This is a genomic window from Natribacillus halophilus, assembly GCF_900100185.1.
Classification (GTDB): domain Bacteria; phylum Bacillota; class Bacilli; order Bacillales; family Marinococcaceae; genus Natribacillus; species Natribacillus halophilus.
In genome coordinates this window covers 1-109,384 of sequence record NZ_FNEN01000010.1, presented here as the reverse complement: position 1 = coordinate 109,384, position 109,384 = coordinate 1, and the positions used below count along the sequence as shown (strand labels likewise).

Here is a 109,384-nt window from a genome sequence, read left to right as displayed (position 1 = left end):
GGGAGGGTTATTTGAAGAGATTAAAGACGACTTGGTAGAGAAAAATATGGCGCAACAGCTATGGGAAATGTTTGATGAGCTTCTGGACGTGGTTATCACGGCCATCTCAGAGTCAGGAGTAGTAGATATTCATGCCTTTAAGATGTCCGAGGAATACCAGTATATTAAAACCCTTTTTGAAGACTCGTTTTTGGTCAATCAACTATTTGACGGCGATAATGTCGCTTAAAGGCCGAAAATGGAATTTCGGGGAAAGCACTGCCATATAAGGGTTATAGATTCACATAGTTACGCTGAATCCCTTGCTATTTGGGGTGCGAAACTCGAGTTATAAATATTACACTTCGAGGTGGCAACATCTGGATTATATTGATTTTATATTTTTGCCGCCAATATAAAAAACCTCCGACTATCTTCTTTGGTCATACCGCGACTCCTTTAACTCTTTTGTGGTATAGTGCTTCATGTCCGGATGATCAAGATAACGTTGTAGTGATTCCTTTAATAAGGGAATTTATCTGTAAAGAAGGTATGATCTCCTGAATAAGCTAATAAGAAAACGTTACCCGATGTTCTTTTAGGGTTCTTTCTAATTTACTTAGCTTCTCAATAAAATCATCGGAAAATCGTCTTCCAAATTCAACGATCAACGCTTCTACTAAAGCTATCGTCGGTACAATAGAGAATTTATCCTCACTTACTTCGATTTTCAAAATTGTCGTAGCATAGTTTATGATGGGGCAAGATATATGATCGGTAATTAATATTATTGGAACGCCTAAATCATGTGCCACTTTCGTTGCTTGAATGATTCGTTCTGTATACGGTTCAAAAGCAAAAACGATTAACGCTTCATCTTTTTCAATCTGCAAAGCCTTATCCAAAACGACTTCAGAATCATGGCTTAATTGCCTTATCTTCGGATAAAATTCTCCCATTACCTGTTCAAAGTAAAGAGCTACTATCTTATAAGGCCTTGTTCCAAAAATATTTATACATGTAGCTTGGCTCATCATGTCAATCGTTTTATCGAAGTTTTCCATTAAATCTTCATTTAATGATTTATCCAGCAAGTTTACGGACTCTTTACATACCTGAACAAGTGTATGCTCATATTCTTTATTTTCTTGAACATCTGATAGAGAATCCTTCAATTTCCATTTTGAATTTGTTTTTTCGGTTAGAGACTCATCGTAAACATCTTTTCTAAAATCATTAAAATTACTATAGCCTAAAGAATGGATTGTTCGCATAACCGTCGAAACCCCGACACCTGATTCGTGAGAGAGTTCTTTTACAGTAATTAAACCTAAGGATTGGTAATGCTTTAATACATAATCGCACAAGTGTCTTTGCCTTTTAGGTAAACGATCTTTCAAGTTTATCATGTCCTCTAATAAGGATTGATGATCGTCTGCCATTACATTTTCCTCCCTTGTTCTCAACTTCCGTTGCCTACTTACTAGTTTAGTAAGTTTGAATGGAAATGTCGAACCTTATTTTAGGCGGACAAATGCCCTCATTTTTGTTGGAAAAGACTTTGAGTAAGCATTAAAACCTTAGTTTTTGGATGCTAACCAAAAATTATACTTTAATCAATCATGAGCACAATGGACGCTTTCATTACAACAACTTTTTATCAGTAAACATATTATAGATCCATCTTCCAAGAAATACGATTGATAGTACTATTCCAATATAGCCAAAGATAGGATAGAAGAAGTTTACTAAGTCTATAAAACCAACAAAGCTGATGATATATGCTACGATGAGTGATATGGCCATCATGATTTTATACTCTTTAGAATAAACCTTCGTAAATCGCTTTACAAACGGAAATAACACACCGATGACAGCATTAAAGAGAACACCCACCATAATCGCAGCCATTAACAATCGAACAGCCGGATGGATTTGTTCCGCCAGGAAAAATGTCGGGATATCTACATTATTTGCAACTTCAAGATTCGCAACAAGCCCTGCTGTCATTAATACTAAAAGTAATGTAAATAATAGACCGCCGAATAAGGGAGCACGTTTTGAAACGGCATAATTTTCGTTCGTCGCACCAATTATGATGAAAAAAGCGAAACTATTTGCGATAACGAGTCCTGCATAATTGATTGCATCCCATACCCACCAGCCGCTCGGCGCACGGTTAATGTCTGTATATTGACTGACCTCACTAAGCGGTATCGTCGGATTTAAAACATTATAACCGGCAATGATAAATACCACGATAATTAGAAACGGAGTGATGCTGCCTAAAATTTTTACGATTCTAGTGAAGTCAAATTGCAGGAAGATAAATAATAAAATGATTGTAATCAGGGAACCAATCCATGTGGGCACGGCAAATCCATCATAGAGTGCTGAACCTGTCCCAGCGATCATAATTACAGATAAGCCATATAAAAAGAAAATAAGTATATAGTCAAATACATACGCTATTTTATTCCCGAGCAGCCGGCCCAGAGCTATCTGGTAAGATTCTGTCTGAATGACATATCCAAGCTTTGAGGTCTGCGTGATAAAGAAAGTTATGATGAGGCCCGCAAGTAGAGCAGCAAAGTAACTCCATACACCATAATTTGCAAAGAACTGAAGAATTTCTTGACCTGAAGCATAGCCGGCCCCGATTATAAAACTGATGTAACCGAAAGCGATTGCAATCGCAATTCTGTTTGTTTTCACCATTTTTAACACCCTCTTAATCTTGTGATTGAATTGAAAAATAAAATGAAAATGTCACAGCGTTGCATTAAGTTGAACTTCTAAAGTCAAGTTACCACCTGAAAATCAAACATTTTTACGGCAAGAAATATCATTTAAAATAATGTAGAAATCGGTTACAATAAATTTTTCTCATATTCTTGTAACCGATTAAATTAAAAAAGAATTAACAATAAAAGTTCTTATGACGTACTAACTCCATAAAGAGACGTGTTTATATCTATATTTTGAATACTTTCAGTTCCTAACAAACTATTAATATTTTGAGCAGCAGTAAATCCTGACTGAATAGCCGTCTCTGTATAAGTCGACCCTAAATAATCACCTGCTAAAAATAAGCGTCTATCAGGTTTTGTTAAAATTGGCTGTAACTCTGCACGGCCCGGGAAAATATAAGCCGATCCAAATGGATATTTATTTACTCGTGCCTCTACTACATGATCGCTAAAACCGGGAAAGATGTCATCTAAATCTTTTAATATAATTTCAATGATTTCTTCTTTAGACTTATCGATCAAACGACTTCCGCTATCACCAGGTGAAAATGTCATAATGCTGCTGCCTGGCTGTCTTTTCGTTTCTCTTGCCCGGATGAGATTCGTTTGATTAAGAATAATATCAAATGCTCTTTTCGGTGTGGCGAAAGAATAGACGTTATCCCAAATTTGCGGGCCTTTTTCATCTGTCAGAAATGCTGCGCTTACATGCGGACCATAAGTCACCTTATCAAGCGCATCGCCAAGTTCTGAATCAATATTTTTAGCTATTTTCCTTGTTATTGGGGCAGGAGTAGCAAGTACCGCGTAGCGAGCTTCCTCGACATGTTCAACACCATTTTGCGTGTATTTAACTACAACGGAGTCTTTTTTCTGAACAACTTCAGTCGCTTTTGCATTAAGTTGAACACTTTCAGCTAACTCTTTTGCAATCGTATCTGTGAGCGTGGATGGGCCTCCATCAATATTTCTCCCAAGTCCATCATTTTTATTCCATACCGTGTGAAAATATCCTATACCTGCTCCTGCTGTAATTGTCTCAGGACTACCCGTTGAACGACTTACTGTAGGCCTGAAAATGGAATCTGCGTCTGTAGGTAATTTACCAGTAAAATCTGTAAACGTTTGATTATCCATAAATTCTAAAATACGTTGTTGTTGCACCCTATAATCTTCTCCAGGTCTTCTTTTTGCTACTCGTCCATATCTCATAACAGCGGCGCGTACTTTTGCGCCTGCACGTATCAAAGCAAACCTGGATTTCCATGACATTGGCGCTCTAAAAGGATACATTTCAACAGAACCTTTTAAAAGCAGTTTCCCATTTAAAGACATTGCCGTTAAAGTGCCGGGTACAGGAGATGATGCTACTCCTACAGATTGGAGTAATTCATCTGTAGCCGAACCAGGTCCGGCAAATAGATGGCCACCCCAATTCAGCCAATAATCTCCTCGACGTTCAGAATGTACACGTCCACCAATGCGATTTTCCGACTCTAAAACTGAAATGTCATGGTGTTTCAGACGCCAGGCTGCGGACAGCCCGGCAAGTCCTCCACCAATGATTATTACATCTTTCATTTTGTTTCCCCCGTTTTTAACACACCTACATCGGACAATAGCTTCTTTATTTTCTGCTGATATTGTTCTGTTGCAGGTACTAACGGCAATCGGCTGTTTCCGCCCGGTAACCCTAATGCTTCTAACCCTGCTTTGACAGTTCCTGGAACAGTTTCTTCTTCAACAGCACTATATAGAGGCATTAATTTTTTGTTCAAGTCTATCGCTTCTTTAATGTTATTTTCATGCACAATGAGGTTATATAAACGAACCAGTTCAGCAGGTACCAAATTATGCACAATTCCTATTGTTCCATGGCCCCCGGTTGCCAATGTAGGAACAATCAAGTGTTCAAATCCAGTTAATACAGAAAAACTTTCATTGTCTTTCGTCAGTGCTAATAATTCAGAAGTATGCTGTTGTTCAACAGTATTTTTCACCCCTACAACGCCATCAATTTGACTTATCTCATTGATTAATTCCGGGCTCATTTCCACATTCGTTGCTGCAGGATAATGATAGACAACAATTCCGATATCTGCATTTTCTGCAACCGTTTTATAATGATCAATAATTCCTTGCTCGCTCGTTTGCATATAATAAGGACTGATGACCAATGCCCAATCTGCACCTGCACCTGATGCAAATTTAGTAAGCTCTATCGTATCTTCTGTCCGATGACACCCTGTTCCGGCCATTACTTTCGCTTTTCCTTTAACTTTTTCAGAAACATACTGAATAACTTCTTTTCTTTCCTCGACATTCATCAATGAATATTCTCCGTTACTTCCGCCAACCAATACAGTATCAATACCATTTTCAAGCAAGTGATCTAAAACTTCTCCAATGCCATTAAAATTAATGGTACTATCCTCATTCATCGGTGTAGGTATAGCTGGAATCATGCCTGTTGGTTTCGTCATTGAAAACCCTCCTAATATTTATTTATTCATTATTTTCATCTTGTTCCATATTTACAAAAACACTTTTAACTTCCGTGTAGTTCTCTAAGCCATATTCTCCGCCCATTTCCCGTCCAATGCCAGATTGTTTGTATCCTCCGAATGGCATTGTTTCCCACTCTTGTCCGACATCATTTATCCATACTGTTCCTGCCTGCAACTTGCCGGCAACATAGTGACCTTGTCTAATATTCTCTGTCCATACACTTGCTGCTAATCCATATACACTATCATTTGCTCTTCGAATGCCTTCTTCAACCGTATCAAACACGTGGACTGTCATGACTGGTCCAAAGATTTCTTCTCTGGCAACGGTCATATCATCCTCTACATCAGCAAAAATAATCGGTTTAACAAAAAATCCTTTATCAGATACAGGAGAATGATCGCCAATGAGTCTTGCACCTTCGTCTACGCCTGTCTGAATATAATCAAGTACTGTTTGCTGCTGTTTTTTAGATACAAGCGGTCCCATATCTGTCTCAGGGTCCATGCCATGCCCAAGTTTAATTTGCTCCAGCTCCTCTGAAAGCCCTTGCAAAACTAGGTTATATAAATTTCTTTGTACATATATTCTTGTACAGGCACTGCAGTTTTGACCGTGATTATACATGGTTCCGTCAAAGGCACCTTCGATCGCTTTTTTGATATTTGCATCATCCAGAATAACGGTGGGTGATTTCCCTCCTAATTCCAGCGTGACATCCTTCAGCTGATCTGCAGCTTTCTTCATTACATTTTTTCCTGTATTAGTTGAACCCGTAAATGCCACTTTATCAACCAGCGGGTGTGTAATGATTCCTTCACCGGCCGCTCTTCCGGATCCAGGAACAATATTGACAACGCCATCCGGGAAGCCGGCCTCTTTAAATAGTTTTGCTATATAAAGTAATGACAAAGGCGTTTCGCTTGCCGGTTTAATCACAACTGTACAACCAACAGCAAGTGCCGACCCTAGCTTCCATGCAGCCATTAACAACGGAAAATTCCATGGGATAATTTGTCCAACCACTCCCACTGGTTCATGTACGGTATAATTCACATACTCAGGCGAAACATTTGTTGTCTTACCTTGAATTTTTGTGGCGAAGCCGGCATAGTACCTAAAATGCTCAATGGTGCCCTCCACATCATCTGTTAATGCCACTTGATATGGTTTACCATTATCCAGTGATTCTAATTGAGCTAGTTCTTCACGGTTCTCCTCAAGAAGATCTGCAAATTTATAAATAATACGAGAACGAGAAGACGCTTTCATTTTTGTCCATTCACCTTCATCAAAGGCCGTTCTTGCTGCTTTGACTGCATGGTCAGCATCATCTCTATCCGCCTTATAAACTTGAGCAATTCTCTCCTCTGTGGCAGGGTCTAAAACATCAAATTTATCACCTGCAGCTGCGTTGACATAGCCTCCATTAATATAGAGCCCTATACTTTCTTCAAGAAAGTCTCTTACTTTCGGTTTCAATTTGAAATGAACGGTTTGCAATGTAATCCTCCTTTTCATTAATTGATTTGATTTATACTTTATCACATTTTTGAACATAGTCAATCCTTTTTTATAATTATGGAATAAAAATGTTCATGTTTGGAATAACAATTATTGACTAAACAAGTTTTAAACGGTACGTTAATCCATAGCTTTAAATGAAGGATTGAAGGAGAACTTATGCCAAATTTACAAGATCAAGTGATATTAGTAACCGGAGCAAATCGAGGACAAGGAAAAATCATCTCAAAACATTTAGCCTCGCTGGGTGCAAAAGTTGCAGTAGGCGCACGAGATATCGAAAAAGCGGAAGCTATCTCAGCAGAAATCGGAAAGGATAAAAGTCTGCCCGTTCAATTAGACATAACGAGGAAAGATGATTGGGAAATTGCGGTTCAGTCTATTATCCAAACATATAATAAGGTGGATGTACTTGTTAATAACGCAGGACTTTTTATTAGAAAATCCCTGCTAAATACTACTGTGGAGGACTATCAACAGCTAATAAATGTAAACCAGATGGGTGTTTTTATGGGAATAAAGGCGGTAACGCCGCACATGGAAAAACAGCAAAAAGGATCCATTATTAATAATGTGTCTATCTCTTCTTTTGCGCCCATCAATCACGCAGCGGCATATGCTGCTACAAAAGCAGCAGTGTCTAACCTCTCTAAATCCGCTGCAATCGAATTAGGACCTAAAGGCATTAGAGTCAACACCGTTCATCCCGGCATTATTCAAACAGAAATGGCAACTAATAGCGACCTAGATGTAAATGACGTTGACTCTATACCATTAAGAAAAACCGGTCAATCAAACGATATAGCACAAGTTACGGCCTTTCTTGCCTCTGAAGAGAGTGCTTATTGTAACGGGACTGAAATCGTGGTAGACGGAGGACTTACGCTAGGAACAGACGTTTAAATAATCGCAACGCCCAAAAATATCTCAGAAAAAAACAGCCAAAGCAGTAGAATCTCTGATACTTGTCTGCTTTGGTTGAAATATATTTCATCATTTCATTATATTCGTTAAACTGTTCATCCAATTATCTTTTAGCATTTTCGTTGCCTGTTCAAGTTCATTATTTTGAATACATTCGATAATGACGTTGTGTTGTTGCAAAGATTCTTCTTTAGGCAATGAATTATGAAAATAATAAGATTCAACTCTTAATATTTTTTCCTTGACACTGGTTAGTAATTTTTCCAATTCGTTATTTCCTGACATTTTCACAATCTGAGCGTGGAATTTTCTGTCATTTTCTAAACAAAGTTCTGGGTCACCCTGTTCTATGGCAGCTTGATAATCTTGATTTATCTTTATCAAGTCTTCTACATCTTGCACATGAGAATTTTTTACGGCTTCTTCTAAAGCAAGTGTTTCTAATGCAATAACAATGCTATAAATTTCTTTGACCTCAATGACATCTATAGGAGCAACCATTGTATAGCTATTTGGTTTACTTATGATGAATTCCTCATCTTCCAGCCTCAGCATTGCCTCTCTGACGGGGGTCCGACTGATCCCCAACTGTTCAGAGAGTTCTTTGTCTCTAAGCCTCTCTTCAGGTTTTAACTCTCCGGAAATAATGGCATTTTTTATCCTTTCATACGCATTGTTACGCATGGATACACGATTAATTTTTTGACCTTGTAAGGACATCAGCGGCCTCCTTCTTATAATGAGCAGACTTATTTACAAAAGTGCATTTGATATGTAATATATCAATCATGGTGATAAAGAGCAAGGATTAGGAGGTTTTTTATGAAGTCCAGCACTATCAATATACTACTCATTGTAACGATCATCTGTATATCGTTATCTGCCATTTTCGTTCGATTATCGGATGCACCCTCAACGATAATGGTCATGTATCGCATGTTCCTGGGTAGTGCTTTATTATTACCCTTTGTTTTAAAACATATAAAAACGATCCCTCGGATAAAAAAACCGGAATGGTTCGCATTAATATTTGCAGGCATCTTTTTGGGCGGTCATTTTGGTTTATGGTTTGAATCGCTAAACCATACGACTGTGGCCAGTTCTACGTTAATATTAGCGTTGCAGCCGGCCATAGCACTCATTGGCGGTTTATTTTTCTTCAAAGAGAATATCCATTTAAAAACGCTTCTTACGATAGGCATTGCATTTATTGGTGTGTTGATTGTAGGGGGAGGCAATTTAAATTTAGGGCAAGATGTCCTATTGGGAAATATATTATCATTCCTTGCCGTCTTTTCTGTCGTTTTCTACTTACTCATAGGACAGAGAAATGTCAAATTCCTCAATCATTGGGTTTACAGCTTCCTCGTCTTTCTCATCGCCGGTTTAACGATGTTCGTTTATAATTTAATGACTAACATACCGATGACAGGTTATACAGCTAACGACTGGAGTGTATTTCTACTTCTTGCCGTGTTCCCTTCGGCAGCGCATATCATTTATAATATGTTATTAAACTATATCAATACCACGACTGTATCAATGACCACACTCGGAGAGCCGGTCGGGGCATCTATCTTAGCCATGTTATTCTTGAATGAAATGATAACCGGAGTAGAAGTAATCGGGGGAACGCTTATTTTAATCGGGATCTATTTATTCCTGAAACAAAAAAGGAACTCAGAAAAAGTCTACCCTGAGCAAGTAGAGGGATGACATAAGTGGCGCAAGTTTTATTTCATTCTTGCGCCCAATTCCTTTTCCATCATTCTTTCTTGCTTGAATTTTTTTCAATCCAATCCGCAATGTCTTTCATCAATTGCTCTGTGTCAATATCTTCGGGTTTGATATCTGCGATTTCAACGGTCATGTTTTCTGCATCTTCCTGCGATGCCATAAATTCATATCCGTTTATGTCAAGCATTCTTATGAGAGACATGAGGGCGGTTCGCTTGTTGGCGTTATGAAACGCATGATTCTTAATCAGCGCATGATATAACGCCGTACATTTATCATAAAGCGTAGGCGTCTGCTTCGGGCGGTTGATCGCTGAATCCAAGAGTGATTCATCTTTAACGCCTTTTTGCTCCTTCGGGGAATAGGTTGAAATCAAATAAGAATTAAAGAGAATGACTTCTCGAATAGTGATATACTCCATTAACGATCAACGAGGTTTCTCATGGTTTCCCCGTACTTCTCATCTGTTTCTTTTAAGAATCTCAGAAAGTCGTCATCAAGCGTTTGCTTTTCTTTGACAGGTTTCACGAAAAACCCGTCACCTTGAATATCAATTTCCAACTCCGTGTCTTCGTCAATATCTAATACCCTTCTGACATGTGCAGGAATCGTCATTGCATATGTGCCACCATAAGGATGTATTTTCGTTGTCACTTTATTCCCTCCCCTTTTTCTCTTCTCCATTTTTATCACCTCATATATACTTTTGTATATACTTTATTCTATCCATACCCTTTCTGTTCTATTCATAAAAATCCCTTAACTAAGGCTGAGAACACAGATTTATCAGTCTTTCTTTAAAGCACGTCTCGCCTTTTAAAAACAATATGGGCATAAACGATCCATTTTGACCAGTCGAATTGCATAGCGAGCCTTTGCAACGGGGAAGAAAAGAGATAATAAACATAAAAATCGCCGACCAAGGGTCAGCGGAAAAATGTAGAGGTATTTTCTTCTATCTTCGCCCTGTAATTAGTTGGAAAATAAATACGATGAGGGCTACGATAAGCAATAGGTGGACAAGTCCGCCTCCTATGTCACCGATAAAGCCCAGGAGCCACAAAACTAAAATGACGATGATTATTGTCCAAAGCATACTTCTTAACCTCCAGGATAAAGATTTGTTTTTGAAGCTAATTTCCCCATTTTCCACATGATTAATCATAGACAAGACTGTTCTTCAGGTAGGGGCGGGGTTCAAACCGCACCAGCGCGCCAGGAATTCAGCATAAACTTTGGTTACTTTTTTTATACTTTCCAGATTGATCCACTCGTCAACTTCATGAAAATTTCCGTCTTCATGCCCATAAGGGGGATGTTGAGAAAGCCACGGATCCTGGACCACTGCTTCTAATACCCACTCTTTCAAGTTCTTCTTCACGCTTCGACACATTCTCCGGGATACAAACCCACCCTACACTCCATTATGGCTTTGATCGGTACGTTAGAGGGCAAGTGACCAGCATGAAAAGTGCCGATATTGAGATCCACAGGCTGCGGCATCCCTGCAAATGCAGGGTGTTTCAGCATTCATTGACCTTAAACTCATGTTTAATACCAATCATTACCGGTTATATGCTTTATATAGAGAAAAAGATTCTATTTATATAGATGCCTTTTCTAAATGATATTTGGAGGTGGAGAAGATGGCTAATAAGCCTTATAGAACAGGTGATAGAGCACCTGAGAGTGGAACGTTCAGAGTAGACAGTTTAGTCAGTGGTGACTCAGCTAGTAATGACGACACCGAAGTTGTGGTGGAAAAAGGCGAGCAATTCCCCCTTTCTCCTTCAAGTAATGAAGCAGCAAACTGGGTAAAAGTGTAATAAGGAAAAAGGAGAAGAAGGGAGATGACTCTAAAACCTGACTGGAAAATATGATGGATATATTAGAAAAAGAGTATACTTTTTGTGCTTCCTCCTCAGGCATGGGCCTTTTACCTACCATCTATGAATTCACGATGATGGGGAGCGACTGTGTGATATTCGTGATGACTTAGTGTTCTCGCCAGATCGAACCTCTCTCACGTTTTTATGGTAACGTGAATAATAGTATCCCCCGGGCGTAAGAGCCCGGAGCCCCGTTATGTCATCAGCTACTTTCTCCTCTTTCTACGCCATTATAGCAAGGTTGTTTTATCATCCAAGCATGCTTCCGACATCTCCTAGAGCTGTGGGGTAAGCGAATCGTCCTGCTTTTAACTGTTCTGCCGTTAATCCCCATTGCAAGGCTAATGAAAACAGATTGATGATTTCATCCGCTTCATGGCTGAGTAAATGGGCTCCCACAATTTTATCATTCTCGTTGTCCACAAGTACTTTTGCTAACGCCTTACGTTCCTGGCCGATGCGATAGGTGAGCCAACTCGTAGTGTCATGGTCATGCACGGCCACGTTGACCCCTTTTTGGTACGCTTCATCTTCCGTCATTCCTACTTTCGCTACCTTCGGAAGCGTAAAGACCACGGAGGGCATCGCGGTATAATCCATATGCTTGTGATTTCCTTTGACAAGATTATCAGCGACCACGCTGCCTTCCTCGCCAGAGATAGGTGTAAGCGGACGCCCGGCAGTCGCAGCGACATCCCCGGCCGCATAAACATGAGCATTCGAAATGCTCTGCATGTAGTCATTGACAGCGATACCCGCCTCTTTTGTTTCGATATTTCCGGCGGCTAGCTCCATTCCTTCGATATTTGGTACACGCCCCGCCCCGTGTACGATCATGTTTACATGCAACGTCGTACCATTCGTTCGTATATCAAACCTATGATCATCGCCCTTTCTTACTTCTTTTACTTCTGTATTCCAATGAAATGTGATTCCTTCTTCTTCTGACAACTTGATCAACGTCTCTACTTGCGATTGGTCGAACGCTTTCAGCACCGTTTCATTATGCTCGATAACATGGACGTCAGCTCCAGTCCGTGCGGATAAATGAGCAAGCCCCATCGAGACATAGCCTCCACCAAGGAAGACTATCGACGACGGTAATTCTTCGAGCTCAAGAAAATCCTCGCTGGTCGTTACATATTCAGCACCTGAAAATTCAATCGCAGACGGAGTGGCTCCTGTAGCAATGACAATGGCCGAAGCCTCAAGTCTGTATTCCCCGACCTGAAGCTCTTTTTCTCCCAAAAAGCGAGCTTCTTCGTTATACACGTCGATACCTGCTTCAGCAAAACTTTTTTTCACCCCGGAAGGTACGTTTTCGGTATATCGTCGTTTCGCCTGCATTAAACGGTTCCATTCCAACTCCACACGCTGGGCAATGCCATCTCCTGTCAGGCGTCTCGTTGCCTCGACTACTTCGCTTGTCTGCACAAGAATTTTCTTCGGATCGCATCCGCTGTTCGGACACGTTCCGCCAAGTTTGTGTGATTCGATCACCGCCACGGAGTTCCTCGCTTCTGCGCATGGAAAAGCTGTAGCCATCGCCGTGGGTCCGCTCCCGATAACAATGACGTCGTAGTATGCCATAGTGATCTCCTTCCTCAAACTGCAGGAAAAAAGGGTCCTTGCCTTTCATCGCGAAGCACCCTTCTTATCATTTATACTTTATCTTCCCACATTTCTTTTTCAGTACTTTTCATCTGCTCTTCTACCTCTTGCGGATACGCGGTTCGAAAAAGATGGTGGTCGGCTTCGATCACTTCGACCATTTTGGCGATCATTTCTTCCGGGTCGTACTGCTGATCAAGAATTTTTTCCGTTTCTGCAACCGACTCTCGGCTTGTGAAGCTATTCTCGAACCATTTCCATTTTTCCTCAAACATTCGATCATTAAAGCCCGTTTCATATGGACCGGGGTTGATCGTAGCGACCTGCACATTGAACTCCTTCAGCTCTGCCCTCATCGCTTTTGCAATGCCCTCAAGCGCATGTTTAGAAGAACTGTAGGGGCCCAAATGAGGCATAGCTACAATACCAACAATGGAACTTAAAAAGATAATTTTTCCTTTTTTCTTTTCTACGAACTTTTCTGCAGCAATTTGCGCGTTCTCCAATGTGCTGAACACGTTCGTTTCATAGATGGCTCGTACACGGTCTACCGGCACCTCTGCAAGCGGGCCACCTTCGCCAATGGCTGCATTTGCCACGAAGATATCATAATCATAATCAGCGATTAATTGCTGATCCCTTGTATCGGTAATATCCAGTTTAATCACTTCTAATTTGACACCTTCGGCAGCTGCTGCTTCACGTAAAGTTGTAACTTGAGAAATAATTTCCACAGCGGCAATGACTTGATGCCCTTTTTTTGCTAGGCCAAGGGCTGTTCCTTTACCCAAACCACTACCGGCGCCCGTGATAAATATTGTTTTACTCATTTATTACACCTCCAGGAACGTACTATTACGGCGGTTCCCACTTATAATTTATTTAAAACCCTCCATCCAGTTACACGGATTTGAATCATCATTTACAGAACCCGACGTATCGTGACTGAGCGAGCTGCTAAACCCCTCATAATGCCGAAAAAAACTGGCTACCTGAGGAGGATGGTAGCCACTCGTGTGTTTCCATCATTCTTCATAAAGCGTGAACAATAAGGTGATCACTCCCCTTTGCCATCGAGGTTGTCGATCATATCCGCCGTCATTCTTTCCAGGTCGTATTGCGGGCGAAAACCGAATTCCGCTTTTGCCGCGCTCGTATCAATATGGTCCGGCCAGCTTTCCGCGATGCTTTGCCGGTGTGGGTCGACATTATAGTGTAATGTGAAATCAGGAATATGCGAACGAATGGCGGCCGCCAACATTTCCGGATCAATGCTCATCGCTGTAATGTTGTAGGCGTTACGGTTCTTAAGCCGCGCCGAGTCTGCCTCCAACAAGTCGATCGTTGCCGTAATGGCATCCGGCATATACATCATATCCAGGAAGGTGCCCGCGGCAATATAGGAGGTGTATTGCTGGTCCTTTACGGCCTTGTCAATCATTTCGATCGCGTAATCGGTCGTGCCGCCACCGGGAGGCGTCAGGTAAGAGATCAAACCCGGGTACCGCAACCCTCGGGTATCAACGTCGAAGCGTTCGTGATAATAATCGCACAATAGTTCACTGGCCACTTTACTGACCCCATACATCGTCGTCGGACGTTGCGTCGTCACTTGCGGGGTTTCCTGTTTCACTGTGGAAGGACCAAACGCGCCAATCGAGCTCGGAGTGAAAAATTTACAGGAGTGCTCGCGGGCCACCTCAAGCCCATTCATGAGTCCTCCCATATTCAGATTCCAGGCATTAAGTGGCTGCGTTTCCGCGTTGACGGATAACAGGGCGGCCAAATGGATGATCGTATCGACTTGATAGTCACGCACGAGTTCAGACAGTTTTTCTCCGTCCGTGACATCAAGTATGTGAAAAGGCCCGGCTTGGGCGACTTCGTCATCTTCGTACTTAATATCGGTCGCAATGACATTTTTTTCACCGTAGCGCTTTCGTAATTTCAATGTTAATTCTGAACCGATTTGCCCGGCAGCACCGGTGATTAGCATTTTCTTCATGTCTCTATAGGCAGATGCCTGCCTGTGCCCCCTTACTTAAATCACGTTTAACTCTTTGCCGATCGTTTTATATTTTGCCAAGGCTTCATCGAGCATGTCTCTTGTATGAGCGGCGATCGGCATATTCCGTACCCTTCCCGTTCCGCGCGGGACCGTCGGGAACACGATGGACTTGGCATAAATGCCTTCTTCCATGAGCCGTTGACTAAACTGTTGCGTTTCCTTCTCATCGCCTATGATGCAAGGGGTAATCGGCGTCTCCGTTTTCCCCGTATCGAAACCAATCGCTCTTAGACCCTCCTGAAAATAGCGCGCATTCTCCCATAATCGGGTCTGTAAATCTTTGGATGTCGTTAAAATATCCAAAGCTTCAATGGTCGCCGCGACATCCCCGGGCGTCAGTGACGTGGAAAATAAAAACGGTCGCGAACGCACTTTCAGCCATTCGATTAATGATTGACGACCGGCTACGTATCCGCCGACGACCCCGATCGCTTTCGAGAGCGTGCCCATCTGCATATCTATTCGATCCGAGAGGTTAAAATGCTTGACCGTTCCCGCGCCTTCACCGAGAACGCCGGACCCATGGGCATCATCCACATACGTGATTAAATCGAATGCTTCGGCAATCTCGACGATCTCCGGAAGCTTTGCCACATCCCCGTCCATGGAAAAGACCCCGTCCGTGATAACCATCACTTTGCCGTATTGTTCGGTGGCTTCTTTTGCTTTTTCCCGTAAATCATCCATGTCCGAATGCTTGTAAGGAATGATTTTCGCCCGCGAGAGGCGGCAGCCATCAATAATGGAGGCGTGATTCAGTTCATCCGACAAAATGGCATCATTGCGATCCATCACAGCCGGAATCGCGGCGACATTCGCGTTAAATCCGGATTGATAGGCAAGCGCTGCTTCGGTATGTTTAAAGGCGGCCAGCTTCTCTTCCAGTCGAAGATGAAGTTGCAAAGTTCCGTTAATGGAACGGACAGCACCCGCGCCGACACCGTCTGTTTCAATCGCCTGAATAGCCTTGGCTTTTAAGCGCTCATCTGTCGCCAGTCCCAAATAATTATTGGAAGAAAGATTAATCATCTCTTTGCCATTAAGCGTGATCTGTGGCCCGTTCGGGCTTTCCAGAGGATCAACCTCATTGAACAACCCTTGCTCCTTAAGTTCCCTGATACCTGCTTCAAGAAAATCTTCGAGCGTTTTGCTCGTCATTGTCCTGCTCCTTTCCACGGTATGATTACCATAGTCGATGATACAGGAAAATTGCATCACTATCCACACACTAAAGAAAACTTGGCTTATCGCCAAGCCTTTAAGGCGATAAGCCGTGGTTTATACTTTCTTACCTGCAAAAAAAAGCACGCCACCACTAGCGTACGTGCCAATCAAGCATCGTTATAAGCCTCTTCGTAAATCTTTTTCATACGGTTGATGCATCCCCCGCGGACAATCGTTGCGTGATAACCCATATCATTAAGTTGGGTGTACGATAAACTTTGTTCTTTTGTTTCATTCAGAACAGCAAGAAGAGGTCCATTCGTATATTGATACGTATATAAATATTCTCCTTCGGTGTACAAACCCTCGAACATCACAAAGTCTGCGCCCGCGTGCAGCAATTGATTCGCCTTCTTCACCGCTTTTTCGATCCCCGCAATCGAAGCATCTGCACGTATGGTCATGACGATTCTCATCTCCGGAAAATAATGCTTCATCTGCACGATCACTTGCGTGAGCTCTTCCGTTGCATGGATTTTTTCATCATCGATTTGAATGGCTTGAATGCCCAGCTGTCGCAACTCATACGCTTGCCTCACGATTTGTTGGGACGAACGGGCATCCAATGGCAATTGTACGAGTAGTGCCAACGCAGTGACCTGTGTGATCGTCTTGGCGGTTGCGAGCATCTCCATGGCGTTTAACATATATGAAGAGGTATAGCCATATACCCTGGAAACATCTTCAGTCGGCAGAACCGCCATTCGAAAACCTTTCTGTTCGAGTGCCTGGGCACTGAGTGGATCGTGAGCAGACGGGATGAGCGGCAATTTTCCAGCGAAGAAATCAGCAAACGATTGCTCGCGCGTACGTTCTATATCCTCCCAATGCATGGTGTTTAACACTTCCTTGTCGTTTCATTTATAGCCTTGGGTCCTAACGTCCAGATTTTATCATGAAAATGGGTCTATCATTACTTTTATCAAGTTTACGATATGTTCCCAATAGGAGCAAACGGCATTTTTTGATTCTTTTAGGAACTTTAACCCTTATGCGTCGCCGCTTCCAGATATAATGAAGGACGTGATCACCACGCTAGATGAATGGAGAATGAGGCATGAGTCACTTTTCCGAGCGTCTGAAATACACACGCGAGCTGAAAAAAGAGGAATATGGCAATTGGACACAGCAATACGTCGCTCAACGGATCGGTGTCGCGCGCACAACATATACAGCCTACGAGAGGGGTACGAAACAACCCCCTCTCGATACGATTAACACCCTCGCGGACTTGCTCGACGTCTCGACCGATTATTTACTCGGTCATGAAAAAAAGACCATTTATCGCTATAAGCGACCGGATAAGGAACATTCATTATATGAGTTCTATAAAGACCGTAACATAAGCCGGGACGAAAAAGCATACCTGGAAGAGGAATTAGCGAAATATCGTCGTTTAAAACAAAAATGGAACCCAGATGATAAATAAATCTCGTTTCGTACATATGTTCCATGAGCCTTACTTACAGTATAGCCGATAAAATCGTTCCTGGCAAGCGCCCCCACTTAGAGGTTGGGGGTTTTTTAGTGGTCATTTTTAAAAGCGACTGTTATGATGGACATTAAAGAGTTGACACTTTCACACGCTGTTTTTCATACATTTAAAGTATATCTGCCCATTGCAGTAAGAAAGGGTGACAACATCATGGAGGATATCGAGTTCCGACAGGCAATGGGGAAGTTTTCCACGGGCATCACGATCATTACCACCGAAGATGACGGCAAACCTCACGGAATGACCGCCAATGCATTTATGTCCGTGTCTATGGATCCAAAGCTCGTGGCCATATCCGTCGACCATAAAACGAACATGTACGAAAAAATGATCAACGCGAAAAAGTACGCGGTTAGCATTTTGGAGACATCGCAGGAAGACATCTCGAGACTGTTCGCAAAACAAATGGCCGGCAAGGAGAACTTTCATTTCTCTACCTTTCATAATCTTCCCGTGATACCCGGCGCCCTCGTCCACCTTGCCTGTGACGTCGTTCAGGAGGTCAAAGCCGGTGATCACACGATCTTCATCGGTGAAGTGAAAGACCTCGCGATGGAACATCAGGAAGAAAAGGAGCCCCTTTTATACTATCGAGGCCACTATAACGCTTTGCGCCGCTAACCTCCCGAAGACAGTCGGGAGGTTTTTTCGGTCGTTTTCGGCTTCCCGCGCACAAAGAATGAAAGCACCACGCCGATCAACGCGAGCCCGCTGGCAACGACAAACGACATATTCACACCGAAAATCAGCGCCTCATCGGGGCTCACCCCCGCTTCTTCCGGACTTAATGCCGCTGTCGTCATCACGGTCACGAGCGTTGCCGTACCGATCGAGGCTGCCACCTGGCGCATTGTGTTGTTCATCGCCGTGCCATGGGGAATCAGCTCCCGGGGCAAAGAATTAATGCCCGCGGTTGTAATCGGCATCATCGTCATCGCCGTTCCCATCATCCGGAGAGCATAAACGACGCTCAAATACTCAGCCGACGTATCCGCTTGCAAAAATGAAAGCATGACAGAAGTGATAAAAATGAGGGAAAGCCCCGGGATCGCCAAATAACGGGCGCCGATCCTGTCAAAGATTCGCCCTGTAATCGGTGACATAATCCCCATCACAATCGCCCCGGGCAACATGATCAACCCGGATTCAAAAGCGGTGTATGCATTCATATTTTGCATGTAAATCGGCAGTATCGTCGTCGCGCTAATCATGGACACGAACACGATCATGCCGATCACCGTCGATAACGCGAACACCCGTGATCTGAAAACTCTAAATTCCAGGATAGGCTGTTTGAGTTGCAATTGGCGACGGATGAAAAAAACGAGTGAAAAGACGCCGACGACGATCGGCAGCCATACATCCATACTGCCCCACTGTCCATCACCGGCACTGCTGAATCCGAACAGCAAACCGCCAAATCCGAATGTCGATAACACAATCGATCGCATATCGAGCACCGGCGAACGCAGGGTGGCGATATTTTTAAGAAAAATCCATGCGACGATCATATTAAACACGGCGAGGGGCAAGACGACCCAGAAAAGGATTGACCAGTGATATTGTTCCACGAGCCATCCGGAAAGCGTCGGACCAATCGCAGGCGCAAAGGCAATGACGAGGCCGGCGCTGCCCATGGCTGCTCCCCGTTTCTCGATGGGAAACAACAATAATAAAGACGTTTGCATGAGCGGCAGCAAAATGCCGGCCCCACTCGCCTGGATCACGCGCCCGACCATAAGATAGGCAAACGACGGGGCAAGGGCGCAAATGAGCGTGCCAAAAGCAAAAAGGAGCATAGCCGTCAGGAATAGACCGCGTGTTGAATATTTTTCGATGAGAAAGGCCGTAATCGGAATCATAATGCCATTGACGAGCATAAAGATGGTCGTCACCCACTGCGCCGTATTCTCCGTAATATTAAGATCATGCATTAAATGAGGGAGCGCGGTCGTTAACAGCGTTTGATTCAAAATCGCCATAAAAGCACCGATCAGCAGCACGGCGACGATGGGTGTTTTTTTCAGGTTCGGTTGCTGCTCTTGTTGGCTCATAAACATTCCTTCTTGTTCAATCTTCCTCTATTCTATCATCGTTTGCCGAACCTGTACGGACATTCATATTATCCGGGGGATGTTGTTTGCGTTTCGGGATGAAAAAGGCAAGGATAAAGCCGATGAAAGTAAGAATCGTCGCCAGCCAAAAGGACATATTGACCCCGTGCACCAGCGCTTCATTCATATTGACGGCTTGTTCCGGGTCCAGGGCCATCGTCGACATCACGGTCACAAGGGCAGCCGTCCCGATCGCACCCGCGATCTGCCGCATCGTATTGTTCATCGCTGTCCCATGGGGGATCAATACGTTTGGCAATGAGTTGATCGCCGCGGTCGTGACCGGCATCATCACAAATGACATGCCAAGCATACGGAACATATTCACTGCGGCCAAATACGTAAACGACGTCGTTGTGGAGAGCTGCGTGAACATAAATGTAGTCACACACACGAGTGTAAGGCCGACAATCGCCAGTTTCCGGGCCCCGAATTTATCAAAGATCCTGCCGGTAATCGGCGACATAATGCCCATCGCCACAGCTCCGGGCAACAGCATCAAGCCGGTATCCAGCGCCGTAAAATCATGCATATCCTGCATATAAATCGGCAATATCGTTTGCGAGCCGATCATGGACATGAAGATAATCATCCCGACGATGGTGGCAAGCGTAAAAATGCCGTATTTGAACACCCGGACTTCGAGGATGGGTTGCGGGAGAATAAGCTGCCGCCATACAAACAGCGCCAGCGCGATAAAACCGATGGTGATCGGCAGGATGACATGAATGTCCAGGAATCCATAGGAACCCGCGGTACTAAACCCATAAAGGATGCCCCCAAATCCAAGCGTAGACAAAATGACCGATAAAATGTCCAGTTTCGGATCACGAAAGACCGAAACATCTTTTAACACCCAATAAGAAACGATGATGTCGATCAGCGCCAGGGGAAAGATGATCCAGAACAAAATCGACCAATGGAATTGCTCCACGAGATAGCCGGAAAGGGTTGGTCCAATCGCCGGGGCGAAGGCAATGACAAGGCCGACCATTCCCATGGCAAACCCGCGACGTTCCACCGGGAAGATCAGTAAAAGTACGGTCTGCATGAGCGGCAGCATGATCCCTGCGCCGGTCGCCTGGATGACCCGACCACCAATGAGCACCGCAAAATGGGGGGCCAACGCGCATATAAGAGTTCCCAGGGCAAACAATCCCATGGCTGTAAAAAAGAGCTTTCGAGTGGTGAATTTCTCGATGAGAAAAGCCGTAATCGGGATCATTACCCCGTTCACAAGCATAAAGACAGAATTAAGCCACTGGCCCAATTCTGCCGTGATACCAAAGTCATCCATGATGTGAGGGATCGCGGTTGTAAGCAACGTTTGATTCAGGATCGCCATAAAGGCGCCCGTCAGTAATATGACGGCGATCGATATAATATTTTTGGACTTTGAGGATTGCGCTGAACGCATATATATACCTTCTTCTAATCATCGCTTCGGTTATAATTTCTCGCGGCCAATAAATCATTCAACATTTTGAGCTCATGCTCAATCGGCGCCCGTTGGCGCAAATAGAGCCCAAGGGAATCAACCATATAACGACGCGGGGAAACAGTGTCTATTTCCTGGTTGAAAGCTTCGAGGGCTCGTTCTGACTCGGGCTGTTGATCAAGCCTGACATGTTTTTGTACCTTTTCCCGTATCCGGTAACGGACATTTTCGATCTCTTCCTGAACCCCACCCGGTGTTATTTCCTGGTGGTAAGCTTCATAATCGTGCATGACATCAGACGTCAATACCGGCGAGGCCTCAGGTGTTGAAAGCATAAGAGTATCAAGATGAGAAATCATCAGTGTAGCGACATCTTCGGCAGGCAATGCTTTATGATCGTCCCCCATCAGAATGACATATTCTCTTAATGTTCCCTGAAAAAGAACGACCATATCCCAAAGGAAAGGCGTTACTTTCTCTCCATAGGCATGCACGAGGCTTTCGCGATGCCAGTTCATTAAGGCGACTTTCGTACGCTTGAGCATCCGCATCATTTCCGCGTTTTTCGTTGGCGGCACTGCGCGCAGCAGTAAATTCATAAACGAACGGTTATCTTTCCTTGCTTCCAGTTCAAGAATGATCTTCTTTCGCAACTGTTCTTTCGGGGATAGTGTTTGATCCAGGTTGATGCTCGTCATTTTCGCCAGCCATTGTTCAAGGTTATGCTCCAATGCTTCCAGTAAAAGTTCTTCTTTTGAGGAAAAATACTTGTATAATGACGCTTTGGATATCCCGCAATTCTCGGCGATTTGCTGCATGGATGTGGAATAATAACCATCGCCGGCAAAATTTTTCAAAGCGTTTTTCATAATATTTTCTTTCAATCTCATCACCATTGTGACCATATAGTATATTATAAAACCTAATCGTTTTATATGCTATAGATTTACGAGGGTCATGTCAATATCACCGGATGCTTATTTCCTTTACCCATGTTATAATTTTCACAAAAGCTAGATGACTTAGATGGGGGAATCACAATGACATCAGATGTAGACATTGCACAAGCCGCGGACATGCTTCCGATTAAGGAAGTCGCCGAAAAAATTGGCATCGAGCACCAGGCAGTGGAATTATATGGCGATTATAAAGCCAAAATCGACGAGAACCGCATCGAAGGACTGGAACAGAAAAAAGATGGAAAAATCATCCTCGTCACCGCCATTCATCCGACACCTGCCGGTGAAGGAAAAACAACGACGAGTGTCGGCTTGGGGGACGCCCTGCAAAAAATAGGCAAACAGGCGGCGATCGCGTCCAGGGAACCTTCGTTAGGGCCTGTATTTGGAATGAAAGGCGGGGCAGCCGGAGGAGGATATGCGCAGGTTGTACCGATGGAAGATATTAATCTGCACTTCACAGGTGATTTTCACGCGATCAGTGCCGCCAATAACCTGTTGGCAGCGTTAATCGATAACCATATCCATCATGGCAATGAATTGAATATTGACGCCCGCAAAATCAAGTGGAAGCGCGCCATGGATATGAACGATCGGCAACTGCGCCATATCGTGGATGGCCTGCAAGGGAAAACCAACGGCATTCCCCGGGAAGATGGCTTCCAGATCACCGTCGCATCCGAAATCATGGCTATCCTCTGCCTAGCCCATGATCTTGAAGATATGAAAGAAAAACTTGAAAAAATTGTAATCGGTTATACGACGGATGATCAGCCCGTGACCGCCGGTGAGTTAAAAGCCCATGGAGCGATGGCCACCTTACTTAAAGACGCCTTAAAACCAAACCTGGTACAAACGCTCGAGCACACCCCCGCTTTTGTTCATGGCGGTCCTTTTGCCAACATCGCCCACGGATGCAATAGCGTGAAAGCGACGAACATAGCGGCAAAATACGCCGATTATGTCGTTACGGAAGCAGGATTTGGCGCGGATTTAGGAGCGGAAAAATTCGTTGACATTAAATGTCGGCTATCCGGGTTAAAACCTTCGGCAAGCGTCGTCGTCGCGACGATCAGAGCATTGAAGATGCATGGCGGTTTGCCAAAAAATGAACTGGATACTGAAGATCTGGAAGCGCTTAAAAAAGGCTTGCCCAATCTATTGAAACATCTGGAAAATATGAAAGATGTCTTTGGCCTCTCAGCTGTTGTAGCCATTAATAAATTCCCGACTGATCACGAAGCAGAGTTGCAACTCGTGGCAGAAAAATGCAGAGAGCTCGGCATTAAGGTGGTGCTTTCCGATGTGTGGGCAAAAGGGGGCGCAGGCGCAACGGAGCTTGCTGAAGAAGTCGTGCAGCTTACGGAAGAGGAAACCACTGTAACATATGCTTATGACATCGAAGACCCCATTACCGTGAAAATCGAAAAACTCGTCCAAAACATTTATGGCGGAGACGGCATTGACCTCACACGAGGGGCTCAAAAAGAAATCGAGCAGCTGGAAGCGTTAGGCTATGGAAACCTCCCGGTCTGTATGGCCAAAACCCAATACTCCTTCTCCGGCGATCAGCATAAACTCGGTCGCCCCCGTGATTTTACGCTTCCGATCAGGGACGTTACGCTCTCGGCCGGAGCCGGCTTCATCGTCGTCCTCACCGGTTCCATGATGACGATGCCCGGCTTACCCAAAACTCCATCAGCCGAACACATTGATGTCGATGAAGACGGCAAAGTGGTTGGATTGTTCTAGTAGAGATCGGAGGATTGGTGGACGCCGTCATTCCCGGCGATATATCAGCGAACTCGACCTTATCACTGTTTGTTATGGCGCCACTCGGATCTTGTGAAGCCATAATTTCACCGATCATTGCTTACTATGGCTTCAAATGTTTCCCCTGAGGTCATAGTTTCAAAAGTGCCGAAAACGGAAAATGATATGGTAAGAGATCGATGAAGGAGGAATGTTACTATGCTTATCCGCACTCATGATTTCCAGTCTTTTTCCCTTTCGGCAACGGACGAGACTTTTGGAACCGTCTCGGATGTTTATTTCGACTCGGCCGGGGAGTGGACAGTCCGGTTTATCGTTGCAGATACCCGCCCCTGGTTCGTGGGTGGTAAAGTGCTGCTCAACCCCGCCCTTACTAACCGCCTTGATATACACGAGCAGACGTTAGATATTCAAGCTACAAAAGACCAGGTTAAAAATAGCCCTCAACCTAGTGAACACGAGCCTATTTCCCGGGCATACGAAGCTTCGATTCTTGATCACTATGGACTTAACTATTACTGGGCCTCCCCGCATTACGGCCCGGGACCTCCGCCGCTGCTCACAGGAGGGGGACCTGTATCACCGTTTACACCCGGAGCGACGTTAGGTGAGAACACGGAAGCGGGCGTTGGCCCGGAGGCTATCCGCAAAGCCGTTGAACGTGAACAGGAGAAAAAAGTGAACGAAGAAGATTACTATTTGCAAAGCACAAAAGATTTGCGGGGTTATACCGTCTATGCGGCAGAGGATAAAGTCGGCACCGTCTCCGATGTCATTTTTGACGTCGACAACTGGCAAGTCTTCTTTATGGAAGTCGATACCGCAGGCTTTCTCGCCAAAGACAAGTATCTCGTGCCCGTAGAATGGTTCCGGGAATTCGTGCCGGTTGAAGAAAGGGCCTACACCCGCTTTTCTGACAAGAACATCGTGGAACAAGCGCCTGATTATGATGAATCCACCCCATTAACCGATGATTATATCGCTGCCCTCCGCCATCATTATGGAACCCCTAATGAATAAACCGCTGCACCTTGTGCAGCGGTTTTCACATTGGACGACCTAATGGCTTTGCGGGAACCCCATTAGGTTTTCATCTACCGGGGTTGACGACCTTACGCCCCCGCGGGAATCTCGTTAGGGCTTCATCTAACCTGGTGGGCGACCTAACTCCCATCGCGATATCCTATTAGGGCTTCAACTACCGTAATTGACGACCTAACCGCTCCGCGGGGGCCCTTTAGGGCTTCATCATCCGGGGTTGCTTACGAGGGATCACGATCGATCCTCATACACCCAGGTTGTTTTATCTTCCACGGGCTCTCGCCAGGATTCTTTTTTCTTCGTCAAGGCCGGCCAACCGAGGTAAATAAACCCGACGACTGCGCCGCGATCAGAAACATTGTATAAGCGGCGCATTTTTTCATGATAGGTAGGCCGCCCGCTGCGCCATATGGCACCAAGGCCAAGAGCATGAGCGGCTAACAGCATATTTTGGGCGGCCGCATGGGTGGCTGCATATTCTTCAATGTCCACCACCTTATCCTTGTCCACCGGTTCGGCGACGATGGTAATGACGACAGGTGCGCGAAAAGGCTTCCCTTCTGTTTTCTCCAGTTTCTTTTCCTGTTTTTCGGAAAAAGCCTCTCCTTCCCCTTCCATCTCTTCTGCGGCAATTTTACGCAATGTCTTGCCGAGCGGGCGGCGCCCTTCGCCTTGCTGCACATAAAATATCCACGGCTCCGTATGGTGGTGGTTAGGCGCCCATGTGCCCGCTTCCAGTATCGTTTCGATCAGTTCCCTGTCCACAGGCTGGTCGGGGTGAACCTTGCCGTTGCTTCTTCTCGTGCGTATGGCTTCCAATGTTTCCATTTTCTAGTCTCCTTTAGCCTCAACCGCTGCATACGTTTCCCTAATGCCCGGCCACCGGTTGCGCGGATGGACGCGGCATTCTTCACAGCAGGCCGCCTGCTTCTCCTCTTCACAATCCAGACAGCAGACATATTGCAGGTTGCATTCAGGATTGGAACAGTTGATATAGCGATCCTCTGTTTTTCCGCAATGATAGCAGTGAGCAATGACAACATCTTCATCCGTGTGATTGGCCTTGACGGAAATGCGCTCGTCGAAAACATAACATTTACCGTCGAAGAGATGACCTTGCACATTTTCATCCTGACTATAATTGACGATTCCGCCCTGCAATTGATACACATCCTCAAGCCCTTTTTGCTTGAGAAGTCCGGTCAGTTTTTCGCAGCGAATACCGCCCGTGCAATAGGTAAGCACTTTTTTTCCCTGCAAGCGATCGATATTTTCATCAATCCAATCGGGAAATTCACGCGAGGTGCTGACGTCAGGTTTGATCGCGCCGCGAAAATGGCCGATGTCGGATTCGTAATCATTTCTGCCGTCAAGAACGACCGTCTCCTCTTCCTGAAGCGCCGCGTGAAATGCCTCGGGCGTTAAAGGCGTTCCGCCGCTTTCATTCGGGTTTACATCTTCCTGCAGACGCCACGTGACAATTTCTTCCTTTGCGCGGACGAACATTTTTTTAAAGGCATGGCCGTCCGTTTCATCGATCTTAAACGTCATATCGGCAAAGCGCGGATCGGATTTCACATACTCCATATAGGCATCAGTTTGTTCGACCGTTCCCGACACCGTACCGTTCAGGCCTTCAGGGGCGACGATAATTCTCCCCCGCAAACCCATATCCTTACAGAATTGTAAATGTTCTTCCGCATATTCTTCGTAATCCGGCATATCGATATATTTATAATAAAGTAATACTCTATAATCCTTCGTGTTGCTCATAACGGGTCCCTCCGAACATGATGCTTTCCGGAGCCTATCTTAACAAAAATCAAAGCGGCGCACCAGTACGCCGCTTCTAGCTATCGCCGTTCTTTACCTTCTTCGGGGAGGATCGTTTTGGCCACTTGCTCATCGAGCGCTTCATGGTCATAGTACGAAATCGTTTCATATAGTTCCGCCCGTGATTGCATGTGCTCCAAATGGTCTTTCTGCGTGCCTTTTTCCAGAATTTCCTGGAAAACCTGCGCATACGCTTTTGCCGCGACACGCATGGAGCTCACTGGGTATATAACCATTTGAAAACCAAAAGAAAAAAATTCCTCAGCCGTGAAATATGGCGTTTTCCCGAATTCGGTCATATTGGCGAGCAACGGCACGTCAACGCGCCCGCCAAAATAGCGAAAGTCGTCTTCGCTCGTCAAGGCTTCCGGAAAGATGGCATCTGCCCCGGCAGTGACGTATTGCCGTATCCGCTCAAGGGCGGCCTCGGGCCCCTCAACAGCCTTCGCATCCGTCCGCGCGACGACTGCGAGTGTCGGTGCGACTTCTTTGATCGTCTGGATCTTCGCGGCCATTTCCTCGGCGCTGACAAGCTGCTTTCCATTTAAATGCCCGCATTTTTTCGGCATGGACTGGTCTTCGATTTGCACGGCCGCCACACCGGCTTCCACCATCTCTTTCGCGGTGCGCGCCACGTTGATCACGCCGCCAAATCCTGTATCAATGTCTACCAGCACCGGCAGATCAGTGACGCGTATGAGATCCCGAGCCCGTTCTGCCACCTCATTCGAGTAAATGAGACCGACATCCGGCAGTCCTCGGCTGGCGGTATAGGCGCCTCCGGACAAATAAAGCGCCTTAAAGCCGGTTTCCTTGGCCACGAGCGCGGACATTCCGTCATGCGCGCCGGGCATTTGCAAAATGTTATCCTGATCGCTGATCAAATCAAGGAAGGCTTGATAGTGTTCGCGTTGACTGGATTCTCCTGATACGACCCAACTCATTAAGTCTACCTCCTATATGACAAACTTGGCCATAAAATCATTCACCGTCGTTTTCCGCAGGCGCTCGGCATTCACACATAAATCCAAAAGGTTATCCGCCTGGCCGACCGGAAATCTCGTTTTCAGCGTATCATAATATTTTTCTTCAAGCAGCGGGATGCTTTCCTCACGACGACGGCGATGGCCGATGGGATATTCAATCGCTACCTCTTCGGTTTTTGAGCCGTCTTTAAACGTCACCTGAATAGCGTTGGCAATCGACCGTTTCTCGGGATCGAGATAATCAGCGGTGTATTGCTTGTTTTCTTCGGTATACATTTTCGTGCGCAATTCATCGATCTCCGGATTCGCGGCTACATCGTCTTCATAGTGGTCGGCTGTTAATTCACCGTAGATCAGACCGATAGCCGTAATGTACTGTAACGAGTGATCGCGATCGGCCGGGTTATGCAGCGGACCGGTTTTATCGATGATGCGGATGGCGGATTCATGAGTCGTGATCTTGACTTCAGCGATGTCATCCAGGCGCCAGGCCACTTCGTCATGCAGTTGGATCGCCGCTTCCGCCGCTGTTTGCGCGTGGAATTCCGCCGGATAAGACACTTTGAAAAGTACATTTTCCATCACGTAAGAACCGAGAGGACGGGCGAGGTTGATCTCTTCACCGCCGAACAGCACATCCTGGAAGCCCCAGTTCGGTGCGGTGAGGGCGCTCGCGTAGCCCATTTCCCCTTTCATCGTCATCATGGCGAGGCGGACCGCCCGGCTCGTCGCATCACCGGCTGCCCACGACTTCCGCGAACCGGCATTCGGGGCCTGGCGATACGTGCGCAGACTGGAATTGTCGATCCATGCCTGTGACAATGCGTTGGCGACCTGTTCTTCATTGCCGCCGAGCATGGCCGTCACCACGGCGGTTGAAGCCACTTTTACGAACAGCACGTGATCGAGTCCCTGACGGTTCAGGCTATTTTCCAGAGCCAGTACCCCTTGTATTTCGTGGGCTTTGACCATCGCGACCAAGACGTCATCCATCGTGAGCGGCTCTTCGCCATTCGCCAAACGCGTGCGGCTCACATAATCGGCCGTCGCCAATATGCCGCCCAGATTGTCCGACGGATGGCCCCATTCGGCCGCCAGCCACGTATCGTTGTAATCGAGCCAGCGAATCATCGTGCCGATATTAAACGCGCCTTGCACCGGATCGAGCTCAAATTGGGTGCCGGGGACGCGCGTTCCATTTGGCACGGTCGTTCCTTGCACGATCGGTCCCAGGTGCTTCGTGCACTCCGGGTAGCGAAGCGCCAATAGTCCGCAGCCGATCGTATCAAGCAAGACGTATCTGGCTGTTTTCATGGCTTCTTCGCTTTTGATTTCCCCGTTAACCGCGTAGTCCGCGATGTCCAGTAACACGTCATCGGTGCTCGGTTTTTCATTTGCTTTTGTTGTGGTCATGTTTGGCATCTCCTCTCGTTTATCCTTTCCATTAAACGGATGTGATACCTCTCAGTAGGCGGGTCGCACGTTTTGGGGTGTCACTTCGGTCTGGTGGCACCTTTCGGTCGAGACCTCACGCGCTTTGAGGTGTCACCTCGACCTAGTGACACCTTCCAGCATCATCAGCCATTCGCCCGAGGTGTCACCCCCATATTTTTCCATCCACCTCTTCGCTCCCTAAGGCTGCAACCCGCGCGGCCCGGTATAATGCACCCGCGGCCGATACAGTCGATTATTGTCGTGCTGCTCAATGACATGCGCCCCCAACCCGACGACACGCGCGGCGAAGAAAATCGGCGTGTAAAGCGGAATCGGGATATTCAAGAGATAATAGACCGGCGCGGCATAATAATCGAGGTTCGGATACAAGCCTTTTTCGTCACGGATAACCTCTTCGCCGCGCACGCACATGTCATAAAGATCCACGCGGCCCTGTTCAACCGCCAATTTATGAAGCGCTTTTTTCATGAGCAGCGCGCGCGGGTCCATCTTCTTCATGTACACCCGATGGCCGAAACCCATGACGCGCTCTTTGTTGCGCAGCTTTTCATGCAAAAGTTTCGACATGCCGTCCACCGTCTCCGCTTCCAGCAACATGTGCATGACCGCTTCGTTGGCGCCGCCATGCAAATTGCCTTTCAGGGACGACACGGCTCCGGTCATGGCGCCATAAATATCCGCATTCGTGGAAGCGATGACCCGGGCCGCGAAGGTCGAGTTCGGCATCTCATGTTCACTGTAGACCATCAGCGATTGGTCAAATGTTTCCGCTTCCAAATTGGTCGGTTCTTTGCCCGTAATCATATAAAGGAAGTTCGAGCTGTAAGGTAAGTCCGTGTTGGCCGGCACAGGCGCTTCCCCTTGCAACGTATGGTAGCTGTTGGCAACAATGTTCGGCATTTTTGCCAATATTTTCAAGGCCTTATCCCTGTTCGCTTCCGTTGAGCGGTCATCGATTTGCCCGTCATAACCGGCCAACGCCGAAATCCCTGTCCGCATCGCATCCATCGCATGCGTTTCTTTCGGCAGCATGGAAAATAACTGAAAAAAATTGTCGGGAAGCGTATATTCATCTTTTAAAGCGCTCTCCATAGACAGACGTCCGTTTTGATCCGGTAAATTCCCCTCAAATAAAAGATGAACGAGATCCAAATAGTTTTTCTTTTCGGCCAGCTCGATAAGGTCATAGCCTTTGAGGACAATTTCTTCATTTTCCACATCGAGATAGGAAATGTCTGTGTCCGTGGCGATGACGCCGTCAAGACCGGCTTTTACTTGCTGCTCTCCCATGCTAAGCACCTCTTTCCTTTAATTTTTAAGACCCTTGCGCTCATATTGCTCGATCGTTTCTTCGATGCTTACGAGGCTGCGCCTAATGTGCGCGCGCATCGCTTCTTCTACTTCTTTACCCGTTTTGCCCGCTTTTAAAAGCTGTAAAATGCCTTCATGCTCATCGAGCGGCGTTTGCAACGAATAGCCGGGATTTTTGTATCCGCTGATGCGGCGGTAACGGTCGATTTTGTTCTGCAGTTGCTGCAGAAAGCGTTTGTTCGTGTCATTGGTGCTCAACGAGTGTAAAATGTGGTGAAAATGTTCCCCGTGCTTCACGATTTCATCGCTGCGATTCGTGTTCACCGCTCGGCGCATGAGTTCGACGACATCTTCAAGCCGATAAAGATGTTCCTCGGTCATATTTTCCGCTGCTTCCCGCGCGACGAGACTTTCCAGCAACTCCCGCACCTGAAAAACTTCTCTTGCCTCCTGCAGCGTGATCGGCGCGACCATCATCCGCCCATTCGGCTGCTTGACGACGAACCCTTCCAGCTCCAGGCGATAAAGGGCCTGCCGCAGCGGGGTACGACTAATCTCCAAATCTTTGGAAAGCTGTTCTTCCCGTAGCGAGGATGACGGCGGATACGTCCACTCAATCATGCCTGCTTTCAATTGTTCATAAGCCAAATCAGCCGCTGACATTCGCTTGTCGTTCACAGGACCATTCTCCTTTTTACTAATGAAGCGCACCACCACACTTCCGTATATATTTATAATTGTATACAAAAATATTTTTCTGTCAATATCGTTTTCGTACAAATTATGCTATTCTATTAAAAAGAACTTTTACATAACCGAAGGGATGGGTTCTCATGTCAAAAGAAGAAAAAGATTTACGCATTCGTTCACACGTCATTAGCGAAAGCCCCAATCGGGCGCCGAACCGGGCAATGCTGCGCGCCGTCGGCTTTGAAGATGAAGATTTTAAAAAGCCGATGGTCGGCGTCGCGAGTGCCTGGAGTGAAGTTACCCCCTGCAACATGCATCTGGACAAACTGGCGGTAAGCGCGAAAAACGGAGCGGAAAAAAACGACAGTGCACCGCTTATGTTTAACACGATTACGGTGTCTGACGCCGTAGCCATGGGTCACGAGGGTATGTTTTACTCGCTCCCGAGCCGGGAAGTGATCGCCGATTCGATTGAAACCGTCACGCAGGCGGAACGGCTGGACGGGCTTGTGGCCATCGGCAGCTGTGACAAAAATACACCGGGCTGTTTAATGGCTATCGGGCGTCTCAATGTGCCTTCTGTTTATGTTTACGGGGGCACCATTCAACCCGGCAAGCTTCGGGGCAAAGATATCGACATCGTTTCCACCTTTGAAGCCGTCGGCAAGCACCAGGTCGGCGACATCGATGACAAGGAACTGCACAACGTCGAGTGCAATGCCTGCCCTGGCGCAGGCGCATGCGGCGGCATGTACACGGCCAACACGATGGCCGCCGCCGTCGAAGCCATGGGCATGAGCCTGCCGGGATCCTCTTCGACACCCGCGATTGCGGGCGCAAAGGAAGAAGAATGCGAACGTGCCGGCGAAATGGTCAATGAATTATTGAAAAAAGACATCTATCCGCGCGACATCATGACAAAAGAAGCCTTCGAAAACGCGATCACCGTCGTCATGGCCCTCGGCGGCTCGACGAATGCGTTCTTGCACCTTACCGCGATGGCGCACGCGGTGGACGTGGATTTATCCCTGGAGGACTTTGAAAACATTCGTGCGCGCGTCCCGCATCTGGCGGATTTAAAGCCGAGCGGCAAGTATGTGATGCAGGATTTGAACAACGTCGGCGGCGTCCCCGCGGTCATGAAGCTGCTCCTTGAAGAAGATCTTCTCCACGGGGATACATTAACCGTTACCGGCAAAACGCTCAGGGAAAATCTTGCCGAAGCGGAATCGCTGCATGAAGGCCAAGACGTGATTCTCCCGTTTTCAAATCCGAAAAAGAAAAACGGTCCGCTCGTCGTTTTGCGGGGAAATCTCGCCCCCGAAGGCGCCGTCGCAAAAATGTCCGGCCAGGATGTGAGCCGGTTCAGCGGCCCGGCCCGGGTTTTCGATAGTGAGGAGAGTGCCACAAAGGCGATCACGAACGACGAAATTAAAAAAGGCGACGTACTCGTCATCCGCTACGTCGGTCCGAAAGGCGGCCCGGGCATGCCGGAAATGCTCTCGGTGACAGCGATGCTCGTCGGCAAAGGCCTTGGCGGCGATGTCGCCCTGCTCACCGACGGCCGTTTCTCCGGCGGCTCCCACGGTTTCGTCATCGGTCATGTCGCCCCGGAAGCACAGGCAGGCGGCCCGCTCGCCTATCTGCAGGAAGGGGACACGATCACGATCGACAGCGACGAACAAGTGCTGAACGTCGACGTGGACGAAGCGCGCATGGAAGCGCGCGCCAAAGATTGGAAGACGCCCGAGCTTCGTTTTAAAACCGGCGTACTTGCCAAATATGCCCGTCTCGTGTCATCCGCATCAAAAGGAGCAATCACGGACGGTGAAGTCGAATAGCTAGCATAAAACGAACCCTTGGTGGCCGGCGGTCGCCAAGGGTTTTTTACGCGGTCGCTGATATATTCGCGAAGTCGCTGATATATTCCGGAGGTCGCCGATATGTTCACGAGATCGCCTATAAAAAATCGTTACAGCCCATAAATTTGGGCTCTTTATTTTGTACGATTAAAACAAAGCACTCATACAGTAACAGAAGGACATTTGTGTCGGGATTTGTAAAGCAATAAGGGAGAGAGACTGATGTGTGGCTTTTTCGGATATCTTTATCATTTTCGTAAACCAAATATGGCTGATGTCGAACATCTTTATAACGCAACATCATTACTCACACATCGAGGTCCTGATGATGACGGTTATTACGCGGACGACTATATTAGGATAGGGTTTAGAAGATTGAGCATTATTGACGTTCACGGAGGCCAGCAACCGTTAGCCTATGATGGTGAACGGTACTGGATTGCCTTTAACGGTGAAATATACAACTACATTGAGCTAAAGGAAAGGTTAAAAGAACAAGGGTATACATTTCAAACATCCTCTGATACAGAAGTCATCCTCGCCCTATACTGTGAGCTGGGAGCAGAAATGCTAAAGCATTTGCGTGGGATGTTTGCTTTTGTGATCTGGGATAAACAACGTCAACGATTGTTTGCGGCGAGGGATTCGTTCGGCATCAAGCCCTTTTTTTATCAGAATAATGAGCGGGGCATGTCTTTTGCTTCCGAAAAAAAGAGCTTGCTTCAAGACCACAATGACGAGTGCAGCAACCAGGAAGCATTGCAGCACTATTTTACGTTTCAGTATGTGCCGGACCCGCTGACCTTCTCCAACGACATCAAACGGCTGGAACCCGGGCATTATCTGGTCAAGGAAACGGGTGAGCCGCTTCGCATCGTTCAATATTGGCAACCGCGATTCTTCCCCACGCACCGCCCGCTTGATCATACAGTGGAAAAGATCAGGAACATTTTACAGGATTCCGTTCACATGCACATGCGAAGTGATGTGCCTGTAGGCGCTTTTTTATCAGGCGGTATTGATTCAACAGCCATTGTCTCGTTGGCCAAAGACATTCATCCCAACCTTAAAACATTTTCGGTCGGCTTTGACCGCGACGGATTCAATGAAACCGATATTGCAGGGGAAACAGCTGATAAATTCGGGGTTGAAAACATTCAAAAGATCATCGGTCCCGATGAATTTGTGAGCGCCTTGCCGAACATCATTTGGCATATGGATGATGCTATGGCTGACCCAAGCGCGATCCCGCTTTATTTTGTGGCAAAAGAAGCAAGCAAGCATTTGAAAGTCGTGCTTTCCGGTGAAGGAGCAGATGAATTGTTCGGCGGCTACCACATTTATCGAGAGCCGCTGGCCCTCAAATGGTTTTCCCTTTTATCTTCCCCGGGCAATAAAGCATTGCGAAAAGCTGCCGAGAAAATACCCGGACAGCTTAAAGGTAAAAATTATTTACTCCGGGGTTCCACCCCGTTGGAACAGAGATACGTGGGAAACGCCAAAATCTTCAGCGAAAGTGAAAAGCGTGAGCTATTGACCCATTATGACCCTCGTTTTCCCTATGAAAACATTACGCGCCCTCTTTTCAAGAAGATTCAATATGGAGACAGTGTCACAAAAATGCAGTATATCGACCTGCTTACATGGTTACGCGGAGATATATTAGTGAAAGCGGACAAAATGACGATGGCCCATTCCCTTGAATTAAGAGTGCCATTTCTCGACCAGGAGGTTTTTAAAGTGGCTTCTCAGCTTTCCACCGCAGACAAAATCGGCGATGGCACGACCAAATACGCTCTCCGAAAAGTGATGGAAACCATTGTGCCGGAGACTGTCCTGCATCGAAAAAAGCTGGGATTTCCGGTTCCCATTCGCCATTGGCTTAAAGATGAACTCTATGACTGGGCTTATAACCTCATTCAGCAGAGTCCCACCGATCTTCATATTCGTAAATCAGTCGTTTTCAAAATGTTAGAAGAGCACCGCAAGGGAAAAAGGGATTATAGTCGAAAATTATGGACGGTGCTCACGTTTATGCTCTGGCACAATGTTTATGTGGAGCAGTCCCCACTTTCACCGGACGTTCGTCGTCAACCTAGGTGACAGGCGTGCTGCACCGACGCTTCACCGCTGATGAAAAACATTGAAGTCAAGCGATCGTCAAGAGTTTGTTCTTTTTCCAAGCCTAGTGCAGGGTGGTTAAATTACCCGATCACACCAGGCTAACATCGAAACAAGAGTGGCCTCGTGTATGGACGCTTTTTACGGACAATTTTTACCCCTTGCCCATGCTATTTGTCCGTATAACCGCCTCTTTCGTACATTTTTTGTCGATCGAATCCAGGTTGTGTCCGAATGAGCCTTCCATTCGGACAATTTTACTTGATCAGCCCCTACTTTTGTCCAAATGAATGCTCTACTTCAATAGCTGACCAATTTTCAGCCGCCAACTCGAATATCCGTTTTTGAATATATTGAATTCTCATCGTTTAATTCAAAATCACTGCATAATCTTATGAATAACTCTGCACAAGCTTTAGTATCATCAAGAGCATTGTGATGCCTCTTCAACTTGATACCAAAATGCTGACTAAGCGTCTTGATAGAATAACTGGATCTGTCTAATATTAATCTTTTTGATAACTGATATGTACAAAGCAATTTTCAGTATGTCGATATTCATAGAGGCTTAAAAGGAACTTGGAACGATAGTAAACTTTAGCATGGTCAATATTGAAAAGTTTACCCAGTTGATCTAGGGCTGTTCTCTCCCACATAACCCAAAAACGTTTATTTTCCATCTTGAGGCACAAACGTTTGGAATGTCCACTTATAATTTGACTGTAAGCGCCTAACAATTCCCTGTTCTACCATCCGAATGTCTCAACCCGCCGTCCCTGTCGTGTGCCGCTGAAACTTGAGCATGGAGACAATGCCCATGAGAGGTCCGATCGCCTGAGCCGGGCGTCTCCACATGAGCAGAAGATTGAGCAGCCCCCCTAAAAATGCAGAAAAAGTAAAAAGCATGTGATCACTGCCTTTTTGCCATTTCTTTTATCGCCTATTTGTCACGCTAAGGCAGACATAACCGATACGCGGGAAATGATCCCCATTAACTGTTTTTCATCATCGACAACCGCAAGGGGATACTTTGCTTCGGTGGCGATTGGAATGAGTGCTTCAATATAAGTTTCAGGGTCGGTTGTAGGAAAATCGGATATCATAATATTTTTAAGCGGTTGGTTTTCCTTGTTGGCTTTTAAAGCATCATCAATGGTGACTAGCCCTTCCAGTTTCTTGTTCTGTCCGATCACAAATACACTGGAAATCCCGTGTTTTCGCATTTCTTCAATGGCCAGTTTAGCCCCACCGCCGAGGGGAACGATGGCGGATGGTTTAAACATGACATTTTTCGCTTGCAACACTTTGGATTTATCTGTGTCTTTGACAAATTCTTTAATGTAGTCGCTTTTCGGTGCTGCCAGAAGTTCTTCAGGTGTCCCGATCTGTTCCATAACGCCATTCTTCATGACAGCAACCCGGTCTCCGAGTTGAAAAGCCTCGTTGACATCGTGTGTAATAAAAATAATCGTCTTTTTAAGTTTGGCCTGAATGTCCAGCAATTCCAGCTGCATCTCCCGTCGAATCAATGGATCCAATGCACTGAAAGGCTCATCCATCAGCAGAATATCCGGGTCTGTCGCTAAAGCCCTCGCCAGGCCCACTCTTTGCTGCATACCGCCACTCAGTTCACCGGGTCTTTTATTTTCCCAACCTTCAAGCCCTACGGTTTTTAATACTCTTCTGGCCGTTTCTTCTCTTTCCTCTTGATCAACACCTTTGACTTCCAAACCATAGACGACATTGGTTAAAATCGATCGATGGGTGAACAAGCCAAAGTGTTGAAAAACCATGGCCATATTGTTTTGCCTAAATTCACTTAACGTTTTTCTCGAGTAGGGAACAATATCTTCCCCGTTCACAATCACTTTTCCCGCGGTCGGTCTATTCAACATATTTAAACAGCGGATCAAGGTGGATTTTCCACTTCCGGACAAACCCATGATAACGAAAAATTCACTTTCGGATACGTCAAAGGAGACGTCATATACACCGACGGTATGTCCCGTTTGTTCCAATATGGCGTCCTTGAATTCCCCTTTTTCCACTAGGTCGAGAGCCTTTTGCGGATCCCGACCAAAAATTTTGGTTAAATGTTCAACTTTGATCTTTGTGGACATCTTCCATTCCTACTTTCACAATTTGATCAATCACTGTATTTGTACTTTTCGGCCACACTTTGAGATAAGCGATCCAGAATAATGGCCAGAAAAACGATACTGATCCCGGCTTCAAACCCTGTAGCGACATCAATTTGTTGCAATGCAGAGAGGACTTCCAGTCCCAGGCCTTGTGCACCAACCATGGAAGCAACGACGACCATCGCCAGCGCCATCATCGTCGTTTGATTAATGCCGGTCATAATGGTCGGTAAAGCTTGCGGTAATTGCACCTTGAACAAAATCTGTGACGTAGATGAACCGAAAGAATCAGCAGCTTCCACCATTTCTTTGGAAACGTTGCGAATCGCTAAATTGGTTAAACGAATGACCGGAGGAATCGCATAAATGATCGTGGCAAACATGCCCGGAACAACGCCCAATCCGAAAAGCATCATCGCCGGAATGAGATAAACAAAGGTAGGCATGGTTTGCATCGCATCCAGAATCGGTCTCATGAACTTTTCAAATCCATCTTTGTAAGCCATAAAAATGCCGATAGGAATGCCTACAATTAGGGAAATGAGTACAGAAGCCAAAATAATCGACACCGTGTCCATCATAAGTTCCCAATAACCAAAAGCACCGATCATAAAAATGAATACTGCAAAAATCACTCCCGTCCAAAAACGCATCAATCGCCAAGACAACAGAAATATAATCGCGATGATAACCCACCATGGAAGCCACAAGAGGACGGAAGACAACATTTGGAAACTCCATATAATGGCATCAGCAAGTCCATCAAAAACAAAGCCCATATTATCGGTTAACCAGTTGATAAAATCGTTAATGTACTGACCTAAATCTAAATTGATATCGGGAAACTCATTCATCATTTCCCGGGAATCCTGATAATAACCATTCCCGTTTCCTCCATTCTATTGATCGTAACGTCTGTCCTTATAAAGAAGCCAGTACATCCTCGCCTACATCTTCAGGCACCCACTCAGTCCAAAGATCTTCGTACTCCTCTAAAAACCATTCCGCAGCTTCCTGCTCATCCGCATCGTTCTCTTCCATATAGTGCAGTGCTTCCCCGGTAATATCACTGCTTGTCTCATATTGTTCTAGAAACGCAACAAATTCATCATCATTTTCTGCAAATGATGAGTTCGCAGTGATCGTTACCGGCTGGGATGGGAAGAAAGGATCGTCAGGGTCTTCTTCTTCTAATAATGTCATGTCTAACAAGCCAATGATCCAGGTAGGCTCCCAATTATATCCGACCCACGGTTCACCATCTTCATATTCCGTGACTAAAGAAGTGTTAAGGGCAGCCTCCGACCCGGGGCTGAACAAATTATAGTTTTCATTCAGTCCGACCTCTTCATACATAGCATCTACAATCGTTTCAGCTTCATATCCGGGGGGAGAACCATAAATACGTCCCACTCCGTCTTCATCAGGATCCTCAAATACTTCCCAATATTCTTCCAGATCCCCCACGGATTCTAGATCAGGCGCCATCGGCTCTATCCCTTCCCCCTCATCTCCTTCAATCACATATGTAGGGACATAGAGGCCTTGATCATTATCATCGAAATTTGTGGAGAGCTCAACGATTTCGCCTGCATCCAAACCAGCTTCATAAGGCTCTCTCATATTCTCAATCCATGTTTCCATATAAACATCAATATCGCCATCTCTTAACCCTTGCAATGTTGCAGGCGAACTCCCTGTCTGCGTATCCGTGTCATAACCGTATCCTTCTTCGGCAATGATTTGTGCAACAGAATTATGAAACCATATACTTTCCCATTCAGGTTCGGCAAAGACAATCGTTTCGTCATCCTCTGCTCCGCAGGCAGCAAGACCTAGAGATAAAATAACCATCAGTCCGCTAATCAACCTGATTTTAAATCTTTTCATATACAATGCCCTCCGTTATATCTATGACGTCCCATTAATTAAAGCAAAACTTGATACTTTTAGTCAAAAGGAGCTTGTAGTAGTTATTCGAGTATATTTATCGTTATAGACATCATTGTCCAGAAGGAACACTTTCAAAGTAAAATATCAGTGAATTTACCTATTAATCGACGATTATCTACAAATTTAACGCGCTTCCACATCTTATCTGCCAAAAAAAAGATAGCCCCGGCTAAGAGGCTACCTCATCATTTCCTTATTTTGCGGCAACGTTTAACTGACTGTCGCGTATATTGACGACGACATTTTTAACTTCATCGTGTGCGAGCATTTCATCGGCGATGCCGTCTTCGACGTATTCCTCGATGACACGGCGGAGTGGGCGTGCCCCGAAGGTCGGGTCATAACCGAGCTCTGCCATTTTTTGTTTGGCGTCTTTGGTCACTTCAATCGTGACTTCTTGCTCTTCTGCGGAATCTTTAAGATCGTCGAGCATAAGGTCTACGATGGTTAATAGATGGTCGCGTGAAAGTTCATTGAAGCGGACGATGGCATCGAAACGATTGAGAAATTCCGGTTTGAAGTAATCGGTCAACCCTTCCATGGCGTTCTCTTCTTCCTGATCCGCGCCAAAGCCTACGGTGATCTTTTTCATGTCGCTTCCCGCGTTGGAAGTCATGATCAGGACGGTGTCCTTGAAGCTTACCTTACGGCCCTGGCTGTCGGTGAGATGTCCGTCTTCCATGATCTGTAGGAACATATGCTGCACATCGGGGTGTGCTTTCTCAATTTCGTCCAGCAAAATAATGCTGTATGGCTTGCGGCGGACACGTTCGGTCAACTGTCCGGCTTCATCGTGTCCGACATATCCGGGCGGTGAACCGATGAGTTTCGAGACGGAGTGTTTTTCCATATACTCACTCATGTCCAGGCGAATCATCGCGTTCCGATCACCGAACATTTCTTCTGCCAGTGATTTGGAGAGTTCCGTTTTGCCGACACCGGTTGGGCCGATGAACATGAAGGAACCGATCGGTCGTGTGCCGCGACGGAGACCTGCACGATTGCGGCGAATTGATTTTGAGACCTTTTCGACCGCCTTTTCCTGGCCAATGACCTGGCTGTTCAAACGCTCCGGCAAGTCGCGCATTTTTTTCTGTTCATCTTCCTGGAGACGACGAACCGGGATGCCGGTTTTCGCTTCAACGAGGCTTTGGATTCGAGTCACGTCAACGACGGACTCATGTTCATTTTCGGATTTCGCCTGTTGTTGTTTTTCCTGCAGTTGTAATTCCTCGGTGCGAAGCTTGGCGGCCGTTTCGTAATCTTCGCGATTTGCTGCGTCATCTTTTTCAATCTTGATTTCTTCAAGGCGCTTGTAAATCTCGTCGTCATCCAGATCGCTGACGAGCAAGTTCACTTTCGAACCGGCTTCATCCATCAAGTCGATGGCTTTGTCAGGTAGGAATCGATCCTGGACATAGCGGTCAGAGAGATTGACACAAGCCGCGATCGCTTCTGGCGTGTACGTCACTTCGTGATACTGTTCATAGTTGGGCTGAAGGCCTTCGAGGATTTTCTGCGCGTCCTCAAGGGAAGGCTCATCCACCATGACAGGCTGAAAGCGACGTTCAAGGGCGCCGTCTTTTTCGATTTTGCGATATTCCGCCAACGTAGTCGCGCCGATGAGTTGGACTTCACCGCGGGCAAGCGCGGGTTTCAGGATGTTTCCGGCGTCTGCTGAACCTTCCGCCGAGCCGGCACCCACGATTTGATGGACCTCGTCGACGAATACGATGACATCGTCGCGTTGCTGCAGCTCCGAGATCAATTGCTTCATTCGTTCTTCGAATTGTCCGCGAACGCCCGTATTGGCGACGAGTGAGGAAACATCAAGCAAGTAAATTTGCTTGTTTCGGAGTTTGTTCGGTACTTGATTTTGATTAATGCGAAGGGCCAAACCTTCAGCAATCGCGGTTTTGCCGACACCGGCCTCACCGATCAATACCGGGTTATTTTTGTTGCGGCGATTCAGGGTTTCAATGACCCGTTCAACTTCCTGGTCACGGCCGATAATCGGATCGATTTCTCCGTTATTGGCGCTGTGGGAGAGGTTTTTTCCGAGTTCATCGAGTAAGCCGCCACCCTGACCGGCGCCTTGTTGCGTCTGGGCATTCGCAAATGATTGCCCTTGGTCTTGTTGCTGGCCGCCCATTGCGTTCATCATTTGATCAAACTGCGGGTTTCCGCTTTGTCCGGAAGGCTGACGCAAATGTCTGCGCATATCTCGATAGCAAGACTCGCACAGGTGCAATTGTCGTTGGTTTCCGTTTAAATTGATTCTCATTTGAATACGTGCATCGTTTTCTTGACAATGATCACATTTCATCATTAAACATTCATCCTCCTTGTTCTGTTGTCTCGTATATTTGCTTTTCTTTTGACTTTGACTATATTTAACCTTCAGCTATATTTCCATTATAGTTTGACTTTCTTTGACTTTCAAGTGTTTTGTTTAATTTTTTTTTGGATCATTTTCTGTAGGGTGATTTCCCGTTTCGGACCGTAAAATAAACAAGCTGTGGGTGTCAAAGTGATGTAAATTTGGTACAATAAATGTGATCAATGTGTGACATGACAGAAGTCAGATTTCAGAGGCCAGAGGCCGGATGATTAAAGCCTTGGTTGCACTTATGCATGATAAGAAAGCTATACTTATCTGCGAGCAAAGGAGATGGTTCACTTGGGAATCTTCTTTTTATATTTATTTATTGCCAGCGCCACCCCACTGTTCCTTTGGAAAGAAAAACGCCGGTTAGCCATCGCCAGCTTACCGTTGTTGCTCGTGATGTGGATCATGTCCGGGTATTATGTCGCCGGCATGTTAACGCCTGCCGCGCATACGTTTTTCATGGTATTGTTTTCGTTTAACGTGCTTCTTGCCCACGTGGCCGCGATTATTTTATATGTAAAGCCCAAGTGGTGGAAGCGATACGCTGATTATAAGCCCGATCCGGAGTGAAACGATTCACTTCGGTTTTTTTATGTATTCGCTCGATTTCATACCCCAAACGACTGGCGGATTGAGCCGCGAGGGATGATTTAACCTATTTCATACCCCAAGCGACTGGCGGATCGAGCCGCGAGGGATGTTTTGGGTGTTTTCATACCCCAAACGACAAGCGCTACAGGCCGCGACGGATGATTTAACCTATTTCATACCCCAAGCGACTGGCGGATTGAGTCGCGAGGGATGATTTGGGTGTTTTCATACCCCAAACGACAAGCGCTACAGGCCGCGACGGATGATTTAACCTATTTCATACCCCAAACGACTGGCGGATCGAGCCGCGAGGGATGATTTGGGCGTTTTCATACCCCAAACGACAAGCGCTACAGGCCGCGACGGATGATGATCCCATACTGGTTAAATGAATGGCCTTTACATATAACCTTTTCGATGGTATTATATGAGCATATAATCATATAATAGGATGTGTTTTATGAAACAGCTTGATGAAGAGACCGTTTTTCTCGTGTCCCAGATGTTTAAAGCCTTATCGGACCCGACGCGTATCCGGATATTGCATTTGCTTTCCGAGGGAGAATGCTCGGTCGGTACGATCGTTGAACAGTTGTCACTCGGTCAGTCGACCGTTTCCCACCAGCTGCGGTTTTTAAAGAACTTGCGGCTTGTAAAATCCAGAAGAGAAGGTACGTCCATTTATTATTCCCCGGAGGATGAACACGTCCTCGAAGTGTTGGAACAAACCATTAATCACGCCCTGCATGAATAGGAGAGAGAAAATCATGTCACACGACCATCATCACCATCATCATACAAACAATAAAAAAGTATTGATGGCCGCGCTGGCGCTCATTTCATTACTTGTGATCGCGGAAGTCATCGGCGGGATTATGACAAACAGTCTTGCGCTCTTAGCCGATGCGACGCATATGTTAAGTGATTTCTTTTCCATCGGTCTTGCCCTTTTGGCATTCAAAATCGGAGAACGGGCCGCGAGCAAAAGTAAAACGTTCGGCTACAAGCGTTTCGAAATTCTCGCGGCGCTTGTGAATGGTGTCATTTTAATCGGCATCTCCGCATTCATCATTTGGCACGCCATTGAGCGTTTCTTCTCCCCTCCGGAAGTCGCGGGTGGAGGGGTGCTTATGGTCGCGAGTTTCGCGATCGTCATCAACGTGCTGATCGCCTGGATTTTCATGCGCGGCGGGGATGTGAAAGGGAACTTGAACTTGCAAGGGGCATTTTTTCACGTCCTCGGCGATATCCTCAGTACGATCGGGGTCATCATCTCCGCGCTGCTCGTCATATTTTTCAATTGGACGTACGCGGACCCGATTGTAAGCATGATTGTGGCGCTGCTCATCCTCGTTACCGGAATTCGTATTGCGAAGAAGTCCATCCATGTCCTTATGGAAGGAAAACCATCCGGTATATCGCTGGCCCGAATTGAAGAACAATTGCTGGCACTCCCAAATGTCCACGCGATTCATGACGTACACGTATGGTCGATCACATCGGATTTCCCGGCCTTCAGCGGCCACCTCGTCGTCGATCGGGAAGCCAATCGGGATGAGCTTTTACAAACGTCCACAAACTTGCTGAAAAATGAATTCAACATCCCGCATGCAACCATTCAAATTGAAGGAGAAGACTGGAACTGTACGAGTAGATGTGAGTAGATAAACGTCTCTTCGGCTTCCGGTTTCACATATGATGCTCGAGGTGGATGCCGAATTCCATCACCCAATAAGAGCCGAGAGCAACGACGATGGCGACAAAAGCGGAAAAAAGAATATGTCCCACTTGAATCCTGCCATTGCTGCTTTCGGCCATATGCATAAACATCAACAGCTGCAGGGCCGCTTGAATAAAGGCAAGCGAAAAGATCAGAACGATGATCGTCCGGACACTGAACGCTGAATAAAATGCAATCCACAAGGCGACTAACGTCAGTACGATGGAACTGATGAAACCAACGACATGTTTCCACGGAAAATGCCCTTTTTTTGTGGCGGCTGTTCCGTTACTCATGCGATCACCAACCTTAACAAGTATACACCCGTAAAGATGAAAATCCAGATAACATCGAGAAAGTGCCAATACAGACTGGCGATAAACGTTTTATTCGCCGTCACCGGGTTTAAGCCTCTCATTTTAATTTGAATCAGAATAATGATGAACCAGGCTACTCCCATAGCCACGTGTACGCCATGGGTGCCGAGAAGAAGGAAAAAGGCCGACCAAAAAGCGCTCGTTGCCAATGTTGCGCCTTCGCTTGCAAACTCCACAAACTCATAAATTTCCATTCCCAAAAAACCTAGTCCCAGCACTAGCGTAATCCCGATCCAAATCATCATGCGCCTCGCATTGCCGAGTCGCATCTCATTAATCGCGAGCCCGCTTGTAAAACTGCTCGTGAGCAGGGTGAAAGTCATCGCCAACACTAGACCCATATCAAAAAGCTCTGTGGGAAGAACGCTCGAGTCCGTCCGAAATATGAGTACAAAATACGTACCGAACAATGCGGAGAAGAGCACGATCTCTGCGCCCAGGAACATCCAGAAACCGAAAATGTTCAAACTGCCCGTCTCCGTTTGATACTCCAAAGGCCTTTCTTCATCAGGGAAGTCTTCAAGTTCTTTAGGATCAATTTTATTATCCATTCTCATTGGCTTGTCCCTCCCTGATTTCCGCTTCTTCTTTCCTGACTTCCTCGGCTGAAACGATGTGCCCGTCATCCCGTGAAAATGAACGCTGAATCATACAGGCAAAAATGCCAAGGGCGCCGATGATTCCGATAGTCCACCAATGGAAGACGAGACCAAACCCGCCGATGAACATGAATACACACATGACAAACGGATTTCCGGAATGATTGGGCATGTGAACATCCTGATATTCCTCGACGCCATTCGGGTCGACCCCTTCCTGTTTCATTTGCCAAAAAGCATCCTGATCCTTCACCTCAGGAATTTGGGCAAAGTTGTAATGGGGAGGGATCGCCGAAGACGTGGCCCATTCCAGGGTGCGCCCGCCCCAGGCGTCCCCGCTCGTCTCTCTTTTTTCATAGCGATAACTGTAATACATGTTATAAACGAGAAGCACGAAAGCGAACCCCATCATGTAAGCACCAACGGTTGATAAAAAGTTTAAACTAAACCAGCCATCTTCGGGAAAATATGTGTAAATTCGCCGCGGCATCCCGTCTAGACCCAGAAAGTATTGCGGGAAAAAGGTGACGTTAAACCCGATCATAAAAAGCCAAAACACCCAGTGTCCGAGTCGCTCATTTAATTTTACCCCGAACATTTTCGGCCACCAATAGATCGTTCCGGCAAAACAACCAAATATCGTGCCCGCGATAAGGACGTAGTGAAAGTGGGAGACGAGAAAGTACGTATTATGGTATTGATAATCCGCGGCAGCCATTGCCAGCATGACTCCGGTCACGCCGCCGATGGTAAAATTCGGGATAAACCCTAATGCCCACACCATCGGGACATTAAAACGTATCCGCCCTCGATGTAAGGTCGCCAGCCAGTTGAATATTTTAACACCCGTAGGCACCGCGATCGCCATGGTTGAGATGGAAAAAAAGGAGTTCACCATTGGTCCAGCTCCCATGGTGAAAAAGTGATGGACCCAGACGAGAAAACTAAGGCCTGAGATCGCGGCGATCGCAAACACCATGGATGTATATCCGAACAAGCGCTTGCGCGCAAAGGTGGTAATAATCTCCGAAAAGATGCCAAATGCCGGCAAGATAACGATATAGACTTCCGGATGCCCCCACAGCCAAAACAGATTGACCCACATCATCGGCATACCGCCATCCTGCAACGTGAAAAATGCCGCATCCCATAAGCGATCAAATGTCTGCATCGCCAAGGCGACGGTTAATATCGGAAACGACCCGATGATGATCAGCGAAGTGATCAACGTCGTCCACGTAAACATCGGCATCCGCATGAGCGTCATGCCTTTTGCCCGCATTTTAATAATCGTGGTCACTAAGTTAATCCCGGTCGCCAGTGTACCGATACCGGAAATTTGCAGACCGAGTAAGTAAAAATTTTGCCCCGGCCCCATACTGAGATCATTGGAAGCCAGTGGCATATAGGCCGACCAACCGGCATCCGGCGCACCGCCAATGACAAATGAAATGTTGAACAACATCGCTCCCCAAAAAAACGTCCAAAAGCTCAAGTTATTTACAAAAGGAAAAGCGACATCACGAGCCCCAATTTGCAATGGAACGGCCACATTCATAAGACCGATTAAAAATGGAGTCGCCACAAAAATAATCATAATCGTTCCATGCGTTGTAAAAATCTCGTTATAATGCTGGGCCTCTCCCAGGAAAGGCATGTTAGGAGCAGCCAGTTGTGTCCGCATCATCATCGCGTCTACGCCGGCACGAATCATCATTAATAAGGAAGCGATGATATACATAATCCCGATTTTACGATGATCGGGGGTTGTAATCCATTCATTCCAAAGCCATTTCCATTTTTTAAAGTATGTCAATATAAAGATGATGCCTATGGTTGTGACTAATATGGCTATTTGTCCGGCAAGTATAAATGGTTCTCCGGTGATAATGAATTCATCCCAAGCTGGGTCCACGTGTTTCTCCCCTTTTCGGTTCGATTCGATAGTCTAATGATGGTGGTGGTGAGAATCACTTTCTTGATTTTCTTCTATATACGACTCTTGTCTTTCGGTAACGTCTGTGTCCACATCAATATCCCAGGTAGGAACATCATCAGGTGCTTCCGAAGCGTGGGGATGGATTGGTTCATATCCTTGTCTTGCCCGTGCTTCCAGCGCGTATTCGGGATCGAGCGCGTGATCTACCCATTCCAAATGCGTGCCTGAAAAGGTGTATTCCTCCACATGCCCCGGCACCATGAATTGATCATAGGTTTCCTGGGTAAGTTGCGGGGCCTCTTCCTGAACGTCCGTCACCCATTCATTAAACTCGGTTTCATCGATGGCGTTGACATCAAAACGCATTTCCGCGAACCCTTCACCCGTAAAATTCGCGTTTCTACCGTAATAAGTGCCTTCTTCCCCAGCCTGTAGGTAAAGTTCCGTTTGCATGCCTGCCATATTATAGCGTTGCCCGCCCAGTTGCGGGACCCAGAAAGAGGCCATGGAATCCGCTGACGTCAGTCTAAATAGCACGGGTCTCTCAGCCGGTATATTTATGTAATTAACGGTCTCTATATCTTCTTCCGGATAGCTGAAAATCCACTTCCAGTTCGCCGAAGTTGCATGAATCACAAGCGGTTCTTCTTCTTCTGTATTCGCCTCCGGCACCTCTTCGATGTTAAAAATCGTGTACACGGTAGGAACCGAAAGTATCGTAACGATGATAATCGGAACGACTGTCCATACCACTTCGAGTTTGACACTTCCGTCAATGTCGGGGTCATAGCCGCGATGGCCTTCTCTCTCCCGATATTTGACAAGAAAGTACGTTAAGAGGATGAAGACAACGAGCACAATGATTAACATGAAAATGATGGAAAGAATAATCAAATCCCGTTGCTGTTCTCCCACGGTTCCCTGAGGATCGAGAACTCTCAGATTACAACCGCCAAGGAGCATAACCATACATAATCCGATCGTTATCCATAAGAAGCGCTTCAAATGATCACCAACCTCTCTTCAAATTCATGGCGTTTGTCTTATTCTAGCAAAATAAGTCAAAAAACGTAATAAAAAACATAATAAAAAACGAGCAATCAGGCACATCCCTCTCACTCGTTTGGACATCTTATTACCCGGAACGTCTGCGTCCTTGAGGGGCAGACCCTCGATCGCGGCGTCCGCCACGACGATTCTGATAATGACGGCCCTGTTTTTTACCGGCAGGTTTTCTTTTCTTTCGATGGACCATCGGCGGTTCTCCGGTAAGTTTTTTCGTCGTTTCCCTTTTACCCTTTTGCAGCATTGAAAGGGCGGCGGCGACGACCGTCACACTTTCGTGCTCTTGCAATAATCTTTCGGCCATGGGCTCCAGCCCGTGATGGCCTTCTTTTGCAATGATTTTGCTGAGCTCTTCAGCCGCGCGTTCCTGCCTGGCGCTCTCCGCTTCGCGGTCGCTCGGGACGTCAACGCGTTTTATTTTTCCATTCGTTGCTTTCTCGATCATCTCGATATGATCCATTTCGACGGGAGCGGCAAAAGTAATGGCTTTTCCCGACTGCCCGGCACGCCCGGTTCTCCCGATACGGTGAACGTAACTTTCCGAGTCCTGCGGCATATCGAAATTAAACACATGGGTCACACCGGTCACATCAATGCCGCGGGCGGCCACGTCTGTCGCGACGAGATACTTCACGGCCCCTTTTTTGAAACGATTCAACACATTCGTCCGCTGCGCCTGCTTCATATCGCCATGAATGCCGGCGGCTTCGTATCCTTGCTGTTCCAGCGCCTCAGACAGTTCATCCACCCGCCGTTTCGTCCGGCCGAAAATGATCGCGAGCTCCGGGGCCTCAAAATCAATCCAGCGACCGAGGGCCGATAACTTCTGCTTTTCCGGAACTTTTGTGACCAATTGTTCCGTATTGGACACCGTCATCGCTTTCGCTTTCACCGAAACGGTTTGCGGCTCCGTCATGAAACGATCGGCGACGGTTTTTAAACGATTCGGCATCGTCGCTGAAAATAACAGGGTTTGGCGCTGGTTCGGAATCTCTTCCAGAATCGTTTCAATATCTTCGATGAAACCCATGCTCAACATTTCATCAGCTTCATCAAGCACCACCGTACGAATCGATTGCGGACGAATCGTCCTGCGTCGGGTATGATCCATATAACGCCCGGGCGTTGCGACAATGATGGAGGGGCGCGATTTTAATTCCCGAATTTGCCGGCCCATGTCGGCTCCGCCGTACACAGCCACAGACTTAACATTTTTTGTATGTCCGAGTCTATTGATTTCTTCGGAAACCTGGACAGCCAATTCGCGGGTCGGTGTTAAAATAAGGGCTTGTACTTTCGGATCCTCGGGATCGACGTTTTCGATGATCGGCAGCCCAAAGGCTGCGGTCTTTCCGGTTCCGGTCTGGGCCTGGCCGATGACATCACGTCCCTCGCGGGCGACGGGCAGGATTTTCTCCTGTATGGCCGTGGCTTCTGTAAACCCCATCTGTTCGACACTTTTTAACAGATAGGGGGGTAAATCCAGTTCTGCAAACTTCATTCAACGGTTGCTCCTTTATTTCTCCTTTTGTTAAAGAAAACTTGGCTTATCGCCAAGCCTGGCAAAAGCCTTAGTTGCACTTATGCAGGATAAGAAAGTGGTTTATACTTTCTTACCTGCACATGAAAGGGGTATATTCCCATTGGAATATACCCCCTCTATTCCTGAGTATTCAACGCTGTTTACAGACCTACAACGTTAGCTGCTTGCGGTCCGCGATCGCCTTCGACGATTTCGAATTCTACATCCTGGCCGTCATCCAACGTTTTGAAACCTTCTTGTTGGATCGCAGAGAAATGTACGAATACATCGTCTCCGTCTTCACGCTCGATGAAACCGAATCCTTTTTCGGCGTTGAACCATTTTACCTTACCGGTCATGCTTATGGCCTCCTTTGAATAGGCAGTCCAAAAAGGTCCGTTCCTTCTTGAACCAAATTTTGCTAAAAATAATTGAAACGGGGTGAACCTTTTTGCGTCCTAAACTTAAAAGCAGAGGCCGAAAAAATTTGACACCGTACATTCAATCACTTTCGACATTTTGACTATATCACAGTGTAACGCGTTTGGCAAATATCATACGCAGTTTTTTTAGCAGATAAGAAACAATGTGGCTACGCTGCCGGTAGCCACCATCTACCATGAAAACAACTGATTTAGCGCAAAAAGTATAATCGTGACATATGTTGGTTATACTGATTGGTTTGCGCTGCTCCAATAATGGTTGTTTTCATACAAAAGTATAACTTTCTTATCATGCATAAGTGCAACTAAGGCTTTCGCCAGGCTTGGCGATAACCCAAGTTTTCTTTATAACGGGTTGGGCTGATAAAGTGACCGTGAAACACTGTCTATGTGTTCTTTTAACGGATCGGAAGATATTGTTTCATAATGAACGATATCGAAATAATAGGGCAAGGGCAGTTCTTCATTAAGCGTTATACGGAGTTGGCTGATCACGTGTTCAGTAACCTCCGGACCATATATAACGAGATCAACGTCTGACCCATTTTTATAATTCCCCATGGCACGGCTTCCAAAAATGGCTGCTTCCTTGATCTCTTTTCTTTGTTTCAGTTCCTTGATAATCATATTCCTGCTTTTCTCCGGCAGTCCGAATGTCATATTTGTTCACTCAGATCACGATAAACTTGGGTTAATGCGTCGTAATACTCATCTTTGATTTTGTCGATGAGGTTGTTGAAGCGGGCTTCATTATACGTATGCGCCATCAAATGTCTTTTTTCGAGCATGTCCATCCATGTTTCCCCATCTTTGATGAGACCGTAATAAAAAGCTGATTTTATCACTTCTCTTGGGTAACCAGCGGCTACGTCTTGTGCTTCCAAGTAATCCTTCACTGTTTTCCAGGCCAGCTCAAACGTGTACTCAAATCTCTGGATTAATCCTTCTTTTTCCAAAGTGCTGAGATTCTCCAAACGTGTCACGGCTTCGCTGAGTTGGTTGTAGGCCCGTTCAAAGTTTTCAAATCGCTGACGCCACCTGATATTTTTTTGGTTCATTTTACTGGGTGAGCCTCCCTTACCGGGATTTTTTCCTACATTTATTATAACCTTCAGTGGGTGAATAGCAAATTTTTTTGTTACACTGAGGGCAAGGGAGGGAAGCCAATGCCGCACGTCTATGGAAAACTGACCGACCGGCAAACCCGCTGCGTTCATTACGCGACCGCAAAAGATATTATCGCCATTAAGTTTCACTGTTGCGGAAAATATTACCCCTGTTATCAATGCCACCGGGAATGTGAAGATCATCCCATTTCCGTCTGGAAAAAAGACCAATTTGATGAACGCGCCCTATTATGTGGGGTGTGCGGGTATGAACACACGATCCGGGCATACTTCGGTACCGATCACTGCCTGCATTGCCACGCTCTTTTCAATGAAGGATGCAAATATCATTATCATCTTTATTTTGACACACAGGCTTAATCTTCATCTTCTACTTCAGTTTCCCCGCCGTCGAAGAACTCTATTTCCACTTCAAGCTCACTGTAATCTTCATCCAGTTCAAAAGCATCGATAGCGGCTTCCAACACTTCATCGTCGCTGGAATCCTCATCAATGTCCATCTCCGGGAGGATGCCGGAAAGTTCCTCTAAGGCCTCTTCACCTTCGAGTTCAATGTCTTCGCCATTCCGTTCGTCCTCGATTTCCGCTTCGGGGTTTCCGCCTTCATATTCGTACTCGGCTTCGTATTCCCCATCACCATATTCGGCTTCTAATTCGAACTCGTCATATGGTAGAGCTTCGTACCATTCATCATCTGCATCCGTGTCTTCGTCTTCATCTTCCTCCGTCTCATCATCAACATCCACTTCGTTTTCTTCTTCCACTTCAATATCATCGTTCGTATCTGCAGTTCCGTCTTCCTCCGGTGCTTCCTCACCATCTCCACACGCGGAGAGACTCGCCGCAAAAACGACGGATAATGTCATCATTCCAAACTTCTTCATGCATATAGCCTCCTTTATCCACCCCCTCTTTTCCCCAGCAAGCGATTAGGCAAACGTTATCCTTCGCTCACCACCGTAATCGTTCCCTCTTCGCTGTTAAGGTTCGCTACAGCTCCGATCGGGACCGCCGCTTTATATGTGCCGTGGCCGCTTGCCAGTCCTGTAATTAACGGCTTACCCATGGGTACAAAAAAATTTTCGATCAAGTCTTCATAATCCTGCCCATAGGCGATCTGGCAGTCACTGCATTCGCCGAGGATAATGCCCTCGCAATCCGCGAACTTCCCTGCTTGCTCAAGGTGTTGCATCCATCGATACACCGTATTGATCGGTTCATTCACTTCTTCCAAAAATAAAATAGACCCCGTGGTATCCGTTTCAAATGCCGTCCCCAACGTCCCCACAAAAGACGCCAGATTCCCGCCGACGATCGGTCCCGTCACATTTCCGGGCACCCGTCCATTGAGAGGCGGAAAATCAGGCGGGTTCACGATCTCATGGGTGATGTCCGCGGAAGAAACGACACTGAAAAACTGCTCGAAATTATATGCAGGGGTCGTGGCCCGAAAATCAATGAGCATTAAGCTGTGCAAACTAATAATATTTCCAAATTGATAGAGCGCGTTAAGAAGGACCGTAATATCACTGTAGCCACTGAGCCATTTCGGACGGGCATGTATCAGCGGATAATCCAAATAAGGCAGAATGCCCGCCACCCCTACCCCGCCACGCGTCGGCAGGATCATGTTTACATCATCGTTTTCGAACATCGCCATCAAATCTGCCGCCCGCTCCTCGTTACTTGCGGCTAAAAACCCATCCCAATCGTAGACATGATTGCCAAGCACAACATTTAAACCCATCGCTTCCAGATATTGTACACGCGCATCGATCGTTGCGGCTTCCAGCGGACTGCCTAACGTCACGATCCCTACCGTATCCCCTGCCTGCACGATCGGTGGCTGAACGGCCATTTTAGCTCCCCGCTTCCTATGTTTTTTCCATCACTATGCGAAATCGTTTTTGTTTAAAACTGATTTGTGAAAATGTACAATACAACTATAATCGTTTTTTTCTAGGAGACTTATTATGAAAAATATACAGGCAGACGCTGTACAGACAGCGTTGAATACGTTCAAGGGTCAACAAATATATGTCCATTTTGAGCTAACGAACGGCGCTTACGCCGCTTACCGACACGGCAAGTTTCAAGCCTCCGGCGGTTTCGTTCGTAACGCCCGTGTGAACGTCCTGCACGGAAAAATCAGCGGTGATGATCCTTTTCGCGTCGGTTTAAAAACCGAAGACGGCTGGATTTTCGCGGAAGGATTGACCGCATTTGAAGAAAAAGCGAATGAATCCTTGTATTTGTATGGGCTTGACGAACAAGGCAAACTGTCCGTCGCCCTGCAACTCAGTACAGTCCCTTTTGAAGAAGGAGTGGACACGACATGAATCAAGAACGCCACATTCTATTGCTTTTTCCCCACCCCGATGATGAAACATTTTCGGCCGCGGGAACGGTCATGATGCATAAAAAAAAGCACGGAACGAAAGTAACCGTTGCTTCATTAACGTTAGGTGAGATGGGTCGAAATTGGGGAAATCCCCCTGTCGCCAACCGGGAAACCTTACCGCTCGTTCGCCGTGAAGAAATGGCGAATGCCTCTGAAGTCATGGGAGTGGATGAGATCCGTCATCTTGGCTACCGGGATAAAACGCTGGAATTTGAAGAGCTCGATACCGTTGCCGCGCACTTAAAAGAAGTCATCATGGATGTCAATCCTTCGCTCGTCATTACGTTTTATCCGGGATTAAGCATCCATCCGGATCATGATGCCACCGGCGCAGCCGTGGTTGAGGCGATGAAACGCATTCCGGAAAATGAGCGGCCGAAATTGCACACGAAAGCGATTGACGCCCGCTCCGTCGAGGAAATCGGCGAGCCTGACATTGAATATGACATCGGCGATTGGATGGATCGAAAGCTCGAGGCGATCGCGGCCCACGAAAGTCAAATGCAGGAAGTGACCGCGATTACGAAACAGAAATTGGCCGAAGGCGATGAGGATACGGAAGCGTGGATTCGCTACGAGCAGTTTTGGATTTACGAGCTATAGAGAAGGCAAATGCCGCCCTGATCGATCAGGACGGCATTTTTTCTGCTCTTTCCAACGTGTTTATGATGCTTTCGTACACCGTATGCCAGTTGTTTTCATCATCGCGCAACATCTCTGTCATCGTCGCGATCGTTTCTTTCCATTTTTGCTCATAATCAGGGTCATCTTTTGCCGGTAACGCCTTAAAGAGTTCTTCCACTTTCGCCTGCATTTCCGGCGCACGCGGCCCCCACGTCGTCACTTCGTTCCCGTCCTGATCGATGAAAATAAAGATAGGAATCGAGCGCGACTTTCCATTCGTCAAGTATTGATCCATAAGCTCCAGGTTGCTGTCTCTCAGCAATAACGATACATCCATATTTGCCTGCTCCGCGATGTGAAATAAAATCGGCACATTCAGCATCGCGTCTCCGCACCAATCTTCCGTGAGTACGATCACGCGGTCATTTTTCTGTTTTAACGTCGTCAATCGTTCATCATCCGTGACGCTGAAGCGTTCGTAGATATAGTGGAGATTTTCCTTGTGCTTCGTCATCTGTTCCATGTACGTTCCCGGACTCATGCCTTTTGCAAACCATTCGTTCAAAGCCATTTTATCGTTCCTTTCTAGTTAAAAAATACAGGAATACGCCGTGATCCCAGCGTCACGCCGTGTAAGTCGACATCTGTTGTCATCGCCAGCATTTGCACGCCCCGGGTGGCCGCTTGTTGCAACGCGGCAGAAAATTTGGGATCGATGTGCGTCGCAGGACGAACGTTTTTAACATCCCCACGTTGGACGACAAATAACACCGCCGCTTCATGGGTTCCAGCCTCTTGAATATCCGCCAACTTTTGCACGTGCCTTGTGCCACGAGCGGTCACGGCATCAGGGAAATAAGCAACGCCGTCCTCGGCAAGGGTCACACTTTTCACTTCCAACAGCAGGGGGTGATGATCCTTTTCCAGCAAAAATCCCAACGCGCCCCCGCGAAGGTGTACTCCCGCTGAACATATCTGTAGGCCGAGAGAGGGCTCAATCTTCCTTCCTGCAATGCACGGGTGATCAAGCGGTTGGGCAGGGTTGTGTCCAATGACACGTAAACGCGCCCATCTTCGCTTTCACAAAGCACTGCCGACCACTTCGTCTTACGGTTCGGGTCGTCAACATAGCGCAGCCAAATCGGGCGGCCCGGGAGGAGCAATTCTTTTAAGCGCCCCGGATCAGGGAGATGAGCGGTGATGACTTCACCATCTTCTTTTTTTCCTCGGATGATAAAACGGTTGGGACGTTCAAGGAATGTGGCTTTATGCAGCTGGTCCGGATACGGCAAGAACATTAGTCCGTCAACACCAGCTTCGCACCGGAGCTCGCGAATATTTTACCGGGATTCATAATGCCTTTCGGATCCCAGGATTGCTTTAACCGTTTCATCATCTCCAGGCCCGTTTCCCCAAGTTCCTCTTCCATAAACGGCGCTTTCATCGTGCCGATGCCGTGCTCCCCGGATAACGTGCCCCCCCAATTCGATAGCAGCTGAAAAAATTTCGGCCACCGCTTTTTCCGCTCTCTCCATTTCATCGGGGTCTCGTTTATCCGCGAGAATATCAGGATGCAAATTGCCATCGCCGGCATGGCCGAAGACGACAAGATCCAGGTCATAGCGGTCACGAATGTCGTGTAATTTTTGCATCATCTCGGGGATTTTACTTCTGGGCACGGTAGCATCCTCGGATATTTTTGTCGGTTTGACTTGTGAGATCGCCGGGGACACCATTTTACGCGCGGTCCAGATTTGCGCGGCTTCCTGCTCGTTTGCGGCAATTTTGGTTTCTCTTGCGCCCACGCTTTTTACGATATTGGCGACTTGTTCGGCTTCATCAGCAAGCGCGTCGGCATGGCCGTCCAGCTCGATCAAAATGACCGCTTTCGCGTCGACCGGAAGTCCGGATGGCTGGTAATTTTCGACCGCGACCATGCACCCTTCGTCGATTAATTCCATTTTTGACGGGAATATACCGGACGTCAGCGTTTTCGAGATCGCGGCTCCCGCATCTACGATGTCATCAAACACCGCCATCATCGTTTTCGTCGCCTGCGGAATCGGCATAAGTTTGAGGGTGGCTTCGGTGATCACCCCTAGCGTTCCCTCGGAACCAACGATCAATTTCGTTACATCAAAAGGCTCTTCTTCCGATGTCCGATAGCCGGTTTGAATGATTTCTCCCTGGGCAGTGACGACTTCCAGGCCGAGGACGAAATTTTTCGTCACCCCGTATTTCAGGCCTTTCGGTCCGCCCGAATTTTCGGCTAAATTGCCGCCGATCGTGGAGACATGGGCGCTGCTCGGATCAGGGGCGTATAGCAACCCGTGAGGTTCGCCAGCTGCATTAATATCCGCAGTAAGAACACCGGGCGAAACCGTTACTGTCTTGTTTTCCGGATCGACATCCAATGTCTGCGACCATAAGGCAAAATCAAGCACAATCCCGCCGTGAACGGGAAGCGGCCCGCCACTCAGGGACGTGCTCTGACCCCTCGGTGTGATGGGAACTTCATGGTGATCAGCTACTTTTACGACTTCGACAACTTCTTCCCGCGACATCACCTGCACAACCGCTTCCGGTAAATACTCGCCAAAAGACGCATCAAAACTATAACTGAACCGGTCGGGCAACGACGTGAGCAGACGGTTGTCCGGGATGACATGTTGTAAGGCTTCCACCCATTTTGGCGTCACGTTAAGGCCCCCTCTCATCTATTTTCATTATAACCTATCGTTGCAGCTTTTGATATGATGCCGGCTTGCGTGTGGGTCGCGTGGAATCTGGCGGATTTTGCGTAGAATCTTTCGGTTTCGGGGGAGATTCTGGCGGTTTTCGATGATATTCTGGCGCTTTGAGCGTGGAATCTGGCGCTTTTTATTTCGCGTTTGATTTTTTCAAATAATTTTTCCATGATATCGTCCGTTGACGCATTATCAGGCATCTTTTTTATCATCTCGATGACTTCTTCCTTAGTTGACAAGTTTCCATCCCCTTTCGTTTTAACTCTTCACTAATCATTATACATCATTTGCGCCATCATGGAGAAAACCACCCATTTCTGAGATTCTAAATCCGTGAAAATGGGTAATATAGAAGTAAAAGGGAGTGATACCCGTGAAGGCGGTCGGGATTGAACAATTCGGCGGACGGGAGCAATTGCGGCTACTGGAGATCACGGAACCTGAACTGGGGAGACGCGACGTTCTCGTAGAAATGTATGCGACGTCTGTTAATCCGATTGATTTTAAAATTAGAGAAGGCAAAAGACAAAACCTCGACTTCCCGGTCATCCCCGGCAGTGATATTGCCGGCATCGTGATTGGCAAGGGACCTGAAGTGACCCGTTTTTCCGTCGGGGATCGTGTTTTTGCCACGCCAAAGCAAATACCGGGGGCTACTTACGCAGAAGCTGTTGCCATCGATGAAACTCTCCTTACCCGCCTCCCTTTACAAGCCAGCTTTCAGGAGGCAGCGGCCACCCCTTTAGCCGCACTCACAGCCTGGCAAAACCTAAACGAACGCATCCGTATCAAAAAGGGCGATCACTTGCTCATCGTCGGAGGCGGAGGCGGAGTCGGCACCTTCGCCATTCAAATCGGCAAACATTTGGGAGCGACCGTCACCGCGATCGGTGGCTCAGACAGCCAATCGCTCATGAAAAAACTCGGGGCCGATCACGTGCTCAATTACAGGAAAAAATCCATGCTCGACCGTATCGATGCTGCCGATGCCGTGTTTGATTGTGTCGGCGGCGAACAGCAGAGTCAATTCTTCGATATTATAAAAAAAGATGGCTGTCTCGTCTCTATTGCAAGACAGCCCGATAAACAGGCGGCCGAACGCGCAGGAATCACCGCCGTATTTACCTCCATTTCAACATCCGGTCGCTTGATGAAAGAAATACGCGAACTCATAGAGAGCAACGCCATCCGTCCAGTGATCACAAAAGTCTACCCTTTCACCTTGGAAGGCGTAAAAGAAGCCCATGAACAAATCGAGAGCGGCCATACGAAAGGGAAACTCGTGATCAAAATTAAAGAACAGCCTTAATCCCGGTGCAAAGACTTGCACCGGGGTTTTTTTAAATAAACAATAACCCGATAGAAATCGGTATAAGTGACCAGAAAAGAATCACAAGACAAAAACCCATAATATCACGAACCTTTAATCCTGCGATGGCTAATAACGGGAGCGTCCAAAAAGGTTGGATCATATTAGTCCAAGCGTCCCCCCAAGCTACAGCCATAGCGGTACGTGCGGGATTCACACCGATTTCGAGAGCAGCGGGAATCATAATCGAACCTTGAACCGCCCACTGCCCTCCGCCGGATGGGACGAAAAAATTCACAATGCCCGCACTTAAAAACGCAAATAGCGGATAAGTAACTTCCGTAGATATATTTATGAAGAATAGTGATAACTGTTCAGATAATCCAGATTCCACCATCATACCCATAATACCGGCATAGAAAGGAAATTGGATAATAATCCCTCCCGCGTTTTTAACGGCATCACTCACCACTCGTAAATAACGTCTCGGCGTCCGATGAAGGAGAATCCCAAGAAATAAGAAGGTAAAATTTACGATATTCAGATTAAGATCCAACCCCTGCGTAGCAAAAAAATAGACGACATAACCGAGTCCGAGAAAACCAATGACCATTGAGATCAATTGACTATTTTCTAAACGATCGGCAGGTGTTTGATGTGGGGTCGATTCATCTTCCCGTGATGCTGCTTCTTCCAAAAATGAAGGATCGATTTTATTCGTTTGATCCGTTCCTCGCAGTAGCAGCAAATTAACCAAAGGTAAACTGATTAGAAAAGCCACGACTATAAATATATTATACGAAGAAAAGATGGTTTCCGTAATAGGAATTGTCCCTAGCATATCTTCCAGAAAGTGACCAGGTGTATTGATTGTGAGAGGAACAGAGCCGGATAACCCTCCATGCCAGACGATAAAGCCACTATAGGCAGATGCAATCAACAGACGAAAATCAACGGTTGGCACGTTACGAACAACATGGCGGGCAAATAATGCTCCGAGAACAAGACCGAAACCATAGTTAATGAGACACGCAATGGTCGCGACAACAGTAACAAGCACAATGGCTTGCGCCGGGGTGTGAGCAAATAATGCCAATCGCGAAAGAATAGATTTTACAATCGGGGTGTTTGCCAAAATATATCCTGTTACAACAATAAGTGCCATTTGCATTGAAAAGTCCAATAGATCCCAAAAACCATCACCCCAATGTTGCATCATAGCAAGCGGTGTATTATCAGCCATAAAAATGCCACCGATAAAAACAACTAAAGTCAAAATAATCGCAAACAAAAAGGCATCTGGCAGATAACGTTGCACCATACGATCAAAAAATTGTGTGATAGAAACAAACATTACGAGCTCCCCTTTAATAATAGAAGGTATAAGTATATTATTAATATACATAATGATCAAAATATTTTCAAGTGACTTTCATACATTCTAAAGAGAATCAAAATTGTTGTGTACGGAGTGGTAATTGGCTAAGCATTTTAGCCAAATACCATCATAACCACAACAATTACAAGCAAAACGATATACGCTTTCGAAAACAGGGGGTCGGGCAATGTTTGCGCAATCCTTCTACCTGCACATTCCCTTTTCTCGCATGATTAAGCGTTGAATTGAAAGAATTGATAATCATCACGGCGAGTGACGTTCCAATCGCCGTATGCATCACATAATCAGCAGGAATCGTGTCAGGCAAGAAGGCGTAAAGAATCGGTACGACGATAAAACCACCGCCGAACCCGAATAAACTGGATGTCATACCGATAAGAACGCCGATGAGAGAAAAAAAAATGATCGCAATCATTACGGCATTACCTCCGCACCAACCGCGTCACGCTCTCTACCTGTGTTGTTAAAGGAAAGGGAAAGCGGCTCACTCCTTTCTTTTTCTACGGGCTTTTTTTGATCATCTGCAAGTCTTTTTCCATCCATAATTTTACGTTCACCTGTCTTAAATATAAATGTGATTTGGTTAGGTTTTTGTTTAGTAGGATCACCCATAATCACTTTTTCTGTGATGCTTTCAAATACATGACGGTCAAACTCAGGTAAGATATCATTTTCCGTCAGCACTTCTTGAAACTTCTTAATCCGTGCTTCTACGGAATTTGTTTGTTGAATTGATCGTTCCAGTTTTTCTTTTTCTTCACGTAATCGAGCTTCGGTTGTTTGCAGTTCATTTCGTTTATGATCATAAGAAATTTTATCGATCTCTTCTTCCATTAATAAATCAAGTAACTTTCGACTTTTTTGTTCTATATGATTAATCTCTTTTGAGAGTTTATCTAGTCTTTTTTGCTGCTTTTTATCCATTAGCAAAGATTCCATTGTATGAAGCAATTCATTCAATACTTCCTTATGGTTTCGACAAAGCTTCCGATATGATTGCACAAAAGCTTCCTCAAGAACTGCTTCTCCTGCGGCTTTACTATGAAGGCAATATTTCTTTCCTTTTTTAGTTTTAGTAACGCATTCCCACACTGTTTTCTTATGTGTAGTCTCTGCATGCCACGAACGCCGACTATAAATGTTTCCACAATGTGCGCATTCCAACAAGCTGCTAAATGTATATAACCTACTATACTTTCCACCGGTTTTTCCATGTTTTCTTTTCCCTTTCAATTTCGCTTTGCTTCTTCTGTTTAAAAAATCTTGTGCCTTATCAAACACTTCTCTACTTATAATTGGTTCATGATGATTCTTAACGTAATACTGGTTGACCTCACCAAAATTTGCAAGTCTTCTCTTAGATATGGGATCAACCGTAAATGATTTCCCTTGCAATAAATCTCCTTTATATTTTTCATTTTTTAGGATGAAAAGAACAGTCGAATCTCTCCAAATTTCACTTCCTTTTTTGGTTTTAAGTCCAGCTTGCATAAGCTCCCTTGTAATAACTCCGGTTCCTATTCCCTCAATATAACGTCTAAAAATGTAGCGTACTATTTGAGCTTCTGCTTTATTAATGCAAATCTCTTTGGTTTGTGGATCATAATCATAACCAAGACAGCTTTGAAAACCAACCATAGTACCTCGCTGCATTTTCATTTGCAGTCCCTTTTTCACATTGGCAGAAATATTTTCTACTTCCTGTTGTGCGACTGAACTTAAAATGGTGAGCAAAAGTTCTCCATCCATTGTCATTGTATTAATGTTCTCATCTTCAAACAAAACCGCAATATTTTTCTCTTTTAATTGACGAACATGCTTTAAAGTATCCAATGTATTTCGGGCAAACCTTGATATCGACTTCGTTATGATCATATCAATCTTTCCATCTATACAATCATTAATAAGCCGCTGAAAATCTTCTCGTTTCACCGTTTGTGTTCCAGTAATTGCTTCATCAGCATAAATATCTACTAATGTCCAATCACTACGTTGATCCACCATGTCTGTGTAATGCTGTACTTGGGATTGATAACTGCTGAGCTGTTCTTCAGTATCTGTGCTTACACGCGCATAAGGAGCTACTTTCAAAGTGTCGGAAAGATCGGAATTGGTCCGATTAGTTAATTTTCGATTGGCTTTTATGACTTCAACTTCGTAATTTTCCATGCTTAAAAACTCCTTTCATCTTATTCTCACTTACAAGTATAATAAGATTGGAGTTGATTCACCATTGTGCGAATTAAAAATTCACCTCTGATATTATTCCGTATTTTTCCATTAAATGGTTTTTTACTAAAATAAATTCTTTTTCTGTAATCAGGGACAATGCGAGCAACTGTTTTAACATGGCAATTTTCATACTATACTTCAATAATGTTTTATCCATAGTTACCTCCTGAAAATTTACCAAAGCAAATTTTTAACTTGAAGGTTTTACTATAACAATATCCCTTCCAGCGGCCAGTGGTTAAAGATTGGCCCATAGGATTTTCACCTCTCCCAGGATCGCTGCGAGCCGTCCCCATTGCGTGAATCACCATCATAAGGTAAAGCTGTGGCTGAACGGAAGTATCATTATCCCTCCACATGGATCATCGCCCTAAGTGGAACCACCACTTAATTTATGCTATAGATGACATTGCTCTCATTTCACATGATGGTCTTGGCGCATCTGCAAACTGGCTTCTCATGCGGGGAGCGTACCGGAATGGATCTATTTAATTTTCAAAGACCAAAGGGTAGAAGAACAAGTCCCACCGTGACATTTCCTGACAATAATTGGTATCATTTCACAAAAAACTTGAGCTGTTTGAATTTGGTAATATCAGTATTCAAACTGTTCCATTGACAATAGACACTGAAAAAAATCTATACACTCGTAGACCTTTGTCGAGGATGAAGTGTTAATTTCCGTTATTTCTATTTTACCGTACAAACGCCATTTGTTTTAAGCTTTTTGCGAAATAATGTTTTTCACTCAACGGAAATACGATTCCCACCCTATAGGAAATCCCATTTCAGCCAGGATCTCCTAAAAATTTACCGTACAAAACCTTGCTGATTTACGATCAACTCCAATATTTCATCAACCACACTACCTATTTTAAAAATCAGACGGCTGTTGGTAAAGCTCCACGGGAATTTCACCCCTGCAAGTATTTCTTCCAGCCCTACTCATTGCTTTGCGACGCTTCTAACGCTCAAACTATGACTATAGGGGAGTATCATTATCCATACTGATGGGTCATCGCCAGTAATCCACCACGATTACATTAGATTTCTTGATAATCGCTCGTTTCCAAAGAAAGTCATGGCGCAAGAATCATGTAGCTCAACATCAGCAGAACGTATCTGATTTTTCTAATTATAAGGCATGGCGTTATCTTCCATGCTCGTTTGTCAAGGATCAAATGATTATAACGAAAGGGGAATACTAATCATTCTCTGCTTAAATCTCAAAAGCCAAAACAGACTGCATAAGTTTGGATCGTAAGCGATCATGTGTATCTTTATCCATGCCCCAATAGGTGTTTCCTTGCTCATCCTGAAGTTTTCGCATGGACAGGCTGGCCATATAGCTTTCATAATGCTGGATAACGACTTTCATGGCTTCGGCTTCACCCTTATTTGCAGCTAAAATAACCGGAAACGGCAACAAACCACGCTCATTGTTCTCGGTATTAATCAACCCATTCATCTGCATGTTCCTCCAAAAATCGTTTTAACCGTTCTAATGCGCTTGTCCGCCTATACTGCACGGTACTGCGTGGAACATCGAGCAGTTGACTGATCTCTATATCTGATTGATGAAAGAAATAGGATAAGAGGACAGCGATACGCTTTTCTTTTGGCAACGTGTGCATGGCTTGAGCCACTAACCTTGACGTCATTCTTTTCCCGGCCACTTGAAAATCTCGTTCGTCTTCTTCATGTTTGTCTAAGGTATAGAGCTGATTTTCTTCTTGGGGTGTTAAACCGGAAAAAGTCATTTCCTTGGCTTGTTGTCGCCGTCTCTCGTGGTAAATGTTGGTTGCTTCATTCTTTAACACACGTTTACAAAAGGCGTTAAACGCACAGCGTATTTGCCATTCGGTACGACTTGGTTTGATCATGCATGTCATCTCCCTTCGCAATGGCTGCAAAGGTGGGCGATGATTTCCCCTTTCATATCCTTCAACAAATGTTTTTAGAAATTGCCAAAGATTTGATGAAATTTTTTTGAGAAAAAGGAACCCAACTGAAAATGGATAGACAGTTGGGTATAGGTATGATTTATTTGTTAGCTAATACATCCACGATTATTTTTATACCTTTATTTAAGTAGAGAGCATACCTGATAAAAATTTGTGCAATGACTACGAATAACTCGGCCAGCCAGCTTAAAAATGACAATTTTCATGTACTGAAGACCAAATGACTGGGTAACCATCAGTTTGCTTTCATTTTTGCCATTTTCCAAATCAGAAACGCTGAAATCAAAGAAGCGATAAGATTGTAAATCATCGCACTGCCAAAAGCAGAAACATATAGACTGCTCTGGGCGTCTCCTCCGGCAGCATCAGCAACTGCGGTACCAAAGAGTATGCCTACTGCTGCAACACCAATAGCTGGACCTACCTGTTGTAAAGTAGCAATAACTCCTGAGGCCATCCCTGCCTTGCTCTCTTCTACAAAGCCCAATACAAGATTCAAGAGTGGTGTCATAACTAACCCTTGCCCAATTCCTACAAAAATAAGTGCCGGGATAAGGTGAATAGCAACCAATTCACCACCTGCGATCCATACTTGCCCGATTAATACAGCAAATGAGAACGTATAGAATACGGCTCCCCAAAAGATAACAATGGTTCCAAAACGTTCTACAAGACGGGCGGCTGCTATGGAAGATGCAGTAAATGCGATGCTGCAAGGTACAAATAGACTTCCTGCGGCAAGCGGGCTCAAACCGACCCGTTTGTACTAAAAGCGCATAGGTTAAGAAAAATACAGATGACGTAGAATAAATCAGCAATACCAGACTGCCATCCATATTAAACCGGGATTGACGTAAGAGCATTGTGTCTACCAGCGGCTGCTGATTCGCCATTCGTCGTCTTTCCTGATGCCGCCAAAATCCTAGTAACACCAATGCAGAAGCAGCAAGTGATAAGATGGTCCATCCATGGTTTGGCGATTCAATAAGCGGATACAGGAATAATATAAGCCCCAGACTAACAATCACCACGCCACCCCAATCAAGCAACGGCCGTTCAGGAGCGTGAGATTCAGGGATAAACCGTGCCATGATAATGGGAAAAATGCCTATGGGTACATTGATTAGGAAAATCATGCGCCAACCTAGACCTCCCAAATCAGCCTCTACGATAAAACCACCAAGAACCTGCCCTGCAATAGCAGCAATACCTAATACCATGCGGTATCCGATATTCGGGCTGAAAAGGCGGACGGATCGGTGAAAGGTGAATCGCAGTGGCAAGTTTCTCAGCCAGTATCTGTGTCTGCCTCCGGGCGGGTTTCCGGTTCAAGCAATCGTACGTGTAAGGTGCCTGAACCGACGGAAGCTTTCAGTTCTCCGCTGGTCCCTTCAGCAATGACTTTACCTTGAGCCGGAGTAAAAGAACAAATGAAACGCTGTTTTAGTCATTCTCAGAGCCTAAGACAGCCTCCTTTGCTAAACGACTACTGGCCTAAGCCGGTAGGTTCCCTTCACGGCTGAAAGCCCACTATTCAACTAAAGCCAGCTAAAAGACCTTTGGCTGAAAGCCAACTGAAGTTTTCCGACTGAAACTCGGTTCTCTGGTTATTCATCGATGTTAAACATGCCGTCGCCTTCAACTTGCTGACCTTCAATATACTGACGGATCGTTTAATCATTGATCGTTCCAACTGTTGTACACAAGTAGCCTTTGACCCAAAGATGTTGACCCCAATAATAGGCACTTATTTATTCCATTAAGGCGCTCCGTTTGCATAAAAGCGACAACCGGTGTTAGTGAAGTAAATATATGGAAAGCATAATGCGATTGACATGAGTGATACTTATACTGTGTCACTACTGGATAGCGCCTTTAACCTTCGTGTCAATTCAATATCTAACATAACATATCTCAATATCCATTTAGGAGGAGGTCCCAAAAATGCCAAAAAATGTTCACTTAACATCTGCAGAAATTGGTTCCCTTTGGACAGCTTACATGAATGATAGTATGTCTGCCTGTATCTTACGTTTTATGCTCAAACACATTTCAGACGCAGACATTAAGCCCATTGTGCAGTACGCCTATGATCTTACATCTGATCACCTAAAGCAGTTACGCACCATTTTTGAGGACGAATCATACGCATTCCCAAATGGTTTTGGTGAACAAGACGTCGACATGAACGCGCCATGGTTGTTTACAGATACGCTTTGTATATCCTTTATGAGGCACATGGGGAAAGTAGGAATGCTCTCCTACAGTGGCTTTGTTTCGTTGAGTGACAGGGATGACATACGAACCTATTTTTCACAAGCCTTAACGGAAGCAAATAAGCTTTATAATCAAGCAAGCAAAATTGAGCTTGAAAAGGGTATCGCTGGTAGGCACCCTTTTATTGAAGTCCCTAAAAGCAGCGATTATATAGATAGTAAAGCATATATGAGTGGTTTCAACCCTTTTAGCGATCAACGTCCCTTAAATGCCGTTGAAATTTCCCATTTATATATGAATGTCCTCACGAATTCTATAGGAATGAAATTGTGTATCGCCTTTGCTCAAACCTCCCCACGCAAAGAGGTTCAAGATTTTATGCTACGAGGAAAAGACGTCTCAAAGAAACACACAAAAATTTTTACTTACAAGCTTTTAGAGGATGAAATTGAGGTCTCAAGCATACCAGATGTAGGTGTCAGTGACTCTACTACCCCAACGTTTTCCGACAAATTAATGATGTTTAATATGTCTCTGCTCATTTCCTCAGGTGTAGGAAACTATGCGACAGCTGCAGCCGCTAGTCAACGAAGCGATATTGCAACTGATTATGAACGATTATCGTTAGAAAATGCCAAGCTTGCCAAAAGTGGAGCTGATATCATGATAAAACATCAATGGCTTGAACAACCGCCAGGAGCGAAAGATCGAGAAAAATTAGCGAAGAATAAAGATGGAAGTGAAATATGATAATCACCAAATAACGAGGCCGATATTATAATTCATCGGCTGATCACCTTTGTAGGGTTGCATTGCATAAAGACAGTTTCATTTTGAATCAGATCATTCTTTTCAGCAATTTTGATCGATTAACAAAAACATCATTTTTACCATCCTTAATTTTATAATAAATACTATAATAATGAAATAATGATCACAATGGATTATTGAGTAGATTATTAACAAGCAGTAAGATCAGTATAATTCTAATTGGAAAAACAACTACCCATATTAACATTGACCATAATACTACCTTTTTCCCACTAATTAAGATCCCCTCCGAAAACTTACCACCGAAAAATGCTGGGAAACCACACGAATGCTACCATCCATAATTTTAATCGGATAACAAAACGTCATTTTCATCATCCATAAATTCCGTAAGCATTAATCTAACTTCTGTGTTTCTGCTATCGTGAGCCATTGCAAATTTCATTATGGCATAATCTCGTGATCGCTCCCGCCATTGATCGCCCCCTCCTTCCCAGACTTGTTTTTTGTATATAGCTCTTGCTTTTCGTTCGTTTTGTGCTTTAATCAATGCATAAAATGGGGAAACAAATTCATAGTACTTCATCCTCTGGCTGTTCTCCTTCATCAAAACCAAGTATTTAATTGCAATGATACGTCATGTTCTTTTTGCTCTTCATCTTCATCGTTTTTAACTACTGTCCAATTGGTGGCAAGTCTACTTTCTAATGTTTGTAAAATATCGTTTTTTACTACTATATGTTTGAACTCCCCCTTTTCGATTTGGTAGGAAACGCCTTCTTCAAAGCCAAATTTCTGCATGAGCCATATTTGCAGACCTTCTAGCGTATTAAAATTCATTTGGTATCCTTGCAATAACGCTCTTTCCAGATCCTCACCATACCTATATGCATGAGCGAACAACTCATCATATTTAAAATGCTCACCACTTACCTTATTTAGAAAATCAACGTCTTCATCCCGAATAGCACGTTGTAATTGCAATTCGGATACCCCTTGTTCACGTGCATGCTCAATAAGGATAGCGCTTACTTGCGATATCAACGGTTGATTAACCATCCAGAACCCCTCTCATTAAATACTCATCCAATGCCCTAGCTCTTATGTTCAAAAAAGACAAAAGGAGCCCGCAAATGAGCAGGCTCCACCAGTTAACACACACACGTATTCATTTTTTAATCAATATCCTTAATTCAAGTTCAATTCTTTGTTGTATATTCAGTAGACTAATACAGAAACCACATAATGTCAACCCAATTATTTAAAAAATGTTTGACTTTTTATCAGTCCCTTTTTAGCCAATAAGCACTTTATCTTCAGGATAATTGATTTTACTTGGGCTTTGTTTATATGTTAATGCGTAAGCCAGCGTCAATGGCCCTAGTCGCCCTACGAACATGGTAATCATTGTAATGATTTTACCTGCCGGAGACAGTTCTTCTGTTAATCCCATTGAAAGCCCCGTAGTACTGAACGCCGAAACCGATTCGAATAATACCGTGAGAAAATTTATATCATGAATGCCTTCAGTGATCGACAATAGTAATGTCGTTCCCACGATCCAAGCTAACGAACTCACCACAACCGCCAGCGCCCGCATGACCGTTTCCAAGGCAATTTTTCGATGAAAGGCGTGGACTTGATGGCCACTCCTGAACGTATTGATCGTTGCAAGCACAAGAATGGCAAATGTATTTGTTTTAATGCCCCCGCCAGTGCCACCGGTCGAAGCACCAATAAACATAAGCACGATAATGAAAAATTGGGAGGCGACGAGCATATTCCCAATATCAAACGTGTTGAAACCTCCACTCCTTGGCGTAACACTTTGAAAATAAGTTGCTAATAATCGCTCGGAGATGGTTAATCCTTCAGTTGCCGGGTTAAAAAGTTCAACGATGAAAAGGAAAAGGAACCCTGCGACCAAAAGTCCGCCGGATGTCACAAGCGCAAGTTTAGAATGTAAGGAAAGTTTTCGTAATGATCGTTGCCGGTATAAGTCAACCAGCACCATAAAACCAAGGCCGCCAACAATAAAAAGCACGGACAAGCTAAGATTGACAACGGGGTCCCCGATATAATCTTCCATACTGTTGGCATAAAGCGAGAATCCTGCATTATTAAAGGCCATGACTGAATGAAAGAAGGCAGAATACGCCGCCTCTGTCCATGGTTGTTCACTACTCCAGTGAATCGTGAGAATCAGTGTGACAATGGCTTCCAGGAGCAAAGCCATGCCCAGCATGATCATGGCTATCCGAATCAGCCCCCGTGCCGAAAACGTATTTGTGGTCGACTGAAGAAGTAGACGGTACTTCAACCCCATTACCTTGCCTACCAAAACCGCAACCGAGACACCGAAAATCATGAAACCAAGACCGCCTAGCTGAACGAGAATAATCATCACTATTTGCCCAAATCTCGAAAAGTCTGCACCAGATTCCAATACAGCAAGGCCAGTGACACACACCGCTGAAACAGCCATGAATAAGGCATCTAAAAAACCGACACTTTCGCCATCTGTTGAAGCTTGCGGGAGAACAAGCAAAATTGTCCCTATGATAATCAAGATAATAAAACCGAAAATAATCCATTGCGGTGGATTGAAATGAATGGTTTTTTTAGGCGAAATCATACGTACGCACCTACTTTAGCCTGCTTTTCTCCCGGTAATCTTTTTGAAGGCGACGGATATCCTTATGCTTTCCAATAATCGTAAGAATATCGCCGTGATGAATGTGATCTTCAATGTGAGGGGAGATATTCACCTCTTCATCTTTATCCTTAATCGCCATCACAATACACCCATACGTCTTGTTGATATTTAATTTCTGAAGCGTGCATCCATCCATTGCTTTCGGCGCCCGAATTTCAACCATGTTATATTCCGATGAAAGCTCCAGATAATCAATCAGATTACTGGAACTTAGCAAATTTCCCAGACGATCTCCCATATCCCGTTCCGGAAAAACGATATTATCAGCACCGATTTTACTGAGCACTTTACCGTGGTAATCATCTTTCGCTTTTGCCGTTACCTCACCGACATTTAATTCCTTTAGAATCAGTGTCGTTAAAATGCTTGCCTGCAAATTTTCGCCGATCCCAACAATAGCATGGGAAAATTTATGTAAACCTAATTGTTCTAATGCGGACTCATCCGTCGCATCGACTTGAACGGCATGCGTGACTTTCGGTGCGACCTCCTGAACGATTTGCTCATCTTTATCAATCGCTAACACATCATTTTCATTATCAATCAGTGTTTTCGTTACACTCTGCCCAAATCTCCCAAGGCCAATGACAACAAATTGATTTCTCATCCTAATCCTCCTTGAATAGATATGTACTGCTGTATGGAGCAAGAAGAACCCTGACATTTACTGGCATAAAAAAGTTTGGAACGTTTTAAGTAAAGCAAATACCATTCCTTTTGTCAAAGGCCTTTTTATACCCAACATTATGATGAATCCCCCACCCTGTAATAAAATCTCTCTGGTAATCAAAAAAAGCCTGCCATGGGGGGGCGTTGCTCTTTTTATTCATACGTCATTACTTTCATCTTTTAGTTTTAATCTATAAGCCTTCATCTTCGGTTCCCTGCTCTTCTTCCGTCTCTCCTCTTCACCGCCATCAACGGAAGCATCTTCTTCCATACTACTGTATGAATGTATGAAGCTAAATACTAACAGAAAGGATCGTAGAAAAGACACCATAAAGAAGTTTTTGGCGCGTGGCTATACTCCAAAAAGCAAGCGAGCCAACCCAAGAGGGACGACAAGTGTGATGCCAATGAGGGTGGCAATCGTAATATAGACCTCATTCCTGGAAACTATTTTTCCTGGAGATACGTGATTATAATGGGCATTTGACGAAATTGTGCACTCCCCCTGATGATTATTTTTTCACTTGATAACCTTCGTTCCGATAGATATCGTAGTAAGTCATGACTTCATCCACGTACAATTCAGAACGGTTATAGGCATACAAGGCGTTTTCCAGTTCCCCGACATCAGCGCCGTTGGAAGCTAAAAAATTAGCCGTGGAAAAAATGGCATCTATTTCATCCCAGGGGTCAGCGTCGCCACTCCCTGACGCGTCCACACCATATCCCCCGTTCGTATCAATCATGGCCGGATCGGTGAGCTCGTCCTCGGGAATATCCCCTGCTCCGACATCATCACAACTCGGGTGACTCCAGCCGTGCCAGGTACAAGGCATGAACTGCATGTGCCCTTCCGCGCCGACGGGCGAAACCATCGGATCCATCGTTGAAAATTTTGTCTCAATACGATGAACGGCGGCTAGCACTTGCCAGGGGATTTCATACTCTTGGGCAGCGTCTTGATATATCGGAAAGTATTCGGCCGGGATTTCATCATTGCTGTAACCGGATAACCAGCCATCTAAAAAACGATTCATTTGCTGCTCATTGACGATATGAGCTATCATGAAAATTCCGATCGTAAGAAAGAGAAGCGCAGAAATGGATCCCAGGCTGATCAGCAGTGCACGGCGTTTACGTTTTTTTTTCATCATCGTCTTCCCCATTTGGTATGCTCCTCTTTTTTTCCGTAAGTTACTTCTTCCTTTACTATTTTCTAACGTTCAGCTTAACATGTCCACCGTTTTTATAAATTGTCTTCCCTTTTTATTTCATCAATTGGTCAATGAATGGGGACAACGGGGAATGACACCTCAAACCGGATGGTTGTACTATTGAAAAGTGCCATCCACCAGAGATAGAGGTTTGGTTCACCCAGTCCCCCCATTTTATGCTTTCATTCACAACTTTCTTCTAAGTTGCAATCATCGTATCAACGTATGAACAAGTCCATATATGGATGACGGTTTTTGTTTACGACTATCAAATGGATAGTATTACCTGTCACCTCGTAAAATCAAGACTAAAATAAAAATTAGTCTCTCACGTTGTTTATATGAACACAATGTAAGGCTAAAACTGTCTACATTTATTCGACAATTGCGCTACGACGATTGCGGCAGATCATTGTTATAATGTCACATCTTGATCAGTAATAATCATCTTCAACGTTACACTAAAAGCATAAAAAATATAAATTATTCCAGCAATAATTCCTACACCTGCTCCTACAACCGGTACCCAAGTGCTATTCCATGTCTTCCTGGCCTTAAAGGTATACCTTTATAAACTTCGGGTAATCGAAAAACTTTATCCGACAAGCAAAAAGCCATTGAAATTAATCCTAAAAAATATTATAATTTATGAATATATAATTTTTATATTCATAAATTTATTATAATGGAGGACTGAACATGCCGAAAGGTTTTAAAGGTTATGAAAAACACGTTATTACTAATTCACTTATAGAACAAGGAAAGGTTCTTTTTAGTAAATTTGGACTTCAAAAAACCAGCATTAATGAAATCACTAAAAATGTTGGTATTGCTCCAGGAACATTTTATAAATTTTACAATTCAAAGGAAGAGCTGTACTTCGAGATCCTTGAAAAAGAAGAGGAGCAAATAAAGAAACAATTCCTTAGTATAGATATCCAGAAGGATAATCAACCTAAGCAAGAAATCAAAAAATTACTCCTTCAGACAATCGATATAATCGAAACAAATCCACTGATTCGTCAGTTGTATTTTGAAAATAATATGGAAGCATTGCTTAGAAAGTTACCGCCTGAAAAACTCGTGGAACATTATAATAATGATTCTGCTGCATTATTCCCTTTGATCGAAAAATGGCAAAAGGAAGGAGTACTTCTTGAAGCAAACCCCGAGATCATTGCGGCTATGCTTCGTTCTTTATTTTTATTAACACTTCATAAAAAAGAAATTGGTGTAGAAGTTTATACGGAAACAATTGAACTGTTTATTGATCTGATTGTCGATGGTCTTATCAAAGAGGAGGGGGAGTAAATTGCGAACAGTCATTAAATCAAACCGTATATCAAAGAACTACAAAGGTTTTCAGGCTGTTAAAGATGTTTCGTTAAACATTTGTGAAGGAGAAATATATGGATTTATCGGATTAAATGGGTCTGGTAAAACGACAACGATTAGAATGTTACTTGGCATGATCAAACCAACAGAAGGCACTTGCTATATAAAAGGGAAAAAAATAACTTCCACTAATCATCGTATTTGGAGAAGCGTAGGACACATCGTTGAAACTCCCCCTTGTTATCCTGAGCTTACTGTTCTAGAAAATTTAACAATTTTTCGGCGTATCAGATTGATTTCAGACCCCGATATCGTGCCAAAAGTAATGGAACAGCTTCATTTAACACGATATGCCCAAAAGAAGGCAGGGACTCTTTCATTAGGGAATGCTCAACGGTTAGGAATTGCAAAGGCTCTTCTTCATTCACCTGAAATCTTAATTTTAGATGAGCCAATGAATGGCTTAGACCCTTCAGGAATTGTAGAAATTAGAAAATTACTTCAAGATTTAGCGTTTAATAGAGGCGTTACCATTTTAATGAGCAGTCATCTGCTCAGTGAAGTAGCTAAAATAGCAACGAAAATTGGCATTATTCATAATGGGCGATTAATACAAGAAATTGAATCCATTAAATTGAGTGACCTTCTCAATCAACAGCTGGTCATTGATACTCGTAATAATCAGTCAGCTATTTCTCAACTAACAACGGCTGGGTACATCTCAAAAATAAATAACAAAGGATTAATTGAAACCACCGATAGAAGGGCAATTCAAGATCCCGATAAGATATCCCGATTGCTTGTTTACAAAGGGTTTCCCCCAACAAAATTAACTGTAAAAGAGGAAAACTTAGAATCTCATTTTCTAAACATCATCGAAAGAGGAGGTGAAACATTGCAATGAAATATTTTCTCGCTACCTTGCACACGGAAGGACTTAAAATCATCAAGTCCAAAGTCATTTGGATAATCGCAGCAGCTTTTAGCATTGCTCCACTAATGGCTGGCTTTTTTATGTTCGTATTAAAAGATCCAGCACTTGCGGAAAGTGCTGGATTAGTCGGAGCTCAAGCACAAGTTGCAGGAGAGGCTAATTGGCAGTCCTATTTAGATTTACATGCCCAAATGATTGGAGTAGGCGGTATTTTCGTTTTTGGTTTTGTTACAAGTTGGATATTTGGAAGGGAATACGTGGATAACACTGTAAAAGATCTACTGACTCTTCCTTATTCAAGAGCAGTGATTGTTACATCAAAATTTTTAGCATCATTTATGACAAACATAGTATTAAGTGCATATATCGTAGCTCTCGGTTTTTTTATTGGGTGGATCGTAGGGCTTCCACAATGGTCTTCAGCCATCGTGATGCAGAATCTGTATGTCATACTAATCGTTACCATGTTAACGATTGTTCTAAGTACGCCTGTTGCTTTCTTTGCAAGTTATAGTCGTGGGTATTTAGCTCCGGTAGGCTTTGTCATTATTACCCTTATTTTTTCTCAAATTCTTACGGCTGTAGGGCACGGTGAATATTTTCCATGGGCGGTACCGGCACTCTACAGTGGTTTAACCGGAGAAACCATCATCAGTTGGAGCAGTTTAATCATCATCGGCATTACAAGTTTGCTAGGCTTTCTCAGTACATTATATTGGTGGCTTTTTGCAGACCAGCATTAGAATCAGGAATATCAGGAATGTCGCTTACATCGTATTAACAGGAACGGGAACGATAAAGGGGAGTAAGAAGAAAATAAATTATGTTTATTTGGTTAAATACCAAACAGGATAACTTATGTTTCATTATGGCTACCACACTAATCTGTAAGATGTAAATAAACATAAATGCTCTTATGTTTCATTAAGATCCAATTAAAGGATCCATCTGAATCCAGACTTATTCCACTATTTCGGGGGGACGTGCAAAAATATCTTATTTCAATGTATTTTTATGTGTTTATCTGAATACTTACCCGAACTTTTCGGTCAATCCTGATACCTTAAAATTTTATCATGAAAGAAGAAGGCTAGAAGATATATAGGAGTTCACCGAACAACTATTATATGACGATCCAGATGAACAAACCAGAAATGTTGCGATGAATTACTTAAAAGGTGATCCCCAGCAAAACCAGCTAATACGAGTTATCCTATTCAAGAATCGAAGCTTTTGCTGAATATCATCATCAGAAAGTGATCAAACTTTTTTATAAAAATTGAACACTACAGCACAAAGAAAGAATCCATTTTGATAAATCTTTTTTCCAAATGGATTCTTTCTGTTTACGGTAATATACGGGTTTGCGAGGTATTATTGCTCAAACTTTATTTCAAAGCTACAATTACTTAGCGTTGTCTATCTCATCATCTAATATTTCAACAAACCCTCCCGTTCCGTCCACCCGGATCATTTGATCATCTTTTAAGATTTTCGTTGCATTCTCTACACTGACAACAGCAGGTATGCCATTTTCTCTGGCCACGACCGATCCGTGTGTCATGGTTCCTCCAACCTCTGTTATAAGGGCTTTTGCTGAAGAAAATAAAGGTGTCCATCCTGGATCTGTATAAGGGGCGACGAGAATATCTCCTTTATTCAATTCCCCTTCTTCCAAACTTCGAACCACTTTAACAGTCCCTTCAACAACACCTGCAGATACTGGCGTTCCTACCAATACATTTGCAGATTCTTGATCTTGATTTACAGCTGAGAAGATTTCTCCATCGCTGCTCATCACACTAGGAGGCATGAGCGTTCGGTAACGCTTTTCATGATTTTTCCGATCGGGGATTGATGATACAGTCTCTTCGGAACCCTTTTCCAATAGTACAATCAATTCATCTAACGTCAGGTAGTAGATGTCGGTTTCTTGATAAAGGTCTCCTCGTTGAACAAGATATTTTGCCTCTTCTAGAATCACCCTTCGATAAACGTCAAAATAACAAACAATCACATACTTAGGCAGTTCTCGTATGCCTACCGTATGCCGATAAACGGTGAGGAGGCGGGAGAGCTTTTTAGCTTTTCTTGGACTCCTTCGCGTTTTTACACGCTCTAACAACGCCTGGATCGTTTCACGAGCTTCTTGTTCTCCATGTGCAAATTTTTCGTGATGTTCATTGGGGGCGTTATTTCTCATATGACTGAGAATAGAGGGCACAAGCATGGTCGGTGCTTCATGCCAGCGAACCCTGGTAATATCAATCTCACCTGAAGCCCGCATCCCGAAATTTGCCATAAATGAATGCAGGGATGTGAGAAAAACTTCCCCTCCTTCGACACTTTTTAAGTCTTGAACAAACGTTTCATCGTTTGCTTTATGAAGGTATTCCACCACTTCCGGATACGGTCTTGCTGCCTCCGCCAAATCACCAATCTTCATTCCAATTTCACTCGTAATATTCCCCGGTTGAGATTGATGAATGGCGGGATTTACGTCTTCTCCCAGCCATTTTTTGACACACCTTTGAATACGGGAGAATGTTATCATTCCTACAAACGTATAGGCTACAGGGTTAGTAAGGGATTGGAATAAATCGTGTCTGGCGTGTTCCTTGATCAAACGGATCCGTTCGGCATGATCATACTGTTTCATCTTTTGTTGAAAACGATGAATGTCTTCATGAAAATTAGCATAGGCGCGTTGTAAGGCCAATGTTGGATTCTCAAAGTAGATACTTGCGATGGTTCTAGGTATGGCCTTCCCCATTATACGCCATATAGGTTTGATATAAAGTTGGACGACTTTCTTTTTATTTCCTCGTTTAGGAATTCTTTTTTCAAATTCCTCACTTAACACAACGTTTTGAAGGGCTCGAAGATCAAGATCTATATACGTCTTTTGCTTGAGTTGCTTCTGTACAGATTTCATATATAATAAATAAGAATAATTCACAAATAACCGTCCGCCGGCATTTGTAAGGAGATTTTCTCCCCCTTCTTTAACCGATGGTATTAATGTTTGAAAAAGGGATAGGCCAAGAGGCTTCATATAATCCGTCATCATTTGCTTATGGCCTAAGGAAAAATAAATACGGTACTTGTTGTCATCGGATGCAGGGATGGGAAAAAGTGAAGTAATCGGTCGGCTTTGCAAAATATAAAGCTGCCCCTCTTCAAGGGACCATTCAATGTCTTGTTCGGTTCCATAATGTTCTTCGATCTGTTTTCCAAGATTAGCAAGTTCCAGAGCCCTTGCATCATTAAGGGCTGGTTGATCTTGTTGCTCCACGGGCAATGGCTTCATTTCCGTTCCACCACCAGGAAGAGGAAAAATCCCTTTTTCTTTTTTAGCTATTTTCTTATCGGTGATCTGCCCATCTCGCACCTTATACAAGTCTGCCGTGACCTCCCCAGAAACCAGTGCCTCCCCTAAGCCAAATCCTACATCAATGGAAACTGTATGGCGATGCCCGCTAACTGGGTCAGCGGTAAACATAATGCCAGATACCTCAGGACGAATCATTCGTTGTACAACAATAGACAAAAACACAGATCGATGATCAAAGCCGTTTTGAGCACGGTAAACAATGGCACGATCAGTGAAAAGCGAAGCCCAACATTTTTGAATCGATTCGACTAGTTGCTCCTCCCCCTTTACATTGAGAAAAGAGTCTTGTTGACCAGCGAATGAAGCATGGGGAAGGTCTTCGGCTGTAGCACTGGAACGAATAGCATACGTATGTTCTTTCCCTGTGTTTTCCCAAGATATCATGATTGCTGAATATAACGGTTCGGGAACTTCAAGATTTAGAATATAGTCGCGGATGCTTTGCCCCAACCGTTGTATCTCTTCGAACTGATCTGTTGATAATTGATCGAGCTGTCGGACCATATCATACAATTCTTCCTTCCCTTGAATGAGTCGCTTATATCCTGCAGTGGTCACACAAAATCCAGGGGGAACCAAAAAACCTGCTTGGCTTAGTTCCCCAAGGTTCGCCCCTTTTCCTCCCACCATAGATAGACTAGTTCGATCAATATCATGGAAATCAAGAATGTAGTCCATAAAAAAATCTCCTTTGTCTAACCCTACTTTTGATTGTGATTTAAATTTTCAATGAATTTAAGCAAGACACCATTAAAATAATCTGGGTTGTCTTGATTCGCATTATGCCCTGCGTTCGGAATCACTTTATACTGGCAATACAGTTCACGCTTTGCCCAGTCTGGAGCCTTTTTGACAAAAGTTCCTCTTTCCGCACTATCTTTCTCACCATGAGTTAACAAAAATGGCTTCTGAATGAAGTACTCCTTCCCAAAAAGAGGATCTTCATATATAGCACGAACACCGACATCCATAACTTCAATAAATTCATCACGCGTTAACTGTTTGTTTGTGTTCAGTGCGTAGTTTTGTACAGCTTCTGTTATTCCCATCCCTTCAGCAAACCTTTTCCGTAAGATACTTTCCGGTATCATGCGAAAAATACGCGACATGTTCCGGTAGGCTATACGCATGCCAAAAGAGGGAACTTCCATAATATCCATACATCCAATGACAGCCATCGCCCTTACCTTTCCTGCCCGAAGAAATGTCAGCATCTGCGAAACATAACCACCAAAAGAATGCCCGACGAGAATAATCTCATCTAACTCATGTTTATGAATGATTTCCTCTAAGTCTTCCACAACGATCTGTACAGTAAATTCCTCTCCTAGAGGTTTCGATAACCCATGCCCGCGAACATCCCATGTTAATACTCGATATCCGGCATCGTGTAAAACCTTCACCTGTGTATCAAACATACGATGATCAAGTGAAGCACCATGAGTTAAAATTACCGTGGACGCTGTACTATGATGCTTAGTCAACCAATAGTGAATTTTTGCACCACGTCGTTCAAGTGAATGGTGTTTAATATCATGACAATGATTATTCATTACTGAACACCCTTATTTCTTACATTTAAAATAACTTCTTCTTCAAATGTTTCATCTACCCTTACTAAACTAAACTTACATACTTAATAAAATCTTCTCCTGTCGTTATTCAATTAAAGGCTTTCTATTAGAATTGAGTAATCTTGTTAATTACTATTTTCTCTTTAGCAGGATCAATCAATGAATCTAGTGAAGGAGAATCGGGACGCGGCTTGGGGTTTCCTTCGTCATAAAGCCATTTCCATGTTTCTGCTAGAGTTTTACGTAAAGGGCGAATGGTAAGACCAGCTTGATGTGCAGCAGTAACATTAGCGTCATGCAATCCACTAGGTTTCGGCAGTCCTGGGTATCGTAATCCAAACTCCATACCGAGCATAAAATCCTCACGTTCAAGCAAATCAGGATCTGCCCATACGAGTTCAGTATCGCTTCCAATAACATCTTTGATTGTGTAAAGTAGCTCTCCAACGGTCGTGAAATGGGGTTCACATGCTACATTGAAGGTTCCTCCAACATCCCGTTCAGCACATGATAGCATCCATAATGCCAAATCATGAGCGTCAATATATTGCAATGGAGTATCAACGGGTCCTGGGGCTAGTACTCTTCCATTGCGCTCAAGACGTCGCATCCACCAAGGGATTCGACCTACATCTTCGTATGGTCCAAGTATCATCCCTGGACGAGCAATAAGAGCATTCTCTTTAAAGGTATTGATTACTGATATTTCACAACCACGCTTAGCTTCAGCATAATTTTCGCTGTTTTCGCTAAATGGGTTTCCATTGACTAATGGTGCATTTTCATCCGCATTAGATGGCCATGGCCACTGATACACGCCCCGACTCGAAACATATCCATAATGGTTAACTCGATCAGCAAGCAGTTCTACTGTGTCCTGAACCACTCGTGGTTCCCATGCCCATGTATCAATAACAGCATCCCATGTACGGTCGCCTATAGCCTTGCTGACAGCATCCCGGTTCATCCGATCAGCGAAAATTTCTTCTACACCAGCTACTGGGACTCCGCTTATTCCACGGTTAAGGGTAGTAACCTTGTCTCCACGCACTAATGCAGCTTCAACAACAGCGCGTCCAACATGGTGGGTCCCTCCCAACACAAGTACTTTCATTAGCTGACCTCCTTACCTTATAAGTCTTATAACATAAATGAATCTAACTCAAATTGCTGGTACTGCTAAGAAGCTTCAAGGCGCTTTGTTCCATAACATTACCGCTTAACTTATCATCAAATTATAAATCCCTATTTTACACCATCGCCTTATTCCACAATCTGATCTCATTTGCGGTACATCTTTATTGACACTGATCAACTAATCTACTTCTTTTGGTTTCACCAGTATACAATGATTATCCCTCTATATCTCGTTTATGGTACCCAATAAACCCTGCAATCATTAGAATAACCGCGATGATAACCAAAATGCTTATCGGCACCCATTCCATCTCATCAACCGGGAGTTCGGGGATATACCCATATGGAGATAAATGCCCGACCCAATCCGGAAAATCTAATAATCCACCCAAATAAAGAACAATGAAAGTATAAAAGACATAAAGCCAAATGACACTACCCAACTTTGGAAGCACACCGATGAACAGAACGGCAAGACCGATCATCACGAGCATGGCCGGATAATAGACCAACGCTGCACCATAGATTGTGCCAAAATCAAGGCCTTCTTCCATGACGGTAGCGCCCGCAGACCAAAGACCGATGGCCGTTAGAGAAAGCATGACAAACCCATTCACGACTGAGATGATCAAATAACTGCCCATCAACCTTGTGCGCGAGACAGCCCTTCCAAGCAAATGATCAATGCGGTTCTTTTTCTCTTCCCCATAAAGTTTCAACATTGCCATGACAGGGGGCACAGTGGCAAGTAATGCCATAACAACCATTAACGACGGAATAAATTGCTCGGTCAGCGTATATCCTTCCTCGGCCACGAGCATTTGTTCCATCATTTCATTGCCTTCAAAAAAAGCTTCCAAGTCCCCTAGTACGGATCCATAGGCAACACCCATCACGAGCATTCCAATAGCCCAGGCAATCATGCCGGTGCACTGCAGTTTTACAGCGAGTCCTATCGGGCTTTGCAAAAAGGCTGAGGCCTTTTTTCTTCCCGGTCTTGCCGGAAAAAAACCGGCTTCCAAATCGCGAATCGCGTTTAAATAATTGGCTAGCACCCCCAGCACGATTGCTACACCAACCATTAAAGCCAGCGGTTCCCAATGATTGTTCGCGTAAACCTCCGTTTGCGTCACCCAACCAAAAGGGGAGATCCATGATAACGTTTCATTCCCTACATCACCAACCGCGCGAACAAGATAAGCGATGAGCAGCACTGCAATGGAAAAACCAATGGTTCCACGTGAACTCTCAGAGAGCTGAGCGAAAACAACTGTTACACCAGCGAAAAAAATACCGATTCCCCCTAACGAAGCACCATAAAGTAGGGAACCCTCTAGACCCATACTTTCAATCCCTAAAGCATACAATCCAAAGCCAGTGATGAGCGCTAAAATTACATGTGTTACACACAAAACCAGCAATGTTGCATTTAAGTTGGATACACGCCCGATCGGAAGGGAGCGGATCATTTCAATTCGTCCATCTTCTTCATCTGCGCGCGTATGACGAGCCACAAGCCAAATGCTCATCAGACCGACCACAACAGCTGTGAATAGCAGCATTTGATGAGACGTCATCGCACCGATCGTATAATTTTCCAAATCCCCCGGGCCTACCATGGCCGTCACCGCGGGATTGGCCATCGTTTCAGCCAACCCGTCCCTCTCATGTTGGGAAGCATACAAATCAACAAAGGCTATAGGTACAATCAATGTAAAGAAGGTGATCCCGATTAACCATAAAGGGATACGGAGGCGATCACGTCTCAACATAAATCGAAATAGAGAGCCGGTTTTTTTAAAAAGAGATTGGGCCATCAGGATGCACCTCCCACCTCGGATTCATCTTTTTGTTCATAATGACGCATAAATAAATCTTCCAATGTTGGCGGTGTGCTTTCCAATTTTAAGATGCCGAATGCACTGACATGCTTGATGACGTTATCCAATTCCTCGGCATCAACCTGGAAGGATACGGCTTGATCCTTCTCCTCTATGGCATGAACACCCTCTAATTCATACAGGCCGGTGAGTGTTTGTTTCGTTTCGACAAGCATATGGACGCGTGTCAAATGACGCAATTCACTTAACGTGCCCGATTCAATCATTTTTCCTTGGCGAATAATACCGACGCGATCACATAACTTTTCTACTTCCGATAAGACATGACTGGAAAGCAACACGCTTTTGCCTTTGCTCTTCACATCCAGCACACATTCCTGAAAGATTTGTTCCATGAGCGGATCAAGGCCGGATGTAGGTTCGTCTAATATATAAAGATCAGCATCGGAGGCGAAAGCAGCCACTAACGCGACCTTCTGACGATTGCCTTTCGAATAGGTTCGGCATTTTTTGGTGGGATCGAGATTGTACTTTTGGATTAATTCTTCCCGCCTGCTCTTATTGTTATTTCCCCGCAGTTTCACAAAAAGATCAATCACCTCACCGCCCGTCAAGTTTGGCCAAAGGTTCACATCTCCCGGCACATATGCGATATGCTTGTGAATCTCAACCGCATCCGACCATGCGTCTTGCCCAAAGATCTTCGCATTTCCTTGTGTCGCTTTTAAAATACCGAGAAGTACACGAATGGTCGTTGATTTTCCAGCACCATTCGGACCGATGAAACCATAGATCTCCCCTTCATTCACTTCAATGTTCACCCCGTCTAATGCTGTGAATTTCCCGAATCGTTTCGTTAGATTATTCACGGCTAGCACACTCATGTCTGATCCTCCTTGTAAAATGTCGTATTTAGCACATCTAGATATTCATAGAATTCATCCCAGTAGGGTTGTAAATCGATGTGTGCAATCTTCTCGCCTTGAAATTGTTGCAGTAGCTCATTTTGATAACCTTCAATGGCCCATCTAATAATTTGAAAAGCCTTTTCTACATCAATATCGTCACGAAATAAGCTTTTATCAATTTTTTCATACAACAATGCATGGCCGGTTTTTTGAAAATTGGAAAGGCGAGTTTCTAAGTCATCCGGCAATGCCACGTCATCATTCAGAACGACCGTTCCTATAAAATTTCTGACATCAGGATTATTATCGTGAAACTCTGCTTTGATCCGTGCGATTTGCTTCAACCTTTCGATGAAATCCGATTCATCGATATCAATGTGTTGCAGATATTCGGTGTTGGTAATGTTAAGAGCATAATCGACAAGATATTCATAAAGGTCTTTTTTATTGTTGAAATAATGAAAGAGCGTCCCCTTGCCGATCCCAGCGTTCTGTATGATTTTATTGGTAGAAGCTTGCTCATACCCATTTTCGGCGAATTCTTTCATAGCCGCATTCAATATCCGTTTTTGCTTTGTTTTATCGAGATTTTTGAATGTTTGGTTCACATCTGCTCACCCCCTGTCTCTTGTTTGACCATTTCGGTCAATTCAAGGATATCTCTTCTGACCATAATGGTCAATTCAAATTCTGAAAAAATCACCCTGGTGGCAAACGCAATTATTCTGCCCGTAAGCATTGGTTTCCAAACAACCTCCACGATCGCGTCTTTTAAAAGGTTGATGCTCCATTTTAAATATAAAGATTGTGTAAATATCCTTAAAAAGCCTTGAATATAAACATTTCATAATGTATTATTTCGATATCGTTATTCGATATCGTTTTTATATCTCTTTTGAGAGGAGATTAAGCATGGAAGAAAAAATTCTCAGAAAGCTCTTTCTTGGTTTTATTCAAATCCACATTCTACACCATGCAAAAGAACATCCCATTTATGGTGTATGGATGGTCGAAGAGTTAAAAGAACACGGATACAATATTAGTGCTGGAACACTCTATCCAATTCTACACACAATGGAATCCGATGGATTGCTAACTAAAGAAAATCGAAACGTTGGCGGCAAGATTCGAAAATACTACTCCATCACCGACCAAGGTGAAAAAGTATTAGTTGAAGCCAGGAATAAGGCTTATGAACTTTTTAAGGAAATCAAAGATTAGAAAAGAGGTGCAGGAGTGGCTTATTTAAAACAACTTTTGGAGATATTAGTTGTTTCTACAAGGCTTGGACTAACTTCCTTTGGCGGTCCTATTGCTCATTTAGGTTATTTTCATGAAGAATATGTTCGCAGAAGGAAGTGGATGGATGAAAAAAGTTATGCTGATTTAGTGGCTTTAAGTCAGTTTTTACCCGGACCAGCCAGCAGTCAAGTAGGAATCGGTATTGGGGTAATGAGAGGTGGCGTTTTTGGTGGCTTTATTTCTTTTCTTGGATTTACATTGCCATCCGTCACTGCGCTAATCTTATTCGCATTCATCGCACAGGAGTTTGGCGTTGTAGATGCTGGTTTTATTCAAGGTTTGAAAATTGTTGCCGTAGCTGTCGTTGCTCATGCAATCCTCGGTATGGCTCAAAATTTAACGCCCGACCTAACAAGAAAAACGATTGCGTTATTTGCTCTCATTGCAACTTTAATGATCCCTCATTCTCTTTCTCAAATCGGTGTCATTCTTATTGCAGGGCTCGTAGGTTACTTTATATTTAGGAACAATCAAAACGAGGAAAAGCTATCCATGACATTTCCGATTTCAAAACGGTTTGGGGGCATCTGTTTAACATTATTTTTCGGACTATTGATGAGCCTCCCTCTTTTAAGTCATTTTAGTTCAATGACTTGGATCAGCATATTCGATAGCTTTTATCGTGCAGGATCCTTAGTGTTCGGAGGCGGACACGTGGTCCTTCCTCTTTTGGAACGAGAATTTGTTCCTACGGGATTAATCAGTGAAGAGTCATTTCTTGCCGGTTATGGTGCAGCCCAGGCTGTTCCGGGTCCTCTTTTTACGTTTGCTTCCTATATTGGAGCTGATATTGGTGGGTGGGCAGGTGGACTAATGGCAACAGTTGCGATCTTCCTCCCAGCATTTCTCCTTATATTGGGAACGTTACCATTTTGGTATTCGTTGAGAGAAAACAGTAAGATTAAAGGTGCATTTATGGGCGTTAATGCAGCCGTTGTAGGCATACTCAACTCTGCATTTTACCAACCCATATGGACGAGTGCTATTCTCACCCCTATGGACTTTGCTTTAGCTGCACTGTTGTTCTTTATGCTCGTTTATTTAAAACTTCCACCTTGGATCATTGTTCTTTCCGGTGCAATAGGAGGATCGCTTTTAACTATCTTTTAAGAGACTGGGACGGAAAATGAAAAAAGGATTTTAAATTTGATTTCATGCAGTTTATTCATTTTTATAGGATTATGGCGCAGTCCCTATTCCGTTCAATAACCATATACGGGGGTATCTACATGATACGTGTAAAATATACAGTTAAGGATGGATAGATCGTCCCATAGTTATAGTCTTATCATTGAAATAGAAAAAGCAGCAGCAAACGTGAAAATAAAGTTCTAAACTGCTGCTTCCTTCTTTAAATAAATCATACCCGCTTTTTATAAACCCTCATCGCAAAAAAATACGCTACGAGCAATATCCCAACACACCAGGCAAGAGCAACCCATATATCGCTGCCCACCGGCTGACCTGAGAGGAACGCGCGTATAGCTTCCACGATCGGAGTCACCGGCTGGTTTTCGGCAAAGGTGCGAATGCCCGAAGGCATCGTCTCGGTCGGCACAAACGCCGAGCTAATTAAAGGCAGAAAGTGAATCGGATAGGCAACTACGGTTGCACCGTCCACTGATTTCGCGGATATTCCGGCAATCACCGCGATCCAAGCTAAGGTCAGTGTAAATAACGCGAGTATGCCTGCTACGGCTAGCCATGACAGTATCCCCGCCGACGAACTAAAACCCATGATCAACGCTACAAGAATAATGACAACAATTGAAATAGCATTGGATACCAACGAGGTCAGCACATGTCCCCACAGTGCGGCCGAACGCGCAATTGGCATGGAGTGGAAACGATCGAATATTCCTCGTTGTACATCGGTAAACAAGCGGAAAGACACGTAGCCTATACTGTTTGCAATGGCCATTAGCAGTATGCCAGGCAACAGGTAATTCACATAGTTATCCGTTCCGGATTGAATCGCACCTCCGATTACATAGACGAATAACAGCATAAGTGCAATCGGCATGATGGTGACCGTGATGATAGTGTCCATACTGCGGGTAATATGGCGCATGGAACGTCCAAGCATAACGCCCATATCGCTGAAAAAGTGTTTCTTTGTACTCTCCATTTACTTTGCCTCCTTTTTACCAATGATTGCGAGGAATATTTCCTCCAATGAAGGTTGTTTTTCCACATACTCCACCTTTGGGGATGGGAACAGCGTTTTTAGCTCCGAGAGCGTACCATTGGCGATAATCCTTCCCTCGTGCAGAATGGCAATCCGGTCGGCAAGTTGTTCAGCCTCCTCCAAATACTGCGTGGTCAAGAATACCGTCGTTCCGTTGTCAGCAAGTTCTTTGATTACCTTCCAAACCTCGATGCGTGCCTCGGGGTCGAGCCCGGTAGTCGGTTCGTCGAGGAAAATGAGCTGCGGTTTTCCCACAAGGCTCATGGAGATATCCAGCCTGCGACGCATACCACCTGAATATGTGGATACCTTGCGATCTGCAGCGGCGGTCAAGCCGAAACGATCGAGCATATCGTCCGCAATCTTTCGCGGATTCTTGAGGTGCCGCAACTTGGCAATCATAATAAGATTTTCCCGCCCGGTCAAAATCTCGTCTACAGCTGCAAATTGTCCAGTCAGGCTGATTGACTGCCGTACGCTATCGGGCTTTGACGTTACATCAAAGCTGTTTACGACGGCGGTTCCTCCGTTCTGTATAAGCAACGTGGTGAGGATTTTAACAATCGTTGTCTTGCCCGCGCCGTTGGAACCGAGTAGGGCGAAAATCTCACCTCGTTTTACTTCAAAATCGACGCCCTTTAGGACCCCTGTGTCTTTGAAAGACTTTTGCAGACTTTTCACTTCAATTGCTTTTTCCATCCCGATATCCCCCCTTTTCCTTTGTTTTATCTGTAGCCTTTTTCATGGATTTGTTAACTTCTTGGTTAACAGATTCTTGATAGAGGTCAGCGTAGGTTTTTGAATCTTTGATTAGATCGTCGCAGAATGCCGCTACGTCACTACCCGTCACTTCGAGCACTCCTTTTCCCGAGACCGCACCCTCTTCTAAAAGATCGATAATCCCCGAGAGCAAACCTATCCCGTCGTTTAGCTCAACGGGGCCGACCTTAAAGAGATATTTTTGAATCTCTTTATAAACAATCTGATAATCTTGCGGAAGCGCTTTGACACGCGCCATGTGCGCTCGCCACTCTTTTTTGCCTTCGATAATGTCTTGTATACTCATTTTTTGCCTCCTTATTTGTCTAACTTTTTAGCAATGTTATTGTTGAGTTGCTCGCGCCACTTGTCGCGAAAAGACTTTGCCCCTTCTTCGCCGGCCAGCGCCAAACAGAAGCCTCTGATATCGTCACCTAAAACCTCTTGGACACTTTGACCGTCCGCCGCCGTTTCTTCGAGCAGGCCAAGTACACCGTCAAGAATTGGCATAAGGTTGCGCCCGGTGAAATCTGAGTGCGGCCAAAGATTGGCATTAATTTTTTCCCATGCCACTTGATAATCAACCGGTAGCTTTTTGGCTCTCGATTCAAAACTTTTCATTTCTTTAGTCATGTCGCTTACTGTAATTTTTTCCCATAAATTCATTGTTTTTTCTCCTTTAACTCGTTAATTTTCGACGCAACAAATTCCCATTTTTCCCAGAACCTCCGCAGCTCCTCACGCCCCTCGTCGTTAAGTACGTAAAACTTGCGCGGAGGTCCCTTATCAGATGACTTTTTCGTAATCTCCACCAATTTGTTTTTCTCAAGTCGCACCAAAATGGTATAAACTGTCCCATCCACAACATCTGTAAAACCGAGATCATTTAGCTGCCTCGTGATTTCGTAGCCATAGGTTTCTTTGCGGCTTATAATTTCAAGGACGCAGCCCTCAAGCACGCCTTTGAACATTGCCGTTAGGTTTTCCAGCACAATCACCCTTTGCTATTACGTAATACTGATATTATGTATTACTTACTACTGGTACATAGTAACACATAATAGATGACTTATCAATAAGGGCACTGCCCAACCCCTCGAAAAGGTCTATATCAGGATTATTCAATATTTATTTTACCGCTTGCTATTACGTAATACTGATATTATGTATTACTTACTACTGGTACATAGTAACACATAATAGATGACTTATCAATAAGGGCACTGCCCAACCCCTCGAAAAGGTCTATATCAGGATTATTCAATATTTATTTTACCGCTTAATACGAGGAGTTCGGAAATTAGAACAACGAAACACGAGAGCCGTCCCCATGTTTTAGCCCCACTTCTTATTTTTCTTCCGCCTCGTTTCCAAAAACACCGTACATAAATAAGTGTGTCATTTCTTTGCGAAGCCCCACATCCATGTTTTCTCTTGCTTCTGGGTTGCTCATCATGACTGATATAGCGTCTGCATACATCATGATGGCTCTTGCAGAAACACCGTGAGAAATTTTTCCTTCAGCTTTTCCTTGTTCAATTAACTTCACAAACATAGGAATGGTATGTTTATGTATTAATTCATCAACATGTTGTTTAAATGAAGGATCTTCAAACGTAAAGTTTTTCAACCCCTCACTCTTTAACATTTCTTGTCGTTCTGAAGAAGAATAAAATATTTTTTTTATTTTTTCCTTATAAGTAAGTTCTTCATCATCTATAAGGTGTTTAAGCTCATCCGTAACCTCTTCTGTTACTTGGTAAAAGACTTGTTTTGCCAGCTCTTCCTTACTCCCAAAAAAGTTATATATCGATGCTGGAGAAACGCCTGCACGTTCAGCGATCTCCCGCACTCCAATTTCTCTCAAGCTTCGTGTCCAAATAAGATCTGTTAGTGCATGAATAATCTGTATTTTTTTCTCGTTTCTTCTTTTTTCAAAACCGTTCATTTCTTAATCACCCCATCATCATTTTACGCAAATGTATATAACAAATCAAATTAATTGTTACATAAGTTATAGACAGGTGTGATTTTATTTGATATTATGTAACGTAGTTGCATATATGTTATATATTTTTGTGGAAAAGAGTGATGACCATGATCGAATTAAATTCACTAACGAAGAAATATTCCAACGGCAAAGGGATATTTAATGTAAGTTTTCAGGTGAAAAATGGAGAGGTGTTTGGATTTTTAGGTCCTAACGGAGCAGGAAAAACAACAACAATACGTCACTTAATGGGGTTTGTTAACTCAACAAATGGTAGTGCCTCTATAAGTGGATTAGATTGCTGGACAGACGCAGCAAAAATTCAACGGCAGCTAGGTTATGTACCTGGGGAAATTGCTTTTTTCAATCATCTGACAGGCATGCAGTTTCTCAAATTCATTTCAGACATGCGTGGCATCGATAATAAGAAGCTTCAAGACAGTCTCATTGAACGATTCGAGTTAGATAGTGGTCGAAAAATTCGCAAGATGTCCAAGGGAATGAAACAAAAAGTAGGATTGATTGCGGCATTTATGCATGATCCGGCAGTCATCATTCTTGATGAACCTACGAGCGGTCTGGATCCACTGATGCAAAGAAAGTTTGTAGAGCTTATCAATGAAGAACGGAATCGCGGGAAAACCATTCTCATGTCCTCCCATCTATTTGGTGAAGTCGATCAATCGTGTGAAAGAGTGGCGATTATTCGTGAAGGCAAAATTGTCGCCGTAGAGGATATAACCACTTTGAAAGCTTCCCTAAAAAAAAGGTTCTTTATTACATTTGAACATAAAAGAGATATAGAAAAAGTTAAAATGAGCGGTTTGGATTATACCGTTTCTGATGTTAACAAGGTGGAAATTGTGATTAACGGCAACTATAACGAGATGCTAAAAGCATTGGCAAATTGCAATGTTACCAGTATCGATGCTTCCACTCAAACACTTGAGGAAATATTTATGCGTTATTACGGTAAGGAGGGAAATTAACATGTCATTCACCTTATTTAAAGCAGATGTGAAAGCGAATCGGTTTATTTGGCTGCTGATCACGATCATTTATTCCTTTTACGCGGTTATTATAGTATCAATGTTTGATCCGGAAAATGCGGATACAATGGCAGAGATGATGGAAATGATGCCACAAGAACTTCTTGATGCAGGTGGTATTACATTTGGTAGCACACTTCTAACCCATATTTCAGGTTTTTTGTATTCGATGTTGTTATATTTATTCCCGTTAATTATCACGGTTATTGTCAATCATCAGCTCATTGCGAGTCATGTAGATAAGGGAAGTATGGCTTATTTACTCTCTACGTCTAATTCACGAACTAAAATTGCAGTAACACAGGCAATGTTTAGCATTCTTTCCATTACACTGGTATTTACGGTTATTACTATTGTTCAAATCATTGTCTCTGTGTCGATGTTTCCAGGCGAACTGGAGGTAGGACAGTTTATTTTGCTCAACGTCTACGCGATGCTGCTCTACTATGCAATAAGCGGAATTTGCTTTTTTGCTTCCTGTACATCCAATGAAGCAAGATACAGCTTAGGACTTGGTGCAGGACTACCCATTGCTTTTATTGTGCTAGAGATGCTTGGAAATACCGGGGAAAACGTTAGTTGGCTTGGCAACTTATCCATTTTTGCACTGTTTGATCCAGATCGATTATTTGCCGGAGATACCTTCGCTTATATTGGGATGACCGTTCTAGGATCAATTGCAGTGGTGCTCTATGCTGGAGGTATTGCATTGTTCAAAAAGCGTGATTTACCTTTGTAAATAATTAACTCAACTTTCGGAGCTGAAAATCACAGGTAAACCCTTATAAAATTAGGATTTGTAGCAGATTTTTTGTCCAAAAAAGCAAAAAACACCCTGTTCTTTGGTAAAATAAAGGCACCACACCAAAACCAAAGAAAGGATGTTTTCTGTGGTTTCAATGATACCAAATTCTGATCAAGGTAACCAGCAACAATCTCGCGTGACGCACTTTTTCAAACAGGCTAAAATTGGTACGTTTTTGCACCAATCCAATATCCATAAAGAAAAAGGATTTTCTGCCCTCGTTCTTGTACAATTTATCTTTTCCCTCGTTCTGCAAGGGAAGAATCTTTATCGGACGCTCGAGTCCGGCCGCCTTCCGGATGCGCCGGAAAAGGATGCCGTGTACGACTTGATGAAACGCGCAACGTATAACTGGCGGAATTTTCTCGTCTTGGTGAGCGCGCATCTCATAGAGACCTATCTCCAACCGTTGACGGATCGCGATGGTGTGTTGATCGTCGATGATTCGAGCTATGACCGTAATCGCAGTAAAGCCGTCGAACTCCTATCACGTGTCAAAGACCACAGCACAGGCGCCTACTTTAAAGGTTTTCGCATGCTTACGCTTGGTTGGTCGGATGGTGCGACGTTTCTGCCCTTGGCTTTTTCATTGCTAAGTTCGAGAAATGAAAAAAACCGTTTCCAGGAGGTGAATCCGAACATCGACAAACGAACGGTGGATTACCGCCGCCGACAAGAAGCACTGCAGAAAGGGACGGAAACGTTGTTCACCTTGCTGGATGACATCAATCCTGTGAAGCTTGGCGCTAAAACGCTCCTATTCGATAGTTGGTTTGCCTACCCTTCGATCATCAAACGAGTGGTCACCCAGTATCCCCTGGATGTCGTATGTATGATCAAGCGATCCCCCAAGATTCACTATACCTACGAAGGGGAATCCTATACGTTGAACCAGCTTTACCAAAACGTGCGCAAGAAACGAGGCCGGGCAAAAATCCTTGCTTCCATTCTTGTTGGTCTAGGTTCGGATGAACATGGGCAAGAGATTCAAGCTCGCATCATTTTTGTTCGTGATCGTAACCGTTCGAAACAGTGGTTAGCCATTCTCACGACGAACCTGGATCATACCGAAGAAGATGCTGTTCGCATTTATGGTAAACGCTGGGGCCATTGAATGCTTTTTCAAAGTGACCAAATCTCACTTGAGATTGGCCAAAGAATTCCAATGCCGCAGTTATGATGCGTTAACTGCGCACACATCAATTGTTTTTCTCCGCTACATGATGCTCGCTGTGAGCTCGCGGGAGGAAGAAGATCCTCGCACGATTGGTCAGCTGTTTTTCATGTGTTGTGATGAGATAGAGGATCTTCGATTTTCTGAAGCCCTTTTGATGATCCTTGATGTTTTAGGCTCGATGCTGGCGGAAGAACACTTGCTCACGGACGAGCAAATTCAGCCGTTTTTGGATCGCTTGTTTGATAACTTGCCGGAATTTTTGCGAAAACCGTTACTTTCTCGAGGGTGAATTAGTCTTAAATCCCTTTATATCAGTGGTTTACGAGTGTTAGTCATGTCCGAAAGTTGAGTAATTAAGTGGAAGCATAAAGAGGGAATGAACCTCTACTGTGTTATAACTTGACGTTTGCAATAATAATTAATGAAAAAACAGCCTTAACCCGTTGCCAGATAAGGGTTTAAGGCAATGATTGCATCCAACTATTTATCAATGATTTAGAATCCAGCGAGGATCTAAGTGCCAAGACTTTAACGCAGTATGCAAGTGACTTACGACATTTAGCCAATTGGTATGAGCATAGCTGGCATCGTCACCAGGAAGAAGAAATTCATTTCGTGCCTAATGAGATAACGACGCCGACTTTGATCCACTACTGAGAATACATGCAAAAGGTTCGTTCCTTAAAACCGAAGACCATTAATCGAAGACTAAACACACTGAAACGTTTTTTTGAATGGACAGTACAAATGCAGATGGTCTCTCTTGATGTGGCTAAGCATTTAAAACTTGTTCCCGAAGAAACCACAAGTCCTCGTCACATGACCGATCATCAAATAAATTTGATTTATTGCTTCCCATTTCTTCAGCCATCGTGTGTAATTAGCGAGAAATTTTTATTCAACATAATTTCCCGTTAGTATTGCGGAACACCTTTTTGTAACAAATGCAACTTCTATTCCCAAACATTCTGAATTGGGAAATGTGTGAACATTTTTCTCAAAACACTTGATATGTCATGTTAAATTAAAAGCACCAACACACTGAAAGTGTTCGTGTGTCAGTATTTTTATTGGTGCTGTCGATAAACCAATTAAACAATACGGATATAGAATTCATTCAATCATTCGTTTTGCTTTTTTGCTGCTTCATCAATTACCTCTTGAGCATCTTCAAAAGATATCGTTGAAACAACCTTTTGCAATACATCATCTAACAACTGTAAATCTTTGATTGACCGCACCTGTTTTTGTATTAAATCCGTAGTTGAGCCAAACCTTGCATCCAAAAAAGTTAAAATGGAATCTTGTTTCTCTTTCTCCATCCCTCTTCGTTCATAATACGTCAGTAATTCTACAACTTTCGCCTCCTCAACGAGATTTAAAACCGTTACCTCCTTTCCTTATGGCAACTGATAAAACTGCAATGCTTCAACTTTCCATGTCTCATCCGATAAAACCATATCCATGTCCAATATGGAATAGGTGCTCGTATTAACCCCATCCAAACGAATGGCATTATCAAAATGAACCACAATGGCTTGCTGATCGTCTGTAGACGGCCCGTAATAAACATCGACATCATCAACGCTTGACTGCACAGCCTCCATATCGTCATATCCCATCTCCGGTTCTTCAAACTGTAATTCATCTAGTACACGAACATCCGCATACGGTTCAACGTTTTCACAAACGGGTTGCCCCTCATACGTAAAATACGCTTCTACAAAACGTTCCGCCGCCACCCCTGCTTGCCCGTGATATGCATGCTCCCTTTCTTCATCCTGGACCTGTTCCAACGCTTGTTGTAAGGCTTGTGATTCATTTTTAACATGTGAATTTTCTAAAAACAAATAGCCGCCGACAAACCCCAAAACAAGCACCGCTACCATCATTTTTTTCATGATGGATTCTCCTTCCTTATCCGTCATTGATTCCTTGACGAAACCCTATAAATCTAAAATCTCTGCAGGATCTTCTTTTTCATCATTCGTCGCTTCTGGTTCTGTATGATGTTCCAAGTGCAAATGGGGGCCTGTCGAATCCCCCGTCGATCCACATTCGCCAATCTGATCCCCTTGCTGCACCTCATCGCCTTCACTCACATAGAGGCTACTCAAGTGACCATACACGCTATATTCATCACTCCCGTGCTGAAGTTTGATATTGTTTCCGAGTCCCGTATTTTGCTGAACGGCGGTTTGAACTGTGCCATCTGCCACGGCATAAATAGCATCGCCCATGTTACAACCAAAATCCGTGCCTGCATGTAACCGTGGTTCATTATGAATGGGATGGTCACGCATCCCAAATTCTGATGTCACATTTACTTGTTCAACAGGCATATCCCAATCGCCATCGCCTGATTCTTGCTCGGTTTCCTCGCAATCCTCTAAATACTGCATGACATGCTCCACATAATCTTCATCCCCGTAATTATCCCACCCTAACTCCGACGCTTGTTGTTCGCCAAATTCATAGGCCACATCTCGACTATGCTCACCATCATGATTGTCCTGCACATAGTCGATGTAGCCGCCACCCATGTTATAGCCCTGCATAGCCAGTTCCGTGTCACCGTTTGCTTGTTCATACATATCCGCATAGTAAGAGACCCCTTGCTCAATCGACTGTTCAGGACTATTAATGGTATTTACGGGATCACCCATTGACTCTGACGACTGCATCACATCCGCTAGTTGCCCTCCTGATTCCTGCATCGTCATCGCCATAAGAATATCCACCTGATCATCGATCCCGTTTTCCCCCGCATAACGTTCAAAATGAGGCTCATAACGTTCCACATCCTCATTCACTTGGTTGCCTTCACAAACCAAATCTTGCTCGTCGGTTACCCCATCGCCTTCATTTTCTTGTGTGATCAAAAACGACCCCATCATCATCACTAAAGTACCAACCACCATCAAAACAAAACATACAACCCCAAAAACACCAACAATCAGGCCATTGATCCCTTTCAATGTATCACCACCAAAAAAGGAATGCCCGCAAGCATCCCTTAACGATTGTCCTTTTTATCAACGGGTTTTATTTCCTTTTCTACCTTTTCATCCTTTCTCTCTTGCGGGGTCCGTTTCGGGTGGTCATTTCCCTTTCGGCTTTGATTTTTCTTCGGCGAAGGTTGCCCTCGTTTTTCCTTTGGGTTCATGTTCACATGATGTTTCGATGAATGATCCATCCGGCGCTCTGATGAATCGGATCGACGCTTATATTTCCTTTTCGTTAACCCATTTTTGTTCTGTTTCTTGCTATCAAGACGTGACGCTTCTTTCGGTGCATTCCGTTTCTTCTCTTCGCCTCGTTTTTCCTTTTGGTTTACATCCGCATGATCCTTCGATGAACGTTTCTTCGGACGATCTTCTAAATCAGACCGACGCTTATGTCTCCTTTTCGTTGACCCATCTTTGTTCCGTTTCTTGTTATCGGGACGAAACCCTTCTTTCGACGCATCGCTTTTCCTCTCGTCGCCTCGTTTTTCCTTTTTCTTCTGTTTTTTCTCTTTCTGATCCGTTTGCGGGCGACGTTCTTCTGGTTGATGATATTGACGATTAGACGGTTGATCGCCTTCTAAACGTTGATCCTTTTGAGAAGCCCGTTGCTCTTGGCCTTGCGTATGCATGGTTTCTTGGCTGGCTTCCGCCTTCGACGATGAACGGGGCGTAGGCCTTTCCGTTGATGGTTGGCGCATTCGATTCATTTTATGGATCATCATTCCCGCGGTCGGATTAAATGCGGACGCCGTCTTTCCGACTTTATCCATCGCAGGGTTGACCATGCGTTGATTCACTTGATTCATAAATTGGCCGTCCAACGACTGCACACGTCCGGCCGTGATCAATTTCACCAAAGCGTCTCGCTTTTTCATGAGAAGAATAAGCAAGAATATCAACACCGTGACATTCGCCAAATACAACCCAAAGGTATCCGGCGGTACCATGGTTTCCACGACAAACGTCAAAACATAGACAAACGCGACGATCAGCCCCAACATGGCTTTCACTAAAAATACCGTCAACAATTTAAAAAAGGTTTTAAAACCGCTATACGCAAAGTGTGGAATATACGACAGGATCAAGGAAAACGGAAGGAAAAAGGCTAAGGCTAACGCGATCAACTGCAACAAAAAATTTAAAAAGCCCAAAACCGTAAATGGAATGCCAAGAAAAAGGGCGACCAGTAAACCAATCAGCACTTGACCCAGCTGGGTAAAGACGGCCCCTGAACCCATCGACAGATTCTCGTTTTGATCCACCTCTTCCTCCTCGACATATTGTTGCTTTAAGGCCTGCCCATCTTCCGTGGAATCAAACGCTAAAAGTCGATCAAAACGATTATACTGGCTGCCGCCATAGTCTTCTGTATCTACCGCATCATTTTCATTAACTGCATCTTCGCTCGTTTCACCATAATTAACGATCATATAGGGGCGTTTTATCGCCAGTTCAAAATAGACATTACGCATCATCGCAATTGTGCCATCCATCGGGTCTTCCACATCAATGTAACCGGACTGATCATACACCCCATCGCCATCAACCATATGAAACATCCCACTGCCGGCGTCAATCAAGTGCCCTTGCATCTCTAAAGACAGCGCATTAAACGTCTGCATAAAAAAGCCACTGTTCAACATCCAAAACCCAGCAAAGATCAACACACCGATAAATAACATAAAACGACGGATGGCTTCTCGAAAGGATGCCTTTGTGACAATCACAAACGTGATATATCCCATCGCGATAAGAAACAATAATTGACCAAAGCGTTCCTGTAAGGTGTCATAAATGGATTGGGAGATTAGATTAATCGCCCCTGCAAATCGTTCAATCGGATTAAGCGAAAATAATTCATCCAAAACCGTGTCCACGAGTAAGACCACATGCCCTGAAAACGTCATGACAGCGTTACTTATACTTACAAAAATGCCCATGATGTTTTCATCGTTCGATTCATTGTTGACCCTATAGGATTCCATAGGGAAACGTTCACTTTCCACCTCCACACCGCCTTCTTCGACCGTGTCGGGAGGATTCATCACGTCATCGGCATCTTCATCACTCTCAAACAATCCGGGGATAAAAGCCATCCCCACCGAGGGAAAAAGCAAAAAGATCCCCATGATAAGCATGAGGACCACGCGTCTTTTCGACCACACCCCAATCCCTCCCTTCTTCATCCAACCGTGTTCATCAATGAACGTCGTCCATCACCTTCGTTCCGTCGTTTTCCGTACATACGCGATACACACGGTCACGATCACAGTATTTAAAACCAATCACTTAAAAAAGAGCCACGTGGACCGTGACTCTTCTCGCTATAAATATTTTTCTTCAGCGGATGCAACAGCTGAGGCTTCCACCGTTTCAAAGGCCGAAGTCCATTCATCAAACAAACATTCCACACTCATTTTCGCTGTTCGACCATAATAATCTTTCATCAAACATTGCCCTTGGTACATGTCCTCAAGCATCTCAATATTTTCTTCCGTGGCCTCCATATTCATCCATGTTAAAACGTCGGGACGTTCGTTGGGTTCGTCAAAGGCAAAGGCCACCCCATAGTTCCCACTTTCTTCTTCTCGTAGGGCATCCTTGGTGCTTTGAGAGATGAAGAACAAGGCATTATTGTAACTTCGCCCCACTCGTCGCATTTGCTTTTCCACTTTCCGCCCCGTGGCATTCGCTGTGATCATCCATGCCTCATCCATAAACTCGGCCGTTCGTTCTTCTTTCGTTTTCCCAAAGAGTTCACAATACTTTCCCAGGGCATACATCACCGCACTGGATTTTAATTGCGCATTCGTATAACTTTCGATACTGTCGGTGGCTTCCGGTAAATCTAAATTCTCAATTTCAACAATACTGATTCGTTTATCAAGGGATAACGCATCGTTTGACCCATCATGCACACATAATTTCATGACGGAATCAGCCGTCACTTCCGCTAAAAATGCCCCGGCCTTTCGCACCGCCGGTTCCTCATGGGCGGTTAATGCTTCAATCACGTGTGTTGTTCCAACTTGATAGCCTTTCTCTTTTTGTTCAATGACCGTCGTAATCGCTTTTAAGAACGCCGTATGAACATCATCTTTGCCCTTAAAGCTATACACTTGCGACACAATCATTTCTACCATTTCTTTCGCCTGCATCGGTGGCAAAAAAGAAATGGGATCTAACGCACCCCAATTTTCTTCGTCTTCCGCATCAAGCGTAATAAAGTGGAACGTTTTCAAATGCTCCACAAATAAAGGAAAATCTTTTTTCACGTCGGGATGGATCATCGCTTTCCGTATCCATTTTCGTAACTCTTTTTTCGGGTCAATATATAAACATTTCACATCCATCATCGTGATATAGAGAAACAGCAACTTTGCCAAAAACGATTTTCCATTGCCGGTATCGCCTGTGATCAGCACATGGGGGGATCTCGTTTTCGAGCCCTTGACTTGTTGATTCGCTAAAAACGGATGAAAAAAGATCGGGTCTCGACTCGACTGAATCGCTGCTGCCAAATCGGTATGCTTGTCAAACCGGTCAATCCATCCAATAAAGTATCCGACCTTTGAACCGACATCCGCATTTACCGCAAAAAAGTTTTCCGCTAACCCATCCTGGGTGGTTTTTTGGAGCCAATTCCGATGGGTTAAATCGAGACGTTTGCCGGGCAAACTTTGATAGAACAATAGAAGTTGATCCGCCACAGGCACACGACAAATCATCCCTGCCGATTTCATATGGCGTTTAACGGCTTTGGCACGATTCAAACAGGCTTTTTTGGTTTTTCCATCCACAATCAGGACGGCGATCCAATTGATCATATGAACGTCGTCTTTTTTAATCTCATCCTGGAGCTGCCGCACTAAATAATCACTGGTGGCGACCGATGCATCCGTTTCATCGCCAATCCGATTTTGCTCTTTAGCGGATTCTCGCAATTGTTGTTTTTTGAGATTGACATTCGTTTTTGTTTTGGTTTTACTTTCCACTTGCGCTTTGATATCGATCTCAACGGGAAACGGAAGGGATTGGGCTTCATAAAACAATTCACTCCCGGCCATGTTATGGTGGTATTCATCCACCACCACAAACGAGATGTACCCGTCATCTTCATCACTATGAAGGTGAAGCACCGATGGCGTTGTCGGATCAATCATAGTATTGGTAATGGCTTCCGGCGACGCATGATCCATTTCTTCCGATACGTCATGATCTAACCCCCGCATAAAATGAAAGCGGTTCACATAAATCAATTCACGCTCGGTTAGTTTTACGCCCCCAACCATGGCAACCACATTCGCTAACTCGCCTTCGGCTTCCCGAAATTGCTCAAAAAAGGAAGCAGACACGTGCTGCTCCCACCCTAATAGATTGACAATCGTATCCGTCACACCCGAAAAAAGCGAGAACACATTTTCTTTTAATTCGGCGTCCACGTTGATTCGTTCCATTTTCAATCGAACGCCTAAAATGAAATCATTTTTGGTGAGTCGCCCCAACCGTTGTTCCAACAAGTTGAGCGTTTCATCCATGTAATACGTCGCCATCGCTTCTGCATCCATGGCAACATCTTGGTACAGGTCCTCCAATCGTTCGTTTAAGCGAAACTCCTGCGGATACATCATAAAGTGAACATCCTGATAATCCGTTAATTCTTCCAGGCATTGCTTCCAATTCTTTTTATAACTATCCACGACTTTTTCATTCTGCTTGGGAATCGATGTGCTTTGAATACGATAGAACGCCCACACGTCGCCCGTACTCGTTAACAATAAATTCCCCATCATCGTTTTGATCGGTGTTTTTAATACGCCCATGTTTCTTTCTCCCCACTTTCACACATTGACGAAATTGAATTCTTGCATCCTTCATCCATGCCACGGGCCGATCATGGCAAAGCCGTTTGTTCGGGAGTTTCACGCTGACCAAATACTTGACAAAATCATAGATGTAGAGATAAATGTTTTTCCCATCGGGCTGTATTTTTTTCACTAACGCCGTTAACATAAGGGGAATCCCAATCAGAAAGATGACAAATGTCCATTCCAATGCAAACGGAAAAACCGTATGGATGCCATAAAGCACACCGGCTGTCATGGCCATAAAAATTAAAAAGTTCATCGCAGGGATGAACTCAATCGAAAATGGCAACGAATAGTTTTCCGTGATTTGTTGGATTTTTTTCGGTTCTCGCAAGGCCTGCCGATAGTTAAAAATCACGCGCATCAAAGCCCCCCTCATCCAATCATCCATTCAACCAACGCTACAAAACGAAAGATGGGAATGATAGTGTTCATAACACCTACAAGAGATCAATTAATGCCTCCACCCATTCCGTCACTTGATCCCAATTTTGCACCACAAACGTCACAACCGCTGCAAAGATACAAGCCGAAACCACGGCACCGACCCGAAATTTGGCCAGATGCTTCGTCACCAAAAAAATCACAATTAAGGTGATGACTTGCGTTACAATATTCAAACCCCAATTTTCAACCGCCGACAAATCAGGCAAGTTGGCTTGCCCTACAATCGTGATCCATGCCATCATGTCCATGAGCCTCCCCTCCTACTCATAATCCATTTGCGTCACCATATAGTTTCCGTTCATGTCTTCCAAATAAAGATTAACGTCAAAGGCATACGCAAGGTCTGTCACTTCTTCGACCATCTGAACCTCTGTATGGACCAAAAAGCCATCCGTTTGTTGCTCCATCGTTTCATTTGCCATGCCTTCATAAACAAAAGCCCCGTTTAAACTTTCCGGGTCCCTCATCATATACGTTAAATCGTTTTCGTCCCCCGAGGCATATTCCTCAAAAAAATCATCCAGAAAGGCAAGAATCGCTTCCTGTTCATCCCCCACATACGCATCCATGTTTCTTTCTTCATCTTCAAGCGTGATCGAAGAAGCACCCAAATCATACACTTGCGTAAAATACGGTTCCCCCGTCACTGCATATTGCCCATCTGCTTCAGCCAGTGGGACGTGAAGGAGCAGGGTCTTTTCTTCGCTTTCATCGTCGTATTCATTGATATAAGTGACCTCATATTGAAAAACGCCGCCATCATCCGTCTCGTCAACATGAAACAACGCTGCATGTTCGAGTCGTCGTTCCCCGTCCATATCCACGTCATACATATCCCATTCATCATCCGTTTCCATCGAAGCCATAAAGGGCTCTAATGCGCCCTGCCGTTCCTCTAACGCTTCCGAATCATCCCTCACATTGATATACGCTTCCACAAAATCGCTTAAAAAGGCATCCGCCGTAACAACATCCATGTCCGAATCTTCTTCTTCTGGTTCTTGATCATCATCAACGACCGCCGCACGTAGATCATTGAACGTAGAACGGGTATGCATCGAAAGCATCACGGCAAGCATCGAGAAAAATAATAATCCGCCAATGAGCATCCAAACGGCGATCGCTGTCCGTCTCGACGTATCTTTTTTGATGGTTGATTTTTCTTTTGGCGGCCGATGAATGCTTGCTTTCCGCCGTTTCATCCGCTCCCATACATGTTTGAATGACGCTTTCAACCCTTCATCCCCTCTCTTTTTCCGGCCAATAGAAAAAGGATGTTACGCTTCGTAACACCCTTGTTGGCGACGCCTATTCCATATACCTTTTTTCCTACCGTTAATGGGTTTTCGGTACATTGGTTAGTCATAAACAATCACTCGTTTGCTTGTTCGAGGGAGACAAATTCGACATATTGCGGTTGTTCTTCGCCATCTTCGGGCGGGTCCACATGTTCTGTCGTGATAAACACAAGTCGAATGGTCTCCAACACATCATCCACCATGCATCGAACATCAATGACAAACTGTTCATAAAGATGTTTGACCATCGAAAGCACATGTTCTTTCATGCGTTCAACGATTTCTTCTGTTGCATCCACCATGCCGACATCATCCAACGCCTTTTCTAAATAGGAACGATTCAACAATGCCACTTGTTTCATTTCATCATCGCCCTCCATTTCTTCTCTTTCATCTGCTCTTTTTTCAAGGACTGCCTGATATTCCAAAGGAACAATAAACAGATCAAAGATGCCTACATAGTCGATAGACATAGGCTCTCCATGCTTTGTATAGGCCTCCCTATCTCTCACCGCAAACAGGACCACATCTAATGATAGAACCCCTTCTTCATCAAACCCTAAATCACGTAAGCCATGATAAAAAGGCACGCGAATCATGAATGGTTCCCCATAACGAATACAATGATTCTCTGCTTCATCAACCATCGCTCGTTCAATGTTTCTTATATCCACGTCAACATTTAAATGCGTCAAACCTCTACGAACAAAATCTAAATTTCTAATCATAAGGAATATAACCACCAACCCTGTAATTGCGTTCCTCATGGTTAATGGACAATTTCAAAAATCCCATGAGACGTGACAAGAAAACCCCCATTCAATTCAAGGTCACGTCCAAAAGCTTTATAGTCAATATAGCCTTGCAGTTGGCCGGGGATTTCGCCCAATATCCCTGTTTCTTCAATCAGGTAGATGGCTACATCCTCCATATCGTTACAGTCGGGATAATAAATAATATCGTCTTGTCGCTCCATCAGTTCCTCAAAGCTACCAAAATAATCCTGGAGTTCTCTGATCGCCCCTGCCATCGGCGTCCCACTTAATTCTTCCGCCATTTCACATAGACGGTTGACTTCCTCAATCGGAGTATATTCGCCAATATCAAATGGAAGTTCATAATCGTGAATCGCATATTCTTCATACGTGCCATTCAAACCGATGCGTTCTTGGACGTACTCCATATGAATCGGCGGGGTAAACCACGCGCCCACCGATTCCCCCTCGTTATATTTTCCAAGATTCACAATGAACACATGCATGTCCATCTTTTTTCACATCCTTTCCTAAGACAAAACAAATTCCTATCGTTCGGGCAAACCTTTCATTCCTGTAAAATCTTGGACGCTGTCCAAACCTGCAAGCTGAGCCAGCTTGACCGCCATTTTTTTACCCCCAACCCCCGATTGCAATCGGGGGCTCCCTCGCCGGGCGGCAAGGAAGAAAAAGTGTTTTCTTCCAAAGCCAAGAGGGTGTCAAGCCTCATTCCTGTCAACTCCTTAATGCTCCCGCTACAAGCGGTCCGCTTACCGTTGACAGGATACCTATATGGAAGCGAATGAACGTTATGGGTGTTGAATCCAAACAAAAAAGCCTCCTTGTTCAAAGGAAGGCTTTTTCGCGTATCATCATGTCGTCAATGTCCGTCACCAAAACATCCAGCATTTTTTCTTGACGCTTGCCCATGTCGGAAAAATGGATCATATCCATCAAATCGTTCGTGCCTAATATCCGGTCTTTTTCCCACACCATTTTCATGGTCGGTGCGCAATAATTCTTCATCCAATTCAAGCTTTTTTCGTAAAAGTCTTGAGCCGGTTCCACAAAGAGGCGTAAGTGCCCAAAGTCCTCGACAAACGTTTGCCAAAACAGGCTCGTATCCCAATAGCGCCGGTGCACATCCCTGGCCTCTACAAAACGAAGATAGTTGTTGATGACTTCCATGGCGACGCCTTTAAAATCTTGGCGATCAACTAAATGGCGAATCGCTTCTTGGGCTCGCTGATCTTTCATGCGAATTTCATAGCGATTCCAGTCCCCGAAATCTTCTAAGGGAAGGTTCCATTTTTCCGCCTGTTCGTAATTTTTTTCATAAAAGCAGATGTGGACATCCGATTTACGGGAACCAAAATATATGGTGTGGCCGCCGCGCTGCCAATCCTTCGCATTGACACTGGAATGAAAGCGAATCTTTTTAAACCGTGTCGTACATTCCTGTTGTTCGATTTTGTCACGAATCTTCAGGAGGGAAAAATACGGTTTGTGATCGTCAATGGCGATATCCAGACGGGTAAAGGTGCCGCCGTTTTGAAGGCATTGCTGGAGAAAATCAAACCACGTTTTCTTCATGCCCTTTAAAAACGTTTCATACTGCCGGCAGCCTTGGCCGCTCAATTCAATTAAGGTTCCTTTCGCGTCGCCGGGAACGGAATAGAGCACGCGGATAAAATCCAGGGCATAGGTGCCGACATACCCGTAGAACGCTCGCTCTTCATGAATCATAAACGCTTTTTTGATGCCTAACACGTTTTGGATGATGCGATCCTCGTCCTGATGCTTGAATGACACCCGAAGATAGTCCACCATCGCTGTCAGCGGCTGTTCTTCGGCTTCTGTCATGCATCATCCCTCCTTTCGCGATATCATTTCTACCCCCCTGTAAGCAGGAGGGGGTAGGACCCTGCGGCGCTACGCGCCTCCGGGCGCCCCTTCATTCCGCTCGCGATCGCTACCGCTGGCGGCTACCGCCGCCAACGCTCGCTCCATTCCCGGGGCGGACGTCCCGATTTCCTTAAGAAAATCATACTCTTTCGGGACAAGCGGGGTATAAAATTCACTAATCACCGAGGTTCCGGTATCGGCATAGCCACGCCCCTTGATGTTCTTGAAAATGAAGCGTTTGTCGGTGTCGCCAAACATCATGCCATAGCCAGCTTCCGACATCCGACCCAAAGCAACACGAAAGTTAAACTGGTCGCGTATCCCATCGGCAAGATATTTGGCATCCGGGCGTTGGGCGGCAAGGATAAGGAAATAGCCCATCTGGCGCCCCAACATGATCACCTGCTTCATGTATTCGAGCGCCTTCATCTGTTCCATCCGATCAAGGGATTCCATGAAAGCGACATACTCATCGAACACAATAAAAACGGGCGGCAACCCTACATCGGCGTAGTTTCCTCCCGTTTGATAGTTCGGCATTTTTTTCATCTCTTCGGATCGTTTCATCATCGCATCCACGGATTCCCGCAATACTTTCATCATGGCGCTTGGCGTGTACAACACGGTGCCTTTCGGCATGACGTCCGCTAAATCAGCGAGGTCGGAACGTTTCGGATCAAGAATATAGACGACGGCTCCCGACTTGATTAAGCTATCGATCATCGTCAGAATAAAGTAGGTTTTTCCTCCACCGGTTCCGCCGGCGATTAACATATGAGGGAGCGAATCATACGCCCATTCGATGTGCTTCATCAGTTTCAAGGAACCATTTTCGGCTTTGACATCGTTGATCGAAATGCGATTTCTTCTTACATCGTAGAGGAATCGGTAGGAGATGTAGCCGTCTTCCAGTTCCCGCTCTCCCGTATCTGCATAAAAGCCGTTTTCGATGTCCTCTCCAAGGTTTAAATACTGTTTCTGGTGTTTGGTCATATCCATCGCTATCTTGATATGGATATAATTATCCTTGACGCGGTAGTAGGCTTTCGGAAAGTAGGTTACCTTGGTTTTCTGCTTTTTTCGATGATTCCACGGTATCTTTTTATCCATGTTTGCCGTCTCCATCATCCCATTGGAAATAAACATCCGAGCCAGTTTTTGTTTGTGAGACAGGCGTTTGTATCCATCGTAAAAGATCACGTAGGACAGACCGACCGCCAGTATCCCAACAACGATAGCAAGGAAGAAACCCACACTGATATTGAGCCAGTCCCAATCTCGAATGGCTTGATAGGTTGATAACTCCAACCATGGTCGCCCATGCATTATGGGGTCACGGAAGTAAATGCCTAACGTGAGGAAAAAGAACAGCCCAAAAAGAAGAAGACCGGTCCGTAATACAGCATGGCGCATATGGCGACGGATACGTCTTCCTCGATATTTCCATAACCGATCCTTGATGATAGACGTCACCTCTCAGTTTTCAACGACATACGAAATCCGATCATCGAGCATATCCCAAAATACAATCATGGTCTCTCCATTCCGATCGGTCATCCATTTGCCACACGGAAAAAGCGGATAATCTCGCACCTCGATTTGGTCCAAATAAAAATGGTCGCCGATCCATTCTAAGACGCGTTGTTCATGTTCTTCCCGGCAGCCTTCCATTCGTGATTCCGCCTTTCTGGGCAAACGAAAAGCGTGCCAGCTTTGATCAGCCAACACGCCTGGATGCTTTATTTTTTGTCGGTTCCTTCCGTGATCGATTCTTTCTTGGATGAAGAGGAAGCAACAGAAGTCATGCCACTGCCGGCATTCGCTTTAACAATATCTTCAACACGCGTCATCCAACGAATTTGGGCAAAATTGTTTTGCGCTTGCGCCATGCCAGTAATGAGCGGATGTTTCACTTCGACCGGCTCCATAAAATCAAACTCGATTTCTCCCACGTGTTCAGGTACTTCCACTTCGATTTCGGACCGTTGAACGGAAGACACCAATTTATACACGCGGCCTTCCAAAATATCGGTTCGTTGTTGGCGGACCCGGTCAAATTTATAACGATCCCGTTGATGCCCCACGAAACGCAATTCTCCAAAGGTCGCTGGATCTGCAAAAATGCCATTTTGATAACTCATTAAATGATCTCTCCTTTTCATAGAATAAAAACCGTTATACAGCCAGTTATAAATCAAATATTCGTTCGAATGGAGCATCACCCCCTTTAATGAAAGTAGCCACAGATATTCATCTCATTTGCGTTTAGAGACAATAACCTCTTCTTTGACTTGTCTTTTATTACATGAGGAAGAGTGATCATCTTGAATGCCTTTCCCTCTATCAAATCCCGGAGTTTCTTTCATGAGACGTTCATATTCACGCCATTTTCCTTCTGTAAAATTCATAGCAGTATTCATCCTCTTCTGACATAAAAAATTTCCCTGTAAAAAACCAGAGAATCAAAATGTATGGAAAAACCACTTTCAAGTATCCTAAAAGCTATCTATAAACTGGGCTGATTTTAAAATCTTCTATTACTACTCCACCGTTTTAATAACTTTACAATCACCTCTTCTTTTTGCTTATCCGTATAACCAGATGGGAAATATTGGTTTATTTGTTCTTTTTGGATCGTTATTTTCTCTTTTTGATTCGGCTTCTGTTCACTAAGAATTGAAAGAATCATATCCGTATCTAACTTATTCTCTTGGCTCATTTTCTTCATTCGTATCGCTTGAGACAAGGAAGGGGTGCATACTTCTGATTGCATCGTCTCGTAAAGAGTTTCTTGCTCATTTTCTCCTAAATACGACAATTCCACCGCTGGGGTAAACGCAATTTCTTTTTCATCGACCATTTCAAGAATTGGCGTAATTAGCTTCGTTAAACGAATATACCGCTGTATTTGATTTCTATTTTCTCCTAATTGTTCCCCTAGTATTTCATCCGCTCGTTTTTTTGTCTCAACTTGAGACACGTTTTCTTTAGAAAGTCGTCCTGTTTTCCTTTTTATCATTTCCAACTTCATCTTAAAGGCAAAAGCTTTTTCACTCGGCGCTATATTTTCCCTTTGCAAATTGCTATCCACCATAATAATGGTCGCCTCATCGTCCTCCATTTCACGAACAATACAAGGCATCGAAGAAATACCCGTAAGCTCACTAGCCTTTTTCCGTCGATGTCCTGAAATCATTTCATATCCACCTTCTCCCGTCGGTCGTACAAGCCCAGGAACAAGGACACCATATTGATCCACACTTTCTGCCATTTCCAGCATTTCTTCATCGACCTTGACTTTAAAAGGATGATTAGGAAAATGACTGATCTCCAATAATGGAATTTCCTCCACTTTTTCCGTTCGCACAGTTGAAAGATTGTCTGAATTCGGCATGCCCCACATCTCCTTTCATAAAAAAAGCCGATTGCTCTATTATGCAACCGGAAATAAAAATGTATATAAAAAGGAAATGCCCGTCATACAGGCATTTCCATAGCTTTATTAATCATCGATTTTCATACGAATGGCAGATCCAAGTCGAGAGCAACGCATACATCGATGTAATGATTTAACTTCTTTGTCAGGAAGCCATCCTCGTCTTCTTCAAACGTATAAAATTTCGTCGGATGCTGGAATGACAGTACTTTCACATATCCTTCCGACGTATCGAAACCACACACTCGATGTGTGTCGTCTGCGGAAACATATCCACGGGCTGAACTTCTTTCACATCATAGCCACCATCCGCGAGAATCCTGAGATCGCGGGCCAGCGTGGCCGGGTTGCAGGATGCGTATACGATGCGCTCAGGCTGCATTTCGATCATCGTTTGCAATAGTTTTTCGTCACAGCCTTTGCGCGGGGGGTCGACGACGATGACATCGGCTTGAATGCCAAGGGCTGCCCGCCACCAAGGTACGACTTCTTCGGCTTTCCCGACCGAGAATTCGACATTTGCTATCCCGTTCAGTTTTGCATTCTTGCGCGCGTCACGAATCGCCTCGCCAACGACTTCAACGCCGTATACCTTTTTAACTTCATCAGCCAAAAATAAAGAAATAGAACCGATACCGCAGTATGCGTCAATCACCGTTTCATTTCCGCGGAGTTCCGCATACTCGAGGACTTTTTGATACAACGCTTCCGTCTGTACCGGGTTCACTTGAAAAAAAGAACGTGGTGAGAGCGCGAAGCGCAGTTTGCCGATGCGTTCTTCAATATATGTTTCGCCCCAGAGGATTTCCGTGCGCTCGCCGTAAATGACATTCGTTTTTTTCGGATTGATGTTTTGCACGATGGAATGAATGCCGCTTACTTCCTGGCGGATATCTTCCACAATCTTCTTTTTATGAGGCAACTCCTCGCCGTTCGTGACGAGCATTACCATCACTTCTCCGCTCAAACGTCCGCTACGGGCGACGATATGGCGGATGACGCCGCGGCCGCTTGCTTCCTCGTAAGGCTTTATTTTATAACGTTTCATGATATTTTTCACGACTTGAATGGCCGCGTCATTTTGATCGCCTTGAATCAGGCAATGATCCATATCGACGATATGATGGGAGCGTTTGGCGTAAAAACCGGCGATGAGCTCACCGTCCCGCTCCGCCACCGGCACTTGCGCTTTATTTCGGTACGCCCATGGCTCGTCCATACCGATCGTTTCGTGCACGGGGATGTCGTCTCGTCCCATATACTTGTGCAGCGCGTTCACGACTTGTTCACGTTTTAAATGAAGCTGCGCATCCTGATTCATATGCTGGAGCTGGCAACCGCCGCACCAATGATAAATCGGGCAGGGCGGATCAACGCGTTGCTCACTCTCCACATGACGCTTCATTAAACGGCCAAAGCCATAGTTTTTCACCGTTTTTACGACTTTGACATCAGCCTCTTCGCCCGGCAGGGCATCCGGCACGAAAATCGGATAGCCATCGACTTTGGCGACACCCATCCCTTCATGGGTCAGGTCCAGAAAAGTAACATCGATCCGTTCATTTTTTTGCACAGGGGCGTTTGTCGGTTTTTTAGGCATGTTTTTATCCCTCTAACGTTGATTAATCGTAAATAAAGAAGCGGACGCCGGATGTACGGGGATACGGAAAACAGCTCCGTATTACACTTACTGTCCCACTCGGAGTAGCTATCATTCTTTTGAGATTTCAAATAGCTTTTTTGAACCCTCTCGGAGTGTCTTCGCTTCCGTCTGAGGGTTCAGATTGCTCTTCTGATCCCTCTCGGACCTTCTTCGCTTCCGTCTGAGGGTTCAGATTGCTCTTCTGATCCCT

General features: G+C 44.6%; 111 protein-coding genes and 4 pseudogenes. 27 read left to right on the top strand and 88 right to left on the bottom strand.

The annotated features are described in order from the left end of the window. Positions 1–229: pseudogene (locus BLS58_RS11980) on the top strand (IS4 family transposase); the annotation flags it as partial. A gap of 319 nt (positions 230–548) precedes the next feature. Here BLS58_RS11980 and BLS58_RS11975 read toward each other — a convergent pair. The 5 genes from BLS58_RS11975 to BLS58_RS11955 form a co-directional block, all read right to left on the bottom strand. Further along, a complete protein-coding gene (locus BLS58_RS11975; protein WP_090399032.1) occupies positions 549–1,421 on the bottom strand; it encodes a MurR/RpiR family transcriptional regulator in 873 nt (290 codons plus the stop codon). Positions 1,422–1,623: 202 nt separating this feature from the next. Continuing rightward, entirely contained in the window at positions 1,624–2,697 is a 1,074-nt protein-coding gene (locus tag BLS58_RS11970; protein ID WP_090399031.1) for a YkvI family membrane protein, read from the bottom strand. Between the two features lie 218 nt (positions 2,698–2,915). Next, a complete protein-coding gene (locus BLS58_RS11965; protein ID WP_090399030.1) occupies positions 2,916–4,310 on the bottom strand; it encodes a flavin monoamine oxidase family protein in 1,395 nt (464 codons plus the stop codon). Continuing rightward, positions 4,307–5,212 carry a 4-hydroxy-tetrahydrodipicolinate synthase gene (gene dapA, locus BLS58_RS11960; protein ID WP_090399029.1) on the bottom strand — a complete coding sequence of 302 codons (906 nt, stop codon included), beginning with the start codon at positions 5,210–5,212 and terminating at the stop codon, positions 4,307–4,309. Before dapA ends, BLS58_RS11965 begins: the two co-directional genes overlap by 4 nt. A gap of 22 nt (positions 5,213–5,234) precedes the next feature. Continuing rightward, entirely contained in the window at positions 5,235–6,740 is a 1,506-nt protein-coding gene (locus BLS58_RS11955; RefSeq protein ID WP_090399028.1) for an aldehyde dehydrogenase family protein, read from the bottom strand. A 180-nt stretch (positions 6,741–6,920) separates the two neighbouring features. On the opposite strand from BLS58_RS11955, the gene BLS58_RS11950 reads away from it, so the two are divergent. Further along, on the top strand, positions 6,921–7,664 hold the full coding sequence (locus BLS58_RS11950; RefSeq protein WP_090399027.1) for an SDR family NAD(P)-dependent oxidoreductase: 744 nt from the start codon (positions 6,921–6,923) through the stop codon (positions 7,662–7,664). Between the two features lie 90 nt (positions 7,665–7,754). Here BLS58_RS11950 and BLS58_RS11945 read toward each other — a convergent pair whose 3' ends face one another. Beyond that, positions 7,755–8,405, bottom strand: a complete 651-nt coding sequence (locus BLS58_RS11945; RefSeq protein ID WP_090399026.1) for a GntR family transcriptional regulator — start codon at positions 8,403–8,405, stop codon at positions 7,755–7,757. A gap of 102 nt (positions 8,406–8,507) precedes the next feature. Here BLS58_RS11945 and BLS58_RS11940 point away from each other — a divergent pair, with 102 nt between their 5' ends. After that, on the top strand, positions 8,508–9,401 hold the full coding sequence (locus tag BLS58_RS11940) for a DMT family transporter (RefSeq protein WP_090399025.1): 894 nt from the start codon (positions 8,508–8,510) through the stop codon (positions 9,399–9,401). 49 nt (positions 9,402–9,450) lie between these two features. Here BLS58_RS11940 and BLS58_RS11935 read toward each other — a convergent pair whose 3' ends face one another. The 4 genes from BLS58_RS11935 to BLS58_RS11925 form a co-directional block, all read right to left on the bottom strand. Beyond that, positions 9,451–9,843, bottom strand: a complete 393-nt coding sequence (locus BLS58_RS11935; protein ID WP_090399024.1) for a type II toxin-antitoxin system death-on-curing family toxin — start codon at positions 9,841–9,843, stop codon at positions 9,451–9,453. Beyond that, complete coding sequence (locus tag BLS58_RS11930; RefSeq protein ID WP_176764729.1) at positions 9,843–10,076, bottom strand: AbrB/MazE/SpoVT family DNA-binding domain-containing protein; 234 nt, start codon at positions 10,074–10,076, stop codon at positions 9,843–9,845. Before BLS58_RS11930 ends, BLS58_RS11935 begins: the two co-directional genes overlap by 1 nt. A gap of 301 nt (positions 10,077–10,377) precedes the next feature. Next, the gene (locus BLS58_RS17255) at positions 10,378–10,518 is read right to left on the bottom strand and encodes a lmo0937 family membrane protein (protein WP_142088481.1); all 141 of its coding nucleotides are present in this window, start codon (positions 10,516–10,518) and stop codon (positions 10,378–10,380) included. 84 nt (positions 10,519–10,602) lie between these two features. Further along, a complete protein-coding gene (locus BLS58_RS11925) occupies positions 10,603–10,803 on the bottom strand; it encodes a hypothetical protein (protein ID WP_090399022.1) in 201 nt (66 codons plus the stop codon). A 265-nt stretch (positions 10,804–11,068) separates the two neighbouring features. Here BLS58_RS11925 and BLS58_RS11920 point away from each other — a divergent pair, with 265 nt between their 5' ends. Further along, positions 11,069–11,248, top strand: a complete 180-nt coding sequence (locus BLS58_RS11920) for a YjzC family protein (protein ID WP_090399021.1) — start codon at positions 11,069–11,071, stop codon at positions 11,246–11,248. A gap of 312 nt (positions 11,249–11,560) precedes the next feature. On the opposite strand, the gene BLS58_RS11915 is transcribed toward BLS58_RS11920, so the two are convergent. From BLS58_RS11915 to BLS58_RS11895, 5 genes are all read right to left on the bottom strand, one after another. Then, positions 11,561–12,901 carry a dihydrolipoyl dehydrogenase family protein gene (locus BLS58_RS11915; RefSeq protein ID WP_090399020.1) on the bottom strand — a complete coding sequence of 447 codons (1,341 nt, stop codon included), beginning with the start codon at positions 12,899–12,901 and terminating at the stop codon, positions 11,561–11,563. 71 nt (positions 12,902–12,972) lie between these two features. After that, complete coding sequence (locus BLS58_RS11910) at positions 12,973–13,752, bottom strand: SDR family oxidoreductase (protein ID WP_090399019.1); 780 nt, start codon at positions 13,750–13,752, stop codon at positions 12,973–12,975. Positions 13,753–13,979: 227 nt separating this feature from the next. Next, positions 13,980–14,927, bottom strand: a complete 948-nt coding sequence (locus BLS58_RS11905) for an NAD-dependent epimerase/dehydratase family protein (protein WP_090399018.1) — start codon at positions 14,925–14,927, stop codon at positions 13,980–13,982. A 36-nt stretch (positions 14,928–14,963) separates the two neighbouring features. Next, on the bottom strand, positions 14,964–16,148 hold the full coding sequence (locus BLS58_RS11900) for a glycine C-acetyltransferase (protein ID WP_090399017.1): 1,185 nt from the start codon (positions 16,146–16,148) through the stop codon (positions 14,964–14,966). Positions 16,149–16,321: 173 nt separating this feature from the next. Beyond that, on the bottom strand, positions 16,322–17,047 hold the full coding sequence (locus tag BLS58_RS11895; protein WP_090399016.1) for an isocitrate lyase/phosphoenolpyruvate mutase family protein: 726 nt from the start codon (positions 17,045–17,047) through the stop codon (positions 16,322–16,324). Between the two features lie 224 nt (positions 17,048–17,271). Between BLS58_RS11895 and BLS58_RS11890 the strand changes: the two genes are divergently transcribed. Both BLS58_RS11890 and BLS58_RS11885 read left to right on the top strand, forming a co-directional pair. Beyond that, on the top strand, positions 17,272–17,643 hold the full coding sequence (locus BLS58_RS11890; protein WP_090399015.1) for a helix-turn-helix domain-containing protein: 372 nt from the start codon (positions 17,272–17,274) through the stop codon (positions 17,641–17,643). 216 nt (positions 17,644–17,859) lie between these two features. Continuing rightward, complete coding sequence (locus tag BLS58_RS11885) at positions 17,860–18,330, top strand: flavin reductase family protein (protein ID WP_090399043.1); 471 nt, start codon at positions 17,860–17,862, stop codon at positions 18,328–18,330. Here the strand turns inward: BLS58_RS11885 and BLS58_RS11880 are convergent. The 3 genes from BLS58_RS11880 to BLS58_RS11870 are packed head-to-tail and all read right to left on the bottom strand — an operon-like array spanning position 18,327 to position 22,145. Further along, on the bottom strand, positions 18,327–19,769 hold the full coding sequence (locus tag BLS58_RS11880) for an MDR family MFS transporter (RefSeq protein ID WP_090399014.1): 1,443 nt from the start codon (positions 19,767–19,769) through the stop codon (positions 18,327–18,329). The genes BLS58_RS11885 and BLS58_RS11880 overlap by 4 nt on opposite strands. Before the next feature lie 10 nt (positions 19,770–19,779). Then, positions 19,780–21,240, bottom strand: a complete 1,461-nt coding sequence (locus BLS58_RS11875) for an MDR family MFS transporter (protein WP_090399013.1) — start codon at positions 21,238–21,240, stop codon at positions 19,780–19,782. Positions 21,241–21,254: 14 nt separating this feature from the next. Then, positions 21,255–22,145 (bottom strand): TetR/AcrR family transcriptional regulator, encoded by an 891-nt coding sequence (locus tag BLS58_RS11870; protein WP_218126226.1) that lies wholly within the window; start codon positions 22,143–22,145, stop codon positions 21,255–21,257. A gap of 156 nt (positions 22,146–22,301) precedes the next feature. Here BLS58_RS11870 and BLS58_RS11865 point away from each other — a divergent pair, with 156 nt between their 5' ends. Further along, positions 22,302–23,972, top strand: coding sequence for a formate--tetrahydrofolate ligase (locus BLS58_RS11865; RefSeq protein ID WP_090399011.1), 1,671 nt, complete (start codon positions 22,302–22,304; stop codon positions 23,970–23,972). Between the two features lie 219 nt (positions 23,973–24,191). Next, the gene (locus BLS58_RS11860; protein ID WP_090399010.1) at positions 24,192–25,013 is read left to right on the top strand and encodes a PRC-barrel domain-containing protein; all 822 of its coding nucleotides are present in this window, start codon (positions 24,192–24,194) and stop codon (positions 25,011–25,013) included. Between the two features lie 252 nt (positions 25,014–25,265). Here the strand turns inward: BLS58_RS11860 and BLS58_RS11855 are convergent, their stop codons facing one another. The 6 genes from BLS58_RS11855 to BLS58_RS11830 all read right to left on the bottom strand — a co-directional run bounded on the left by BLS58_RS11855 (position 25,266) and on the right by BLS58_RS11830 (position 31,297). Then, entirely contained in the window at positions 25,266–25,862 is a 597-nt protein-coding gene (locus tag BLS58_RS11855; protein WP_090399009.1) for a nitroreductase family protein, read from the bottom strand. Positions 25,863–25,865: 3 nt separating this feature from the next. Continuing rightward, on the bottom strand, positions 25,866–26,807 hold the full coding sequence (trhO, locus tag BLS58_RS11850) for an oxygen-dependent tRNA uridine(34) hydroxylase TrhO (protein WP_090399008.1): 942 nt from the start codon (positions 26,805–26,807) through the stop codon (positions 25,866–25,868). An 80-nt stretch (positions 26,808–26,887) separates the two neighbouring features. Further along, the gene (gene prpB / locus BLS58_RS11845) at positions 26,888–27,811 is read right to left on the bottom strand and encodes a methylisocitrate lyase (RefSeq protein WP_090399007.1); all 924 of its coding nucleotides are present in this window, start codon (positions 27,809–27,811) and stop codon (positions 26,888–26,890) included. Positions 27,812–27,823: 12 nt separating this feature from the next. Beyond that, positions 27,824–29,266 (bottom strand): bifunctional 2-methylcitrate dehydratase/aconitate hydratase, encoded by a 1,443-nt coding sequence (locus BLS58_RS11840; RefSeq protein ID WP_090399006.1) that lies wholly within the window; start codon positions 29,264–29,266, stop codon positions 27,824–27,826. 219 nt (positions 29,267–29,485) lie between these two features. Further along, entirely contained in the window at positions 29,486–30,598 is a 1,113-nt protein-coding gene (gene mmgD, locus BLS58_RS11835; protein WP_090399005.1) for a citrate synthase, read from the bottom strand. Positions 30,599–30,616: 18 nt separating this feature from the next. Continuing rightward, positions 30,617–31,297, bottom strand: a complete 681-nt coding sequence (locus tag BLS58_RS11830) for a GntR family transcriptional regulator (RefSeq protein WP_245723160.1) — start codon at positions 31,295–31,297, stop codon at positions 30,617–30,619. Between the two features lie 155 nt (positions 31,298–31,452). Here BLS58_RS11830 and ilvD point away from each other — a divergent pair, with 155 nt between their 5' ends. Beyond that, the gene (ilvD, locus tag BLS58_RS11825; protein WP_090399004.1) at positions 31,453–33,150 is read left to right on the top strand and encodes a dihydroxy-acid dehydratase; all 1,698 of its coding nucleotides are present in this window, start codon (positions 31,453–31,455) and stop codon (positions 33,148–33,150) included. 243 nt (positions 33,151–33,393) lie between these two features. Continuing rightward, on the top strand, positions 33,394–35,274 hold the full coding sequence (asnB, locus tag BLS58_RS11820) for an asparagine synthase (glutamine-hydrolyzing) (protein WP_090399003.1): 1,881 nt from the start codon (positions 33,394–33,396) through the stop codon (positions 35,272–35,274). 336 nt (positions 35,275–35,610) lie between these two features. On the opposite strand, the gene BLS58_RS18420 is transcribed toward asnB, so the two are convergent. From BLS58_RS18420 to BLS58_RS11800, 5 genes are all read right to left on the bottom strand, one after another. Next, positions 35,611–35,832, bottom strand: coding sequence for an exonuclease domain-containing protein (locus BLS58_RS18420; protein ID WP_143018908.1), 222 nt, complete (start codon positions 35,830–35,832; stop codon positions 35,611–35,613). 407 nt (positions 35,833–36,239) lie between these two features. Continuing rightward, positions 36,240–37,412, bottom strand: coding sequence for a quaternary amine ABC transporter ATP-binding protein (locus BLS58_RS11815; protein WP_090399002.1), 1,173 nt, complete (start codon positions 37,410–37,412; stop codon positions 36,240–36,242). Positions 37,413–37,438: 26 nt separating this feature from the next. Beyond that, positions 37,439–38,290, bottom strand: a complete 852-nt coding sequence (locus tag BLS58_RS11810) for an ABC transporter permease (RefSeq protein WP_342705683.1) — start codon at positions 38,288–38,290, stop codon at positions 37,439–37,441. Positions 38,291–38,354: 64 nt separating this feature from the next. Beyond that, entirely contained in the window at positions 38,355–39,323 is a 969-nt protein-coding gene (locus BLS58_RS11805) for an ABC transporter substrate-binding protein (protein WP_090399001.1), read from the bottom strand. A gap of 256 nt (positions 39,324–39,579) precedes the next feature. Then, positions 39,580–41,712: an ATP-dependent Clp protease ATP-binding subunit gene (locus BLS58_RS11800; protein WP_090399040.1), complete on the bottom strand. Its 2,133-nt coding sequence runs from the start codon at positions 41,710–41,712 to the stop codon at positions 39,580–39,582. Between the two features lie 354 nt (positions 41,713–42,066). Between BLS58_RS11800 and BLS58_RS11795 the strand changes: the two genes are divergently transcribed. From BLS58_RS11795 to BLS58_RS11785, 3 genes are all read left to right on the top strand, one after another. Beyond that, on the top strand, positions 42,067–42,345 hold the full coding sequence (locus BLS58_RS11795) for a spore morphogenesis/germination protein YwcE (protein ID WP_090399000.1): 279 nt from the start codon (positions 42,067–42,069) through the stop codon (positions 42,343–42,345). 481 nt (positions 42,346–42,826) lie between these two features. Continuing rightward, positions 42,827–43,120 carry an ArsR/SmtB family transcription factor gene (locus BLS58_RS11790; RefSeq protein WP_245723159.1) on the top strand — a complete coding sequence of 98 codons (294 nt, stop codon included), beginning with the start codon at positions 42,827–42,829 and terminating at the stop codon, positions 43,118–43,120. A gap of 13 nt (positions 43,121–43,133) precedes the next feature. Further along, entirely contained in the window at positions 43,134–44,030 is an 897-nt protein-coding gene (locus BLS58_RS11785; protein ID WP_090398998.1) for a cation diffusion facilitator family transporter, read from the top strand. 25 nt (positions 44,031–44,055) lie between these two features. Here the strand turns inward: BLS58_RS11785 and qoxD are convergent, their stop codons facing one another. From qoxD to BLS58_RS11745, 8 genes are all read right to left on the bottom strand, one after another. Further along, positions 44,056–44,382: a cytochrome aa3 quinol oxidase subunit IV gene (gene qoxD / locus BLS58_RS11780; RefSeq protein ID WP_090398997.1), complete on the bottom strand. Its 327-nt coding sequence runs from the start codon at positions 44,380–44,382 to the stop codon at positions 44,056–44,058. Next, the gene (gene qoxC / locus BLS58_RS11775; protein ID WP_090399039.1) at positions 44,379–45,014 is read right to left on the bottom strand and encodes a cytochrome aa3 quinol oxidase subunit III; all 636 of its coding nucleotides are present in this window, start codon (positions 45,012–45,014) and stop codon (positions 44,379–44,381) included. Before qoxC ends, qoxD begins: the two co-directional genes overlap by 4 nt. After that, on the bottom strand, positions 45,007–46,977 hold the full coding sequence (gene qoxB / locus BLS58_RS11770; RefSeq protein ID WP_090398996.1) for a cytochrome aa3 quinol oxidase subunit I: 1,971 nt from the start codon (positions 46,975–46,977) through the stop codon (positions 45,007–45,009). The genes qoxC and qoxB overlap by 8 nt, the downstream gene beginning before the upstream one ends. Before the next feature lie 33 nt (positions 46,978–47,010). After that, positions 47,011–47,970 (bottom strand): cytochrome aa3 quinol oxidase subunit II, encoded by a 960-nt coding sequence (gene qoxA, locus BLS58_RS11765; RefSeq protein WP_090399038.1) that lies wholly within the window; start codon positions 47,968–47,970, stop codon positions 47,011–47,013. Between the two features lie 166 nt (positions 47,971–48,136). Further along, entirely contained in the window at positions 48,137–49,567 is a 1,431-nt protein-coding gene (locus tag BLS58_RS11760) for a DEAD/DEAH box helicase (RefSeq protein WP_090398995.1), read from the bottom strand. Between the two features lie 182 nt (positions 49,568–49,749). After that, positions 49,750–49,947: a cold shock domain-containing protein gene (locus tag BLS58_RS11755; protein WP_090398994.1), complete on the bottom strand. Its 198-nt coding sequence runs from the start codon at positions 49,945–49,947 to the stop codon at positions 49,750–49,752. A 429-nt stretch (positions 49,948–50,376) separates the two neighbouring features. After that, positions 50,377–50,691: a nucleotidyltransferase domain-containing protein gene (locus BLS58_RS11750; protein ID WP_090398993.1), complete on the bottom strand. Its 315-nt coding sequence runs from the start codon at positions 50,689–50,691 to the stop codon at positions 50,377–50,379. After that, entirely contained in the window at positions 50,688–51,089 is a 402-nt protein-coding gene (locus BLS58_RS11745; protein WP_090398992.1) for a nucleotidyltransferase substrate binding protein, read from the bottom strand. The genes BLS58_RS11750 and BLS58_RS11745 overlap by 4 nt, the downstream gene beginning before the upstream one ends. 108 nt (positions 51,090–51,197) lie before the next feature. Here BLS58_RS11745 and BLS58_RS11740 point away from each other — a divergent pair, with 108 nt between their 5' ends. Beyond that, entirely contained in the window at positions 51,198–51,518 is a 321-nt protein-coding gene (locus BLS58_RS11740; protein ID WP_090398991.1) for a CHY zinc finger protein, read from the top strand. On the opposite strand, the gene BLS58_RS11735 is transcribed toward BLS58_RS11740, so the two are convergent. Further along, complete coding sequence (locus BLS58_RS11735; protein ID WP_090398990.1) at positions 51,515–52,042, bottom strand: YusW family protein; 528 nt, start codon at positions 52,040–52,042, stop codon at positions 51,515–51,517. The genes BLS58_RS11740 and BLS58_RS11735 overlap by 4 nt on opposite strands. Positions 52,043–52,098: 56 nt before the next feature. Continuing rightward, on the bottom strand, positions 52,099–53,016 hold the full coding sequence (locus tag BLS58_RS11730) for a S66 peptidase family protein (protein ID WP_090398989.1): 918 nt from the start codon (positions 53,014–53,016) through the stop codon (positions 52,099–52,101). A 115-nt stretch (positions 53,017–53,131) separates the two neighbouring features. Between BLS58_RS11730 and BLS58_RS11725 the strand changes: the two genes are divergently transcribed. Both BLS58_RS11725 and bshB2 read left to right on the top strand, forming a co-directional pair. Then, entirely contained in the window at positions 53,132–53,497 is a 366-nt protein-coding gene (locus BLS58_RS11725; protein ID WP_090398988.1) for a DUF1806 family protein, read from the top strand. Beyond that, positions 53,494–54,162 (top strand): bacillithiol biosynthesis deacetylase BshB2, encoded by a 669-nt coding sequence (gene bshB2 / locus BLS58_RS11720; protein ID WP_090398987.1) that lies wholly within the window; start codon positions 53,494–53,496, stop codon positions 54,160–54,162. Before BLS58_RS11725 ends, bshB2 begins: the two co-directional genes overlap by 4 nt. 25 nt (positions 54,163–54,187) lie before the next feature. Here the strand turns inward: bshB2 and BLS58_RS11715 are convergent, their stop codons facing one another. The 6 genes and pseudogenes from BLS58_RS11715 to BLS58_RS11700 all read right to left on the bottom strand — a co-directional run bounded on the left by BLS58_RS11715 (position 54,188) and on the right by BLS58_RS11700 (position 57,169). Beyond that, positions 54,188–54,754: a thioredoxin family protein gene (locus BLS58_RS11715; RefSeq protein ID WP_090398986.1), complete on the bottom strand. Its 567-nt coding sequence runs from the start codon at positions 54,752–54,754 to the stop codon at positions 54,188–54,190. A 14-nt stretch (positions 54,755–54,768) separates the two neighbouring features. Continuing rightward, a complete protein-coding gene (locus BLS58_RS18025; protein ID WP_245723158.1) occupies positions 54,769–55,113 on the bottom strand; it encodes a DNA/RNA nuclease SfsA in 345 nt (114 codons plus the stop codon). Beyond that, positions 55,074–55,481, bottom strand: coding sequence for a PDDEXK family nuclease (locus tag BLS58_RS18020; RefSeq protein WP_245723157.1), 408 nt, complete (start codon positions 55,479–55,481; stop codon positions 55,074–55,076). Before BLS58_RS18020 ends, BLS58_RS18025 begins: the two co-directional genes overlap by 40 nt. Further along, on the bottom strand, positions 55,481–55,723 hold the full coding sequence (locus tag BLS58_RS18415; protein ID WP_425433692.1) for an FAD-linked oxidase C-terminal domain-containing protein: 243 nt from the start codon (positions 55,721–55,723) through the stop codon (positions 55,481–55,483). The genes BLS58_RS18020 and BLS58_RS18415 overlap by 1 nt, the downstream gene beginning before the upstream one ends. A 73-nt stretch (positions 55,724–55,796) precedes the next feature. Next, positions 55,797–56,747 (bottom strand): annotated as a pseudogene (locus tag BLS58_RS11705) (FAD-binding oxidoreductase); the annotation flags it as partial. Between the two features lie 149 nt (positions 56,748–56,896). Then, a complete protein-coding gene (locus BLS58_RS11700) occupies positions 56,897–57,169 on the bottom strand; it encodes a hypothetical protein (RefSeq protein WP_090398985.1) in 273 nt (90 codons plus the stop codon). Between the two features lie 134 nt (positions 57,170–57,303). Between BLS58_RS11700 and BLS58_RS11695 the strand changes: the two genes are divergently transcribed. Next, positions 57,304–58,239 carry an NADP-dependent oxidoreductase gene (locus BLS58_RS11695; protein WP_090398984.1) on the top strand — a complete coding sequence of 312 codons (936 nt, stop codon included), beginning with the start codon at positions 57,304–57,306 and terminating at the stop codon, positions 58,237–58,239. A 31-nt stretch (positions 58,240–58,270) separates the two neighbouring features. Here the strand turns inward: BLS58_RS11695 and BLS58_RS11690 are convergent, their stop codons facing one another. The 7 genes from BLS58_RS11690 to BLS58_RS11655 all read right to left on the bottom strand — a co-directional run bounded on the left by BLS58_RS11690 (position 58,271) and on the right by BLS58_RS11655 (position 64,585). Then, positions 58,271–59,593, bottom strand: coding sequence for a short-chain fatty acid transporter (locus tag BLS58_RS11690; RefSeq protein ID WP_090398983.1), 1,323 nt, complete (start codon positions 59,591–59,593; stop codon positions 58,271–58,273). A 166-nt stretch (positions 59,594–59,759) separates the two neighbouring features. Continuing rightward, positions 59,760–60,053, bottom strand: a complete 294-nt coding sequence (locus tag BLS58_RS11685; RefSeq protein WP_090398982.1) for a sulfite exporter TauE/SafE family protein — start codon at positions 60,051–60,053, stop codon at positions 59,760–59,762. Further along, positions 60,053–61,807 (bottom strand): recombinase family protein, encoded by a 1,755-nt coding sequence (locus tag BLS58_RS11680; protein WP_090398981.1) that lies wholly within the window; start codon positions 61,805–61,807, stop codon positions 60,053–60,055. The genes BLS58_RS11685 and BLS58_RS11680 overlap by 1 nt, the downstream gene beginning before the upstream one ends. Positions 61,808–61,880: 73 nt before the next feature. After that, complete coding sequence (locus tag BLS58_RS11675; RefSeq protein WP_090398980.1) at positions 61,881–62,027, bottom strand: SHOCT domain-containing protein; 147 nt, start codon at positions 62,025–62,027, stop codon at positions 61,881–61,883. A gap of 1,062 nt (positions 62,028–63,089) precedes the next feature. Next, complete coding sequence (locus BLS58_RS11665; RefSeq protein ID WP_090398978.1) at positions 63,090–63,338, bottom strand: helix-turn-helix domain-containing protein; 249 nt, start codon at positions 63,336–63,338, stop codon at positions 63,090–63,092. Next, a complete protein-coding gene (locus BLS58_RS11660) occupies positions 63,322–63,753 on the bottom strand; it encodes an RNA polymerase sigma factor (RefSeq protein ID WP_090398977.1) in 432 nt (143 codons plus the stop codon). Before BLS58_RS11660 ends, BLS58_RS11665 begins: the two co-directional genes overlap by 17 nt. 316 nt (positions 63,754–64,069) lie before the next feature. Beyond that, a complete protein-coding gene (locus tag BLS58_RS11655; protein WP_143018907.1) occupies positions 64,070–64,585 on the bottom strand; it encodes an MFS transporter in 516 nt (171 codons plus the stop codon). A gap of 1,193 nt (positions 64,586–65,778) precedes the next feature. Here BLS58_RS11655 and BLS58_RS11650 point away from each other — a divergent pair. Continuing rightward, entirely contained in the window at positions 65,779–66,801 is a 1,023-nt protein-coding gene (locus tag BLS58_RS11650; protein WP_090398975.1) for a DUF3231 family protein, read from the top strand. A 367-nt stretch (positions 66,802–67,168) separates the two neighbouring features. On the opposite strand, the gene BLS58_RS11645 is transcribed toward BLS58_RS11650, so the two are convergent. From BLS58_RS11645 to BLS58_RS18490, 6 genes and pseudogenes are all read right to left on the bottom strand, one after another. Then, positions 67,169–67,408 carry a hypothetical protein gene (locus BLS58_RS11645; protein ID WP_090398974.1) on the bottom strand — a complete coding sequence of 80 codons (240 nt, stop codon included), beginning with the start codon at positions 67,406–67,408 and terminating at the stop codon, positions 67,169–67,171. Between the two features lie 20 nt (positions 67,409–67,428). Next, on the bottom strand, positions 67,429–67,881 hold the full coding sequence (locus BLS58_RS11640) for a hypothetical protein (protein ID WP_090398973.1): 453 nt from the start codon (positions 67,879–67,881) through the stop codon (positions 67,429–67,431). A 235-nt stretch (positions 67,882–68,116) separates the two neighbouring features. Continuing rightward, on the bottom strand, positions 68,117–69,457 hold the full coding sequence (locus BLS58_RS11635) for a TrkH family potassium uptake protein (protein WP_090398972.1): 1,341 nt from the start codon (positions 69,455–69,457) through the stop codon (positions 68,117–68,119). A 10-nt stretch (positions 69,458–69,467) separates the two neighbouring features. After that, positions 69,468–70,145, bottom strand: coding sequence for a potassium channel family protein (locus BLS58_RS11630; RefSeq protein WP_090398971.1), 678 nt, complete (start codon positions 70,143–70,145; stop codon positions 69,468–69,470). A gap of 574 nt (positions 70,146–70,719) precedes the next feature. After that, on the bottom strand, positions 70,720–71,373 hold the full coding sequence (locus tag BLS58_RS11625) for a lytic transglycosylase domain-containing protein (protein ID WP_090398970.1): 654 nt from the start codon (positions 71,371–71,373) through the stop codon (positions 70,720–70,722). A gap of 463 nt (positions 71,374–71,836) precedes the next feature. Then, positions 71,837–71,968 (bottom strand): annotated as a pseudogene (locus tag BLS58_RS18490) (YqeB family protein); the annotation flags it as partial. 152 nt (positions 71,969–72,120) lie between these two features. Between BLS58_RS18490 and BLS58_RS11620 the strand changes: the two are divergent. From BLS58_RS11620 to BLS58_RS11610, 3 genes are read left to right on the top strand one after another with little or no spacing between them, the layout of a single operon-like run. Further along, positions 72,121–72,732, top strand: coding sequence for a TetR/AcrR family transcriptional regulator (locus BLS58_RS11620; protein ID WP_090398969.1), 612 nt, complete (start codon positions 72,121–72,123; stop codon positions 72,730–72,732). A 1-nt stretch (position 72,733) separates the two neighbouring features. Next, positions 72,734–73,660, top strand: coding sequence for an ABC transporter ATP-binding protein (locus BLS58_RS11615; protein WP_245723156.1), 927 nt, complete (start codon positions 72,734–72,736; stop codon positions 73,658–73,660). Continuing rightward, on the top strand, positions 73,657–74,433 hold the full coding sequence (locus BLS58_RS11610) for an ABC transporter permease (RefSeq protein ID WP_090398967.1): 777 nt from the start codon (positions 73,657–73,659) through the stop codon (positions 74,431–74,433). The genes BLS58_RS11615 and BLS58_RS11610 overlap by 4 nt, the downstream gene beginning before the upstream one ends. A gap of 662 nt (positions 74,434–75,095) precedes the next feature. Here the strand turns inward: BLS58_RS11610 and BLS58_RS11605 are convergent. The 6 genes from BLS58_RS11605 to BLS58_RS11580 all read right to left on the bottom strand — a co-directional run bounded on the left by BLS58_RS11605 (position 75,096) and on the right by BLS58_RS11580 (position 83,152). After that, positions 75,096–77,762: a phosphoenolpyruvate synthase gene (locus BLS58_RS11605; protein WP_090398966.1), complete on the bottom strand. Its 2,667-nt coding sequence runs from the start codon at positions 77,760–77,762 to the stop codon at positions 75,096–75,098. 23 nt (positions 77,763–77,785) lie between these two features. Beyond that, positions 77,786–78,637: an alpha/beta fold hydrolase gene (locus BLS58_RS11600; protein WP_090398965.1), complete on the bottom strand. Its 852-nt coding sequence runs from the start codon at positions 78,635–78,637 to the stop codon at positions 77,786–77,788. Positions 78,638–78,764: 127 nt separating this feature from the next. After that, on the bottom strand, positions 78,765–79,772 hold the full coding sequence (locus BLS58_RS11595; protein ID WP_090398964.1) for an NAD-dependent epimerase/dehydratase family protein: 1,008 nt from the start codon (positions 79,770–79,772) through the stop codon (positions 78,765–78,767). Between the two features lie 238 nt (positions 79,773–80,010). Further along, positions 80,011–81,612 carry an ABC transporter permease gene (locus tag BLS58_RS11590; protein ID WP_090398963.1) on the bottom strand — a complete coding sequence of 534 codons (1,602 nt, stop codon included), beginning with the start codon at positions 81,610–81,612 and terminating at the stop codon, positions 80,011–80,013. Then, on the bottom strand, positions 81,612–82,520 hold the full coding sequence (locus tag BLS58_RS11585) for an ABC transporter ATP-binding protein (protein ID WP_090398962.1): 909 nt from the start codon (positions 82,518–82,520) through the stop codon (positions 81,612–81,614). The genes BLS58_RS11590 and BLS58_RS11585 overlap by 1 nt, the downstream gene beginning before the upstream one ends. Next, a complete protein-coding gene (locus BLS58_RS11580) occupies positions 82,517–83,152 on the bottom strand; it encodes a TetR/AcrR family transcriptional regulator (RefSeq protein WP_245723155.1) in 636 nt (211 codons plus the stop codon). Before BLS58_RS11580 ends, BLS58_RS11585 begins: the two co-directional genes overlap by 4 nt. 304 nt (positions 83,153–83,456) lie before the next feature. Between BLS58_RS11580 and BLS58_RS11575 the strand changes: the two genes are divergently transcribed. Further along, entirely contained in the window at positions 83,457–83,765 is a 309-nt protein-coding gene (locus BLS58_RS11575; protein WP_090398961.1) for a PadR family transcriptional regulator, read from the top strand. A 15-nt stretch (positions 83,766–83,780) separates the two neighbouring features. Continuing rightward, positions 83,781–84,956, top strand: coding sequence for a chromate efflux transporter (gene chrA / locus BLS58_RS11570; protein ID WP_090398960.1), 1,176 nt, complete (start codon positions 83,781–83,783; stop codon positions 84,954–84,956). A 250-nt stretch (positions 84,957–85,206) separates the two neighbouring features. Here chrA and BLS58_RS11565 read toward each other — a convergent pair whose 3' ends face one another. The 6 genes from BLS58_RS11565 to BLS58_RS11540 all read right to left on the bottom strand — a co-directional run bounded on the left by BLS58_RS11565 (position 85,207) and on the right by BLS58_RS11540 (position 88,741). Beyond that, the gene (locus BLS58_RS11565) at positions 85,207–85,974 is read right to left on the bottom strand and encodes an ABC transporter permease (RefSeq protein WP_090398959.1); all 768 of its coding nucleotides are present in this window, start codon (positions 85,972–85,974) and stop codon (positions 85,207–85,209) included. Continuing rightward, positions 85,975–86,733: an ABC transporter ATP-binding protein gene (locus tag BLS58_RS11560; RefSeq protein ID WP_090398958.1), complete on the bottom strand. Its 759-nt coding sequence runs from the start codon at positions 86,731–86,733 to the stop codon at positions 85,975–85,977. Continuing rightward, complete coding sequence (locus tag BLS58_RS11555) at positions 86,717–87,100, bottom strand: DUF1048 domain-containing protein (protein ID WP_090398957.1); 384 nt, start codon at positions 87,098–87,100, stop codon at positions 86,717–86,719. Before BLS58_RS11555 ends, BLS58_RS11560 begins: the two co-directional genes overlap by 17 nt. Before the next feature lie 11 nt (positions 87,101–87,111). After that, the gene (locus BLS58_RS11550) at positions 87,112–87,459 is read right to left on the bottom strand and encodes a DUF1048 domain-containing protein (protein WP_090398956.1); all 348 of its coding nucleotides are present in this window, start codon (positions 87,457–87,459) and stop codon (positions 87,112–87,114) included. After that, on the bottom strand, positions 87,456–87,764 hold the full coding sequence (locus BLS58_RS11545; protein ID WP_281241008.1) for a PadR family transcriptional regulator: 309 nt from the start codon (positions 87,762–87,764) through the stop codon (positions 87,456–87,458). Before BLS58_RS11545 ends, BLS58_RS11550 begins: the two co-directional genes overlap by 4 nt. Positions 87,765–88,141: 377 nt before the next feature. After that, entirely contained in the window at positions 88,142–88,741 is a 600-nt protein-coding gene (locus BLS58_RS11540) for a TetR/AcrR family transcriptional regulator (protein ID WP_090398954.1), read from the bottom strand. Positions 88,742–88,890: 149 nt separating this feature from the next. Here BLS58_RS11540 and BLS58_RS11535 point away from each other — a divergent pair, with 149 nt between their 5' ends. The 4 genes and pseudogenes from BLS58_RS11535 to BLS58_RS18410 all read left to right on the top strand — a co-directional run bounded on the left by BLS58_RS11535 (position 88,891) and on the right by BLS58_RS18410 (position 92,471). Further along, positions 88,891–89,772, top strand: a complete 882-nt coding sequence (locus tag BLS58_RS11535; protein ID WP_090398953.1) for an ABC transporter ATP-binding protein — start codon at positions 88,891–88,893, stop codon at positions 89,770–89,772. Position 89,773: 1 nt separating this feature from the next. Further along, positions 89,774–90,571: an ABC transporter permease subunit gene (locus BLS58_RS11530; RefSeq protein ID WP_090398952.1), complete on the top strand. Its 798-nt coding sequence runs from the start codon at positions 89,774–89,776 to the stop codon at positions 90,569–90,571. Between the two features lie 142 nt (positions 90,572–90,713). Further along, a pseudogene (locus BLS58_RS11525) lies at positions 90,714–92,103 on the top strand (IS4 family transposase). 185 nt (positions 92,104–92,288) lie between these two features. Then, positions 92,289–92,471: a site-specific integrase gene (locus BLS58_RS18410; protein ID WP_090399036.1), complete on the top strand. Its 183-nt coding sequence runs from the start codon at positions 92,289–92,291 to the stop codon at positions 92,469–92,471. A 464-nt stretch (positions 92,472–92,935) separates the two neighbouring features. Here the strand turns inward: BLS58_RS18410 and BLS58_RS11515 are convergent, their stop codons facing one another. The 18 genes from BLS58_RS11515 to rlmD form a co-directional block, all read right to left on the bottom strand. Next, on the bottom strand, positions 92,936–93,136 hold the full coding sequence (locus tag BLS58_RS11515; protein WP_090398951.1) for a hypothetical protein: 201 nt from the start codon (positions 93,134–93,136) through the stop codon (positions 92,936–92,938). A 78-nt stretch (positions 93,137–93,214) separates the two neighbouring features. Further along, the gene (locus BLS58_RS11510) at positions 93,215–93,715 is read right to left on the bottom strand and encodes a hypothetical protein (protein ID WP_090398950.1); all 501 of its coding nucleotides are present in this window, start codon (positions 93,713–93,715) and stop codon (positions 93,215–93,217) included. Positions 93,716–93,760: 45 nt separating this feature from the next. Then, complete coding sequence (locus BLS58_RS11505; protein ID WP_090398949.1) at positions 93,761–94,792, bottom strand: lysozyme family protein; 1,032 nt, start codon at positions 94,790–94,792, stop codon at positions 93,761–93,763. Positions 94,793–94,830: 38 nt separating this feature from the next. Further along, on the bottom strand, positions 94,831–96,987 hold the full coding sequence (locus BLS58_RS11500; RefSeq protein WP_090398948.1) for a CD3337/EF1877 family mobilome membrane protein: 2,157 nt from the start codon (positions 96,985–96,987) through the stop codon (positions 94,831–94,833). Positions 96,988–97,146: 159 nt separating this feature from the next. After that, positions 97,147–99,645, bottom strand: a complete 2,499-nt coding sequence (locus BLS58_RS11495) for an ATP-binding protein (RefSeq protein ID WP_176764726.1) — start codon at positions 99,643–99,645, stop codon at positions 97,147–97,149. Continuing rightward, positions 99,530–100,054, bottom strand: a complete 525-nt coding sequence (locus BLS58_RS11490) for a conjugal transfer protein (protein WP_245723153.1) — start codon at positions 100,052–100,054, stop codon at positions 99,530–99,532. The genes BLS58_RS11495 and BLS58_RS11490 overlap by 116 nt, the downstream gene beginning before the upstream one ends. A gap of 76 nt (positions 100,055–100,130) precedes the next feature. After that, positions 100,131–100,385, bottom strand: a complete 255-nt coding sequence (locus tag BLS58_RS11485) for a hypothetical protein (RefSeq protein WP_090398947.1) — start codon at positions 100,383–100,385, stop codon at positions 100,131–100,133. A 12-nt stretch (positions 100,386–100,397) separates the two neighbouring features. After that, positions 100,398–101,372, bottom strand: a complete 975-nt coding sequence (locus tag BLS58_RS11480; RefSeq protein ID WP_090398946.1) for a conjugal transfer protein — start codon at positions 101,370–101,372, stop codon at positions 100,398–100,400. A gap of 137 nt (positions 101,373–101,509) precedes the next feature. After that, on the bottom strand, positions 101,510–102,163 hold the full coding sequence (locus BLS58_RS11475) for a hypothetical protein (protein WP_090398945.1): 654 nt from the start codon (positions 102,161–102,163) through the stop codon (positions 101,510–101,512). Positions 102,164–102,204: 41 nt separating this feature from the next. Further along, complete coding sequence (locus BLS58_RS11470; RefSeq protein ID WP_090398944.1) at positions 102,205–102,702, bottom strand: antirestriction protein ArdA; 498 nt, start codon at positions 102,700–102,702, stop codon at positions 102,205–102,207. Positions 102,703–103,036: 334 nt separating this feature from the next. After that, positions 103,037–104,053, bottom strand: a complete 1,017-nt coding sequence (locus tag BLS58_RS11465) for a replication initiation factor domain-containing protein (protein WP_245723152.1) — start codon at positions 104,051–104,053, stop codon at positions 103,037–103,039. 69 nt (positions 104,054–104,122) lie between these two features. Then, the gene (locus BLS58_RS11460; RefSeq protein WP_425433691.1) at positions 104,123–105,568 is read right to left on the bottom strand and encodes an FtsK/SpoIIIE domain-containing protein; all 1,446 of its coding nucleotides are present in this window, start codon (positions 105,566–105,568) and stop codon (positions 104,123–104,125) included. 3 nt (positions 105,569–105,571) lie between these two features. Further along, the gene (locus BLS58_RS11455) at positions 105,572–105,766 is read right to left on the bottom strand and encodes a hypothetical protein (protein ID WP_090398942.1); all 195 of its coding nucleotides are present in this window, start codon (positions 105,764–105,766) and stop codon (positions 105,572–105,574) included. A 68-nt stretch (positions 105,767–105,834) separates the two neighbouring features. Next, positions 105,835–106,236, bottom strand: coding sequence for a DUF961 family protein (locus BLS58_RS11450; RefSeq protein WP_176764725.1), 402 nt, complete (start codon positions 106,234–106,236; stop codon positions 105,835–105,837). Positions 106,237–106,350: 114 nt separating this feature from the next. After that, positions 106,351–106,503, bottom strand: coding sequence for a hypothetical protein (locus tag BLS58_RS17580; protein ID WP_176764724.1), 153 nt, complete (start codon positions 106,501–106,503; stop codon positions 106,351–106,353). Positions 106,504–106,619: 116 nt separating this feature from the next. Further along, complete coding sequence (locus BLS58_RS11445; RefSeq protein WP_245723151.1) at positions 106,620–107,489, bottom strand: ParB/RepB/Spo0J family partition protein; 870 nt, start codon at positions 107,487–107,489, stop codon at positions 106,620–106,622. Positions 107,490–107,611: 122 nt separating this feature from the next. Further along, positions 107,612–107,746, bottom strand: a complete 135-nt coding sequence (locus BLS58_RS18185) for a hypothetical protein (protein WP_281241007.1) — start codon at positions 107,744–107,746, stop codon at positions 107,612–107,614. Further along, positions 107,743–109,131 carry a 23S rRNA (uracil(1939)-C(5))-methyltransferase RlmD gene (gene rlmD, locus BLS58_RS11440; RefSeq protein WP_090398939.1) on the bottom strand — a complete coding sequence of 463 codons (1,389 nt, stop codon included), beginning with the start codon at positions 109,129–109,131 and terminating at the stop codon, positions 107,743–107,745. The genes BLS58_RS18185 and rlmD overlap by 4 nt, the downstream gene beginning before the upstream one ends. Positions 109,132–109,384: the final 253 nt, after the last annotated feature.

Coding starts and splice junctions, on each gene's coding strand:
- BLS58_RS11975 (WP_090399032.1), bottom strand. CDS start 1,421: ATGGCAGACGATCATCAATCCTTATTAGAGGACATGATAAACTTGAAA.
- BLS58_RS11970 (WP_090399031.1), bottom strand. CDS start 2,697: ATGGTGAAAACAAACAGAATTGCGATTGCAATCGCTTTCGGTTACATC.
- BLS58_RS11965 (WP_090399030.1), bottom strand. CDS start 4,310: ATGAAAGATGTAATAATCATTGGTGGAGGACTTGCCGGGCTGTCCGCA.
- dapA (WP_090399029.1), bottom strand. CDS start 5,212: ATGACGAAACCAACAGGCATGATTCCAGCTATACCTACACCGATGAAT.
- BLS58_RS11950 (WP_090399027.1), top strand. CDS start 6,921: ATGCCAAATTTACAAGATCAAGTGATATTAGTAACCGGAGCAAATCGA.
- BLS58_RS11945 (WP_090399026.1), bottom strand. CDS start 8,405: ATGTCCTTACAAGGTCAAAAAATTAATCGTGTATCCATGCGTAACAAT.
- BLS58_RS11940 (WP_090399025.1), top strand. CDS start 8,508: ATGAAGTCCAGCACTATCAATATACTACTCATTGTAACGATCATCTGT.
- BLS58_RS11935 (WP_090399024.1), bottom strand. CDS start 9,843: ATGGAGTATATCACTATTCGAGAAGTCATTCTCTTTAATTCTTATTTG.
- BLS58_RS17255 (WP_142088481.1), bottom strand. CDS start 10,518: ATGCTTTGGACAATAATCATCGTCATTTTAGTTTTGTGGCTCCTGGGC.
- BLS58_RS11920 (WP_090399021.1), top strand. CDS start 11,069: ATGGCTAATAAGCCTTATAGAACAGGTGATAGAGCACCTGAGAGTGGA.
- BLS58_RS11915 (WP_090399020.1), bottom strand. CDS start 12,901: ATGGCATACTACGACGTCATTGTTATCGGGAGCGGACCCACGGCGATG.
- BLS58_RS11910 (WP_090399019.1), bottom strand. CDS start 13,752: ATGAGTAAAACAATATTTATCACGGGCGCCGGTAGTGGTTTGGGTAAA.
- BLS58_RS11905 (WP_090399018.1), bottom strand. CDS start 14,927: ATGAAGAAAATGCTAATCACCGGTGCTGCCGGGCAAATCGGTTCAGAA.
- BLS58_RS11900 (WP_090399017.1), bottom strand. CDS start 16,148: ATGACGAGCAAAACGCTCGAAGATTTTCTTGAAGCAGGTATCAGGGAA.
- BLS58_RS11895 (WP_090399016.1), bottom strand. CDS start 17,047: ATGCATTGGGAGGATATAGAACGTACGCGCGAGCAATCGTTTGCTGAT.
- BLS58_RS11890 (WP_090399015.1), top strand. CDS start 17,272: ATGAGTCACTTTTCCGAGCGTCTGAAATACACACGCGAGCTGAAAAAA.
- BLS58_RS11885 (WP_090399043.1), top strand. CDS start 17,860: ATGGAGGATATCGAGTTCCGACAGGCAATGGGGAAGTTTTCCACGGGC.
- BLS58_RS11880 (WP_090399014.1), bottom strand. CDS start 19,769: ATGTTTATGAGCCAACAAGAGCAGCAACCGAACCTGAAAAAAACACCC.
- BLS58_RS11875 (WP_090399013.1), bottom strand. CDS start 21,240: ATGCGTTCAGCGCAATCCTCAAAGTCCAAAAATATTATATCGATCGCC.
- BLS58_RS11865 (WP_090399011.1), top strand. CDS start 22,302: ATGACATCAGATGTAGACATTGCACAAGCCGCGGACATGCTTCCGATT.
- BLS58_RS11860 (WP_090399010.1), top strand. CDS start 24,192: ATGCTTATCCGCACTCATGATTTCCAGTCTTTTTCCCTTTCGGCAACG.
- BLS58_RS11855 (WP_090399009.1), bottom strand. CDS start 25,862: ATGGAAACATTGGAAGCCATACGCACGAGAAGAAGCAACGGCAAGGTT.
- trhO (WP_090399008.1), bottom strand. CDS start 26,807: ATGAGCAACACGAAGGATTATAGAGTATTACTTTATTATAAATATATC.
- prpB (WP_090399007.1), bottom strand. CDS start 27,811: ATGAGTTGGGTCGTATCAGGAGAATCCAGTCAACGCGAACACTATCAA.
- BLS58_RS11840 (WP_090399006.1), bottom strand. CDS start 29,266: ATGACCACAACAAAAGCAAATGAAAAACCGAGCACCGATGACGTGTTA.
- mmgD (WP_090399005.1), bottom strand. CDS start 30,598: ATGGGAGAGCAGCAAGTAAAAGCCGGTCTTGACGGCGTCATCGCCACG.
- ilvD (WP_090399004.1), top strand. CDS start 31,453: ATGTCAAAAGAAGAAAAAGATTTACGCATTCGTTCACACGTCATTAGC.
- asnB (WP_090399003.1), top strand. CDS start 33,394: ATGTGTGGCTTTTTCGGATATCTTTATCATTTTCGTAAACCAAATATG.
- BLS58_RS11815 (WP_090399002.1), bottom strand. CDS start 37,412: ATGTCCACAAAGATCAAAGTTGAACATTTAACCAAAATTTTTGGTCGG.
- BLS58_RS11810 (WP_342705683.1), bottom strand. CDS start 38,290: ATGATGAATGAGTTTCCCGATATCAATTTAGATTTAGGTCAGTACATT.
- BLS58_RS11805 (WP_090399001.1), bottom strand. CDS start 39,323: ATGAAAAGATTTAAAATCAGGTTGATTAGCGGACTGATGGTTATTTTA.
- BLS58_RS11800 (WP_090399040.1), bottom strand. CDS start 41,712: ATGAAATGTGATCATTGTCAAGAAAACGATGCACGTATTCAAATGAGA.
- BLS58_RS11790 (WP_245723159.1), top strand. CDS start 42,827: ATGAAACAGCTTGATGAAGAGACCGTTTTTCTCGTGTCCCAGATGTTT.
- BLS58_RS11785 (WP_090398998.1), top strand. CDS start 43,134: ATGTCACACGACCATCATCACCATCATCATACAAACAATAAAAAAGTA.
- qoxD (WP_090398997.1), bottom strand. CDS start 44,382: ATGAGTAACGGAACAGCCGCCACAAAAAAAGGGCATTTTCCGTGGAAA.
- qoxC (WP_090399039.1), bottom strand. CDS start 45,014: ATGGATAATAAAATTGATCCTAAAGAACTTGAAGACTTCCCTGATGAA.
- qoxA (WP_090399038.1), bottom strand. CDS start 47,970: ATGGTTATGCTCCTTGGCGGTTGTAATCTGAGAGTTCTCGATCCTCAG.
- BLS58_RS11760 (WP_090398995.1), bottom strand. CDS start 49,567: ATGAAGTTTGCAGAACTGGATTTACCCCCCTATCTGTTAAAAAGTGTC.
- BLS58_RS11755 (WP_090398994.1), bottom strand. CDS start 49,947: ATGACCGGTAAGGTAAAATGGTTCAACGCCGAAAAAGGATTCGGTTTC.
- BLS58_RS11750 (WP_090398993.1), bottom strand. CDS start 50,691: ATGACATTCGGACTGCCGGAGAAAAGCAGGAATATGATTATCAAGGAA.
- BLS58_RS11745 (WP_090398992.1), bottom strand. CDS start 51,089: ATGAACCAAAAAAATATCAGGTGGCGTCAGCGATTTGAAAACTTTGAA.
- BLS58_RS11740 (WP_090398991.1), top strand. CDS start 51,198: ATGCCGCACGTCTATGGAAAACTGACCGACCGGCAAACCCGCTGCGTT.
- BLS58_RS11735 (WP_090398990.1), bottom strand. CDS start 52,042: ATGAAGAAGTTTGGAATGATGACATTATCCGTCGTTTTTGCGGCGAGT.
- BLS58_RS11730 (WP_090398989.1), bottom strand. CDS start 53,016: ATGGCCGTTCAGCCACCGATCGTGCAGGCAGGGGATACGGTAGGGATC.
- BLS58_RS11725 (WP_090398988.1), top strand. CDS start 53,132: ATGAAAAATATACAGGCAGACGCTGTACAGACAGCGTTGAATACGTTC.
- bshB2 (WP_090398987.1), top strand. CDS start 53,494: ATGAATCAAGAACGCCACATTCTATTGCTTTTTCCCCACCCCGATGAT.
- BLS58_RS11715 (WP_090398986.1), bottom strand. CDS start 54,754: ATGGCTTTGAACGAATGGTTTGCAAAAGGCATGAGTCCGGGAACGTAC.
- BLS58_RS18020 (WP_245723157.1), bottom strand. CDS start 55,481: ATGTTCTTGCCGTATCCGGACCAGCTGCATAAAGCCACATTCCTTGAA.
- BLS58_RS18415 (WP_425433692.1), bottom strand. CDS start 55,723: ATGAAATGGAGAGAGCGGAAAAAGCGGTGGCCGAAATTTTTTCAGCTG.
- BLS58_RS11690 (WP_090398983.1), bottom strand. CDS start 59,593: ATGTTTGTTTCTATCACACAATTTTTTGATCGTATGGTGCAACGTTAT.
- BLS58_RS11685 (WP_090398982.1), bottom strand. CDS start 60,053: ATGATTGCGATCATTTTTTTTTCTCTCATCGGCGTTCTTATCGGTATG.
- BLS58_RS11680 (WP_090398981.1), bottom strand. CDS start 61,807: ATGGAAAATTACGAAGTTGAAGTCATAAAAGCCAATCGAAAATTAACT.
- BLS58_RS11675 (WP_090398980.1), bottom strand. CDS start 62,027: ATGGATAAAACATTATTGAAGTATAGTATGAAAATTGCCATGTTAAAA.
- BLS58_RS11665 (WP_090398978.1), bottom strand. CDS start 63,338: ATGAATGGGTTGATTAATACCGAGAACAATGAGCGTGGTTTGTTGCCG.
- BLS58_RS11660 (WP_090398977.1), bottom strand. CDS start 63,753: ATGATCAAACCAAGTCGTACCGAATGGCAAATACGCTGTGCGTTTAAC.
- BLS58_RS11650 (WP_090398975.1), top strand. CDS start 65,779: ATGCCAAAAAATGTTCACTTAACATCTGCAGAAATTGGTTCCCTTTGG.
- BLS58_RS11645 (WP_090398974.1), bottom strand. CDS start 67,408: ATGAAGTACTATGAATTTGTTTCCCCATTTTATGCATTGATTAAAGCA.
- BLS58_RS11640 (WP_090398973.1), bottom strand. CDS start 67,881: ATGGTTAATCAACCGTTGATATCGCAAGTAAGCGCTATCCTTATTGAG.
- BLS58_RS11635 (WP_090398972.1), bottom strand. CDS start 69,457: ATGATTTCGCCTAAAAAAACCATTCATTTCAATCCACCGCAATGGATT.
- BLS58_RS11630 (WP_090398971.1), bottom strand. CDS start 70,145: ATGAGAAATCAATTTGTTGTCATTGGCCTTGGGAGATTTGGGCAGAGT.
- BLS58_RS11625 (WP_090398970.1), bottom strand. CDS start 71,373: ATGGGGAAGACGATGATGAAAAAAAAACGTAAACGCCGTGCACTGCTG.
- BLS58_RS11620 (WP_090398969.1), top strand. CDS start 72,121: ATGCCGAAAGGTTTTAAAGGTTATGAAAAACACGTTATTACTAATTCA.
- BLS58_RS11610 (WP_090398967.1), top strand. CDS start 73,657: ATGAAATATTTTCTCGCTACCTTGCACACGGAAGGACTTAAAATCATC.
- BLS58_RS11605 (WP_090398966.1), bottom strand. CDS start 77,762: ATGGACTACATTCTTGATTTCCATGATATTGATCGAACTAGTCTATCT.
- BLS58_RS11600 (WP_090398965.1), bottom strand. CDS start 78,637: ATGAATAATCATTGTCATGATATTAAACACCATTCACTTGAACGACGT.
- BLS58_RS11595 (WP_090398964.1), bottom strand. CDS start 79,772: ATGAAAGTACTTGTGTTGGGAGGGACCCACCATGTTGGACGCGCTGTT.
- BLS58_RS11590 (WP_090398963.1), bottom strand. CDS start 81,612: ATGGCCCAATCTCTTTTTAAAAAAACCGGCTCTCTATTTCGATTTATG.
- BLS58_RS11585 (WP_090398962.1), bottom strand. CDS start 82,520: ATGAGTGTGCTAGCCGTGAATAATCTAACGAAACGATTCGGGAAATTC.
- BLS58_RS11575 (WP_090398961.1), top strand. CDS start 83,457: ATGGAAGAAAAAATTCTCAGAAAGCTCTTTCTTGGTTTTATTCAAATC.
- BLS58_RS11565 (WP_090398959.1), bottom strand. CDS start 85,974: ATGGAGAGTACAAAGAAACACTTTTTCAGCGATATGGGCGTTATGCTT.
- BLS58_RS11560 (WP_090398958.1), bottom strand. CDS start 86,733: ATGGAAAAAGCAATTGAAGTGAAAAGTCTGCAAAAGTCTTTCAAAGAC.
- BLS58_RS11555 (WP_090398957.1), bottom strand. CDS start 87,100: ATGAGTATACAAGACATTATCGAAGGCAAAAAAGAGTGGCGAGCGCAC.
- BLS58_RS11550 (WP_090398956.1), bottom strand. CDS start 87,459: ATGAATTTATGGGAAAAAATTACAGTAAGCGACATGACTAAAGAAATG.
- BLS58_RS11545 (WP_281241008.1), bottom strand. CDS start 87,764: ATGTTCAAAGGCGTGCTTGAGGGCTGCGTCCTTGAAATTATAAGCCGC.
- BLS58_RS11540 (WP_090398954.1), bottom strand. CDS start 88,741: ATGAACGGTTTTGAAAAAAGAAGAAACGAGAAAAAAATACAGATTATT.
- BLS58_RS11535 (WP_090398953.1), top strand. CDS start 88,891: ATGATCGAATTAAATTCACTAACGAAGAAATATTCCAACGGCAAAGGG.
- BLS58_RS11530 (WP_090398952.1), top strand. CDS start 89,774: ATGTCATTCACCTTATTTAAAGCAGATGTGAAAGCGAATCGGTTTATT.
- BLS58_RS11515 (WP_090398951.1), bottom strand. CDS start 93,136: ATGGAGAAAGAGAAACAAGATTCCATTTTAACTTTTTTGGATGCAAGG.
- BLS58_RS11510 (WP_090398950.1), bottom strand. CDS start 93,715: ATGAAAAAAATGATGGTAGCGGTGCTTGTTTTGGGGTTTGTCGGCGGC.
- BLS58_RS11495 (WP_176764726.1), bottom strand. CDS start 99,645: ATGGGCGTATTAAAAACACCGATCAAAACGATGATGGGGAATTTATTG.
- BLS58_RS11490 (WP_245723153.1), bottom strand. CDS start 100,054: ATGCGCGTGATTTTTAACTATCGGCAGGCCTTGCGAGAACCGAAAAAA.
- BLS58_RS11485 (WP_090398947.1), bottom strand. CDS start 100,385: ATGGACATGATGGCATGGATCACGATTGTAGGGCAAGCCAACTTGCCT.
- BLS58_RS11475 (WP_090398945.1), bottom strand. CDS start 102,163: ATGATTAGAAATTTAGATTTTGTTCGTAGAGGTTTGACGCATTTAAAT.
- BLS58_RS11470 (WP_090398944.1), bottom strand. CDS start 102,702: ATGGACATGCATGTGTTCATTGTGAATCTTGGAAAATATAACGAGGGG.
- BLS58_RS11465 (WP_245723152.1), bottom strand. CDS start 104,053: ATGACAGAAGCCGAAGAACAGCCGCTGACAGCGATGGTGGACTATCTT.
- BLS58_RS11455 (WP_090398942.1), bottom strand. CDS start 105,766: ATGGAAGGCTGCCGGGAAGAACATGAACAACGCGTCTTAGAATGGATC.
- BLS58_RS11450 (WP_176764725.1), bottom strand. CDS start 106,236: ATGAGTTATCAAAATGGCATTTTTGCAGATCCAGCGACCTTTGGAGAA.
- BLS58_RS17580 (WP_176764724.1), bottom strand. CDS start 106,503: ATGAATTTTACAGAAGGAAAATGGCGTGAATATGAACGTCTCATGAAA.
- BLS58_RS11445 (WP_245723151.1), bottom strand. CDS start 107,489: ATGCCGAATTCAGACAATCTTTCAACTGTGCGAACGGAAAAAGTGGAG.
- rlmD (WP_090398939.1), bottom strand. CDS start 109,131: ATGCCTAAAAAACCGACAAACGCCCCTGTGCAAAAAAATGAACGGATC.